100 protein-coding genes, 4 tRNA genes and 1 pseudogene (1 of these 105 running past the window's edge) are annotated in these 115,343 nt (G+C 50.6%); 49 read left to right on the top strand and 56 right to left on the bottom strand.

Annotation, left to right across the window (positions count from 1 at the left end; genetic code table 11):
• From alr to A9587_RS09190, 5 genes are all read left to right on the top strand, one after another.
• Positions 1-1,017, top strand: the 3' portion of a protein-coding gene (alr, locus tag A9587_RS09210; protein ID WP_105263469.1) for an alanine racemase. It extends 63 nt beyond the left edge of the window; only the last 1,017 of its 1,080 coding nucleotides appear in the window; its start codon lies beyond the left edge, outside the window; its stop codon occupies positions 1,015-1,017.
• 242 nt (positions 1,018-1,259) lie between these two features.
• Positions 1,260-2,453, top strand: coding sequence for an aromatic amino acid transaminase (tyrB, locus tag A9587_RS09205; RefSeq protein ID WP_001517573.1), 1,194 nt, complete (start codon positions 1,260-1,262; stop codon positions 2,451-2,453).
• 229 nt (positions 2,454-2,682) lie between these two features.
• The gene (aphA, locus tag A9587_RS09200) at positions 2,683-3,396 is read left to right on the top strand and encodes an acid phosphatase AphA (protein WP_010377498.1); all 714 of its coding nucleotides are present in this window, start codon (positions 2,683-2,685) and stop codon (positions 3,394-3,396) included.
• A gap of 110 nt (positions 3,397-3,506) precedes the next feature.
• Complete coding sequence (locus A9587_RS09195; protein WP_000270380.1) at positions 3,507-3,923, top strand: secondary thiamine-phosphate synthase enzyme YjbQ; 417 nt, start codon at positions 3,507-3,509, stop codon at positions 3,921-3,923.
• Between the two features lie 3 nt (positions 3,924-3,926).
• On the top strand, positions 3,927-4,283 hold the full coding sequence (locus tag A9587_RS09190; protein ID WP_000155671.1) for an MmcQ/YjbR family DNA-binding protein: 357 nt from the start codon (positions 3,927-3,929) through the stop codon (positions 4,281-4,283).
• A 207-nt stretch (positions 4,284-4,490) separates the two neighbouring features.
• Here the strand turns inward: A9587_RS09190 and uvrA are convergent, their stop codons facing one another.
• Positions 4,491-7,313 carry an excinuclease ABC subunit UvrA gene (gene uvrA / locus A9587_RS09185; RefSeq protein ID WP_000357769.1) on the bottom strand — a complete coding sequence of 941 codons (2,823 nt, stop codon included), beginning with the start codon at positions 7,311-7,313 and terminating at the stop codon, positions 4,491-4,493.
• Positions 7,314-7,563: 250 nt separating this feature from the next.
• Between uvrA and ssb1 the strand changes: the two genes are divergently transcribed.
• The gene (gene ssb1, locus A9587_RS09180) at positions 7,564-8,100 is read left to right on the top strand and encodes a single-stranded DNA-binding protein SSB1 (RefSeq protein ID WP_000168305.1); all 537 of its coding nucleotides are present in this window, start codon (positions 7,564-7,566) and stop codon (positions 8,098-8,100) included.
• 97 nt (positions 8,101-8,197) lie between these two features.
• On the opposite strand, the gene A9587_RS09175 is transcribed toward ssb1, so the two are convergent.
• Positions 8,198-8,479 carry a YjcB family protein gene (locus A9587_RS09175; protein WP_000224316.1) on the bottom strand — a complete coding sequence of 94 codons (282 nt, stop codon included), beginning with the start codon at positions 8,477-8,479 and terminating at the stop codon, positions 8,198-8,200.
• A gap of 447 nt (positions 8,480-8,926) precedes the next feature.
• Here A9587_RS09175 and A9587_RS09165 point away from each other — a divergent pair, with 447 nt between their 5' ends.
• Positions 8,927-10,513 carry an EAL domain-containing protein gene (locus tag A9587_RS09165; protein WP_105263468.1) on the top strand — a complete coding sequence of 529 codons (1,587 nt, stop codon included), beginning with the start codon at positions 8,927-8,929 and terminating at the stop codon, positions 10,511-10,513.
• A 3-nt stretch (positions 10,514-10,516) separates the two neighbouring features.
• Here A9587_RS09165 and soxS read toward each other — a convergent pair whose 3' ends face one another.
• Positions 10,517-10,840 carry a superoxide response transcriptional regulator SoxS gene (gene soxS / locus A9587_RS09160; RefSeq protein ID WP_000019357.1) on the bottom strand — a complete coding sequence of 108 codons (324 nt, stop codon included), beginning with the start codon at positions 10,838-10,840 and terminating at the stop codon, positions 10,517-10,519.
• Positions 10,841-10,925: 85 nt separating this feature from the next.
• Between soxS and soxR the strand changes: the two genes are divergently transcribed.
• The 3 genes from soxR (at position 10,926) to A9587_RS09140 (ending at position 15,084) form a co-directional block, all read left to right on the top strand.
• Entirely contained in the window at positions 10,926-11,390 is a 465-nt protein-coding gene (soxR, locus tag A9587_RS09155; RefSeq protein WP_000412428.1) for a redox-sensitive transcriptional activator SoxR, read from the top strand.
• A 544-nt stretch (positions 11,391-11,934) separates the two neighbouring features.
• Complete coding sequence (ghxP, locus tag A9587_RS09145; RefSeq protein ID WP_000106896.1) at positions 11,935-13,284, top strand: guanine/hypoxanthine transporter GhxP; 1,350 nt, start codon at positions 11,935-11,937, stop codon at positions 13,282-13,284.
• Between the two features lie 150 nt (positions 13,285-13,434).
• On the top strand, positions 13,435-15,084 hold the full coding sequence (locus A9587_RS09140; RefSeq protein WP_000402197.1) for a Na+/H+ antiporter: 1,650 nt from the start codon (positions 13,435-13,437) through the stop codon (positions 15,082-15,084).
• Positions 15,085-15,181: 97 nt separating this feature from the next.
• Here A9587_RS09140 and actP read toward each other — a convergent pair whose 3' ends face one another.
• The 3 genes from actP to acs form a co-directional block, all read right to left on the bottom strand.
• Entirely contained in the window at positions 15,182-16,831 is a 1,650-nt protein-coding gene (actP, locus tag A9587_RS09135) for a cation/acetate symporter ActP (RefSeq protein ID WP_000832601.1), read from the bottom strand.
• Positions 16,828-17,142, bottom strand: coding sequence for a DUF485 domain-containing protein (locus tag A9587_RS09130; RefSeq protein ID WP_001517575.1), 315 nt, complete (start codon positions 17,140-17,142; stop codon positions 16,828-16,830). The genes actP and A9587_RS09130 overlap by 4 nt, the downstream gene beginning before the upstream one ends.
• Positions 17,143-17,293: 151 nt before the next feature.
• Positions 17,294-19,252, bottom strand: a complete 1,959-nt coding sequence (gene acs, locus A9587_RS09125; protein WP_000078190.1) for an acetate--CoA ligase — start codon at positions 19,250-19,252, stop codon at positions 17,294-17,296.
• A gap of 392 nt (positions 19,253-19,644) precedes the next feature.
• Between acs and nrfA the strand changes: the two genes are divergently transcribed.
• The 8 genes from nrfA to gltP all read left to right on the top strand — a co-directional run bounded on the left by nrfA (position 19,645) and on the right by gltP (position 27,676).
• Positions 19,645-21,081, top strand: a complete 1,437-nt coding sequence (gene nrfA, locus A9587_RS09115) for an ammonia-forming nitrite reductase cytochrome c552 subunit (RefSeq protein ID WP_105263467.1) — start codon at positions 19,645-19,647, stop codon at positions 21,079-21,081.
• A gap of 44 nt (positions 21,082-21,125) precedes the next feature.
• Positions 21,126-21,692, top strand: a complete 567-nt coding sequence (gene nrfB / locus A9587_RS09110; RefSeq protein WP_010377524.1) for a cytochrome c nitrite reductase pentaheme subunit — start codon at positions 21,126-21,128, stop codon at positions 21,690-21,692.
• Positions 21,689-22,360, top strand: coding sequence for a cytochrome c nitrite reductase Fe-S protein (gene nrfC / locus A9587_RS09105; protein WP_000220276.1), 672 nt, complete (start codon positions 21,689-21,691; stop codon positions 22,358-22,360). The genes nrfB and nrfC overlap by 4 nt, the downstream gene beginning before the upstream one ends.
• Positions 22,357-23,313, top strand: coding sequence for a cytochrome c nitrite reductase subunit NrfD (gene nrfD / locus A9587_RS09100; protein WP_001517578.1), 957 nt, complete (start codon positions 22,357-22,359; stop codon positions 23,311-23,313). The genes nrfC and nrfD overlap by 4 nt, the downstream gene beginning before the upstream one ends.
• Before the next feature lie 19 nt (positions 23,314-23,332).
• A complete protein-coding gene (locus A9587_RS09095) occupies positions 23,333-25,051 on the top strand; it encodes a heme lyase CcmF/NrfE family subunit (RefSeq protein ID WP_172953843.1) in 1,719 nt (572 codons plus the stop codon).
• Positions 25,044-25,427, top strand: a complete 384-nt coding sequence (gene nrfF, locus A9587_RS09090) for a heme lyase NrfEFG subunit NrfF (protein WP_105263465.1) — start codon at positions 25,044-25,046, stop codon at positions 25,425-25,427. The genes A9587_RS09095 and nrfF overlap by 8 nt, the downstream gene beginning before the upstream one ends.
• Complete coding sequence (nrfG, locus tag A9587_RS09085) at positions 25,424-26,020, top strand: heme lyase NrfEFG subunit NrfG (RefSeq protein ID WP_105263464.1); 597 nt, start codon at positions 25,424-25,426, stop codon at positions 26,018-26,020. The genes nrfF and nrfG overlap by 4 nt, the downstream gene beginning before the upstream one ends.
• Positions 26,021-26,362: 342 nt before the next feature.
• Positions 26,363-27,676 carry a glutamate/aspartate:proton symporter GltP gene (gene gltP / locus A9587_RS09075; RefSeq protein ID WP_000789606.1) on the top strand — a complete coding sequence of 438 codons (1,314 nt, stop codon included), beginning with the start codon at positions 26,363-26,365 and terminating at the stop codon, positions 27,674-27,676.
• A 161-nt stretch (positions 27,677-27,837) separates the two neighbouring features.
• On the opposite strand, the gene yjcO is transcribed toward gltP, so the two are convergent.
• From yjcO to yjcS, 12 genes are all read right to left on the bottom strand, one after another.
• Positions 27,838-28,527, bottom strand: coding sequence for a Sel1 family TPR-like repeat protein YjcO (yjcO, locus tag A9587_RS09070; RefSeq protein ID WP_000720930.1), 690 nt, complete (start codon positions 28,525-28,527; stop codon positions 27,838-27,840).
• 110 nt (positions 28,528-28,637) lie between these two features.
• Positions 28,638-29,342: an ABC transporter ATP-binding protein gene (locus tag A9587_RS09065; protein ID WP_038354730.1), complete on the bottom strand. Its 705-nt coding sequence runs from the start codon at positions 29,340-29,342 to the stop codon at positions 28,638-28,640.
• Positions 29,329-30,165 carry an ABC transporter ATP-binding protein gene (locus tag A9587_RS09060; RefSeq protein ID WP_016262784.1) on the bottom strand — a complete coding sequence of 279 codons (837 nt, stop codon included), beginning with the start codon at positions 30,163-30,165 and terminating at the stop codon, positions 29,329-29,331. The genes A9587_RS09065 and A9587_RS09060 overlap by 14 nt, the downstream gene beginning before the upstream one ends.
• Positions 30,158-30,991 carry an ABC transporter permease gene (locus tag A9587_RS09055; protein WP_001131973.1) on the bottom strand — a complete coding sequence of 278 codons (834 nt, stop codon included), beginning with the start codon at positions 30,989-30,991 and terminating at the stop codon, positions 30,158-30,160. The genes A9587_RS09060 and A9587_RS09055 overlap by 8 nt, the downstream gene beginning before the upstream one ends.
• The gene (locus A9587_RS09050) at positions 30,991-32,040 is read right to left on the bottom strand and encodes an ABC transporter permease (protein WP_001517583.1); all 1,050 of its coding nucleotides are present in this window, start codon (positions 32,038-32,040) and stop codon (positions 30,991-30,993) included. The genes A9587_RS09055 and A9587_RS09050 overlap by 1 nt, the downstream gene beginning before the upstream one ends.
• Positions 32,041-32,140: 100 nt before the next feature.
• Positions 32,141-33,709, bottom strand: a complete 1,569-nt coding sequence (locus A9587_RS09045; protein ID WP_016249478.1) for an ABC transporter substrate-binding protein — start codon at positions 33,707-33,709, stop codon at positions 32,141-32,143.
• Between the two features lie 373 nt (positions 33,710-34,082).
• Positions 34,083-36,230, bottom strand: a complete 2,148-nt coding sequence (fdhF, locus tag A9587_RS09040; RefSeq protein ID WP_077627668.1) for a formate dehydrogenase subunit alpha — start codon at positions 36,228-36,230, stop codon at positions 34,083-34,085.
• A 197-nt stretch (positions 36,231-36,427) separates the two neighbouring features.
• Entirely contained in the window at positions 36,428-37,894 is a 1,467-nt protein-coding gene (gene mdtP, locus A9587_RS09035) for a multidrug efflux transporter outer membrane subunit MdtP (protein ID WP_105224781.1), read from the bottom strand.
• Entirely contained in the window at positions 37,891-39,942 is a 2,052-nt protein-coding gene (gene mdtO, locus A9587_RS09030; protein WP_105263463.1) for a multidrug efflux transporter permease subunit MdtO, read from the bottom strand. The genes mdtP and mdtO overlap by 4 nt, the downstream gene beginning before the upstream one ends.
• Entirely contained in the window at positions 39,942-40,973 is a 1,032-nt protein-coding gene (gene mdtN / locus A9587_RS09025) for a multidrug efflux transporter periplasmic adaptor subunit MdtN (protein WP_061090607.1), read from the bottom strand. The genes mdtO and mdtN overlap by 1 nt, the downstream gene beginning before the upstream one ends.
• Before the next feature lie 19 nt (positions 40,974-40,992).
• A complete protein-coding gene (locus tag A9587_RS09020) occupies positions 40,993-41,268 on the bottom strand; it encodes a YtcA family lipoprotein (protein WP_085449497.1) in 276 nt (91 codons plus the stop codon).
• A 208-nt stretch (positions 41,269-41,476) separates the two neighbouring features.
• A complete protein-coding gene (yjcS, locus tag A9587_RS09015) occupies positions 41,477-43,462 on the bottom strand; it encodes an alkyl sulfatase YjcS (RefSeq protein ID WP_105263462.1) in 1,986 nt (661 codons plus the stop codon).
• A 244-nt stretch (positions 43,463-43,706) separates the two neighbouring features.
• Between yjcS and rpiB the strand changes: the two are divergent.
• Both rpiB and yjdP read left to right on the top strand, forming a co-directional pair.
• Positions 43,707-43,973, top strand: a pseudogene (rpiB, locus tag A9587_RS09010) (bifunctional allose-6-phosphate isomerase/ribose-5-phosphate isomerase RpiB); the annotation flags it as partial.
• A gap of 68 nt (positions 43,974-44,041) precedes the next feature.
• Positions 44,042-44,371, top strand: a complete 330-nt coding sequence (yjdP, locus tag A9587_RS09005; RefSeq protein ID WP_061090609.1) for a DDRRRQL repeat protein YjdP — start codon at positions 44,042-44,044, stop codon at positions 44,369-44,371.
• Between the two features lie 160 nt (positions 44,372-44,531).
• On the opposite strand, the gene yjdN is transcribed toward yjdP, so the two are convergent.
• Both yjdN and A9587_RS08995 read right to left on the bottom strand, forming a co-directional pair.
• A complete protein-coding gene (gene yjdN, locus A9587_RS09000; protein ID WP_105263461.1) occupies positions 44,532-44,975 on the bottom strand; it encodes a VOC family metalloprotein YjdN in 444 nt (147 codons plus the stop codon).
• Between the two features lie 139 nt (positions 44,976-45,114).
• The gene (locus A9587_RS08995; protein ID WP_000056775.1) at positions 45,115-45,450 is read right to left on the bottom strand and encodes a zinc ribbon domain-containing protein YjdM; all 336 of its coding nucleotides are present in this window, start codon (positions 45,448-45,450) and stop codon (positions 45,115-45,117) included.
• 400 nt (positions 45,451-45,850) lie between these two features.
• On the opposite strand from A9587_RS08995, the gene crfC reads away from it, so the two are divergent.
• From crfC to pmrR, 4 genes are all read left to right on the top strand, one after another.
• Positions 45,851-48,079, top strand: a complete 2,229-nt coding sequence (crfC, locus tag A9587_RS08985) for a clamp-binding protein CrfC (protein ID WP_105263460.1) — start codon at positions 45,851-45,853, stop codon at positions 48,077-48,079.
• The gene (locus A9587_RS08980) at positions 48,076-48,948 is read left to right on the top strand and encodes a diguanylate cyclase regulator RdcB family protein (RefSeq protein WP_105263459.1); all 873 of its coding nucleotides are present in this window, start codon (positions 48,076-48,078) and stop codon (positions 48,946-48,948) included. Before crfC ends, A9587_RS08980 begins: the two co-directional genes overlap by 4 nt.
• A 269-nt stretch (positions 48,949-49,217) precedes the next feature.
• The gene (gene proP, locus A9587_RS08975) at positions 49,218-50,720 is read left to right on the top strand and encodes a glycine betaine/L-proline transporter ProP (protein WP_001517596.1); all 1,503 of its coding nucleotides are present in this window, start codon (positions 49,218-49,220) and stop codon (positions 50,718-50,720) included.
• Between the two features lie 128 nt (positions 50,721-50,848).
• A complete protein-coding gene (pmrR, locus tag A9587_RS25520) occupies positions 50,849-50,938 on the top strand; it encodes an LpxT activity modulator PmrR (RefSeq protein ID WP_001517597.1) in 90 nt (29 codons plus the stop codon).
• Here the strand turns inward: pmrR and pmrB are convergent.
• From pmrB to melR, 7 genes are all read right to left on the bottom strand, one after another.
• The gene (gene pmrB / locus A9587_RS08965) at positions 50,914-52,014 is read right to left on the bottom strand and encodes a two-component system sensor histidine kinase PmrB (RefSeq protein WP_001052120.1); all 1,101 of its coding nucleotides are present in this window, start codon (positions 52,012-52,014) and stop codon (positions 50,914-50,916) included. The genes pmrR and pmrB overlap by 25 nt on opposite strands.
• The gene (basR, locus tag A9587_RS08960) at positions 52,015-52,683 is read right to left on the bottom strand and encodes a two-component system response regulator BasR (protein ID WP_016249486.1); all 669 of its coding nucleotides are present in this window, start codon (positions 52,681-52,683) and stop codon (positions 52,015-52,017) included. It lies immediately after the preceding gene.
• Entirely contained in the window at positions 52,680-54,323 is a 1,644-nt protein-coding gene (gene eptA / locus A9587_RS08955; RefSeq protein ID WP_001517598.1) for a phosphoethanolamine transferase EptA, read from the bottom strand. The genes basR and eptA overlap by 4 nt, the downstream gene beginning before the upstream one ends.
• Positions 54,324-54,426: 103 nt before the next feature.
• Entirely contained in the window at positions 54,427-55,764 is a 1,338-nt protein-coding gene (gene adiC / locus A9587_RS08950) for an arginine/agmatine antiporter (RefSeq protein ID WP_000093135.1), read from the bottom strand.
• Positions 55,765-55,900: 136 nt separating this feature from the next.
• Entirely contained in the window at positions 55,901-56,662 is a 762-nt protein-coding gene (locus A9587_RS08945; RefSeq protein WP_001217088.1) for an AraC family transcriptional regulator, read from the bottom strand.
• A gap of 334 nt (positions 56,663-56,996) precedes the next feature.
• Positions 56,997-59,264: an arginine decarboxylase gene (gene adiA / locus A9587_RS08940; protein WP_105263473.1), complete on the bottom strand. Its 2,268-nt coding sequence runs from the start codon at positions 59,262-59,264 to the stop codon at positions 56,997-56,999.
• Positions 59,265-59,461: 197 nt separating this feature from the next.
• Entirely contained in the window at positions 59,462-60,370 is a 909-nt protein-coding gene (gene melR, locus A9587_RS08935; RefSeq protein ID WP_016249487.1) for a transcriptional regulator MelR, read from the bottom strand.
• Positions 60,371-60,640: 270 nt separating this feature from the next.
• On the opposite strand from melR, the gene melA reads away from it, so the two are divergent.
• Together melA and melB are read left to right on the top strand one after the other, a co-directional pair.
• Positions 60,641-61,996, top strand: coding sequence for an alpha-galactosidase (gene melA, locus A9587_RS08930; protein WP_000986613.1), 1,356 nt, complete (start codon positions 60,641-60,643; stop codon positions 61,994-61,996).
• Positions 61,997-62,088: 92 nt separating this feature from the next.
• Positions 62,089-63,510, top strand: coding sequence for a melibiose:sodium transporter MelB (melB, locus tag A9587_RS08925; protein WP_000028086.1), 1,422 nt, complete (start codon positions 62,089-62,091; stop codon positions 63,508-63,510).
• Between the two features lie 154 nt (positions 63,511-63,664).
• Here the strand turns inward: melB and A9587_RS08920 are convergent, their stop codons facing one another.
• From A9587_RS08920 to A9587_RS08895, 5 genes are all read right to left on the bottom strand, one after another.
• The gene (locus tag A9587_RS08920; protein WP_001517602.1) at positions 63,665-64,294 is read right to left on the bottom strand and encodes a DUF2238 domain-containing protein; all 630 of its coding nucleotides are present in this window, start codon (positions 64,292-64,294) and stop codon (positions 63,665-63,667) included.
• Between the two features lie 122 nt (positions 64,295-64,416).
• Complete coding sequence (gene fumB / locus A9587_RS08915) at positions 64,417-66,063, bottom strand: class I fumarate hydratase (RefSeq protein WP_001517603.1); 1,647 nt, start codon at positions 66,061-66,063, stop codon at positions 64,417-64,419.
• 77 nt (positions 66,064-66,140) lie between these two features.
• The gene (dcuB, locus tag A9587_RS08910; RefSeq protein ID WP_000899515.1) at positions 66,141-67,481 is read right to left on the bottom strand and encodes an anaerobic C4-dicarboxylate transporter DcuB; all 1,341 of its coding nucleotides are present in this window, start codon (positions 67,479-67,481) and stop codon (positions 66,141-66,143) included.
• Positions 67,482-68,050: 569 nt separating this feature from the next.
• A complete protein-coding gene (gene dcuR / locus A9587_RS08900; RefSeq protein WP_000611294.1) occupies positions 68,051-68,770 on the bottom strand; it encodes a two-component system response regulator DcuR in 720 nt (239 codons plus the stop codon).
• Positions 68,767-70,398, bottom strand: a complete 1,632-nt coding sequence (locus tag A9587_RS08895) for a sensor histidine kinase (RefSeq protein WP_038355161.1) — start codon at positions 70,396-70,398, stop codon at positions 68,767-68,769. The genes dcuR and A9587_RS08895 overlap by 4 nt, the downstream gene beginning before the upstream one ends.
• Before the next feature lie 178 nt (positions 70,399-70,576).
• Between A9587_RS08895 and yjdI the strand changes: the two genes are divergently transcribed.
• From yjdI to ghoT, 4 genes are all read left to right on the top strand, one after another.
• The gene (gene yjdI, locus A9587_RS08890) at positions 70,577-70,807 is read left to right on the top strand and encodes a 4Fe-4S mono-cluster protein YjdI (RefSeq protein WP_000371696.1); all 231 of its coding nucleotides are present in this window, start codon (positions 70,577-70,579) and stop codon (positions 70,805-70,807) included.
• 11 nt (positions 70,808-70,818) lie between these two features.
• The gene (locus tag A9587_RS08885) at positions 70,819-71,091 is read left to right on the top strand and encodes a GNAT family N-acetyltransferase (RefSeq protein WP_000405652.1); all 273 of its coding nucleotides are present in this window, start codon (positions 70,819-70,821) and stop codon (positions 71,089-71,091) included.
• Positions 71,092-71,318: 227 nt separating this feature from the next.
• Positions 71,319-71,615, top strand: a complete 297-nt coding sequence (gene ghoS / locus A9587_RS08880) for a type V toxin-antitoxin system endoribonuclease antitoxin GhoS (protein ID WP_001517605.1) — start codon at positions 71,319-71,321, stop codon at positions 71,613-71,615.
• Between the two features lie 26 nt (positions 71,616-71,641).
• Entirely contained in the window at positions 71,642-71,815 is a 174-nt protein-coding gene (gene ghoT / locus A9587_RS08875) for a type V toxin-antitoxin system toxin GhoT (protein WP_001173345.1), read from the top strand.
• Between the two features lie 118 nt (positions 71,816-71,933).
• Here ghoT and lysS read toward each other — a convergent pair whose 3' ends face one another.
• The 11 genes from lysS to aspA form a co-directional block, all read right to left on the bottom strand.
• Positions 71,934-73,451, bottom strand: coding sequence for a lysine--tRNA ligase (gene lysS, locus A9587_RS08870; RefSeq protein ID WP_001295074.1), 1,518 nt, complete (start codon positions 73,449-73,451; stop codon positions 71,934-71,936).
• Between the two features lie 236 nt (positions 73,452-73,687).
• The gene (dtpC, locus tag A9587_RS08865; RefSeq protein ID WP_001517606.1) at positions 73,688-75,145 is read right to left on the bottom strand and encodes a dipeptide/tripeptide permease DtpC; all 1,458 of its coding nucleotides are present in this window, start codon (positions 75,143-75,145) and stop codon (positions 73,688-73,690) included.
• A 58-nt stretch (positions 75,146-75,203) separates the two neighbouring features.
• Positions 75,204-77,351 (bottom strand): lysine decarboxylase CadA, encoded by a 2,148-nt coding sequence (cadA, locus tag A9587_RS08860; RefSeq protein WP_001517607.1) that lies wholly within the window; start codon positions 77,349-77,351, stop codon positions 75,204-75,206.
• 79 nt (positions 77,352-77,430) lie between these two features.
• On the bottom strand, positions 77,431-78,765 hold the full coding sequence (gene cadB, locus A9587_RS08855; RefSeq protein WP_000092898.1) for a cadaverine/lysine antiporter: 1,335 nt from the start codon (positions 78,763-78,765) through the stop codon (positions 77,431-77,433).
• A gap of 363 nt (positions 78,766-79,128) precedes the next feature.
• Positions 79,129-80,667 carry a lysine decarboxylation/transport transcriptional activator CadC gene (gene cadC, locus A9587_RS08845; RefSeq protein ID WP_001187163.1) on the bottom strand — a complete coding sequence of 513 codons (1,539 nt, stop codon included), beginning with the start codon at positions 80,665-80,667 and terminating at the stop codon, positions 79,129-79,131.
• A gap of 602 nt (positions 80,668-81,269) precedes the next feature.
• Positions 81,270-81,345, bottom strand: a tRNA-Phe gene (locus tag A9587_RS08840).
• A gap of 106 nt (positions 81,346-81,451) precedes the next feature.
• Complete coding sequence (locus tag A9587_RS08835; RefSeq protein WP_001188522.1) at positions 81,452-82,027, bottom strand: transcriptional regulator; 576 nt, start codon at positions 82,025-82,027, stop codon at positions 81,452-81,454.
• 35 nt (positions 82,028-82,062) lie between these two features.
• Positions 82,063-83,760, bottom strand: coding sequence for a protein-disulfide reductase DsbD (dsbD, locus tag A9587_RS08830; protein WP_105263458.1), 1,698 nt, complete (start codon positions 83,758-83,760; stop codon positions 82,063-82,065).
• Complete coding sequence (gene cutA / locus A9587_RS08825; RefSeq protein ID WP_001517610.1) at positions 83,736-84,074, bottom strand: divalent cation tolerance protein CutA; 339 nt, start codon at positions 84,072-84,074, stop codon at positions 83,736-83,738. The genes dsbD and cutA overlap by 25 nt, the downstream gene beginning before the upstream one ends.
• Positions 84,075-84,189: 115 nt before the next feature.
• Positions 84,190-85,491 carry an anaerobic C4-dicarboxylate transporter DcuA gene (dcuA, locus tag A9587_RS08820; protein WP_000961962.1) on the bottom strand — a complete coding sequence of 434 codons (1,302 nt, stop codon included), beginning with the start codon at positions 85,489-85,491 and terminating at the stop codon, positions 84,190-84,192.
• 117 nt (positions 85,492-85,608) lie between these two features.
• The gene (gene aspA / locus A9587_RS08815; RefSeq protein ID WP_001517611.1) at positions 85,609-87,045 is read right to left on the bottom strand and encodes an aspartate ammonia-lyase; all 1,437 of its coding nucleotides are present in this window, start codon (positions 87,043-87,045) and stop codon (positions 85,609-85,611) included.
• A 336-nt stretch (positions 87,046-87,381) separates the two neighbouring features.
• On the opposite strand from aspA, the gene A9587_RS08810 reads away from it, so the two are divergent.
• Complete coding sequence (locus A9587_RS08810) at positions 87,382-87,858, top strand: FxsA family protein (protein ID WP_001267441.1); 477 nt, start codon at positions 87,382-87,384, stop codon at positions 87,856-87,858.
• 15 nt (positions 87,859-87,873) lie between these two features.
• On the opposite strand, the gene yjeH is transcribed toward A9587_RS08810, so the two are convergent.
• Positions 87,874-89,130, bottom strand: coding sequence for an L-methionine/branched-chain amino acid transporter (gene yjeH / locus A9587_RS08805; protein ID WP_000015807.1), 1,257 nt, complete (start codon positions 89,128-89,130; stop codon positions 87,874-87,876).
• 275 nt (positions 89,131-89,405) lie between these two features.
• On the opposite strand from yjeH, the gene A9587_RS08800 reads away from it, so the two are divergent.
• The 3 genes from A9587_RS08800 to A9587_RS08790 all read left to right on the top strand — a co-directional run bounded on the left by A9587_RS08800 (position 89,406) and on the right by A9587_RS08790 (position 91,880).
• The gene (locus A9587_RS08800; protein WP_001026276.1) at positions 89,406-89,699 is read left to right on the top strand and encodes a co-chaperone GroES; all 294 of its coding nucleotides are present in this window, start codon (positions 89,406-89,408) and stop codon (positions 89,697-89,699) included.
• 43 nt (positions 89,700-89,742) lie between these two features.
• The gene (groL, locus tag A9587_RS08795; RefSeq protein ID WP_000729132.1) at positions 89,743-91,389 is read left to right on the top strand and encodes a chaperonin GroEL; all 1,647 of its coding nucleotides are present in this window, start codon (positions 89,743-89,745) and stop codon (positions 91,387-91,389) included.
• 137 nt (positions 91,390-91,526) lie between these two features.
• Positions 91,527-91,880: a DUF4156 domain-containing protein gene (locus tag A9587_RS08790; protein WP_000558209.1), complete on the top strand. Its 354-nt coding sequence runs from the start codon at positions 91,527-91,529 to the stop codon at positions 91,878-91,880.
• A gap of 202 nt (positions 91,881-92,082) precedes the next feature.
• Here the strand turns inward: A9587_RS08790 and A9587_RS08785 are convergent, their stop codons facing one another.
• Positions 92,083-92,952 carry a YjeJ family protein gene (locus tag A9587_RS08785; protein ID WP_105263457.1) on the bottom strand — a complete coding sequence of 290 codons (870 nt, stop codon included), beginning with the start codon at positions 92,950-92,952 and terminating at the stop codon, positions 92,083-92,085.
• A gap of 404 nt (positions 92,953-93,356) precedes the next feature.
• Positions 93,357-94,385: an EF-P beta-lysylation protein EpmB gene (epmB, locus tag A9587_RS08780; RefSeq protein ID WP_105263456.1), complete on the bottom strand. Its 1,029-nt coding sequence runs from the start codon at positions 94,383-94,385 to the stop codon at positions 93,357-93,359.
• Positions 94,386-94,426: 41 nt separating this feature from the next.
• On the opposite strand from epmB, the gene efp reads away from it, so the two are divergent.
• From efp to sugE, 4 genes are all read left to right on the top strand, one after another.
• Positions 94,427-94,993 carry an elongation factor P gene (gene efp, locus A9587_RS08775; protein WP_000257278.1) on the top strand — a complete coding sequence of 189 codons (567 nt, stop codon included), beginning with the start codon at positions 94,427-94,429 and terminating at the stop codon, positions 94,991-94,993.
• 50 nt (positions 94,994-95,043) lie between these two features.
• Entirely contained in the window at positions 95,044-95,169 is a 126-nt protein-coding gene (gene ecnA, locus A9587_RS08770) for a lipoprotein antitoxin entericidin A (protein ID WP_000977753.1), read from the top strand.
• A 111-nt stretch (positions 95,170-95,280) separates the two neighbouring features.
• The gene (ecnB, locus tag A9587_RS08765) at positions 95,281-95,427 is read left to right on the top strand and encodes a lipoprotein toxin entericidin B (RefSeq protein ID WP_000239596.1); all 147 of its coding nucleotides are present in this window, start codon (positions 95,281-95,283) and stop codon (positions 95,425-95,427) included.
• A gap of 176 nt (positions 95,428-95,603) precedes the next feature.
• Entirely contained in the window at positions 95,604-95,921 is a 318-nt protein-coding gene (gene sugE / locus A9587_RS08760; RefSeq protein WP_000118465.1) for a quaternary ammonium compound efflux SMR transporter SugE, read from the top strand.
• Here the strand turns inward: sugE and blc are convergent.
• From blc to frdA, 6 genes are all read right to left on the bottom strand, one after another.
• Positions 95,918-96,451, bottom strand: a complete 534-nt coding sequence (gene blc, locus A9587_RS08755) for a lipocalin Blc (protein WP_001238372.1) — start codon at positions 96,449-96,451, stop codon at positions 95,918-95,920. The genes sugE and blc overlap by 4 nt on opposite strands.
• Before the next feature lie 88 nt (positions 96,452-96,539).
• On the bottom strand, positions 96,540-97,673 hold the full coding sequence (locus tag A9587_RS08750) for a BlaEC family class C beta-lactamase (protein ID WP_016249492.1): 1,134 nt from the start codon (positions 97,671-97,673) through the stop codon (positions 96,540-96,542).
• A 62-nt stretch (positions 97,674-97,735) separates the two neighbouring features.
• Positions 97,736-98,095 carry a fumarate reductase subunit FrdD gene (gene frdD / locus A9587_RS08745; protein WP_000609664.1) on the bottom strand — a complete coding sequence of 120 codons (360 nt, stop codon included), beginning with the start codon at positions 98,093-98,095 and terminating at the stop codon, positions 97,736-97,738.
• Positions 98,096-98,105: 10 nt separating this feature from the next.
• Positions 98,106-98,501 carry a fumarate reductase subunit FrdC gene (frdC, locus tag A9587_RS08740; RefSeq protein ID WP_000208757.1) on the bottom strand — a complete coding sequence of 132 codons (396 nt, stop codon included), beginning with the start codon at positions 98,499-98,501 and terminating at the stop codon, positions 98,106-98,108.
• A 10-nt stretch (positions 98,502-98,511) separates the two neighbouring features.
• Positions 98,512-99,246, bottom strand: a complete 735-nt coding sequence (gene frdB / locus A9587_RS08735) for a fumarate reductase iron-sulfur protein (RefSeq protein WP_000829498.1) — start codon at positions 99,244-99,246, stop codon at positions 98,512-98,514.
• Positions 99,239-101,047, bottom strand: coding sequence for a fumarate reductase (quinol) flavoprotein subunit (frdA, locus tag A9587_RS08730; protein ID WP_001517616.1), 1,809 nt, complete (start codon positions 101,045-101,047; stop codon positions 99,239-99,241). Before frdA ends, frdB begins: the two co-directional genes overlap by 8 nt.
• Positions 101,048-101,371: 324 nt before the next feature.
• Between frdA and epmA the strand changes: the two genes are divergently transcribed.
• The 4 genes from epmA (at position 101,372) to A9587_RS08710 (ending at position 104,758) form a co-directional block, all read left to right on the top strand.
• Positions 101,372-102,349, top strand: a complete 978-nt coding sequence (gene epmA / locus A9587_RS08725) for an elongation factor P--(R)-beta-lysine ligase (RefSeq protein ID WP_000004769.1) — start codon at positions 101,372-101,374, stop codon at positions 102,347-102,349.
• Positions 102,350-102,566: 217 nt separating this feature from the next.
• Positions 102,567-104,069, top strand: a complete 1,503-nt coding sequence (gene yjeM, locus A9587_RS08720; protein ID WP_105263455.1) for a glutamate/gamma-aminobutyrate family transporter YjeM — start codon at positions 102,567-102,569, stop codon at positions 104,067-104,069.
• A 60-nt stretch (positions 104,070-104,129) separates the two neighbouring features.
• Positions 104,130-104,447 (top strand): protein YjeN, encoded by a 318-nt coding sequence (yjeN, locus tag A9587_RS08715; protein ID WP_001517618.1) that lies wholly within the window; start codon positions 104,130-104,132, stop codon positions 104,445-104,447.
• Positions 104,444-104,758, top strand: a complete 315-nt coding sequence (locus A9587_RS08710; protein WP_001272717.1) for a YjeO family protein — start codon at positions 104,444-104,446, stop codon at positions 104,756-104,758. The genes yjeN and A9587_RS08710 overlap by 4 nt, the downstream gene beginning before the upstream one ends.
• A 37-nt stretch (positions 104,759-104,795) precedes the next feature.
• Here the strand turns inward: A9587_RS08710 and mscM are convergent, their stop codons facing one another.
• From mscM to rsgA, 3 genes are all read right to left on the bottom strand, one after another.
• Complete coding sequence (mscM, locus tag A9587_RS08705; RefSeq protein ID WP_001517619.1) at positions 104,796-108,119, bottom strand: miniconductance mechanosensitive channel MscM; 3,324 nt, start codon at positions 108,117-108,119, stop codon at positions 104,796-104,798.
• A 21-nt stretch (positions 108,120-108,140) separates the two neighbouring features.
• Entirely contained in the window at positions 108,141-109,109 is a 969-nt protein-coding gene (gene asd, locus A9587_RS08700; RefSeq protein WP_000934902.1) for an archaetidylserine decarboxylase, read from the bottom strand.
• Between the two features lie 97 nt (positions 109,110-109,206).
• Entirely contained in the window at positions 109,207-110,259 is a 1,053-nt protein-coding gene (gene rsgA, locus A9587_RS08695) for a small ribosomal subunit biogenesis GTPase RsgA (RefSeq protein ID WP_000041983.1), read from the bottom strand.
• A 94-nt stretch (positions 110,260-110,353) separates the two neighbouring features.
• Between rsgA and orn the strand changes: the two genes are divergently transcribed.
• The 4 genes from orn (at position 110,354) to A9587_RS08675 (ending at position 111,529) form a co-directional block, all read left to right on the top strand.
• Positions 110,354-110,899: an oligoribonuclease gene (gene orn / locus A9587_RS08690; RefSeq protein ID WP_001517620.1), complete on the top strand. Its 546-nt coding sequence runs from the start codon at positions 110,354-110,356 to the stop codon at positions 110,897-110,899.
• Positions 110,900-111,109: 210 nt separating this feature from the next.
• A tRNA-Gly gene (locus A9587_RS08685) sits at positions 111,110-111,185 on the top strand.
• 157 nt (positions 111,186-111,342) lie between these two features.
• Positions 111,343-111,418 (top strand) — tRNA-Gly (locus A9587_RS08680).
• Positions 111,419-111,453: 35 nt separating this feature from the next.
• A tRNA-Gly gene (locus A9587_RS08675) sits at positions 111,454-111,529 on the top strand.
• Positions 111,530-111,798: 269 nt separating this feature from the next.
• Here A9587_RS08675 and queG read toward each other — a convergent pair.
• Positions 111,799-112,938, bottom strand: coding sequence for a tRNA epoxyqueuosine(34) reductase QueG (queG, locus tag A9587_RS08670; RefSeq protein WP_001294210.1), 1,140 nt, complete (start codon positions 112,936-112,938; stop codon positions 111,799-111,801).
• Here queG and nnr point away from each other — a divergent pair.
• The 3 genes from nnr to A9587_RS08655 form a co-directional block, all read left to right on the top strand.
• Complete coding sequence (nnr, locus tag A9587_RS08665) at positions 112,937-114,484, top strand: bifunctional ADP-dependent NAD(P)H-hydrate dehydratase/NAD(P)H-hydrate epimerase (protein ID WP_010379592.1); 1,548 nt, start codon at positions 112,937-112,939, stop codon at positions 114,482-114,484. The two genes, queG and nnr, sit on opposite strands and share 2 nt — an antisense overlap.
• Entirely contained in the window at positions 114,456-114,917 is a 462-nt protein-coding gene (gene tsaE, locus A9587_RS08660) for a tRNA (adenosine(37)-N6)-threonylcarbamoyltransferase complex ATPase subunit type 1 TsaE (RefSeq protein ID WP_000981973.1), read from the top strand. The genes nnr and tsaE overlap by 29 nt, the downstream gene beginning before the upstream one ends.
• An 18-nt stretch (positions 114,918-114,935) precedes the next feature.
• Positions 114,936-115,343 (top strand): AMIN domain-containing protein (locus A9587_RS08655; RefSeq protein WP_336595928.1); only part of this gene is annotated, 408 nt, incomplete at its 3' end.

Raw genomic sequence — 115,343 nt, 5'->3', positions numbered from 1 at the left:
GAACTGGCACCTGCCAGTAAACTGGTTGCGGTGGTGAAAGCGAACGCCTACGGTCACGGTCTGATTGAGACCGCGCGAACGCTCCCCAATGCTGACGCTTTTGGCGTCGCCCGTCTCGAAGAAGCTCTGCGGCTTAGAGCGGGGGGCATCACGCAACCTATTTTGTTACTGGAAGGTTTTTTTGAAGCAGACGATTTGTCGACGATCTCCGCTGAACATCTGCATACCGCCGTGCATAACGAAGAACAGCTTGCTGCTCTGGAAGAGGCTAATCTGGAGGAGCCAGTTACCGTCTGGATGAAACTCGACACCGGTATGCACCGACTGGGCGTGTTACCGGAACAAGCTGAGGCGTTTTATCAACGACTTACGCAATGCAAAAACGTCCGTCAGCCGGTGAATATTGTCAGCCACTTTGCTCGCGCTGATGAGCCAAAATGCGGCGCGACTGAGAAACAACTCGATATCTTCAATACCTTTTGCGAAGGCAGGCCCGGCAAGCGTTCAATCGCCGCATCGGGTGGAATCTTGTTATGGCCACAGTCGCATTTTGACTGGGTGCGCCCCGGCATCATTCTTTACGGTGTATCGCCGCTGGAAGATGGCTCCACCGGTGCTGATTTCGGTTGCCAGCCAGTGATGTCTCTGACCTCCAGTCTGATTGCTGTGCGTGGGCATAAAGCCGGGGAGCCTGTAGGTTATGGCGGAACATGGATCAGCGAACGTGATACCCGTCTTGGCGTTGTGGCGATGGGTTATGGCGATGGCTACCCTCGCGCAGCTCCGTCCGGTACGCCAGTGCTGGTCAATGGCCGCGAAGTGCCAATCGTCGGGCGAGTTGCGATGGATATGATCTGCGTAGACTTAGGCCCAGAGGCGCAGGATAAAGCGGGTGATCCGGTGATTCTGTGGGGTGAAGGTCTGCCGGTTGAGCGAATCGCTGCAATGACAAAAGTAAGTGCTTACGAACTTATCACGCGCCTGACGTCAAGGGTGGCGATGAAATACGTCGATTAATCGTTCAGCAATATTTGATTGTCTGTGCCGGGTGTGGTGTGAAAGCCTTATCCGGCCAGCAACGCAATGTAAATTCAATAAATTGATACACTCTTGTCGTTTGTGTCACTGGAGGTTTTGCGTTTTTCATCAGCCACGCTACGTTATTAATTGCCGCTTATTGCTAAACATCCTCTCGATCTTCCCCATCTTCCGGTTTATTGTGTTTTAACCACCTGCCTGTAAACCTGGAGAACCATCGCGTGTTTCAAAAAGTTGACGCCTACGCTGGCGACCCGATTCTTTCGCTTATGGAGCGTTTTAAAGAAGATCCTCGCGGCGACAAAGTGAATTTAAGTATCGGCCTGTACTACAACGAAGACGGGATTATCCCGCAACTAAAAGCCGTCGCAGAAGCGGAAGCGCGCCTGAATGCGCAGCCTCACGGCGCTTCGCTTTATTTGCCGATGGAAGGGCTTAACAGCTATCGCCATGCTCTTGCGCCGCTGTTGTTCGGTGCGAACCATCCGGTGTTGCAACAACAGCGTGTGGCGACCATTCAAACCCTCGGCGGCTCGGGGGCATTAAAAGTGGGCGCTGACTTCCTGAAACGCTATTTCCCTGAATCAGGCGTCTGGGTCAGCGATCCTACCTGGGAAAACCACGTAGCAATATTCGCCGGTGCTGGATTCGAAGTGAGCACTTACCCCTGGTATGACGAAGCGACCAACGGTGTGCGTTTTAGCGACTTGCTGGCGACGCTGAAAACACTGCCCGCCCGCAGTATTGTGCTGTTGCATCCGTGTTGCCATAACCCAACAGGCGCCGATCTCACCAATGACCAGTGGGATGCGGTGATTGAAATCCTCAAGACACGTGAGCTTATCCCATTCCTTGATATCGCCTATCAAGGATTTGGTGCTGGTATGGACGAGGATGCCTACGCCATTCGCGCCATTGCCAGTGCCGGATTGCCCGCTCTGGTGAGCAATTCATTCTCGAAAATTTTCTCACTGTACGGCGAACGTGTCGGCGGTCTTTCGGTAGTGTGTGAAGATGCCGAAGCCGCAGGCCGCGTGCTGGGGCAATTGAAAGCCACTGTGCGCCGTATTTACTCCAGTCCGCCGAATTTTGGTGCGCAGGTGGTGGCAACGGTGCTGAATGATGAGGCGTTGAAAGCCAACTGGCTGGCAGAAGTAGAAGAAATGCGTACCCGTATTCTGGCAATGCGTCAGCAACTGGTGCAGGTGCTGAGTACTGAGATGCCGGGGCGTAATTTCGATTATCTGCTTAAGCAACGCGGTATGTTCAGCTATACCGGTTTAAGCGCCGCCCAGGTTGACCGACTGCGTGAAGAGTTTGGTGTTTACCTGATCGCCAGCGGGCGTATGTGCGTGGCGGGGCTTAACTCTGCAAACGTGCAGCGTGTGGCAAAGGCATTTGCTGCGGTGATGTAAGGTTCGCCAGCAGGCGGTTGAATAGCCGCCTGCTCTAGTATTCTATGGAAATACATTAAGTTATTAAATATTAACAAACATGGGCTGGTCTCATGTGATCCTGCTCCCTTTCTTCACAAAAGCCGCAGATAATCCTTCCTTTCTCACACTGCTGGCGTTATGGTCAGATGGTTTTTTCAACAAATATCACAATAAAAAGTTTCAACTTACTGACTATTTAGGGAAAAATATGCGCAAGATCACACAGGCATTGAGTGCCGTTTGCTTATTGTTCGCTCTAAACAGTTCCGCTGTTGCACTGGCCTCTTCACCTTCACCGCTTAATCCCGGCACTAACGTTGCCAGACTTGCTGAACAGGCACCTGTCCATTGGGTATCGGTCGCACAAATTGAAAATAGCCTCGCAGGGCGTCCACCAATGGCGGTTGGGTTCGATATTGATGACACGGTTCTGTTTTCCAGCCCCGGATTCTGGCGCGGCAAGAAAATATTCTCGCCAGAAAGCGAAGATTATCTGAAAAACCCGGCCTTCTGGGAAAAGATGAACAACGGTTGGGATGAATTCAGCATTCCAAAAGAGGTTGCACGTCAGCTAATTGATATACATGTCCGCCGCGGCGACGCTATCTTCTTTGTGACTGGCCGTAGCCCAACGAAAACAGAAACGGTTTCAAAAACATTAGCTGATGACTTTCATATCCCGGCAACCAGTATGAACCCGGTCATTTTTGCGGGCGATAAACCAGGACAAAACACAAAAACGCAGTGGTTGCAGGATAAAAATATCCGAATGTTTTATGGTGATTCTGATAACGATATCACTGCCGCGCGTGATGTTGGCATTCGTGGTATCCGTATTCTGCGAGCCTCCAACTCTACCTACAAACCCTTGCCACAAGCGGGTGCTTTTGGCGAAGAGGTGATCGTCAATTCAGAATACTGACAGAGCGGGAGAGTATGACACTCTCCCGAATGCTGTTTTTTTAATCAAACCTTTATCCTTTCGCTGTCTTGCTGCAAACTGATTAAGAGAGTTTTATCAAGGAGCAGCACATGTGGTATCAAAAAACGCTCACGCTTAGCGCCAAATCTCGTGGATTCCATCTGGTAACGGATGAAATTCTGAATCAACTGGCTGATATGCCGCGTGTTAATGTTGGTTTACTGCACCTGTTGCTGCAACACACCTCCGCCTCTCTGACACTTAATGAGAATTGCGACCCCACTGTACGCCATGACATGGAGCGTTTTTTCCTCCGTGCGGTTCCCGATAACGGTAGCTATGAGCATGACTATGAAGGAGCAGACGATATGCCTTCTCATATCAAATCCTCAATGCTGGGGGTATCGCTCGTATTGCCAGTGCATAAAGGGCGTATTCAGACCGGCACCTGGCAGGGGATCTGGCTGGGGGAACATCGCATCCACGGCGGATCGCGTCGTATCATCGCGACACTACAAGGGGAGTAAAAAATGACTATTTCGGAGTTGCTACAATATTGCATGGCAAAACCAGGCGCAGAACAGAGTGTGCATAGTGACTGGAAAGCAACGCAAATCAAAGTTGAAGATGTGCTGTTTGCGATGGTGAAAGAGGTGGAAAATCGCCCAGCGGTTTCGCTGAAAACCAGCCCGGAATTGGCGGATCTTCTGCGTCAGCAGCACAGTGATGTTCGCCCCAGCCGACATCTGAACAAAGCGCACTGGAGCACTGTTTATCTCGATGGCTCGCTGCCGGATTCGCAAATCTATTATCTGGTCGATGCGTCGTATCAGCAGGCGGTGAATTTGCTGCCGGAAGAAAAACGTAAATTGCTGGTGCAACTCTGAAAGGAAAAGACCGTTCAGCAAGCGGCCTGAGAATGATGACAAACACAAAATTGCCTGATGCGCTACGCTTATCAGGCCTACGTAATCCCTGCAATATATTGAAATTGCATGTTTTTGTAGGCCGGATAAGGCGTTCACGCCGCATCCGGCAAGAACAAAGCGCACTTTGTCAATAATCTGAGGCCGCTCAGAAAGCGGCCTTAACGATTACAGCATTGGCTTGAGGAAGCGCGCTGTATGCGATGCTTCACACTCTGCGACGGTTTCTGGCGTGCCGGAGACGAGGATCTCACCGCCGCCGCTGCCACCTTCTGGCCCCAGATCAACAATCCAGTCAGCGGTTTTGATCACGTCGAGATTGTGCTCAATCACCACAATGGTATTGCCCTGATCGCGCAGTTTATGCAGAACGTCGAGCAGTTGCTGAATATCGGCAAAGTGCAGACCGGTGGTCGGTTCATCGAGAATATACAGCGTCTGCCCGGTGCCGCGTTTTGACAATTCACGCGCCAGCTTCACACGCTGGGCCTCACCACCGGAAAGCGTGGTTGCTGACTGCCCGAGACGGATGTACGTCAGACCAACATCCATCAGCGTTTGCAGTTTACGCGCCAGTGCGGGCACAGCATCAAAGAACTCACGCGCTTCTTCGATGGTCATATCCAGCACTTCGTGGATGGTTTTACCTTTGTACTTAATCTCCAGCGTTTCGCGGTTATAACGTTTACCTTTGCACTGGTCGCACGGCACGTAAATATCCGGCAGGAAGTGCATTTCCACTTTGATTACACCATCGCCCTGACAGGCTTCGCAGCGCCCACCACGGACGTTAAAGCTGAACCGTCCAGGCGTATAACCGCGCGCACGGGATTCCGGTACGCCCGCAAACAATTCGCGTACAGGCGTAAACACGCCGGTATAGGTCGCCGGGTTGGAACGCGGAGTACGACCAATTGGGCTTTGGTCGATATCGATGACTTTGTCGAAATGCTCCAACCCCTGAATATCGCGATAGGGTGCAGGTTCAGCAATTGTTGCGCCATTCAACTGGCGTTGGGCAATCGGGAACAGCGTGTCGTTAATCAGCGTCGATTTACCAGAACCTGAAACCCCGGTGATGCAGGTAAACAGACCTACCGGCAGCGTCAGCGTCACATCTTTCAGGTTGTTGCCGCGCGCGCCTGTCAGTTTCAGCACTTTTTCCGGATCTGCGGGTACGCGTTTCTTCGGCACTTCAATTTTGCGTTTACCGCTCATGTACTGGCCGGTTAACGACTCCGGAACTGCCATAATCGCTTCCAGCGGACCTTCCGCGACCACTTCACCACCGTGTACACCTGCGCCCGGGCCAATGTCGATGACATGGTCAGCCGCGCGAATAGCGTCTTCGTCGTGCTCCACCACAATCACGGTATTACCGAGATCGCGCAGGTGGATAAGCGTACCCAGCAGGCGTTCGTTATCGCGCTGATGCAGGCCGATAGACGGTTCATCCAGCACGTACATCACGCCAACCAGCCCTGCGCCAATCTGGCTTGCCAGACGGATACGCTGGGCTTCACCGCCGGAAAGGGTTTCTGCCGAGCGGGAAAGTGTCAGGTAGTTCAGCCCGACGTTAACGAGGAATTTCAGGCGGTCGCCAATCTCTTTAAGGATTTTTTCCGCAATCTTCGCGCGTTGCCCGGCGAGTTTGAGATTGTTGAAGAACTCCATCGCATGGCCGATGCTCATGTCAGAGATGGCAGGCAGCGGTGTATTCTCAACATAAACGTGGCGTGCTTCACGGCGCAGACGCGTCCCTTCACAACTGGCGCACGGACGATTGCTGATAAACTTGGCTAACTCTTCGCGTACCGCGCTGGATTCCGTTTCTTTATAACGGCGCTCCATATTGTGCAGCACGCCTTCGAACGGATGGCGGCGGATAGACGTATCGCCACGATCGTTCATGTATTTGAATTCGATATTTTCCTTGCCAGAACCGTAAAGCACCACTTTATGTACGTTCGCACTCAGGCTGCCCCACGGCGCTTCGACGTCGAACTTATAGTGGTCTGCCAGTGATTTCAGCATCTGGAAGTAATAAAAATTACGGCGATCCCAGCCGCGGATCGCGCCGCCCGCCAGCGATAGTTCCGGATTTTGGATCACTCGGTCAGGATCGAAATATTGTTGAACGCCGAGGCCGTCACAGGTCGGGCAGGCGCCCGCCGGGTTGTTGAACGAAAACAGACGCGGTTCCAGTTCGCGCATACTGTAGCCGCAAATCGGACAGGCGAAGTTGGCGGAAAAGAGCAGCTCTTCCGCTTTCGGATTGTCCATATCGGCAACCACCGCCGTACCGCCGGAAAGCTCCAGCGCCGTTTCAAATGACTCCGCCAGGCGTTGGGTAAGATCGTCACGCACTTTGAAACGATCAACTACCACTTCAATCGTGTGTTTCTTTTGCAGTTCCAGTTTCGGCGGATCGGAAAGATCGCAGACTTCGCCATCAATACGTGCGCGGATGTAACCCTGACTCGCCAGATTCTCCAGCGTTTTAGTGTGTTCGCCTTTGCGCTCTTTAATGATTGGCGCGAGTAGCATCAGACGTTTGCCTTCCGGCTGCGACAGGACGTTGTCTACCATCTGGCTGACGGTTTGCGCCGCCAGCGGGACATCGTGATCCGGGCAGCGCGGCTCACCGACGCGAGCGTACAGCAGACGCAAATAGTCGTGGATTTCGGTGATTGTCCCCACCGTGGAGCGCGGGTTGTGGGACGTCGATTTCTGTTCAATCGAGATGGCGGGTGAAAGCCCCTCGATATGGTCGACATCCGGCTTTTCCATCAGTGACAGAAACTGCCGCGCGTAGGCGGAAAGGGATTCAACGTAACGACGCTGCCCTTCGGCATATAAGGTGTCGAAAGCGAGCGAGGATTTGCCAGAACCCGAAAGCCCGGTAACGACAATCAGTTTGTCGCGGGGGATAACGAGGTTGATATTTTTGAGATTATGGGTGCGGGCGCCCCGAACTTCGATCTTATCCATTCACCTTTCCCGGATTAAACACTTTTTGCCCGGCGGCATGGCGCTACCGGCGATCACAAACGGTTAATTATGACACAAATCGACCTGAATGAATATACAGTATTGGAATGCAGAATCCGGAGTGCTGTGTAACAATGTCGGACCATGTTTGTTTCCCGGAACCGAGGTCACATCGTGGTAAAACCGCTATTGGTAATGCTACAATCGCGCGTTTACACTTATTAGACCGTTTTTTTCAGGAGACACGAACATGGCCAGCAGAGGCGTAAATAAGGTTATTCTCGTTGGTAATCTGGGCCAGGACCCGGAAGTACGCTACATGCCAAATGGTGGCGCAGTTGCCAACATTACGCTGGCTACTTCCGAATCCTGGCGTGATAAAGCGACCGGCGAGATGAAAGAGCAGACTGAATGGCACCGCGTTGTGCTGTTCGGCAAACTGGCGGAAGTGGCCAGTGAATATCTGCGTAAAGGTTCCCAGGTTTATATCGAAGGTCAGTTGCGTACCCGCAAATGGACCGACCAATCCGGTCAGGATCGCTACACCACAGAAGTCGTGGTGAACGTTGGCGGCACCATGCAGATGCTGGGTGGTCGTCAGGGTGGTGGCGCTCCGGCAGGCGGTAACATCGGGGGCGGTCAGCCGCAGGGCGGTTGGGGTCAACCTCAGCAGCCACAGGGTGGCAATCAGTTCAGCGGCGGCGCGCAGTCTCGCCCGCAGCAGTCCGCTCCGGCAGCGCCGTCTAACGAGCCGCCGATGGATTTCGATGACGATATCCCATTCTGATTTTGTTTTAAAACAATAGATTATATTGTTTTAAGGTAGGTGATTAACGCATCTGCCAGGGATAAAAAAGAAGCCTCCATATGGAGGCTTCTGCATATCACACCAAAATCATTGGCCATTGTGGCGGTGCCTGATTTGTGGTTTCCACTATTACCGACTCAATATTGTGCCAGATTGCGGCAATATCCATCATTGTGATTCCGAGCAGTCCCATCGCGAACCAGCAGGCGGAAACAACGCCCAGACCACTACTGATCACTGCCAGCCCGATATAATCAGACCGCCGAAAACGGATGTTGAGCGTACTAGCCAGAAACATCAGTATGGCGCTAAGAAGCTGCCAGCGAAGAAGAACCACGCCCGTGGTGAGGGTAGCCATCAAACATTTCCTCAGAAAATTGCCAGGCCCTGGACAGCGCGGCATTTCTCACGGGAGGCGTGGTACACTCTGGCTATCGCGGGGCTTTCAGAACACAAAAATGAAACACTTTTGCTGTTTCATAAATTTCGTGAACTATATCACAATTGGTTGTTTGTTAGCCAGATTATGCCGCGACTTTATTACTGCACTAATGATGTGGTTTATTCAGTGATGTCGAGGCAATGTACAATAAAGAAATATTGTAACTTCCTGCCTGACCTGCATTTTTCCAACAAAGCTCTTTTGATATCAGCGAGTTATTTTTATGCAAATAACGATTATAAAGGTATCAATTTCAAATCAGGCAAAAGTGCTATTTATACCGTAATATTTATCTAACGTCGTCGGTAGTCAAGGTTTTCACCTTGCAATGACCAGGTATAACCAGGCAGGGAATTGATAGAAATGAGTCAAAGTGCACGACGCAGGATGCTGGCGTTGCCGGGCATCATCTTTGTGGTACTCCTTCCTGTTATCCTTTCACTATGGATTGCCCTCCTTTGGGCTAAAGCGGAAGTGAATAATCAACTTCGTGCTTTTGCCCTGTTAGCCCTGGAGAAATCCGAGTTGGTCATTCAGCAGGCAGATTTAGCGAGCGACGATGCAGAACGCTATCAGGGACAAATTTGCACTCCCACTCATCAACAACAAATGCTGAATATTATCCGCGGTTATCTTTATATCAACGAATTGATATATGCCCACGATAACCTTTTTTTATGTTCAACATTAATAGTTCCCGTTAACGGCTACAGGATGGCGTCAGCAAACTATAAGCGTGAACCTGATGTCTCAATCTATTATTACCGTGATACGCCTTTTTTCTCAGGTTATAAAATGACCTATATGCAGCGAGGAAACTATGTCGCGGTAATTAACCCTTTATTCTGGAGCGAGGTGATGTCTGACGATCCGACGCTGCAATGGGGGGTTTATGATACGGTGACGAAAACCTTTTTCTCTTTAAGCAAACAGGCCTCCGCAGAAAATTTTTCACCATTGATTCATCAGAGGGAAATAACCGTACAGCAGAATGGTTATTTATATGCGATAGTTCATTCAACAAAACGTCCCATTGCCGCTATCGTAGCAACCTCAAACCAGCGTATTTTTTCGCATTTTTATAATCACCTTGTATTTGCCTTGCCGGCAGGTATTTTGGGCAGCCTGGTGCTGCTTTTACTCTGGTTGCGTATAAACCAGAAGTACCAGTCTCCTGAGCGTAAATTGCAACGTGCTCTCGAAAAACGGCAACTTTGTCTCTATTACCAGCCAATTGTTGATATTAAAACGAATAAATGTATTGGCGCTGAGGCGTTGCTACGTTGGCCGGGGACTCAGGGACAGGTAATGACGCCAGCGGAGTTTATTCCACTGGCGGAACAAAAGGGGCTAATTGAGCAGGTTACCAATTATGTCATTAATAGGGTGTTTGACGATCTCGGTGCCTGGCTGGCGAAACATCCTGAACTCTCTATTTCAGTTAACTTATCCGCCTCTGATTTTCATACTTCAAGGGTGATTGCCCTAACCAATCAAAAAATCGAGCAATTTACCGTGCGTCCGCAGCAAATTAAATTTGAGGTCACTGAACATGCGTTTCTTGATGTCGCCAAAATGACGCCGATTATTCTGGCTTTCCGTCAGGCTGGTTACGAAGTGGCGATCGATGATTTTGGTATTGGCTACTCCAACTTGCATAATCTTAATTCATTGAATATCGATATCTTGAAAATCGATAAATCGTTTGTTGAGACGCTAACCACGCACAAAACCAGCCATTTGATTGCAGAACACATTATCGAACTGGCACACAGTCTGGGTCTAAAAACGATTGCAGAAGGGGTGGAAACTGAGGATCAGGTCAACTGGCTGCGCAAACGCGGCGTGCGCTATTGTCAGGGTTGGTACTTTGCAAAGGCGATGCCGCCGCAGGTTTTTATGGCATGGGCAGAGCCAGTACCCGCGCATGACGTCATGCGCGGGCAGTAAACCCTAGATCCGGTGGCGATAATCGCTGGGAGTGCGATCAAACTGCCGACGGAAAACGCGGGAAAAGGTCTGCTGTGAGACATAGCCCAGATCCATCGCGATATCAAAAATAGGGCGTTCGGTGGTACGCAACTCAACGGCAGCCAGTAGCAGGCGGCGTTGACGAATGTAATCGCCAAGCGTCTGATGTGTCACCGTACGGAACATCCGCTGTAAATACCACTTTGAATAACCTGATTTTTTCGCCACCACATCAATGTTCAGCGGCTGGTCGATATGCTCGTCAATCCATGCGATAAGATCCTGAATAATTTTCTGATGGGACATAAATCTGCCTCTTTTCAGTGTTCAGTTCGTTAATTCATCTGTTGGGGAGTATAATTCCTCAAGTTAACTTGAGGTAAAGCGATTTATGGAAAAGAAATTACCCCGCATTAAAGCCTTGCTTACTCCGGGCGAAGTGGCGAAACGTAGTGGAGTGGCGGTATCGGCGCTGCATTTCTATGAAAGCAAAGGTTTGATTACCAGTATCCGTAACAGCGGCAATCAGCGGCGGTATAAGCGTGATGTGTTGCGATATGTCGCCATCATCAAGATTGCTCAACGTATTGGTATTCCGCTGGCGACCATTGGTGAAGCGTTTGGTGTGTTGCCCGAAGGGCATACATTAAGTGCGAAAGAGTGGAAGCAACTCTCATCACAATGGCGTGAAGAACTGGACCGGCGAATTCATACCTTAGTTGCGTTGCGTGACGAACTGGACGGCTGTATTGGTTGCGGCTGCCTTTCGCGTAGCGACTGCCCGTTGCGTAACCCTGGCGATCGCTTAGGCGAAGAAGGTACTGGTGCGCGTTTGCTGGAAGATGAACAAAACTAAAGCGCCACAAGGGCGCTTTAGTTTGTTTCCGGCCTTTGTCTTTCACTCTATCCCGCTGGTACACAGGAGGGTTTCCCCCGACGTCAACACACCTCATTCGAGCACGTGGTGGAGGTTCCGGTTGGTGTTGATACTTTAATTGTATGCCACCGCCGTTTCTTCGCCAGTGCAAAGTGATCCTTTTTAGCCGCAATATTTTTGTCATCTTGCGTGATTTTTTACCGCAAACTTTTGCTACAAGTTGCCTACAAATGCCGTAATTTTGCGCATCGACGATAACGTTTGCGCATCAGTTGCCTGGTTTTTCATCGTCAATACAAGAAAAGGGAAAAAAGCAGCAAACTTCGGTTGAAAAAGCCGCTATGATCGCCGGATAATCGTTTGCTTTTTTTTACCACCCGTTTTGTATGCGTGGAGCTAAACGTTTGCTTTTTGCGACGACCCCGATTGTCGCAAACCAGAAGCAGGAAGATAACGTTTCGCTGGCAGGGGATTGTCCGCCACGCATCTTGACGAAAAATAAACTCTCAGGGGATGTTTTCTTATGTCTACGCCATCAGCGCGTACCGGCGGTTCACTCGACGCCTGGTTTAAAATTTCACAACGTGGAAGCACTGTTCGTCAGGAAGTGGTTGCCGGGTTAACAACGTTTCTGGCGATGGTCTATTCGGTTATCGTCGTTCCGGGCATGTTGGGCAAAGCGGGCTTCCCGCCAGCGGCCGTTTTTGTTGCGACTTGTCTGGTTGCCGGGATGGGTTCTATCGCGATGGGGTTGTGGGCCAATCTACCATTGGCTATCGGCTGCGCCATCTCCCTGACTGCATTTACCGCATTCAGCCTGGTGCTGGGGCAACATATCAGTGTTCCGGTGGCGCTGGGTGCTGTGTTCCTGATGGGGGTGCTGTTTACGGTTATTTCCGCAACAGGTATCCGTAGCTGGATTTTGCGCAACTTACCGCACGGCGTGGCGCATGGCACGGGGATTGGTATCGGCCTGTTTTTGCTGCTGATTGCTGCCAACGGCGTCGGTCTGGTGATTAAAAACCCGCTTGATGGTTTGCCGGTTGCGCTGGGTGATTTCGCGACATTCCCGGTGATTATGTCGCTGGTAGGTCTGGCAGTGATCATCGGCCTGGAAAAACTGAAAGTACCGGGCGGCATTCTGCTGACCATTATCGGTATCTCGATTGTGGGCCTGATCTTCGATCCTAATGTCCATTTCTCCGGCGTTTTTGCCATGCCTTCATTGAGTGATGAGAACGGCAATTCGCTAATTGGCAGCCTGGACATTATGGGGGCACTGAACCCACTGGTCTTGCCGAGCGTGTTGGCGCTGGTGATGACGGCGGTCTTTGACGCTACCGGAACCATCCGTGCAGTTGCTGGTCAGGCGAATCTGCTGGATAAAGACGGGCAGATTATTGACGGTGGTAAAGCACTAACTACAGACTCCCTGAGTAGCGTTTTCTCCGGCCTGGTTGGCGCGGCACCGGCTGCGGTATACATCGAGTCTGCGGCGGGTACAGCGGCGGGCGGTAAAACCGGCCTGACGGCTATCACCGTTGGCGTGCTGTTCCTGCTGATTCTGTTCCTCTCTCCGCTCTCTTATCTTGTTCCGGGTTACGCAACGGCTCCGGCGCTGATGTACGTTGGCCTGCTGATGCTGAGCAACGTGGCGAAAATCGACTTTGCTGATTTTGTCGATGCAATGGCGGGTCTGGTAACGGCAGTATTCATCGTGCTGACCTGTAACATCGTAACAGGCATCATGATCGGCTTCGCGACTCTGGTGATTGGTCGTCTGGTCTCTGGCGAATGGCGTAAGCTGAACATTGGTACGGTCGTTATCGCCGTGGCGCTGGTCACCTTCTACGCGGGTGGCTGGGCTATCTAATCTTTAATAAGATTCTGAAAACGGGTAGCAATTGCTGCCCGTTTTTATTTTCTCCGTACATTGTGTGAGCTTTTGCGATATTCTGAAAAACTGAGAATCCGGGTATAAAACCTTTCTCAAATCATAAAAAACATCGCAAACAGGGAACGCATGGAAATCTTCTTCACCATACTGATAATGACCCTCGTGGTCTCGCTGTCCGGGGTGGTCACTCGTGTCATGCCCTTTCAGATCCCGCTTCCGCTTATGCAAATCGCCATTGGTGCGCTACTGGCGTGGCCGACGTTTGGTTTGCATGTGGAATTTGACCCAGAACTCTTTTTAGTCTTATTTATCCCGCCGTTGCTGTTCGCGGATGGCTGGAAAACGCCGACCCGCGAATTTCTTGAGCATGGCCGGGAGATCTTCGGTCTCGCGCTGGCGCTGGTCGTCGTCACCGTGGTCGGCATTGGCTTCCTTATTTACTGGGTGGTGCCAGGTATTCCGCTGATCCCCGCTTTTGCGCTGGCGGCGGTGCTCTCTCCGACCGATGCTGTAGCGCTCTCCGGGATTGTTGGAGAAGGGCGCATACCGAAAAAAATTATGGGCATCTTGCAGGGCGAAGCGTTGATGAATGACGCCTCCGGCCTGGTGTCGCTGAAGTTTGCCGTGGCAGTCGCGATGGGGACGATGATCTTCACCGTTGGCGGCGCGACGGTCGAATTTATGAAAGTGGCAATTGGCGGTATTCTCGCCGGTTTTGCGGTGAGCTGGCTGTATGGTCGCTCGTTGCGTTTCCTGAGTCGCTGGGGCGGTGATGAACCGGCAACGCAGATCGTACTGCTGTTCCTGCTGCCGTTCGCCTCTTATCTTATTGCCGAACATATTGGCGTTTCCGGCATCCTCGCAGCGGTTGCCGCCGGTATGACCATCACCCGCTCCGGTGTGATGCGCCGTGCGCCGCTGGCGATGCGACTGCGTGCCAACAGCACCTGGGCGATGCTGGAATTTGTCTTTAACGGTATGGTGTTCCTGCTGCTGGGCCTGCAATTGCCGGGCATTCTGGAGACGTCGCTGATGGCGGCGGAAATCGACCCCAACGTCGAAGTCTGGATGCTCTTTGTCGATATCGTGCTGATTTATGTCGCCTTAATGCTGGTTCGTTTTGGCTGGTTGTGGACGATGAAAAAGCTCAGTAACCGCTTCCTGAAGAAGAAGCCGATGGAGTTTGGTTCGTGGACCACACGAGAAATCCTGATCGCGTCTTTCGCTGGGGTGCGCGGGGCAATCACTCTGGCCGGTGTGCTCTCCATTCCTCTGCTGTTGCCGGATGGTAACGTCTTCCCGGCGCGTTATGAGCTGGTGTTCCTGGCGGCTGGCGTGATTCTCTTCTCGCTGTTTGTTGGTGTAGTGATGTTGCCTATTTTGCTGCAACACATTGAAGTCGCGGATCATTCCCAGCAGTTGAAAGAGGAACGCATTGCACGCGCGGCAACGGCTGAAGTAGCGATTGTGGCGATCCAGAAAATGGAAGAACGTCTGGCGGCGGACACCGAAGAGAACATCGATAACCAGTTGCTCACAGAGGTGAGTTCTCGTGTGATTGGTAACCTGCGTCGTCGCGCCGATGGGCGTAATGATGTTGAAAGTTCAATCCTGGAAGAAGACCTGGAACGCCGCTTCCGTCTGGCGGCACTGCGTTCTGAACGTGCTGAACTGTACCACCTGCGCGCCACGCGGGAGATCAGCAACGAAACGCTGCAAAAATTATTGCACGATCTTGATTTGCTGGAAGCGTTGTTAATTGAAGAAAATCAGTAACGCTCTGACGGCGTAAGATAGCCTGACGCAATCGGTAAAAAGGTGCAGTACATCGCACCTTTTTACCGTTGGTCAGGCGACCAGGGACAAACGGAGATTAATGCGCGCGGCCCTGCTCAACGCCAAAGCCGGTCTGGGAACGGATAAATTGCGCACGGAACAGTTCACGCTCGCGCGCGCCTTCCGCTGAATTATCGGTTGCCGAGAAGAACCAGATACCGAGGAATGCCACGGAGATGGAGAACAACGCCGGGTATTCATACGGGAAGATGGCTTTTTCGTGACCGAGGATCTGCACCCAAATCGTTGGGCCGAGGATCATCAACACTACCGCTGTAATCAGGCCTAACCAGCCGCCCAGCATCGCACCACGCGTAGTCAGTTTCGACCAGTACATGGAAAGCAGAATGATTGGGAAGTTACAGCTCGCGGCGATAGCAAACGCCAGACCCACCATGAAGGCGATGTTCTGATTCTCAAACAACACGCCGAGGATAATCGCAATCACACCCAAAATCAGCACGGTGATTTTCGATACCCGCAGCTCTTCACGTTCGGTCGCGCCTTTTTTGAAGACGTTGGCGTACAGATCGTGAGAAACCGCCGATGCGCCTGCCAGCGTCAGACCTGCAACCACCGCGAGGATGGTGGCGAAAGCAACCGCTGAAATAAAGCCGAGGAACAGGTTGCCGCCCACCGCATTGGCCAGGTGAACCGCCGCCATGTTGTTACCGCCAATAAGATGGCCCGCCGCATCTTTATATTCCGGATTTGCACCGACCAGCATGATCGCACCAAAGCCGATAATAAAGGTCAGGATATAGAAGTAACCCATAAAGCCGGTGGCGTAGAACACGCTCTTACGCGCTTCGCGAGCATCGCTAACCGTAAAGAAGCGCATCAGAATGTGCGGCAGACCTGCTGTACCAAACATCAGTCCCAGCCCCAGCGAGAGTGCGGAGATTGGATCTTTTACCAACCCGCCCGGCTTCATGATGTCGACACCTTTCGGGTGTACTGCCATCGCTTCGCTGAACAGATTGTTGAAGCTAAAACCGACGTGCTTCATCACCATAAAGGCCATAAAGCTGGCACCGAACAGCAGCAAAACGGCTTTGATAATCTGTACCCAGGTGGTTGCTAACATGCCGCCAAACAGGACATACATCATCATCAATACGCCAACCAGAACCACGGCGATGTGATAGTTAAGGCCGAACAGCAGCTCGATCAGTTTACCCGCACCAACCATTTGGGCGATGAGATATAGCGCCACCACCACCAGAGACCCACAGGCCGAAAGAATGCGGATTGGCCCTTGTTTCAAACGGTATGAGGCGACATCCGCAAAGGTATAGCGACCCAGGTTACGCAGACGTTCGGCAATCAGAAACAGAATGATTGGCCAGCCTACCAGGAAGCCCAACGAGTAGATCAGGCCGTCATAACCGGAGGTAAACACCAGCGCGGAGATCCCCAAAAATGAGGCGGCAGACATATAGTCACCGGCTATCGCCAGACCGTTCTGGAAGCCGGTGATATTACCGCCTGCGGTGTAGTAGTCGTTACGGGAACGCACGCGTTTTGATGCCCAGTAGGTGATACCAAGCGTAAACACGACGAAAATCAGGAACATAATAATCGCCTGCCAGTTTGTTGGCTGGCGTTCTACGGCCCCGCTAATGGCATCCGCGGCGTTCGCTGCGAAAGGGAGTGTGGCGGCAAGCGCCGTCATAACTCTTTTCATGACGCTTGTACCTCATGCAGGACTTCGTTATTAAGGCGGTCGAATTCGCCGTTCGCCCGCCAGATGTAGATACCAGTGAGAACAAAGGAGATCACAATCACCCCGACGCCAACGGGAATACCGCGTGTGACGCTGGTGTTCGGATTCAGCGGAGTGCCCAGCCAGCCAGGCGCAAAGGCAATCAGTAAAATAAAGCTGATATAAACTGTCAGCATAATAATCGACAGGATGGTGGCAAACCGTTGCCGTTTTTCGACCAACTCCCTGAAATGCGCATTGTCTTCTATCCGCTGATAAATAGTGCCATTCATCACAGATTCTCCAGAGGTAATGTAGGGATTGTTTTAATTCCCGCTCCCTTGTGGGAGAGGGTTAACGCCCAGGTAACCCATAGCCTGATGCGCTTTTTCAGGCCTACAGCCGTTGCCGAATGTAGGCCGGATCGCATCAGGCAATTGTGGGTTACGATGGCATCGCGATAGCCTGCTTCTCTTCAAGCAGCTTCTCGACCACGCCAGGATCGGCAAGCGTCGAGGTATCGCCCAGGTTGCTGGTATCGCCCGCCGCAATTTTGCGCAAAATACGGCGCATAATTTTGCCGGAGCGGGTTTTAGGCAGGGAGTCGGTCCAGTGCAGCACGTCTGGCGTCGCCAGCGGGCCAATCTCTTTACGCACCCAGTTGCGGACTTCTGCGTACAGTTCTGGTGACGGTTCCTCCCCGTGATTAAGCGTGACGTAGGCGTAAATCGCCTGGCCTTTAATATTGTGCGGAATACCGACCACCGCGGCCTCGGCTATCTTCGGATGCGAAACCAGCGCCGATTCAATCTCCGCAGTCCCCAGACGGTGACCAGAAACGTTCAGTACATCGTCCACACGCCCGGTGATCCAGTAATAACCATCTTCATCACGACGCGCGCCGTCGCCGCTGAAATACATATTTTTGAAGGTGGAGAAATAGGTCTGTTCAAAACGTTCATGATCGCCAAACAGCGTACGCGCCTGGCCCGGCCAGGAGTCAGTCATCACCAGGCTGCCTTCGGTCGCGCCCTCCAGCGGATTGCCTTCATTATCTACCAGTGCCGGTTGCACACCGAAGAACGGACGCGTTGCCGAACCGGCTTTCAGTTCGGTAGCGCCAGGAAGTGGGGTAATCATGAAACCGCCGGTTTCGGTCTGCCACCATGTGTCGACCACCGGGCATTTCTCGTTGCCGATCTTCTTCCAGTACCACTCCCACGCTTCCGGGTTTATTGGCTCGCCTACTGAACCGAGAATGCGCAGCGACGAACGGTCGGTGCCTTCAATCGCTTTATCGCCTTCCGCCATCAGTGCGCGAATGGCTGTTGGCGCGGTATAGAGAATATTGACCTGATGCTTATCCACCACTTGCGCCATACGGGCAGGCGTCGGCCAGTTTGGCACACCTTCAAACATCAGCGTGGTCGCGCCGCAGGCCAGCGGGCCGTACAGCAAATAACTGTGCCCGGTAACCCAGCCCACATCGGCGGTACACCAGTAGATATCACCCGGATGATAATCAAAGACGTATTTAAAGGTGAGCGCCGCGTAAACCAGATAACCGCCGGTAGTGTGCAGCACGCCTTTCGGTTTTCCGGTAGAACCGGAGGTATAAAGAATAAACAGAGGATCTTCGGCGTTGACCTCTTCCGGCTGGTGCTGATCGCTGGCTTGCTCAACCAGGTCGTGCCACCACAGGTCGCGGCCTTCCTGCCAGCCGATTTTTCCGCCAGTACGCTTCAGTACAATGACATGTTCAACGCTGGTGACATTCGGGTTTTTCAGTGCGTCATCAACGTTTTTCTTCAGCGGAATGCTGCGCCCGGCACGCACGCCTTCATCAGAGGTGATCACCAGTCGTGAGTTAGAGTCGATAATGCGCCCGGCCACCGCTTCCGGTGAGAAGCCGCCGAAAATCACCGAATGCACCGCGCCAATACGGGCGCAGGCCAGCATTGCGACCGCAGCTTCCGGCACCATTGGCATATAAATCGCCACAACATCGCCTTTTTTAATGCCCAGCCCGAGCAGGGTATTGGCGAAGCGGCAAACGTCGCGATGCAGCTCTTTATAGCTGATATGTTTGCTCTGGCTGGCGTCGTCGCCTTCCCAGATGATGGCGGTACGATTGCCATTTTCTTGTAAATGGCGATCAAGGCAGTTTGCCGCCAGATTCAGCGTGCCGTCTTCGTACCATTTAATCGAGACGTTACCCGGGGCAAAGGAGGTGTTTTTCACCTTCTGGTACGGTTTGATCCAGTCGAGAATTTTTCCCTGTTCGCCCCAAAAAGTATCTGGTGCGTTAATGGATTGTTGGTACATCGCCTCATACTGCTGAGGGTTTATCAGGCAATGGTCTGCGATGTTGGCAGGAATAGTGTGTTTGTGAATTTGACTCATGCTTTTGTTCTCCTTGTAGGATGTTAATAATATGTGGCATAAGCGTTAAATGTAGGGGTATTGGTAGTTTTGTTTAGTATTTGGGCGGCAGATCACGCAAAAGCAGAATAGTGCAAATAAACGGCAGGGTATTTTTGAAGGTCACTAACAAAAGTTGATTAATTCTTTGAGGAACATGCAGTTATGCATACCGTTGGAAACGGGAAAAATACCGACTAACTCTAAAGTGGTATTTTACATGCACTTACAATTGATTAAAGACAACATTCAGAGTGTGGTTATTTGTTACACATAGGGGCGAGCAATGTCATGACAGTGTATGTGCGGTTACTGTTATGAAAAAACAATAAAAACTGCCATTGCCTCAATGGCAAAATTTGGATGAAGCCCCTATGACAAGGATAAAAATAAACGCACGCCGTTTCTTCAGCTTGTTGGTTCCTTTTTTCTTTCTCACTTCTGTTCACGCTGAACAAACGGCCGCTCTCGCGAAACCTGTAACTGTGGAAGCGAAGAATGAAACCTTTGCCCCGCAGCATCCCGATCAATATCTCTCCTGGAAAGCCACCTCGGAACAGTCAGAGCGTGTTGACGCACTGGCGGAAGATCCACGACTGGTGATCCTGTGGGCGGGGTATCCTTTCTCGCGCGATTACAACAAACCGCGCGGTCATGCCTACGCCGTTACCGATGTGCGCGAAACCCTGCGTACCGGTGCGCCGAAAAATGCCGAAGATGGCACGATGCCAATGGCCTGCTGGAGTTGTAAAAGCCCGGACGTGGCGCGTTTGATCCAGAAAGACGGAGAAGATGGTTACTTCCACGGTAAATGGGCGCGCGGGGGCCCGGAAATCGTCAACAACCTGGGCTGCGCTGACTGCCATAACACCGCTTCGCCAGAGTTCGCCAAAGGCAAACCAGAGTTAACTCTTTCCCGTCCGTATGCGGCACGTGCGATGGAAGCCATTGGTAAGCCTTTTGAGAAAGGTGGTCGTTTTGACCAGCAGTCGATGGTCTGCGGTCAGTGCCACGTGGAGTATTACTTTGACGGTAAAGATAAAGCCGTTAAATTCCCGTGGGATAACGGCATGAAAGTCGAAAATATGGAGCAGTATTACGACAAAATTGCCTTCTCCGACTGGACCAACTCCCTGTCGAAAACGCCGATGCTGAAAGCGCAACACCCGGAATATGAAACCTGGACTGCGGGCATTCATGGCAAAAACAACGTGACCTGCATCGACTGTCACATGCCGAAAGTGCAGAACGCGGAAGGCAAACTCTACACCGACCATAAAATTGGCAATCCGTTTGATAACTTCGCCCAGACTTGTGCGAACTGTCATACCCAGGACAAAGCCACGCTGCAAAAAGTGGTCGCGGAGCGTAAACAGTCGATTAATGACCTGAAAATCAAGGTTGAGGATCAACTGGTTCACGCTCACTTCGAAGCGAAAGCGGCACTGGATGCAGGCGCTACGGAAGCCGAGATGAAGCCGATTCAGGACGACATCCGTCATGCCCAGTGGCGTTGGGATCTGGCGATCGCTTCCCACGGCATTCATATGCATGCACCGGAAGAAGGTCTGCGGATGCTCGGCACGGCGATGGATAAAGCCGCTGATGCGCGTACCAAACTGGCGCGCCTGCTGGCGACCAAAGGTATCACCCATGAAATCCAGATCCCGGATATCTCGACCAAAGAGAAAGCCCAGCAGGCAATTGGCCTGAACATGGAACAAATCAAGGCCGAGAAGCAGGACTTTATCAAAACGGTGATCCCGCAGTGGGAAGAGCAGGCACGTAAAAACGGTCTGTTAAGCCAATAACCCCGTTCCGTCTCGCAAGGGGCGGAAAACACAATGGAGTGAATATGAGCGTATTACGTTCGTTATTAACTGCCGGGGTGCTGGCGTCGGGCCTGTTGTGGAGCCTGAACGGAATTACCGCTACCCCTGCAGCGCAGGTATCTGATGATCGCTACGAAGTTACCCAGCAGCGTAACCCGGACGCCGCCTGTCTGGACTGTCATAAGCCAGACACCGAAGGTATGCATGGCAAACATGCTTCCGTTATCAACCCGAATAACAAACTGCCGGTTACCTGCACCAACTGTCACGGCCAGCCGTCGCCGCAACATCGCGAAGGGGTGAAAGATGTGATGCGCTTTAACGAGCCGATGTACAACGTTGGAGAGCAGAACAGTGTCTGTATGTCCTGTCATCTACCGGAACAGTTGCAAAAAGCATTCTGGCCGCACGATGTTCATGTCACTAAAGTGGCGTGCGCCAGTTGTCATTCCCTGCATCCACAGCAAGATACGATGCAGACGTTAAGTGACAAAGGACGGATTAAGATTTGCGTCGATTGCCACAGCGATCAGCGCACCAATCCGAACTTTAACCCGGCGTCTGTTCCGTTGCTTAAGGAGCAGCCATGACCTGGTCTCGTCGCCAGTTTCTCACCGGCGTCGGCGTGCTGGCAGCCGTCAGCGGCACCGCAGGGCGCGTGGTGGCGAAAACGTTGAATATCAATGGCGTGCGTTACGGCATGGTGCATGACGAGTCGTTATGCATCGGCTGTACCGCCTGTATGGATGCTTGTCGGGAAGTGAACAAGGTGCCGGAAGGTGTTTCGCGCCTGACGATTATTCGCAGCGAGCCGCAGGGCGAATTTCCTGATGTGAAATATCGCTTCTTCCGTAAGTCTTGCCAGCACTGTGACCATGCGCCGTGCGTTGACGTCTGCCCGACCGGTGCATCTTTTCGCGATGCCGCCAGCGGGATTGTCGATGTTAATCCGGATCTCTGCGTCGGTTGTCAGTACTGCATCGCCGCCTGTCCGTACCGCGTGCGCTTTATCCATCCGGTCACGAAGACCGCGGACAAATGCGACTTCTGCCGTAAGACCAATTTGCAGGCCGGTAAGCTGCCCGCGTGCGTTGAGGCTTGCCCGACGAAGGCGCTGACATTTGGCAATCTGGATGATCCCAACAGTGAAATTTCAAAACTGCTGCGCCAGAAAACCACTTACCGCTACAAGCTGGCGCTGGGAACCAAGCCGAAGCTGTACCGCGTGCCGTTTAAATACGGGGAGGTAAGCCAATGACTCAGGCTTCCGCATTTCATTTTGAATCGCTGGTGTGGGACTGGCCGATTGCCATCTATCTGTTTTTAGTGGGAATTTCTGCGGGGTTGGTGACGCTGGCTGTGTTGCTGCGTCGTTTCTATCCACAGGTGGGCGGTGCAGACAGTACGTTGCTGCGTACCACGCTGTTTGTCGGGCCTGGCGCGGTGATCCTCGGTTTGTTGATCCTCGTCTTCCACCTGACGAAGCCGTGGACCTTCTGGAAACTGATGTTCCACTACAGTTTTACCTCGGTGATGTCGATGGGGGTGATGCTGTTTCAGCTCTACATGGTGGTGCTGGTGCTGTGGCTGGCGAAAATCTTTGAACAAGATTTGCTTGCCCTGCAACAACGCTGGTTGCCGAAGCTGGGGATCGTGCAAAAGGTTCTGACCCTGCTGACGCCTGTTCATCGCGGGCTGGAAACGCTGATGCTGGTGCTGGCGGTGTTGCTGGGGGCTTATACCGGTTTTCTGCTGTCGGCGCTGAAATCGTATCCGTTCCTCAATAACCCGATTCTGCCGGTGCTGTTCCTGTTCTCCGGCATCTCGTCCGGTGCGGCAGTGGCGCTGATCGCCATGGCGATACGCCAGCGCAATAACCCGCATTCCACGGAAGCGCACTTTGTTCACCGTATGGAAATACCCGTTGTATGGGGTGAAATCTTCCTGCTGGTGGCGTTTTTCGTCGGTCTGGCGTTGGGCGATGACGGTAAAGTGCGGGCGCTGGTGGCAGCATTGGGCGGCGGTTTCTGGACAGGGTGGTTCTGGCTTGGCGTTGTCGGGCTGGGGCTGATTGTGCCAATGCTGCTCAAACCGTGGGTGAATCGCAGTTCCGGCATTCCCGCCGTGCTGGCGGCGTGTGGAGCCAGCCTGATCGGTGTGTTGATGCTGCGCTTTTTCATTCTCTACGCTGGGCAGTTGACGGTGGCGTAGGCCAGAAAAGAGGTGGTTTCTGGACGTATTCCTTCCTGAAGTCGGTTTTCTGGCGTTGTTGTTAAGTCTCGGGGTCAACGTGTTGACCCCGTTGACGACCTTCGTGGGTGTGCTACTGCGCTGGCCTGCTATGATGCGGCTCACCAGCATCGGCACTCTGGCACAGTTCGCGCTCCTGCTGCTTGCCTTTGGCGTACTGACGTATTGTTTTCTCACCAGCGATTTCTCGGTTATTTATGTCGCTCAACATAGCTACAGTTTGCTGTCGTGGGAACTCAAACTGGCGGCGGTGTGGGGCGGTCATGAAGGTTCGTTGATGCTTTGGGTGCTGTTGCTTTCCGCCTGGAGCGCGCTGTTTGCCTGGCATTATCGGCAGCAAACCGGGTCGCTATTTCCGCTCACGTTAGCCGTTTTATCTCTCATACTCGCCGCGCTGCTGCTGTTTGTGTTGCTGTGGTCTGATCCCTTTGTGCGCATATTCCCACCAGCAATCGAAGGCCGCGATCTCAATCCGATGCTGCAGCATCCAGGTCTTATCTTCCATCCGCCGCTGCTTTATCTCGGCTATGGCGGTTTGATGGTGGCGACGAGTGTGGCGCTGGCGAGTTTACTGCGCGGCGAGTTTGATGCAGCCAGCGCCCGTGTCTGCTGGCGATGGGCGCTGCCGGGATGGTGTGCATTAACGGCGGGGATCATCCTCGGTTCCTGGTGGGCCTATTGTGAACTGGGTTGGGGCGGCTGGTGGTTCTGGGACCCGGTGGAAAACGCCTCCTTATTACCCTGGCTTTCTGCCACTGCGCTGCTGCACAGTTTGTCTCTGACTCGTCGGCAGGGAATTTTCCGCCACTGGTCGCTGTTGCTGGCGATAGTTACGCTGATGTTGTCGCTGCTGGGTACGTTGATTGTTCGTTCCGGCATTCTGGTTTCGGTTCATGCGTTCGCGCTGGATAACGTTCGCGCCGTGCCGCTGTTCAGCCTGTTTGCACTGATTAGCCTTGCGTCTTTGGCGCTGTATAGCTGGCGGGCGCGGGACGGTGGCTCTGCGGTGCGTTTTTCGGGGTTATCGCGGGAAATGTTAATTCTCGCAACGCTGTTACTGTTTTGCGCGGTGCTGCTGATCGTACTGGTGGGAACGCTGTATCCGATGATTTACGGCCTGCTGGGCTGGGGGCGTCTCTCCGTTGGTGCGCCGTATTTTAATCGCGCGACATTACCGTTTGGTTTGTTGATGCTGGTGGTGATTGTGCTGGCGACGTATGTCTCTGGCAAACGTGCACCGCTTCCGGCGCTGCTGGCACATTCTGGCGTACTGTTATTTGCCGCCGGGATCGTGGTTTCCAGCATTAGCCGTCAGGAGATCAGCCTGAATTTACAGCCGGGTCAGCAGGTGACGCTGGCGGGTTACACCTTCCGTTTTGAACGCCTCGATCTGCAAGCCAAAGGCAATTACACCAGCGAAAAAGCGGTAGTGGCGCTGTTTGACCATCAGCAACGTATTGGTGAACTGACGCCGGAGCGGCGTTTTTATGAAGCGCGCCGTCAGCAAATGATGGAGCCGTCTATTTGCTGGAACGGCATCCATGACTGGTATGCAGTGATGGGGGAGAAAACCGGGCCAGATCGATACGCTTTTCGTTTGTATGTACAAAGCGGCGTGCGCTGGATCTGGGGGGGAGGGTTGTTGATGATTGCGGGTGCATTGCTAAGCGGATGGCGGGGGAGAAATCGCGATGAATAAATTGCTTCTCACGTTACTGTTGATATTTGCCTGTTTTGCACACGCCCAGGTCGTAGACACCTGGCAATTCGCCAATCTGCAACAACAGGAACTGGCGTTAAATATTGCCAGTCAGTTACGTTGCCCGCAGTGTCAGAATCAGAACTTACTGGAATCCAACGCGCCGGTGGCAGTCAGTATGCGTCATCAGGTTTACAAGATGGTGGCGGAGGGGAAAAGCAAAGCTGAGATTGTCGGCTGGATGACCGAACGCTACGGTGATTTTGTCCGCTATAACCCACCGCTGACCAGCCAGACGCTGCTCCTGTGGGCGCTGCCAGTGGTGTTGTTACTGCTGATGGCGCTGATCCTCTGGCGGGTGAGGGGGAAACGATGAAACAGCCTCAAGTGCCGGTAAAAACGCTGGTGGCGCTGGCGGTTGTGATGGCGCTGCTCTGTATCGGCGGTTATCTGTTAAGTCCGAAATGGCATGCGGCACGTGCGGAGTATCTGCGCCAGCGCGATCCGTTACATCAGTTTGCCAGCCAGCAAACACCGGAGACACAGCTTCAGGCATTGCAGGATAAAATTCGCGCCAACCCGCAAAATAGCGAACAGTGGGCGCTGCTGGGCGAGTATTACCTGTGGCAAAACGATTACAGCAATTCGCTGCTGGCGTACCGTCAGGCGCTGCGACTGCGCGGTGAGAACGCTGAACTGTACGCGGCGCTGGCGACGGTGCTTTATTACCAGGCCAGCCAGCATATGACCGCCCAGGCTCGTGCGATGATCGACAAAGCCCTGGCGCTGGACGAAAACGAAATCACCGCCCTGATGCTGCTGGCTTCTGATGCGTTTATGCAGGCGAACTACGCGCAATCCATCGAACTATGGCAAAAAGTGATGGATCTCAACTCACCCAGGGTAAACCGGACACAGTTGGTTGAGTCGATTAATATGGCAAAACTGCTGCAGCGGCGATCGGATTAATCATCCGGAGCTGAAGATTATGCTATTGAGCTGCATAAAAATTAACCGAATGAACGCATTCAGAAAATAATCACCAATCAGTATTATTGCAAATTAAACAAATAAAAATCTTTCCATAACAAATGGTTATGCATTAATCTTGCCATAAACTCGCGTTATTATGCATTAATGCAGCGAAAAGCTCTGTTGTTAAAGGGTTGCGCAACATACCGCGCAAATGATACTGATCATAAGCGTTAAAAAAATCTACAAACCAACGCAACACAATTCATGCCCTGGCAGTATGTCACGTTCTCACGTTTTTGAACGGGAGAGCGGCGCTCCATTGAGGAAGTTATTCTGATGAAAAATATAAAATTCAGCCTGGCCTGGCAGATTCTGTTTGCTATGGTGCTGGGCATTCTCCTGGGAAGTTACCTGCACTACCATAGCGACAGCCGCGAATGGCTGGTCGTCAATTTGCTCTCTCCGGCGGGTGATATTTTTATCCACCTGATCAAAATGATTGTTGTGCCGATTGTTATCTCTACGCTGGTTGTTGGGATTGCAGGTGTTGGTGATGCTAAACAACTCGGACGAATTGGCGCGAAAACCATTATCTACTTCGAGGTGATCACCACCGTCGCTATCATTCTGGGGATCACTCTGGCGAACGTCTTCCAGCCCGGTTCCGGGGTGGATATGTCGCAGTTGGCGACTGTCGATATTTCGAAATATCAGAGCACCACGGAAGCGGTACAAAGCAGTTCCCACGGCATAATGGGCACTATTTTGTCGCTGGTGCCGACGAACATTGTGGCGTCGATGGCGAAAGGCGAAATGCTGCCGATCATCTTCTTCTCGGTGCTGTTTGGTCTGGGACTTTCCTCCCTGCCCGCGACGCATCGTGAACCGTTGGTGACCGTGTTCCGCTCCATCTCCGAAACCATGTTTAAAGTGACTCACATGGTGATGCGTTACGCGCCGATTGGTGTGTTTGCGTTGATTGCGGTGACAGTAGCTAACTTTGGTTTTTCTTCTCTGTGGCCGCTGGCGAAACTGGTGCTGCTGGTGCATTTTGCCATTCTGTTCTTTGCGCTGGTGGTGTTGGGAATTGTGGCGCGCCTGTGCGGGTTAAGCGTCTGGATCCTGATTCGTATTCTGAAAGACGAGCTGATTCTGGCGTACTCCACTGCCAGCTCTGAAAGTGTGCTGCCGCGGATTATCGAGAAGATGGAAGCCTACGGCGCACCAGCGTCAATCACCAGTTTCGTGGTGCCAACTGGTTACTCCTTTAACCTCGATGGTTCGACGCTGTATCAAAGTATTGCCGCTATCTTCATCGCCCAGTTGTATGGCATTGACTTGTCCATCTGGCAGGAAATCATTCTGGTACTGACGCTGATGGTGACCTCGAAAGGGATTGCTGGCGTGCCGGGCGTGTCGTTTGTGGTGCTGCTGGCAACGCTGGGTAGCGTGGGGATCCCGCTGGAAGGCCTGGCGTTTATTGCCGGTGTTGACCGTATCCTCGATATGGCGCGTACTGCGCTGAACGTGGTGGGTAATGCGCTGGCGGTGCTGGTAATTGCCAAGTGGGAACACAAATTTGACCGCAAAAAGGCGATGGCCTACGAGCGTGAAGTGCTGGGCAAATTTGATAAGACGGCGGATCAGTAATTGAAGATTGCCGGGAAGTTATATCCACCCGGCAATGTGTGGATGCCTGATGCGACGCTTACCGCGTCTTATCAGGCCTACGCCAGACTGCACAATAGCCTGATTTAGCGTAATTTTTGTAGGTCGGATAAGGCGTTTACGCTGCATCCGACACCCCAATTTTAGCCATTAGTTAACTTTTCAAATTCTTCACATCCGGTATCAAACCCTTCCATACAGCTCAGGTTCAACCAGTGCAGCGCCTTTTGTTTGTTCTTCTCGATAAAACCTTCTTCACCGTTTAAGAACATCATTCCCGCCCAGTACTCGGAATACCCGGTACGGGAAATGGTAGAGCTACGCTTGAAATACCAGGTTGCTTTGTCATCGTCGGCCTTGATGCCCACGCCGTTGGCGTAAATTAAGCCAAGCAGCATTTGGGCATCAACGGCGGAGTCGTTCTCCAAATCTTCCGAGGCGTTTTCTAACAGTGAAATCGCTTTCGGATAATCCGGTTTACCTGCCTGGGTATTAACCAGAATATGTGCCAGCGTCACTTCACCTTCTTTACTGCCCGCTTGCGCCGCTTTTTCGGCAAGCACTTTTGCTTGTGGATAGTCCAGACTGACCGGATTAGTGATTTTGATCTGCGCTAACAGCGCGCAGGCATCGGCATCACCGCTGTCAGCGGCTTTCTGTGCCCAATATTCGGCTTTGCTCAAGTCGCCGGAGCTAAACCAGCTATCGGCAAGAAAATATTGTGCGCGTTTATCTCCGGCCTCTGCTGCCTTTACATACTGGCTGCCTGGCTCGGAGTCGTCCGCGTGGGCAAAGAATGTCAAAAATAACATCAAAGTGATAATTTTTTTCATTTTGATAATGAGGTTTGGTAGGGTATAGACAGTATAAAGTGTTCGGATGGACAAAAAAACAACTGTAAAAAGACCTGCAGGCAGAATGATTTAATGCGATGTAAGGATTTTTAATCCATCCGATGCTCACCTTTTTCCAGAGCGTTGCGATCGAAAAATCGCTGAATTTTCCCTCCATCCATCATTGCCGCCCGGTCAGACATGTGCGCGATGACATCTGCATCGTGGCTGACCAGCAGATAGGTCATTTGGTGCTTCCGCTTCAGTTGATTCAACAAATTAAGAATTTCCGCTTGTACCGACATATCCAGTGCTGAGGTGGGTTCATCCAGCAGAAGAAGTTGTGGCCGTAATAATAGGGCGCGAGCAATAACCACACGTTGTCGCTGACCACCGGAAAGTTGATGCGGGTAGCGGCGAGCGGCGTCGGCAGGTAAACCAACTTGTTCCAGTGCGGTATGGACGTGTTTTTCTATTTCACGTTCACCACGGATTTTGAGCGGTTCAGCCAGCGTTCGCCACAACGTATGATTGGGATGCAATGAGGCATAGGGATCCTGAAACACCATTTGCACATTGCGGCGGAGATCGCCCTGAAAACGCATGCCTGGTTTGATGGTGTGCCCAAACAGCGATACCTGGCCGCGCCAGTCGCGCTGTAATCCGGCAATTACGCGCAAAATTGTGGATTTTCCACAGCCTGATTCGCCAATTAAGCTAAATGTTTCTCCGGCATTAACCGAAAAACTGGCGGCTGAAACTGCGGTTTTCTCAGCAAAAGTAACCTGCAAGTGATTAATTTCAACAATCGTCATGGTATTTCTCCGGCGTCATCGCCGTCCTGTCCAGCGTCGGCAGCATCTGTCCGTAAGTTTGCGCACTCGGGCGGCAAGTCCACAGTGTGCGCGTGTAAGGGTGTGTTGCTGTGGGTAGCGCATCGGCGCGCATTTCATCCACCTTACTTCCCTGATACATCACCAGCACCCGATGGCAAAATTGGGCAACTAATGGCAGGTCGTGACTGATCAGCAGCATCGCCATCTGTCGTTGTTCACACAGGGTCACCAGCAGTTCCAGAATCTGATTGCGCAGGCGAACATCCAGTGCTGATGTTGGCTCATCGGCAATCAATACCCGGGGATTGTTGATGAGCGCAATTGCAATCATCACTCGCTGCCCCATCCCGCCAGAAAGTTCTCGTGGATAGCTTTGCAACACTCGCGTATTAAGGCCGACAGCCTGAATTGCGGTATTTATTTTCTCTTCTTTTTCGCGGCGACTCAGGCGTTGGTGAAGCGTAAGTGCCTCTTCCAGTTGCGCTTTCACAGTTTTCACAGGATTAAGTGCATAACGCGGATCTTGCAATACCATTGCGATATCGTTACCGCGCAGTTGTTGCCATCCACGCGCGTTAAGGGTGAGCGCATCACGACCCAGGATGTTAAGTGTGTCTGCGGTTACCACTCCGGGTTTGCGTACCAGCCCCATCAGGGCGCGGGCGGTCATGGACTTACCCGAACCTGACTCACCGACCAGCGCCAGACGCTCATTGCCTAATGTAAAACTGATATTGTTAACGACCCGGGAACCCGGATAGTCGACACAGAGATTGTTGATACTAAGGCGCGGATCAGTCATGTTGTGGCTCCAGAACATCGCGCAAGCCATCGCCCAGTAGATTAAAGGCCAGGCTGGCAATTAAGATAATTGCGCCGGGCGCGGCGGCAATCCACCATTGATCGAAAATGACCTGCATACCATCAGCGATCATGGCTCCCCATTCCGCCATTGGCGGACGAGCACCAAGACCAAGAAAACCCAGGCCAGCAGCCGCCAGAATGATGCCTGCTAAATCCAGCGCCAGGCGGACAATGGCCGATGGCAGGCACAATGGCAAAATATGACCAATAAGCAGACGCCAGCCGCGGATGCCCATCATCTCTGCAGCAGCAAGATAATCACTGTGTCGTAGACGTTGGATCTCACTGCGCGCCTGACGCGCATAAGCGGGCCAGGTGGTTAACGCCAGCGCCAGCGCGCCGTTAACCAGCCCCGGCCCCAGCATGGCAACGAAAGCAAAGGCCAGAATCAAACGCGGCATTGACATCACCACGTCAGTAAAACGCATCAGCACGCGTTCCAGCCAGCCGCCATAGTATCCGGATAAAATGCCAATCAGCAGGCCGACCGGGAGTGTAATGATGGTCACCAGTGCCACCAGACCCAGCGCTGGTCGGCTGCCGTAGATTAAACGTGAAAGCAGATCTCGCCCGTAACTATCTGTTCCGAGCCAGTGCTGGCTACCCGGCGCTTGTAACCGTGCAGCCGCATCCTGCCAGTTAGGATCGTGAGGAGCCAGCCACGGCGCGAAGAGCGCAATTAGCATCAATAACAGGATAATTATCAAACCGCAGAACGCGGCGGGTGAATGACGCAAACGGCGTAAAAAGAGAAACATCGGCATCAGCGCAACCTCGGATCGGTCAGCCGGATCAGCAGGTCGGTGAGGTTATTTATCAACACAAAGCAGACGCCAATCAGCAATGTTCCCCCCATGATTGCTGTAGTGTCGCCCGCGAACAGCGCCGTGGTGAGATAGCGCCCAATGCCCGGCCATGAAAAGACAGTTTCTGTCAGTACCGCGCCTTCCAGCATCGATGTATAGGCGAGAGCGATAACGGTGAGCAAGGTGCCGCGAATGTTGGGCAAAACATGACGTAGCAAAATTGTCATCTCGCTGGCCCCTTTGGCGCGCGCCAGCAGAATATATTCTTTATTCATTTCGCCAAGACAAGCGGAACGTGTCAGGCGCGTAATACTGGCGAGTGAGAAGTACGCCAGTAATAAAACCGGCAGTATCAAATGGTTGATGGCATTGGTAAACGCCTCGCGATCGCCAGAAAGCCACGTATCAATCAGCGCAAATCCGCTGCGGGGTTCAATGGTGAATTGATAAATATCATCCAGCCGACCCGGTCCGGCACTCCATTGCAGTCTGGCGTAAAACAGTGCCAGCATCAGCAGACCAAGCCAAAAAATGGGGACGGAATTTCCCAGCAGAGTCAGTGTCCGCACGGCGAAATCCAGCGGTGAACCGACATAACGGGCGCAAAGTACACCCGCAATAACGCCGACAACGGAGCCGACAATAAGCGCCAACGTCGCCAGTTCCAAGGTCGCCGGAAACGCCGATAGCAAGTCCTGGAGAACCGGTTGCCCGGTAGCGCTGGCAATGCCGAGATCGCCGTGAGCCAGATTCACCAGGTAATGCCAGAACTGGACGGCTAACGGTTGATCTAACCCTAACTGGTGGCGCACCTGATCATAGGTGGACTGGCTGGCGTGATCGCCAACGATTTGCAGTACCCGATCGACCGGTGAGAGGGCCGAAAGCGCAAAGGTAATCAGCAGCAGGCCGAGCAACGTCAGAGAGACGGTAAACAGTCCCTGCAAGAGCGCGAGCAGAGGGCGTTTGCCTCGCCATCTCGCGTGAGTGGAAAAAGCGGCAGACATGATCTTTCCATACAGTGAAAAATCAGCGACTGGTCTGCAGTGCGGACCAGCCCTGGTAACCGCGCCCGATAACGTTGTCGGGCGCGAGTGGCGTACAGGATTATTTGGTTACCTGATCAAACCAGACCATATCGGCATTCAATCCTTGTTGATAACCCTGCACATTATCACGCATGACAATTTGCGTTTTGCCTTGATCAATAAAGACATACGGGGAACTACGTTGCAGTTCTTGTTGCATTTTTTTATATAAATCAAGACGTTTAGCATTATCGGGTTCAGCGACTGCCGCCAGCGTTTCTTTGTTCAGTTCCGGGATTTTCCAGCTATTTAACCCGGCAACGGTGCTGGATTTGCCATCGTTATAGGCGAAAGAGCTGGCGTTGGAATGTGCGTCAAAATAATCAGGCAACCACATACGAATGGCCCCCTGATGCTGATGGGCGCGAACCCGTGAGTAAACCTGGCTCCCCGCGGCTGGCAGCAAATCCACTTTTACACCACCTTGAGCAAAGCTGGCCTGAATTGACTGCGCGATGGTAATAAATGGCGGTTTATTTTCGACATCAAGCGTGAAGTGCGGGTCTTTGATTCCAGCTTTAGCGAGGATCTCTTTTGCTTTGGCAGGATTAAAGGTGAACGGTGTCTCTTCCAGTGCTCCGGGGAAACCTACTGGCAGGAAACTTTGATGGGTAAAGTATTGTCCTTTCAGCAGATTTTTGGTGATGCCGTCGTAATCGACCAACCAGCGAGCAGCTTCCCAGAACGCAGGATTACTCATCAGCGGGTTATCCTTGTTACCGGTATTAAAGGCCAGATAGTTCTGCTCAGCGGAGGCAATACTCATCACTTTGACGCCAGGTTTACCCTGTAATGCATCAATTTGGTCTGCCCCCAGATCGCGAGCCATATCAGCATCGCCTTGTTGGATCAGCAGGCGACGCGTTGCAGGATCGGGAACATTTTTGATGATGACGCTTTTCAGCTTCGGTGCGCCGGTCGGTGAACTGGCGTTGGCTTCCATCACGATGGCCTGATGCGGTTGGTAGGTACGCATTTTAAACGCGCCGCTGCCAGCGGAATGCATCTTCAGCCATTCATTACCAAAGTCGTTATTTTTGGCGTTTGGCGCAACCAACTTCTCGTCAACAATTGAGGCAATTGGCGTAGAGAGAATATTCAGCGCCAGCGCCGGACTGACGTCAGCACTCCACTGTACCTGGACAGTATGGTCGTCGATTTTCTTCAACTGGCTGGCGATATTTTCCGGTTGCCAGCCCAGTACATTGAGAATAAACGCACCGGACTTATTCAGCGTGACGGCACGGACATAAGAGTAAATCACATCTTCCGGGCGCACCGGATTACCGGAGGCAAATTTCGCATCGCTTTTGAGTTTTATGGTCAGCGTTTTTGCTACAGGATCAGCCTGCCAGCTTTCGGCCAGAATCGGAGTGATTTTCGCGGGATCGTTACGATCCGGCTGCACAACGCGTTGATACAGGCTTGGTACAGTCTGAATACTGGAGAGTTCATTAGCTTCTGCCGGATCCAGACTCACAATATCATCCAGTCCCTGGGCAACAACCAACGTATTCGGCGGTGTCGCGGCAAAGGCGGTGGCGGAAATTGCGCTTAATACCAGTAAAGATAATAGTTTTTTAATCATATGCTTCCCAATCCCTGAAGTTACTTTGAGGTTATCAATACGCTATCTGACGGGGCATTACTGCATAAATTGCGCCAAAATATCCCTTTAATAGAGCATGTTAGACGGTCGATGATTTCTCACCTTGCCGAAATTTTAATCATCAAATGTAAAGTATTATTACGTTAGGTCGCGATGAGAATTGAGTAAAGATAATTCTCATTTGCACTTGTGATTGGATGAGAATAACAACGGAGAGGATGTCGCTGATAACCAGGATGGACTGGTCTGACTGCGCGGGTATGTATAAAAAATCCGGAAACGGATGAGCGTTCCCGGATTGATACAAAGGCGTTGGGTAATACCGTCGCCTTTAACGTGAGTTAAAGCGGTATTACGCCAGCGCCGCTTCGCGCAGGCGAGTTTTCAACTTGTTGTACTCGTCAATCACGTACTGCTCGGCGGCGCGCTGATCGGAAATCGGCTCGACGCGCACGGCGCAGTATTTGTACTCCGGCGTTTTGGTAATCGGGCTTAAGTTTTCGGTAACCAGCTCGTTACAGGCACCAATCCACCACTGGTAGGTCATGTAAATCGCCCCTTTGTTCGGACGATCGCTGACCTGCGCGCGGGTGATAATTTTGCCTTTACGCGAGTGCACCCAAACTAGTGCCTCATCTTCAATACCCAGACGTTTTGCGTCTTCGGTATTGATTTGTGCGTAGCCAGGTTCATCAGCCAGAGCTGCCAGTGCCGCACAGTTACCGGTCATAGAACGACAGGAGTAGTGCCCAACTTCACGCACCGTTGACAGTACCATTGGATACTCGTCGGTGAGTTTGTCGATTGGCGCTACCCAGTCGCAAGTGAAGAACTGCGCCAGGCCGTTCGGGGTATCAAACTTCTCTTTAAACAGATAAGAAGTCCCCTGATCGGCATCTGAAGTATCGCGGCAAGGCCACTGAATGAAGCCCAGTTCGCCCATTTTCTCGTAAGTCGCACCGTAGAAATCCGGGCACAGATGACGCAACTCATCCCAGATCTCCTGGGTATTGTTGTAGTGCATCGGATAACCCATACGGGTGGCAATTTCACTGATGATTTGCCAGTCCGTTTTCAGATCCCACTTCGGTTCAACCGCCTTGAAGAAACGCTGGAAACCACGGTCAGCCGCAGTATAGACACCTTCATGTTCGCCCCACGAGGTTGACGGTAAAATGACATCCGCCGCTGACGCAGTTTTGGTCATAAAGATGTCCTGGACGATGACCAGTTCCAGATCTTCAAAGGCTTTACGTACTGCCGACAGTTCCGCGTCAGTTTGCAGCGGATCTTCGCCCATAATGTACGCCGCACGGACTTCGCCATGCGCTGCGCGGTGCGGTAACTCGCTGATGCGGTAACCGGTATGGGCTGGCAGACTTTCTACACCCCAGGCTTTGGCGAATTTCTCGCGGTTAGCCGGATCTTTCACGTACTGATAGCCAGGATACGTATCTGGCAGTGCGCCCATATCGCAGGCACCCTGCACGTTGTTCTGACCACGAACCGGGTTAACGCCCGCATGCGGCTTACCGAGGTTACCAGTCAGCATTGCGAGGCTGGTCAGAGAACGCACGGTTTCCACGCCCTGATAGAACTGGGTAACACCCATGCCCCACAGAATGGATGCGCTTTCCGCCTGGGCATACATCCGCGCCGCCTGACGAATCTCACTGGCACTGACGCCGGTGATATCTTCAACCGATTCCGGCGTGTAGCCTTCAACGATTTTACGATACTCTTCAAAGCCTTCCGTACGGGAAGCGACGAACGCTTTGTCGTACAGATTTTCTTCAATAATGACATGACCCATCGCATTTAACAGCGCGATGTTCGAGCCGTTTTTCAGTGCGATGTGCATGTCAGCAATGCGCGCAGTTTCAATTTTGCGCGGATCGCAGACGATAATTTTCGCCCCGTTACGTTTAGCGTTAATCACGTGATTCGCTACGATCGGGTGGGAATCCGCTGGGTTGTACCCAAAGACGAACACTAAATCGGTATTATCAATTTCGTTAATGGCATTGCTCATTGCGCCGTTACCGACCGATTGGTGCAGACCTGCAACCGATGGGCCGTGTCAGACGCGAGCGCAGCAGTCAACGTTATTAGTACCAATAACGGCGCGCGCAAATTTTTGCATTACATAGTTGGTTTCGTTACCCGTACCGCGCGAGGAGCCGGTCGTCTGGATGGCATCCGGACCGTACTTCTCTTTGATGGCGCTCAGGCGCTCGGCAACGTAATTTAGTGCCTCATCCCAGGAAACAGGTTCGAGTTTGCCGCCACGCTGGCGACGGATCATGGGGGTTTTCAGGCGCGGGGTCAGGATCTGGGTATCGTTAATGAAATCCCAGCCATAATAACCCTTCAGACACAGAGTACCCTGGTTGGTTTTCCCCTGCGCTGCCTCCGCCCGGACGATTTTGCCGTTATCGACGACCAGGTTGATTTTGCAACCTGATGCGCAATATGGGCAAACCGTGACGACTTTTTTCATCGGTCTCGCTCCAGTTAATCAAATCACGCATACGCGCTCTCGACTACAGTATGCATCTTTTATGCCACCTTTTATTTGGGGACATTCCCTGATATTACGGGCGCTTTTTGTTCAAAACTCTGACGAAAAACAGGCTGTCGTCAGTTTTGACGTGACGAAACGATATGCCGCGTGACAGCCATCACGCGACGTCTGTTTTATTTCTTCTCAACGATCGGGGCAGTTTGATACCCGCCGCCCAGCGATTTCATCAACTGAATACTTTGAATCACGCGGCGACTATCCAGCATGAGTAAGGACATTTCTTCGGCAAGTACCGGCAACTGGGCTTCGGTTGCCTGTAAGCGGCTGGTTAATCCACGTCTGTAGGCGGCGTCGGCGGCGCGCTGGGTGAAGCGAGTCGCTTCTACGCGTTCTGCCTGCATCTCCCGTTCTTCATTCAGCGTTTGCAAACGCGTGCCATTGACTGCAACGTCGCGCACCGCGTTCAGTACTGACTGGTTGTAACGTTCAATCATTATGTTGCTGGCGGCGCGCGTGCCTTCGAGATTGGCATTCAGGCGTCCACCGTCAAACAGCGGCAATTTCAGACCTGGTATGAAGTTGAACTGGCGGCTGGTTTTTTTGAACAAGGTGTCCAGGTGAATGGAATCCAGTCCGAAAAACGCTTTGATATCAAAGCTCGGGTAGAACAGCGCCCGTGCGGAATCCACCTGATTTAATGACGCCTGAACATACCAGCGCATGGCTTGCAGATCCGGACGTCTGGCGAGCAACTCATAAGAGAGCGTCGCCGGAATGCCAGTCTGTACTTGCGGTAACGCCACCGGTTTGATCTCTGGCATATCGCTGGCTCCCGCGCCAATCAATGCGCGCAGGGATTCTCGCGTTTCGGTGATTTGCCCTTTGACGGCAGCAATTTGTTTATCGACCGCCAGAATCTGTGCCCGCGCGCCGTGGAAAGGCACTTGCGCTTCCAGACCATGCGTCACTTTACTCTGGTGCGCTCTCACCGCGTAATCAATCACACTGCGGGTTTGTTCTAACAGATCGAGCATCTGGTAGCTGGCCTGCATACTGTAATAAAGCTGCGCCACGCCAGTGGTCAGCGATAACTCCACCGCGGCGGTTTCTGCCAGAGCCGCGTTATGCGCGCCAATGGCGGCAGCAAGCGCTGAGCGATGCACACCCCACAAATCGAGATCCAGTCCAGCAAACAAACCTACTGTAGCTTCGGTATAGTACGGCCCGTCCATTCCCAGTGCGGGCGCATCCATCGCATAAGGGCTTAAAAAGCCGTTTGCCGAAACGCGCTGGCGGTTAAGCATCCCTAACGCCGCAACCTGTAATTGTGAACCGGCATCTAACAAATCAGCTTGCGACTGCGTTTTTTCCTCCCGCAATTTCGCTTCAGCGAGGGTGTGCGAACCGCTTAACGTCCGTTGGATCAGCGCATCCAGTTGTGGATCATGAAACTGTTTCCACCACTGTGCTTGTGGCCAACCGGAACTGGCCAGATGGATATCATCGGCAAGTTTGATTTGCTCTGGTTCAAGTTGTTGATGAGGGGCTGAATCCTTACGCACCAACGCACAACCGGAAATCAGCGTCGCGCTGCTGAGAATGCTGCACAACAACAAGCGTGAAAGTTGACGATTGATCATTGAGTGGCTCCTTGTGCCTGTTCCGTGGCGGGCGTTAATGCCGGGGCAGTCCAGTCTGGCAAGTGGGCGATGAGCTGACAGACGTGTTGCTCCTGTTTTAATAAGGTGGGCAGGATGGCCTGCGAGGCAGGTGTCTCTTCAAGCGCTATCACTGGCGAATGGCTGATTGTGGTTGCCAGACCCGTGGAGTATTTCTCCAGCGCCTCAGCAAACTGGCTTGCCCTGTCCGGCTGGAGCGCGTGATCCAGTGCCTGCGCCGAGTTCCAGGTAGCGTCCCAGGCGTGAAGAAGGTCACGGCTCTGGCGAATCACTGTTTGCGAACGTTCAACCAACAAAGCACGCTCTGAGCTATCTAGTTGACGCTCCAGCGCCACACGTTGACACATCTCTTCACAGGCATTAATCGCTGCATGCAGACCAATACGAATTTGTATATAGGTACGCAGCGTTGTAGCTTCCTGCTGGCGAGGAATACGCATCAGTTTGCTTAACATACCCAGCGCGCCAGCCAGTTTTTGCGGTAGTGTGCGTGCTTCGCTTTCAGGCCAGACAAAGGTGTAAATCACTGCCGATACCGCAGTGCCGATAAGAATACCGATGGCGCGATCGCGTATTTCCACCAGGTCATACACCGGACCAAAAACGTTTTCGAGTGTGGCGAGCGCGAAGGTCACCACCATCTGCGTTCCGATATAAGAAGAACGTTCAGAGCTGGTGGCAACCCACGCCCCCAACAGGAAAATCGGTGCCAGCACAAACAGCAATTCGACAATATTGTCCAGCCAGGGGATGACTAAAATGGTCATTAGCAGCGCCAGAATTGCCCCACAAAAAGCCCCGCCAAAACGCAACGCCATCTTCTGGTACGATGAACCAACATTTGGGTTAGCGACGATCACGCAGGTCAACATACAGGTGTGAATGCCTTCCCAGTCCACGCCGCTATAGAAGGTGTAACAGATTAAACAGGCCAGCAGCGTTTTCACTGCATAGCGCATATAGTCCGGATTGGTAAAGGCATCGGGTACAAATGAAGGTGGTTTGGCGGCGGGTGTCGGCGGCGTATGCGGGTCCATCTGACCAAGATGTAACAGCGTCTGGCAGATATTCTCCAGGTTACATTCCCGCGCCGCCATTGCTTCCTCTTCACTTAACCGCCAGTTGCTTTTCCAGCATTGACCTTGTGCAATAGCATGTTGCAGTTTGTTGATTTCCAGGGCTAGTTTTTGCCGGAACTCAATGATTGCCAGCGAGTCAGCAAACGCGGTGGGATCGTAGCGATTCAGCGTCGAGTAAATGTAGGTTACCGTTGCCACGCAGCTTTGCCACCATGCGCTATGGGTTCGCCAGTCGGCGTCATCCGCGAGGCAAAAGACACTGAGTTTTTGCAGCGCCAGCGCCTCTCTTTCAATCCGCGTTTCAGGTAGTGGCGTGAGGCTTTCTGTCATGTGGCTTACCGCTTCATCAAGTCGGTCATTAAGTGCCTGATGCATTTGCGTGATGGCGCGGCTGGGAAACCACAACACGCCGATTAACGTCATCAATAATGTCGGGTAGAGGCCGACAACAATACACCACAGCGTTAAGCGCACGACGACTTCCGGATAATCGAGCATGGCGGGGAAGGTTTGCCCGTAAATGGCGACGATAGCGACGGCAAAAAAGACCAGCCCCAGCCGATGGGTGCGCATCAAAAACATACAGCCCATCAGGATCGGCCCGGCGATGATCAGTCTGATCAACGGTTCGCTGTAAGACCATTTGTAGATCAAAAACAGGCTGCCGATCTCCAGCACTGTGGCGATCACAAACAGGAACGCCACAAATTTGGTGTAAAACGCGTTCGACTGAATACCGTAAAACAGCACTGCCAGTGATAACGCCACGAAGGGGATCTCGAAGGTCATCGAGATTAGCACTACCAGCAGGCAGCCTACCCAGAGCTGCACGGTCTGCGGCACGCGACCTGGCCGTTGCTCGCTTAGCTCTTCATGAAAGAACGCCAGCAGCCTGACCACCGGTAATGGCAGGGAGTTGAGGGCGCTCATTATTGCGGCTCAAGATTAGCGACTGCCGATGCGCCGATACGGAACATTTCCGGGTCAGGTTTATCGACCATGATTTTGACCGGAAAACGCTGGGCAACGCGGACCCAGTTAATAGAACGAGACACTTTCGGCAGACCGCCAAGCACCAGACCACCGTCATCCGGCAACACACCGTAGCCAATGGAATCCACTTTACCTTCGAAGATTTTGCCGCTGTCGCTCATCAGGCGAATTGTCGCAGGCGTACCGGCATGAATGTTTTTCAGATCGGTTTCGCGGAAGTTGGCGATCACGTACCAGTGACGGGTGTCGATTAGCGTGAAAATAGGATGCATCGCGGAGGCAAATTGCCCAACCGAGGTTTTGAGGGAAATCACCCGACCATCGAACGGTGCGCGAACGGTGGCCATTTCCAGATGCAGTTTGGTTAGGGCAATATCCGCTTCGACCGCCGCGCGTTGCGCGACCAGTGCATCGACGCCGCTAACGGCGCTGGCGGCTGACTGTGCCTGCAACAATACAGCATTAAGATCGGCTTCTGCCGCACGCTGTGCGGTTCTCGCGCGGTCTACATCTTCCGCAGAGACAAAACCTTCCTTCAGTAGCGGCTCGGTACGGCGTAATGTATCGTTGGCCTGTTTGGCAGCGGCGCGAGCTTTTTCTACCGTGGCGTTAACCGAGTCAGCACCGAACTGTTGGGCATTAACGCTACGCTGAGTGAGCATAATTTGCTTATCCAGCGCGGCGAGGGAAGCTTCGGCTTTCGCCAGATTAGCTTCGTACGGGCGCGGGTCGATGCGAAACAGTAAATCACCTTGTTTAACTGCCTGGTTGTCGGTGACTGCCAGTTCTACAATGCGACCGCTGACTTCCGGTACTACATCAATGGTATCGGCTGACGCGTAAGCGTCGTTAGTTGATGGCGCACTGTCGACGCGCCAGATAACAAAAACAGCGGCAACCAGTGCCAGCGCAACCACCAGCAGGGCAGGGAATTTACTGCGAGGAGCTTTTTTCGGCGTACTTTCCATGAGCGCATCTCAAAATAGATTAGAAAAATGCCAGCCAGAACAGCATGGCGTAGAGAGCAAAAAGGGCGGTATAAATAATTCCGACAAATGCCAGATTGATATTTGCCTGCTGAATAATTCGCCTTGTGATGAGAGTCACAATAAGGCTGGCAATAATGCAGAAAAACCAGCCGGGATAATAAGCGCCGATTACCGGGATCGCCGGAGATAATGAGCATCCCGAAACCATGAAGACGGGAATTATCCAGGTTGCTTTTTTGAGTTGCATCACCATGCGAGAGAGAACTGTTGGCATAATAAATACATCCTGTCTGCTGCGAACAATATCTGTAGTGAATGTCAATATCCATTGAAGGCGTCAGTATGGCTATTTTCTTGTGGAATAAAAATAGCTTTATTCAGCCACCGCATTCATAACTTATTTATTTTATGTATTAGTTAATGATTTATATTTTTAATATAAATGCTTTCGGGAGCTTAGTTGCCCCCGAAAGTGAGTGGAATTAATTTGGGGTAACGATATTCACCCACAAATCAAAATTATCCAGACAGGCAATAATTTCTTCCAGTTTCGCACCATTGCCAATAATTTTGGCTTTCTTCGCTTTTACCAGCTCTGCCATTTTCGCCTGTCCGGTCAGCACCGCGTGCAGATCTTCACGGCTGATGTAGAAAGCGGCGTTGGCTTCAGGCTGCAGCGTTTTACGGTAGTTAAGCACGCTATCGTTCAGCGTCAGGTTGAGGTTATCGCCGTTACTCATATTGAAGTTCAGGCTGATATTTTTGCCAGCGGCTTTTTCGCTATCGAGGCGCACGGACATAAATTCGAACAGCATTTCGACTGACATCCCGCGAATGGTGTCCGGGGAACCGGTGGTGCCGTGGCTGAACTTATGTACTCCTTCGCGCAGCTCTTTCGCACCAGTCAGGTAGAAACCGCGCCAGGTGGCGGACTCGGCCTGATAACCAAGCTGTTCAAAGTTTTTGGCTTGCAGATTTTTCGCTACCTGGTCACCCGGATTGGCGGCAATCACCTGTTTCAGTAATTCTGCCGACCAGCGGTAATCCCCTTGCTTATTCGCTTCCTGTGCCAGGTTGATCACGCGCGCGGAACCGCCCAGCGCCTGTACATAACGCTTGCCCATCTCCACCTGACCATATGGATGCAGGTTAGCCGGATTGCCATCGTAGTAGCCAAGATAGAAGTTATACACCGCGCGGGCGTTATGGCTAACAGAGCCATAGTAGCCGCGGCTGGCCCAGTTGTTGGCAAGTGCTGGCGGCAACTTAATCATGTCTCCGATTTCATTCATGGTGTAGCCCTGGTTTGCCAGGTGCAGGGTCTGATCGTGAATATACTTGATGGTATCGCGATATTTACCAATATAATCATTGATATGCTTATTGCCCCAGACTGGCCAGGTGTGTGGCATAAACAGTACTTCCGCTTCGTTACCCCACATATCCAGCGTTTCGTTCAGGTACTCGGTCCACTTGCTGGTGTCGCGGGTTTTCGCGCCGCGCAGGGTGTAGAAGTTGTGCAGGGTGTGAGTGGCGTTCTCGGCGGTGCACAGCGCTTTCAGGGCCGGAATATAGAAATGCATTTCCGCGGGTGCTTCGCTGCCTGGGGTCATCAGGAAGTCAAACTCCAGACCATCGATAATCATCTTCTCGCCAGTTCTGACAATTGTTTTGGTTGGCGCAATAATGCTCGGGTCGCCGGTCGCCAGCGTGACACCGAGGCCATTACCCACGTTGCCCTGTGCGTTGTGCGGCAGTAACAGGCCGTAAGAGTAAAGGGCTCGGCGGCTCATGATGTTACCCGCCAGCACGTTTTCGCTGATAGCTTCGTCCATAAAGCCTGCCGGAGCGATTACCTGAACTTTCCCTGATTTAACATCAGCTTCAGTGATAATGCCTTTCACTCCGCCATAATGGTCGGCGTGGCTGTGGGTGTAGATAACGGCAACAATTGGTTTTTGCGGACGATGCTGGAAGTAAAGGTCAAGTGCGGCTTTCGCGGCTGGCGGCGTCACCAGTGGGTCGATAACAATAATCCCTTTCTCGCCTTCAACGAACGTAATGTTAGAGATGTCCTGACCGCGCACTTGATACATTTTATCGGTGACTTTAAACAGGCCAGAAATGCCGTTGAGCTGCGACTGACGCCACAGACTGGGATTTACGGTTTCCGGTGCGGCGGCATTAATATCAAATTTGTAATCATCTGCCCGATAATAAACTTTTCCGTTAGCATCACGCAGAATACCTTCATCCAGTAGCGGGGCGATAAATCCACGTTGGGCATCGTCAAAATCCTGACGATCGCTAAACGGCAATGATTTGGCGTAGTTCTGGTTAATTTGCTGAGTATATTGGCTGGCAGCCTGAGCTTCTTCCTTCGCGTAAGCGGTATTTACCATCATGCCGCTGGCGGCGGTTAATGCAATAACAATCCTGCTCAAACGGAATAACCGTGAGTTATTCATATAAATCTCCATTTATCATTTGTGTCGTAAATATATGACCCATACAAAATACGTCATTTGAAACTGGCGTTATCATAATTGGGAAGCTTCGACTTTAATAAGAGTAAGTGTGAGCAGAACACGCTATTTTATTAGGCATTAGTGCTGAAGAAGGAGGACAGCGATAGTTTTATTTTTTCTATAAATAATACGAAACGGTTTATTCTTTAATTATATATATTAACGGTAATATCGTTAGCATAGCGGGATTTTGATTTGTGGTACAGGTGTCGGCATTTCGATAGCGGCGAACAAGTTTGCCGGAGTTCGTGCGATCGTCTGTAGCGAACCTTATTCCGCGCAACTCTCGCGGCAACATAACGACACCAACGTGCTGGCTTTTGGTTCACGAGTGGTTGGCCTCGAACTGGCGAAAATGATTGTGGATGCATGGCTGGGGGCGCAGTACGAAGGCGGTCGTCATCAACAGCGTGTGGAGGCGATTATGGCAATAGAGCAGCGGAGGAATTGAGATTCATCCACTGTTTGCATGGATGAGTAATGACTAATGTGGATAGAGTCTCTTTCTGAGGTTAGTTAATGAAACGCTATCCGCTGTTATTTTTATTTACCCTGCTCACGCTGACCGCTGTTCCGGCTCATGCCGATATTATCGATGACACCATTGGCAATATTCAGCAGGCGATTAACGACGCTTATAATCCTGACCGTGGACGCGATTATGAAGATTCGCGTGATGACGGTTGGCAGCGTGAAGTGAGCGACGATCGTCGCAGACAATATGATGATCGCCACCGCCAGTTTGAAGATCGCCGCAGGCAACTGGATGATCGCCAGCGCCAACTTGATCAGGAGCGTCGGCAACTGGAAGATGAAGAACGGAGAATGGAAGATGAGTATGGGCGTTAGTCGGATCGTTTTTGCCTGATTGCTGGTTAACCCCGGTTCCAGTTTATCCGCAACGATCGCCTTCAGAAGCGTAACTCACTCCTCGACTCTGTGTATAACAAAGTCACTTGTGACAATAACGTCTGCTCACATCGCGGGAGGACGAGCCTCCCGGTGGGGCTTATTTTGTGGGCTGTTGTTTAACAACATTAATCATCCACGGCACTCCATATTTATCGGTGACTTTGCCGAAGCCATGCGCCCAGAAGGTTTCCTGCCAGTCCATTTCGATTTTTCCATTGGCGGCAAGGTTGTCAAACCAGCGTTTCCCTTCTTCGACCTGTTGCGAATCGAGCACCAGCGTAAAGCCGGAGTAGCTGGCTTTTCCTGACGGTATGGCATCGCTCATCATGATATCGCTACCGGCAATGCGCACGTTAGCATGGGCGATGGCAGTATCCGGGAATTGCATTCCTGATGGGCAGCCTTCGGCGCTTTCCTGTGCGGTTTTCGGCATTTCTCCGAAGCTGATTTTATACAGCAGTTCCGCGTCCAACGTGCGTTGATAATAGGCTATTGCGTCGGCACAGTTACCGGCAAAAGAGATGTAGGGACTTAACGGCATGATGGTGACCTCAGTGAAGAGAAGTCAGTTAAGTGTAGTTTGAATTTTGTACAGATGAAGAGTAGGCCTGATAAGACGCGGTAAGCGTCGCATCAGGCATTGGCACCGTTGCCGGATGCTTCGCACCCGGCAATCGAAATCAGTTCTTTTTCACAAACTCAGATTTCAGTTTCATCGGGCCAAAACCATCGATTTTGCAATCGATGTTATGGTCACCTTCAACCAGGCGGATGTTTTTCACTTTGGTGCCGATCTTCAGCATCGAAGAGCTACCTTTTACCTTCAGGTCTTTAATGATGGTAACGCTGTCGCCGTCAGCCAGCAGGTTGCCGTTAGCATCTTTAACGATCAGCTCGTCGCTTTCCTGTGCAGGTTCAGCGTCGTTCCATTCGTAGGCGCATTCCGGGCAGATGTACATGCCGTTATCTTCGTAAGTGTATTCGGAGTTGCATTTCGGGCAGTTTGGTAATGACATGTGGATTTCCTCAAAGTCAGCAGGGCAAAAGCGCCAAAAAACGGCAGATTGCCGAAAAAGGCCGCAATTATACACAAAATCCCTGAGTTTGTCGGGGGTACTGCTGATTTTAGACGACAAACGTTTTCATTTGAAAGACAACGCAAAAAGAAAATAATCTTTTTGCCTCCATTTATTATTTAAGTTAAGGTTAACTCTCTTCTTGTTCTTTTTTAATTCAATTATTATTTCTATCTTTCTGACATTTTAAATGTATCGGAAGAGGCTTATTCATTCGGATAAAAAGACTATATTAATTATAAGAGTTATTTACTGCTGTAATTATAAAATCCGAAAGCAGAACTAAAAAACAATCTGGCTAAATAAAAGTAATAAAATTTGCTTTAAGGAAGAATTTTCCATGTACACACAGACAATATATGAGTTAAGTCAGGAGGCTGAACGCCTGTTACAGCTTTCCCGACAACAGTTGCAGTTACTGGAAAAAATGCCTCTCTCTGTACCCGGAGAAGATACACCACCACTGACTTTGCCCTGGGGGCAGCATAATATCGACGAGCGTCATGCCATGTTGAGTAATGAGCTGCGTAAAATCTCCCGTCTGGAAATGGTGCTGGCGATTGTTGGCACCATGAAAGCAGGGAAATCAACCACCATTAACGCTATTGTTGGCACTGAAGTTCTTCCTAATCGCAACCGTCCTATGACTGCGCTACCGACGCTTATTCGCCATGCTCCGGGGCAAAAAGAACCGGTGTTGCATTTTTCGCATGTCGCGCCAATCGACCGTTTAATCCAACAATTACAACAGCGCTTGCGTGATTTCGATATTAAACATCTGACCGATCTGCTGGAAATAGATAAAGATATGCGTGCACTTATGCAGCGGATCGAAAATGGCATCGCTTTCGAAAAATATTATCTTGGTGCCCAGCCTATTTTTCATTGCCTGAAAAGTTTGAATGATTTGGTGCGTCTGGCGAAGGCGCTGGACGTCGATTTTCCCTTTTCTGCTTATGCCGCCATTGAGCATATTCCAGTGATTGAAGTGGAGTTTGTCCATCTGGCGGGGCTGGAGAGTTATCCCGGGCAGTTAACGTTACTGGATACTCCCGGGCCAAATGAAGCCGGGCAACCACATCTACAAGAAATGCTTAACGAGCAACTGGCGCGCGCCTCCGCAGTGCTGGCGGTACTGGATTATACGCAACTGAAGTCAATCTCCGATGAGGAGGTTCGTGAGGCGGTTTTAGCGGTGGGGAAATCAGTACCGCTGTATGTACTGGTCAATAAGTTCGATCAGCAGGATCGGAACAGTGACGATGCCGAACAGGTGAGGGCGCTGATTTCCGGGACGCTGATGAAAGGTTGCGTTACGCCAGGGCAGATATTTCCGGTGTCGTCGATGTGGGGCTATCTGGCGAATCGGGCACGCCATGAGTTAGTCAACAACGGTAAATTACCAGCACCGGAGCAACAACGCTGGGTGGAGGATTTTGCCCATGCGGCGCTGGGCAGGCGCTGGTGTAACGCCGATCTGGCGGATATCGACCATATTCGTCATGCTGCCGATCAACTGTGGGACGATTCGCTATTCGCCCAACCGGTTCAGGCGTTACTCCATGCCGCCTACGCTAACGCGTCGTTATATGCTCTGCGATCTGCATCGCATAAGTTGTTGAATTACGCCCTGCAGGCGCGGGAATATCTGGATTTTCGCGCACACGGGCTGAACGTCGCCTGCGAACAATTGCGGCAAAATATCCGCCAGGTTGAAGAAAATATGCAGCTATTGCAGCTCAATCAGGTACAGGTGAGTGGCGAGATTAAACATGAAATCAAGGTGGCCCTGACGTCAGCCACCGACTTTCTGTGTCAGCAGCAAAATGAGGTGAATGCCCGGCTAGCTGCGCTGTTTCAACATGATTCGTGGCCGTTAAGTGAGATCCGCACCCGCTGCGAGACGTTGTTACAGACGGCACAAACCAAAATCAGCCGTGACTTCACGCTGCGTTTTACTGAACTGGAATCAACCCTTTGCCGGGTGTTAACCGATGTTATTCGTCCCATTGAGCAACGGGTTAAAACGGAATTGAGTGAGTCCGGGTTTCGTCCTGGATTTCATTTTCCTGCTTTTCACAGCGCAGCTCCCCACTTCAATACTCGTCAGTTGTTCAGCAATGCAATATCTCGCCAGGAAAAAACGGATGAGCAGATCACCCGTTTTGGCATTGTGCGTGAGACTTTCTCGCGCTGGCTGAATCAGCCCGACTGGGGGCGGAGTAGTGAGAAATCTCCGCCGGAGGCTATTGATTACAGCGCGCTACAACGAATGTTAACCGCGGAAGTCGACCTTTATTGCCAACAAATGGCTAAAGCTTTGGCGGTTCAGGTCGATGATTCTGTCACGGCAGACATGAGCACTTTTTTTGCTGATTTCGCTTTATGCTTGACGGAATTACAGACGCGTTTACGCGAAAGCCTGGCTCTGCGTCAACAAAATGAATCTGTAGTTAAGATGATGCAGCAGCAATTGCAGCAGACTGTGATGACTCACGGCTGGATTTATACGGACTCTCAGTTGTTACGCGATGATATTCAAACACTTTTCACGGCAGAACGATATTGACTAAGACGTTACTGGACGGCCCCGGTCGCGTGCTGGAGTCGGTTTATCCCCGCTTTTTAGTGGATCTGGCGCAGGGCAATGACGCCCGCTATCCACAAGCCCATCAGCAGCAGTTTCGCGAACGGCTGATGCTGGAGATCCTTGCTCGCACACAGCTTCAGACGTGGGCGAACGCAGGAATGTTAAATGCGCCGCTTAGCCTGCGCCTGACATTGGTGGAAAAACTGGCGGCGATGCTTGATCCCGCTCATCTGGCGCTGACGCAGGTCGCGCAACATCTGGCACTATTGCAAAAAATGGATCACCGCCCACAATCTGCTTTTCCGAAACTTCCGCAGCAAATTGCCGCGTTGTATGAGTGGTTTTCCAGCCGTTGTTGCTGGAAGGAAAAAGCGTTAATGCAACGAGGATTACTGGTGCAGGCGGGCGAGCAGAGCGCGCAAGTTTTTACCCGCTGGCGTGCTGGTGCGTATAACGCCTGGTCGTTGCCTGGGCGTTGTTTCATTGTTCTGGAAGAGTTGCGCTGGGGGGCGTTTGGTGATGCCTGCCGTCTGGGAAGCCCGCAAGCGGCGGTGTTGTTGCTTGACGATTTGCGCGTGAAAGCGACGCAATATCTGGCCGAAAGTATCAACGCAGCACCGACTACTCGTCATTATTACCCTCAGTGGTTTACCTCTCCCACTACCCCGACTGGCGGAGATTATGCTGACTTTTTAAGCTGGCTGGGCAAGTGGTCCGATGCCGATAAACAGCCCGTTTGCTGGTCAGTAACCCAACGCTGGCAAACTGTCGCGCTGGGGATGCCACGGCTCTGCTCAGCACAGCGTCTGGCGGGGGCGATGGTAGAGGAAATCTTCACTGTAAATTAAGTGTAAATAATCGGTTACACCAATGAGTGTTAAACGAAATCCATGTGTGAAGTTGATCACAAATTTAAACGCTGGTAGGGTAAAAAGGTCATTAACTGCCCAATTCAGGCGTCAACAGGTTTGGTTGTACAGTTCTTAATCAGAACGTGTAAATAAACCCGCTACGCTTGTTACAGAGATTGCACCCTGCAATTCCCGCTCCCCTTTTGCGGGCGCCACGTCGATTTGCCTGACGTGTGCGGAAATGGGCTTACTCTGCGAGGAAAGCTATGCTGAAAAGGAAAAAAGTAAAACCGATAACCCTTCGTGATGTCACTATTATTGATGACGGTAAACTGCGAAAAGCCATTACTGCAGCATCGCTGGGTAATGCAATGGAATGGTTTGATTTTGGTGTTTATGGTTTTGTTGCTTACGCATTAGGTAAAGTCTTTTTCCCTGGGGCTGATCCCAGCGTGCAGATGGTTGCTGCACTTGCCACCTTCTCCGTTCCCTTTCTGATTCGACCGCTTGGCGGGCTCTTCTTTGGTATGTTGGGCGATAAATATGGTCGCCAGAAGATCCTCGCTATCACCATTGTGATTATGTCGATCAGTACATTCTGTATTGGATTGATACCGTCCTATGCCTCGATTGGTATTTGGGCACCGGTTCTGCTGTTGATTTGTAAGATGGCGCAAGGTTTCTCGGTCGGCGGCGAATATACCGGAGCATCGATATTTGTTGCGGAATACTCTCCTGACCGCAAACGTGGCTTTATGGGTAGCTGGCTGGATTTCGGTTCTATTGCCGGGTTTGTTCTGGGCGCGGGTGTGGTGGTGTTAATTTCTACTATCGTCGGTGAAGAGAACTTCCTCGACTGGGGCTGGCGTATTCCGTTCTTTATCGCTCTGCCGTTAGGGATTATCGGACTTTATCTACGTCATGCTTTAGAAGAGACACCAGCGTTCCAGCAACATGTTGAGAAACTGGAACAGGGCGACCGCGAAGGTTTGCAGGATGGCCCGAAAATCTCGTTTAAAGAGATTGCCACGAAGCACTGGCGCAGCCTGTTGACGTGTATTGGTCTGGTGATAGCCACTAACGTGACTTACTACATGCTGCTGACCTATATGCCAAGTTATTTGTCGCATAACCTGCATTACTCCGAAGATCACGGGGTGCTGATTATTATCGCCATTATGATCGGGATGTTGTTTGTGCAGCCGGTAATGGGCCTGCTGAGTGACCGTTTTGGCCGTCGCCCGTTTGTGATCCTCGGTAGTGTTGCGCTGTTTGCACTGGCGATCCCGGCGTTTATTCTGATTAACAGTAATATCATCGGTCTGATTTTTGCCGGACTGTTGATGCTGGCAGTGATCCTCAACTGTTTTACGGGCGTTATGGCCTCAACGCTGCCAGCGATGTTCCCGACGCATATCCGTTACAGCGCGCTGGCGGCGGCATTTAATATTTCGGTGCTGATTGCCGGTCTGACGCCAACGCTGGCGGCATGGTTGGTAGAAAGTTCGCAGGATCTGATGATGCCAGCGTATTACCTGATGGTAGTGGCGGTGATTGGTTTGATTACCGGCGTGACCATGAAAGAGACGGCGAATCGTCCGTTGAAAGGCGCGACACCGGCGGCGTCAGATTTGCAGGAAGCGAAGGAAATTCTCGTTGAGCATTACGATAATATCGAGCAAAAAATCGAAGATATTGACCACGAGATTGCCGATTTGCAGGCGAAACGCACTCGCCTGGTACAGCAACATCCGCGAATTGATGAGTAACCTGAAATGGATTACCTGATGCGACGCTGTCGCGTCTTATCAGGCCCCCAATCGGTCTGACCCGACTCTTAAGGTTCACTTAATCTCTGGCGTGCATACTCTCCTCCAGTTCAATGGAGGAGAGTGCAATGAAAAACCGTATTTATGAAAGTTTAACTACCGTGTTTAGCGTGCTGGTAGTAAGCAGCTTTCTTTATATTTGGTTTGCCACGTATTGATCTTTCTTCAGCCGTATCCAGGCGCGCGTGCCGGAAGTCTCTTCCCGGTTTTGCAGGAAAAACTGCCCGTGATGCAACTGCGTGATGCGGCTGACAATACTTAATCCCAGACCAATTCCGCCATAACGGCTGTCCATCCGTACAAACGCTTTGCTCAACTCTCCGCATTTACTCTCATCAATACCAGGCCCTTCATCTTCAACTGCCATTACCGCACCGCCATCTTCTTGCAGTTTAATCATAATGTTGCTGCCTTCGGGACTATAGCGATGGGCGTTTTCTACCAGGTTACGCAACAACATGCGTAGTAGAGTGGCGTCGCCCTGGACAGTGATGTCGGCGGCGCTTTCTGGCAACAGCAAGGTTTGCTGACGCTGGTCGAGCATGGTGCTGAGTTCGTCATAGGAGGGCAGGATCACATCATCCAGCAACTTTACATGCTGGTAATTACCCGAAGAGAATGACTGTCCGGCGCGCGCCAGTTGTAACAACTGGGAGACGCTGGCCATCATCTGATCGAGCCGCGCGACTAACGGCGCTACGTCAATGTTGTGCGTTTTCGCCATTAACTCCAGATGCAAACGTACCCCTGCCAGCGGCGTTCGTAGTTCGTGAGCGACGTCAGCGGTAAACAGCCGTTCGTTATCCAGCGTGCTGGTCAGGCGACTGACCAGATCGTTCAATGCAGAAACTACCGCTTCGATTTCGAGGGTGGCACTGTGAATAGCAATAGGTGTCAGGTTGTCGGCGGTACGCGCTTCCAGCTCTTTTTGCAGTTCCGCCAGTGGGCGGGTGATGCGAAGTACCGCCTGATAGCAGATAAACAGCGTCAGACTGACCATAAACACGCCAGGAACAATCAGACTGGCGACCGCCTCACGGATTTCACGCATGATGTGGCGATCGTTGTTGCGATTGTCGCGCAGCGCCTGCTCAAATAGCTGAATCTGCTCGGTGCTTTCATGCCATAGCCAGAAAACGCTGATCAGCTCAAACACCAGCAGAATTGCCCCAATGGTTAATATCAGCCGTTGACGCAGCGATATTGGTCGACGCAGAAAACGCATCAGGTTCAATTAGTTTTCCTCATTAGCGACCAGCATATAGCCAAAGCCGCGCACGGTGCGGATACGGGCTTTGCCCACTTTGTCGCGCAAGTTATGGATATGCACTTCCAGGGTATTCGTTGAGGGTTCGTTGTCCCAGTTGTAAATGTCGTTGTAGAGAATTTCCCGATGCACCGGACTACCCGCCTTGAGCATCAGGCGCGACAGCAGGGCATATTCTTTTGGTGTCAGGATCAGCTCTTCACCGCCCATCCATACCTGACGGCGACCCATATTCAGCATCAGGTTGCCAACCTTCAGCTCGCTTTCGCCCTGATTATTATGGCGCCGCAGCAGGGCGCGGATGCGGGCGTGCAACTCTTCCAGCGCGAAAGGCTTCACCAGATAGTCGTCGGCACCGACATCCAGCCCGGCGATTTTGTCGGTAAGCGTGTCGCGGGCGGTGAGGATCAGTACCGGCAGGGTGTATTTTTTCTGCCGGATACGAGCGAGAAAATGCAGTCCATCTTCGTCGGGTAAACCTAAATCCAGCACCACCAGGCTGTAATGACCGGCTTCCAGGCTTTGTTCCGCCATCCGCGCGGTCGTGACGCCATCACACGCGTAGCCTTCAGTTTGTGCCGCCAGAATCAATCCCTGCAATAACAGTGTATCGTCTTCAACAATTAGAATTTTCATTCAGTCGTTCTCCTGCATGCCTGCAGAATATCATCCGCGGCTTGATAATACTTCGTCTCGACGCCGGTTAATCCCAACAGGGTTGAGAATAAATTGTCCTGTGAATAGTGCTGCGTTTGTGCTTGTTTTTGCAGGCAGCTTTGATCAACCTGATACCGTTTTTGATAATCCTCCGACAACCACAGCAGCATCGGAACCTGCTTTTGGCTATCCGGGGCGATGCTATAAGGCAAGCCGTGTAGATAGATGCCATTTTCACCTAACGATTCACCGTGGTCAGAAAGATAAATCAGGCTGGTGGTAAATTTATCCTGATGTTCTTTCAGCAGATTAATCGCTTTATCAACAATATAGTCGACGTAGAGCAACGTATTGTCGTAAGTATTGACCAGTTGCTCTTTGGAACAGGTCTGGATCTCGTTGGTGTCGCAGGTGGGAGTAAATTTCCTGAACTGCGGTGGATAGCGGTTGTAATAGGTCGGGCCGTGGCTGCCGATGGTGTGTAAGACAATCACCCCATCGCCTTGCAGATTATTGATGTACTCCTCCAGTCCGTGGAACAGCACTTCGTCATAGCATTCGCCGTTGATGCACTGACCGGGTAAGTTCAGGGCAGTGACGTTCTGATGAGGCACGCGGTCACATGCGCCTTTGCAGCCGCCATCGTTGTCATTCCATAGTACGTTGATGCCTGCCCGCTGAATGATATCCAGCACGCCTTCCTGGTGTTGTGCCAGCTCTTCTTTGTAATGCTCGCGCGGCATATCTGAGAACATGCACGGTACGGAGACAGCCGTTGCTGTGCCGCAAGACGCAGTATTAGGAAAATAGATCACGTTATCTTTCGCCAGTCGCGGGTTGGTTTCACGCGGGTAGCCATTGAGTGAGAAATTCTCCGCCCGCGAGGTTTCCCCGACGATCAAAATGGTCAGGTTTTTCCGGTTTCCTTTTTGCATTAACGGGTTGCGGTGTGCGTCCTCACCAATGCGTACCAGTGGCAGATTTGCCAGTCGCTGGTGGGAATACCATGACCAACTGGCAACAATGCTGTTGGAGGGGCTTAAAGATTTCACCAGCTCTTTGTTGTTGCGAAACAGCGAGGCGTAGTCTTTATAAAAAAGCACGGCAACCAGCACAATCAGCAGTACAGATATCAGGATACTGGCTCCACGGAAAAGAACACTGCGCAGGCGCGAGGCAGCAGGTTTGATTTTTATCCAGCAGGCAATCAGCGCAGCAAGTACGCCGCTTAACCCTAGCGTTAGTAACATGCGTGGCGTCATCAACGCATAACTTTCCGCCGGTGTGGTATCAATGATATTGGCAATCATCGAACGGTCGATGACGATGCCATAAGTCATGATGAAATATTGCGCAGATGCGCCAACGAGAATAAACAGACAGGCTAGTGGTCGATTAAGCCATAAGAAAGAGCCTAGTGTCAGAACAATATTAATCACGCTGAACGCGACGACTGGCATCGACAAGAAAACCAGCACGTTATGCAGCGAATCCAGCGGTAACGCCTGTAACACCTGTTTAAAAAAGGCAATGTTCAGGCAGATAGCAATATAAAAAGAGGCCAGCAATAGCCAGGCGAGTAAATTCAAAGAGGGTCTTTTTAAAAGGCGCTTTAACATCACGGTGTTTCCATCGAACAAAGTGCGCATATGCTCGCAAAGCAAAGTTAAGCCAACCTTAAGTTCTTAAGGTTGGCTTTTATGTTTGCTGGATTAAGGAGGCTTAATCTTTGCTAATGGGTGGATCTAAAGGATACGGGTTTTTATGCAGCCGGTTGTAGTTCAGCGTGTACATAGCGGTGATCACCATCAGAGTGACAAATGACCACATGACTTCTTGTGCACCAGAACCAACCACCGCCCAGATGCAATAAAGGAAGGCGATAGTTGTGATGACCAGATACGCCGGACGCGCTTTGCCAAAGTGACCGTGGCCTAAAAGCAGTAAAGCTGCACAGGTATAAAGATAAGGCACCAGGGTAAAGATAACCGATACGGAAGAGACCAGACCGAACTCTTTGGTTGCGTTTGGTGAGATGCTGCTGAACTGGAAGATAGTCATCAGGATACCAACGATAATCAACCCGGCTACCGGTGTGCCTGCTTTGTTGACGCGGGCAAAAATCGGTGGGAACAAACCGTCATCGGCAGCGGCTTTCGCCGTTTGTCCAGCCAGTAACGTCCAGCCGCCGAGCGAACCCAGGCAACCAGCCGCCGCACAGAAGGAGACAATGGCTCCTGCGGTATCACCCAGCGCCATCCGTGCAGCATCACCGAATGGCGAGGCGGAAACGCGCAGTGCGGCATTCGGGATCATCCCCATAATTGCCGTGGTCGAGAGCACATAGCAGACGGCAGCAATCAGTACCCCACCAATGGTGGCAATAGGGACGTTGCGTTTCGGGTTTTTCACTACACCCGCTGCAACAGAAGCACTTTCTACCCCGATAAATGACCACAGCGTTACGTTTAAGGTGCTTTGAATTGCGCCGAAAGTGCCCAGACCGCTAACGTTCCAGGCCGCCATATAGGTTTCTCCGTGGAACCAGAACCAGCCGAATACGGCAATCCCGACGATGGGGATCAGCGCCAGTACAGTGGCGATGGCCTGCACGCGGGTAATCATTTTCGGCCCGACGATATTAAGCAGAACGAAGATCCACAGCACCACAACACAGGTGATAGTTAATACCAACGGATCTTTCAGTACCGGGAAGAAATAGCTCAGGTAGCCGACGCCAATGACCACCATAGCAATATTGCCGATCCAGCAGGCCAGCCAGTAGAGAACGTTAGTTTGATACCCGAGGAAAGGACCAAAACAGCGGCGCGCGTAGGCATATGAACCGCCAGGGCTGGGATCGAGGAACGACATTTTGGCGTAAACCATCGATAAAGCCAAAGCACCGATAATTGTCACCAGCCAACCATATATAGCAATCCCCCCCGTCGAGGCCAGATTTGCAGGTAACAGAAAAACACCTGACCCCATAATATTCCCCGACACCATTAGGGTGACGGGGATTAAGCCCACTTTGTGAGCATCAGCATCCGAAGACATAATAAAACTCCTGCGAAGGCGAGCTTCGTGACAATAAATTACGTCATATCATACGCCTGCATTCGCGCGTTGAATTATCGTCGGCTGGCTTATCGCTGATGCTGTTATTAATATATCTCTTCGTTAAGGTTATAAATCAGGCGATAGAACGTTCTCTATGCTGGCTAACATAATGGAGTGGGGTCATGCCATAGAAATCTTTAAATACAGAAATAAAGTAAGACGTACTGTTGTAGCCACAGGACTGTGACACCTGTGAGATATTTTTACCATCCATCATTAATTCATTTACGGCATAACGCATCCGGCAGGTGGTTATTATTTGGCTATAACTGGTGTTTTCGCTTTTCAGCTTTTTCTTTAACAAACTTGGGCTAAGGCATAAACAACTGGCTACCATACTAAGATTCCAGTCTTTATGGATATCGCTTTCAATGATTTGATAAACGCTGTCGCTAACACAATTACGTAACATATGCATTAGCAGTGAAAGGAATTTTTTACTGTCGAGAAAACGAGATAGTACAGTGAATAATAATGCACGTGTTCGTTCCTTTTCCGACTCTGTTTCAGCGGGCATTATGCTGTGTTGCGCAGCGACGCGAAACACCTCTGGTGTCAGGCATGACAGGGAAATAAAAGGCGTGGCGCTACGCTGCCAGACCGGTATTTTCGAGAGATCTTTATTCAGAAAACGGAGATAATCTTTGATGATGTCGAGGCTAATATACGCAACCAAAGTGTTATTCAGAGAGGAGACGTCGATAATATTGTTTTCACAACTTAATAACGTTATATGGTTAGCTTTCAAACTTATAGGTTCTTTCCCATTCACTCTTAGCCAGACATCTTTTTCAGTTAATAAAACTATACAAGGTTGGTTGCTGCAAATCCTCATACATGTACTCCTGAAATGCAAAGAAAATAGTGGATCTCGCCAACATAGAGAGATACCGGGGACTGGTTATATAATTGTATGACGAATCAAAACATGCATAAAAATAACGTGTTTTGCTAATATTACAAATTTTTATAGTAATTTCTCATGTACAAAAATTTTTACAGAGTGAAGAAGTGTAAATAACAAACAAAAAAAGCGCGGGGTGGGACCGCGCAAAAAGTATGACATTTTTGTTTGCAGCAATTTTTATGAAAACGTTGCCATACTCAAAAGGCCTCAGGCCAGGCGGCGTAATGTTATTTAAACAATTACGCCTTCAGCGGAATAGTGGTTACGCTTTCACACACATTACGTGGTAAATACCGTCAATAATTTCGGTGCCTTCCGTTTCGTGTTCAAAACTAGGGAAATGATGATCCCAGGATTGCAGTGAGCGTAAATAGCTTACTTGTGGGCTGTTTTTATCGCCAAAGTTTTCACCGGAAAGCAGCATTGGGATCCCGGGCGGATATGGGATGACTGAGTTCGCCGCAATACGTCCCGGCAGGTTTTCAATGGATACCAGTTCAACGTTGTTATCGACAATTGCGTTGTATGCTTCGCGCGGAGTGATTTCTGCCACCGGCAGGCCGGAATAGGCTTCGTTCAATCGTGCGCCAGGATTGTTTTCTTTCAGCCAGGCAAACATTTTGTCGCCCAGATCGTGAATACCCATGTTCGCATAAGTGTCAGGATATTGTTCAACAAGTTCCGGCATTACCTGAGCCAGCGGGGTGTTAGCGTCGTAGTGGCGTTTGAAGGAACAGAGGGTGTTAGCCAGCGTTCCCCATTTCCCACGGGTTACGCCCATTGAGAACAGGAACATAATCTGGAAGTCGGTGGTACGGGTGGGCACAATGCCGTGGCGACCCAGCCATGCGGTAACCAGTGCTGCCGGAACACCGGTTTCTTCCAGTTCACCGTCTTCACCCATCCCCGGAGCGAGGATGCTGACTTTAATCGGGTCAAGCATACTCCAGTTATCCGGAATATCTTTGAAGCCGTGCCAGCTTTCGCCCGGATGCATTACCCAGCAGTCCTGAACGGTGGTCAGCAGTTTGTGCGGTGCGTCGGCAAAGTCATAGGTTTTGCCGGTTTCCGGATCGGTAACCACTTCTTTATTCCACGGCTTAAAGAACCAACTACCTTCGTCAGCAAACTCTTTATACAACCGTGCCATTGCCTGGCGGAAATCGACCGCTTCGTCGATCACTTCCTGAGTCAGCGACAGGCCGCTGTTGCCGTCCATCATTGATACAGCCACATCGTTTGACGCGCAGATGGCATATAGCGGGGAAGTGGTGGCATGCATCATGTATGCCTGATTAAAGCGGGAGAAGTTAATCGCGCCGCGGCCTTCACGTACATGAATATAAGACGCCTGCGACAGTGCATTCAGCAGTTTATGAGTGGAGTGGGTGGCGAAAACGGTAGGACCGCTGTGATCACCCGGCTCACCGCGCATCGCGTAGTGATCGGCATAGATCGGATTAAAACGTGCGTAACCGTACCAGGCTTCGTCGAAGTGCAGACGATCGGCGGTTTTTTCCAGCAGATCCTGCGCGTCTTTGGCGTTATAGCATACGCCGTCATAGGTGCAGTTGGTTACCACGCAGTAAGAGGGTTTTTGCCCGACTTTGTCTTTGGTCAGCGGGCTTTCGCTGATTTTCTTCTGCAAGGTTTCAGGCTGCATTTCCTGCGGATAGATTGGCCCGATAATGCCGTAGCGGTTGCGGCTTGGCACCATGTATACCGGTTTCGCGCCAGTCAGCATTAAACCTTGTTCGATGGATTTGTGGCAGTTACGGTCAACAACAACCACGTCGTTATCTGTCATGCAGGCTTGCATGATGGTGCGGTTAGACCCTGAAGTGCCGACGACGACTGACCAGGAGTGGTCGGCACCAAATACGCGCGCGGCATATTTTTCGCTTTCGCCAAATGCGCCAGTATGGTCAAGTAAAGAACCGAGGGAAGTTCGTTCGATGCCCATGTCGGTGCGGAACAGGTTTTCACCATAGTAGTCATGGTAGAAACGTCCGGCGGGGGTTTTAGTGAAGCCAACACCGCCCTGGTGACCTGGCGCGGCCCAGGAGTACTCATGGATGTCGCTATATTTCATCAGCGCGCTGAACAGTGGCGGCAATAGCTGTTGGCGGTAGCGGGACATCGCTGCGATGGCGCGTCCGGCGATAAAGTCAGCGGTATCTTCCAGAATCCAGGCGAATTCATCGACAAGCTCCAGCAGATCGCGATCCAGCGCGGCGATTGATTTTTCCCGGTCGCCTAACAGGAATACCGGCACATTTTGCTGACGCTCATGAAGCTTACCGATCAATTCTCTGACATTTTGGTGTTCGTCCGGATGCTCCATTTGATAACTGAACATCAGACAATCAATGGCTTCATTTGAAGAGAGAATGGCAAAGCCATCATCAAAGGAGGTGGATTTAATCACGGTAACATTTTGTTGGCTCAAGGCATTTGCCAGACGCTCAACGGCGCTACCGACCCAGGTGTCCTGATGTAGAAACTCGCTTTCAACAATTAATACTTTCATCATTGCTTACCCGGTTGTGAAGGAATCTTCGCTGCGGGCAAGTATCTTCCGGGCATTTCAGGCTGTAAAGTGATTGAAAAACAAGCGTTTTTAAAATTTTTATATTATAAACAAAAGTTTAAATTAATTTTTTAATTAATTTTCAATGTTTATTATCGACAGCTAAATTATTTTTTTGGCTGATACTGATATCGTTTTTAGCCGGGAAGCATCTGGCGGCGTTGTTGGCTAAGTTTTCGGTATTGTTGCGGCGACATGCCGACATATTTGCCGAACGTGCTGTAAAAACGACTACTCGAACGAAAGCCTGCCGTCAGTGCAATATCGAGAATACTTTTATCGGTATCGCTCAGTAATGCGCGAACGTGGTTGATGCGCATCGCAGTAATGTACTGTTTCATCGTCAACTGCATGACCCGCTGAAATATCCCCATTGCATAATTGGCATTAAGTTTGACGTGCTCGGCCACATCGTTGATGGTCAGCGCCTGATCATAGTTATCCGCAATAAAGCCCAGCATCTGGCTGACATAAAACTGCGCATGGCGCGAGACGCTATTTTTGTGCGTGCGCGAAGTTTTATTGACCAGAATAGGCTCCCAGCCGGAGAGGCTAAATCGCTTGAGCATCAGGCCAATTTCATCAATGGCGAGCTGGCGGATTTGCTCGTTTGGGTTGTTCAACTCCTGCTGCCAGCGGCGTACTTCAAACGGACTAAGTTGCTGTGCCACCAGTGATTTAATCACCATGCCGTGAGTCACATGGTTTATAAGGTCTTTATCCAGTGGCCAGGAGAGAAACAAATGCATTGGCAGATTAAAAATTGCCATGCTCTTGCAGGTTCCGGTATCGGTTAGCTGGTGCGGCGTACAGGCCCAGAACAGCGTGATATGGCCTTGATTGATACTTACGTGTTCATTGTTGATCAGGTATTCCACATCGCCATCGAAAGGCACATTTACCTCAACCTGACCATGCCAGTGGCTGGAGGTCATGACATGCGGCGCGCGAAATTCAATTTCCATCCGCTGATATTCCGAGTATAGCGACAGCGGGCTGCGGGTCTGCTTTTCATCACTGCTGCACATAAATGTGTCTGTATTCATCGATAGCCCTCTTTCCTGGATTATCAGAATCATGGCAGAAGTTGGCAGGGGTGACTGCGAATGACGACACAAAACGTAAAGAGAGAGGAATGGACAGGGCTTTATAAGGGCTAATTACTCTGTTTTTTAGGCAATTTATTCCCGAAAACTCAGATTTACTGCTAAGCAACCCAGGATCTGAGTTTTTGGGAATGCTCAACGGGGAAGCCGGAGGTTTTCTGCGAAATCGCCTGCCATGATGAAATCATTCAAGCAAGCCAGGAGACCTGAATGATGTCTGCACCCAAAATTACTTTTATCGGCGCTGGTTCGACGATTTTCGTTAAAAATATTCTTGGTGATGTGTTTCATCGCGAGGCGCTGAAAACGGCGCATATTGCCCTGATGGATATCGATCCCACCCGCCTGGAAGAGTCGCACATTGTGGTGCGTAAGCTGATGGATTCAGCAGGAGCCAGCGGCAAAATTACCTGTCATACCCAACAGAAAGAAGCCTTACAGGATGCTGATTTCGTGGTGGTGGCATTTCAGATTGGCGGTTATGAACCCTGTACGGTCACCGATTTTGAGGTTTGTAAGCGTCACGGTCTGGAACAAACTATTGCCGACACGTTGGGGCCGGGCGGCATTATGCGCGCGCTGCGTACCATTCCGCATCTGTGGCAGATTTGTGAGGACATGACGGAAGTGTGCCCCGACGCCACCATGCTGAACTACGTTAACCCGATGGCGATGAATACCTGGGCAATGTATGCCCGCTATCCGCATATCAAACAGGTAGGGTTGTGCCATTCGGTGCAGGGAACGGCGGAAGAACTGGCGCGCGATCTCAATATCGATCCCGCTACACTGCGTTATCGTTGTGCAGGTATCAACCATATGGCGTTCTACCTGGAGCTGGAGCGCAAAACCGCAGACGGCAGTTACGTGAATCTCTATCCGGAACTGCTGGCAGCCTATGATGCGGGCCAGGCACCGAAGCCGAATATTCATGGTAATCCCCGCTGCCAGAATATTGTGCGCTATGAAATGTTCAAAAAGCTGGGCTACTTCGTCACGGAATCATCAGAACACTTTGCTGAATATACGCCGTGGTTTATTAAGCCAGGCCGTGAGGATTTGATTGAACGTTATAAAGTGCCGCTGGATGAGTACCCGAAACGCTGCGTTGAGCAACTGGCGAACTGGCATAAAGAGCTGGAGGAGTATAAGAATGCGTCCCGGATTGATATTAAACCGTCGCGGGAATATGCCAGCACAATCATGAACGCTATCTGGACCGGTGAACCGAGTGTGATTTATGGCAACGTTCGTAACGATGGCCTGATTGATAACCTGCCGCAAGGATGTTGCGTGGAAGTCGCCTGTCTGGTTGATGCTAATGGCATTCAGCCGACTAAAGTCGGTACGCTACCTTCGCATCTGGCAGCACTGATGCAAACCAATATCAACGTACAAACGCTGCTGACGGAAGCGATTCTCACGGAAAATCGTGACCGTGTTTACCACGCCGCGATGATGGATCCGCACACCGCCGCTGTGCTGAGCATTGACGAAATTTATGCTCTTGTTGACGACCTGATTACCGCCCACGGCAACTGGCTACCCGGTTGGTTGCACCGCTAATACGCTACTGCGCCGGGGTATGTCTTCCGGCGCACACCTCTGACGATACCAATAACAGAAGGCGGGCGTTGGTAACAGCGACCCGATACCCTATGAGCATTTCAATGACGACAAAACTTAGTTATGGATTTGGAGCGTTCGGGAAGGATTTTGCGATCGGCATTGTGTATATGTACCTGATGTATTACTACACCGATGTTGTCGGGCTGTCGGTTGGTTTGATTGGTACTTTGTTTCTGGTGGCGAGGATCTGGGATGCTATTAACGATCCGATTATGGGGTGGATTGTAAATGCTACGCGATCGCGATGGGGTAAGTTTAAGCCCTGGATCCTGATCGGTACGTTGGCTAACTCTGTAATCTTATTTCTTCTCTTTAGCGCGCATCTGTTTGAAGGTACTACTCAGATTGTCTTTGTTTGCGTGACCTACATTCTTTGGGGCATGACTTACACCATCATGGATATTCCCTTCTGGTCACTGGTTCCAACCATAACCCTCGATAAACGTGAGCGAGAACAACTGGTTCCTTATCCGCGCTTTTTTGCCAGTCTGGCGGGTTTTGTTACGGCAGGTGTGACGCTGCCATTTGTTAATTATGTCGGCGGCGGCGATCGGGGATTTGGCTTTCAGATGTTCACACTGGTGCTGATTGCGTTTTTTATTGTGTCGACCATCATCACTCTGCGTAATGTGCATGAAGTCTTTTCGTCAGATAATCAATCGTCTGTCGGAGAAAAACACCTGACACTAAAAGCCATCATTGCGCTTATTTATAAAAACGATCAGCTTTCCTGCCTGTTGGGAATGGCTCTTGCTTATAATATTGCCAGCAACATTATCACCGGCTTTGCTATCTATTATTTCTCGTATGTTATCGGTGATGCGGATCTGTTTCCCTATTACCTGTCGTATGCGGGAGCAGCTAACCTGGTGACGTTAGTGTTCTTCCCGCGTTTAGTTAAATCATTATCCCGACGTATTTTATGGGCCGGAGCCTCTATTCTTCCGGTATTAAGCTGTGGTGTTCTTCTGTTGATGGCATTAGTGGGCTATCACAACGTCGCTCTTATTGTGATAGCCGGTATTTTGCTGAATGTGGGGACGGCGCTGTTCTGGGTATTACAGGTCATCATGGTGGCAGATACCGTTGACTACGGTGAATATAAATTGCACATCCGCTGTGAGAGCATTGCTTATTCCGTGCAGACGATGGTGGTGAAGGGCGGTTCGGCATTTGCGGCTTTTTTCATTGCAGTTGTGTTGGGGATGATTGGCTATGTCCCGAATGTTGAACAGTCTACGCAAGCCATATTAGGTATGCAGTTTATTATGATTGCTCTACCTGCTCTGTTCTTCATGGTCACGCTGATTCTCTACTTCCGTTTCTATCGCCTCAATGGCGACACGCTGCGCAGGATCCAGATCCATCTGCTGGATAAATATCGTAAAGTGCCCCCCGTACCTGTTCATGCTGATATTCCGGTCGGTGCAGTGAGCGATGTGAAAGCCTGACGGACGTTGGCAATAGCGAATGAAAACATTGCCTGATGCGACGCTGGCGCGTCTTATCAGGCCTACAATAAGAAATTCAATTGATTGAATTTGCACATTTTGTAGGCAGAATAAGGCGTTTACGCCGCATCCGGCATAAACAAAACGCAGGTTGTCATCCGGTTATCAAGCCATAGCGCCGTAACTGGTGGCAGTGAAAGCGAGCGAGGAATATCACCGCGGTTAATGCGCCCAGCAGCGCACAGAACATATCGGATTGCGTATCCCACTGGTCGCCCTGGGTGCCGAGAAAATCATCCGCGCCCTGGCCCATCGCCAACGCTGCCCACCACTCAACCAATTCATACATTGCGCTTATCGCCAGCGCCACGCAGCAGACCAGAAACGCTACCATTTTACGTCCGCGCACGTACATCCCACGCACAAGGATCTCTCGCGCCACCAGTGCAGGCACCAGCCCCTGAAAAAAGTGCCCCAGCTTGTCATACGGATTACGACTCAGCCCCAGCCATTCCTGCACTTCAAAACCGATGGGAACTTTTGCGTAGGTATACTGACCGCCAACCATCAGGATGATGGCGTGAAAGAAAATCAGCGTATAGAGCAAGGGCGTTAATGGATAACGTCTGGCGGTGGCAAGCAGCAACGGTACGACAATAATCACTGGCGTCACTTCCATCAACCAGGTCAGTTTGTCATGAGCCGAAATGCCGGTGTAAATCAGGATGAATGTTAGCGCCAACGCGCCAGTGTTAAGAATTAACGGCTTGAGTGTGCGGAGCATGGTGAGTTCGCAAGTCAGGGAAAATACTGACTATTCACCAGTAAGCGTGAAATTACAATCGCAAAAGAGGTGGCCCGGGGGGATCACCTGGCAGTATACCGCCAGGCGCCGGGCCGAAGAGGTTACTTAGTGCAGTTCGCGCACTGTTGATTGACGATCTGCTGGAAGAAGTCGTTGCCCTTGTCATCGACCAGGATAAACGCCGGGAAATCTTCCACTTCGATTTTCCAGATAGCTTCCATACCCAGCTCCGGATAGGCAACACATTCCAGATGCTTAATGCTCTGCTGTGCCAGCACTGCCGCCGGGCCGCCAATGCTGCCGAGGTAGAAGCCGCCGTGTTTATGACAAGCGTCGGTGACCTGCTGACTGCGGTTACCTTTCGCCAGCATGATCATGCTGCCGCCGTGGGATTGCAGCAGATCCACATAGGAGTCCATACGTCCTGCGGTAGTTGGGCCAAGTGAACCGGAAGGATAACCAGCAGGCGTTTTGGCCGGACCTGCGTAGTAGATCGGGTGATCTTTGATGTACTGCGGCAGTTCTTTACCGGCGTCGATCAGTTCTTTCAGCTTAGCGTGCGCAATATCGCGACCAACGATAATCGTGCCGGTGAGCGACAAACGGGTGGAAACCGGATACTGCGAAAGCTGGGCGAGGATCTCTTTCATCGGACGGTTAAGGTCGACTTTCACCGCTTCGCCTTCACCTGCCTGACGTAGCTCTTCCGGAATGTACTGGCCTGGGTTGTGCTCCAGTTTTTCTATCCAGATACCTTCGCGGTTGATTTTTGCTTTGATGTTACGGTCAGCGGAGCAGGAGACGCCCATACCTACCGGGCAGGATGCGCCGTGACGCGGCAGACGGATCACGCGGATGTCGTGGGCGAAGTATTTACCGCCAAACTGCGCGCCGAGGCCGAGCTTCTGGGCCTCTTCCAGTAGTTCCTGTTCAAGCTGGACATCGCGGAATGCCTGACCGTGTTCGTTCCCTTCCGTCGGCAGTTCATCGTAATAGTGAGCACTTGCTAACTTAACGGTTTTCAGGTTGGTTTCAGCGGAAGTTCCACCAATCACAAATGCGATATGGTACGGCGGGCAGGCTGCGGTGCCGAGGGTGCGCATTTTCTCAACGAGGAAGTTTTTCAGTTTGCCGGGGGTTAGCAGGGCTTTCGTTTCCTGGTAGAGATACGTTTTGTTGGCAGAGCCGCCACCTTTGGCAACGCAGAGGAATTTGTACTCGTCGCCATCTACTGCGTACAGGTCGATTTGCGCAGGCAGGTTAGTGCCGGTGTTAACCTCTTTGTACATATCCAGCGGCGCGTTCTGTGAATAGCGCAGGTTATCTTCGATATAGGTGTTATAGACACCTTTTGACAGGGCTTCTTCATCACCGCCGCCGGTCCATACGCGCTGACCTTTTTTACCGACAATGATCGCGGTGCCGGTATCCTGGCAGGTCGGCAGCACGCCTTTGGCAGCGATTTCAGAGTTTCTCAAGAATTGCAGCGCCACATACTTATCGTTTTCGCTGGCTTCTGGGTCGTTAAGAATAGACGCAACCTGTTTCTGGTGGGCCGGACGGAGCATGAAAGATGCGTCGTGGAAGGCTTGCTGCGCCAGCAGGGTCAGGGCTTCTGGTTCCACTTTCAGAATGGTTTCACCGTCAAATTCGGCAACGCTGACGTAATCGGAGGTGAGCAGATAATATTCGGTATTGTCTTTCCCCATCGGGAAAGATGCCTGGTAGATAAATGGTTTGTTTGACATAGCTTCCAGCCTGTAACTCTGTATTTGTTATACGAAAATGGCGTGCCGCACAGCGACGGGCAGCACGCATAGTGCAATTACAAGAACCCGTACATCGCGGCGAAGATCCAGCCAAAGACGCAGGATACGCTCACGCCAATCAACCCTGGCAGAATGAAGCTGTGGTTGATGACGAAGCGACCGATGTGGGTGGTTCCGGAACGGTCAAACTGAATCGCTGCCAGGTCGCTAGGATAGGTCGGCAGGATGTAATAACCGTAGCAAGCCGGTGCTGAAGCCACGATGTATGCCGGGTCAACGCCGATCGCCAGTGCAACCGGAACAATGGCTGCCAGCGCTGCGGCCTGGGAGTTCACAAACTTGGAGACCAGCAACAGAACAATGGCATAAGCCCACGGATACTCTTTCACCATTTCGCCCAGTACGCCCTGAATTTCAGACATATGCGCACCGAACATGGTTTCCGCCATCCACGCGATACCGTACACCGCCACGATGGCGATCATACCGGAACGGAAGACTTCGTTTTTTGAGATAGACGCGGGATTGGTTTTGGTCAGGATAATAATCAGCGCCCCGGTCAGCAGCATAAACATCTGAATAACCAGTACCATTGATAGCGGTTTGCCACCAAAAGATGGACGCAGGTCTGAATCAGCACCGAGAAGCGCGACCACGGCGATTGCCCCGAGGAAGATCCACATTGCCAGCCAGTTGCTTTTCGGCAGTTTTTTATCCAGCAGCGTAGCGGTATCACCGTAAACATACTCACGGTTTTCCGGTACAGAGATGAATTTCTGGAATTCTTCGTCTTTATCCAGATCTTTACCGCGGAACCAACTGAAGATACCGATCGCCAGGATTCCTAACAAGGTAGATGGGATGGTGATAGCGAGCAGGTCAAGGAATTCAAGATGACGACCGTCAAAGGTGACGTTACCCAGCATTGCGACGAGTGATACTACCGCAACGGACACCGGACTGGCGATAATTCCCATTTGCGCGCCGATAGAACTCGCCGCCATCGGGCGTTCCGGGCGAATGTTGTTCTTAATGGCGACGTCATAGATGATCGGTAGAATGGTGTAGACCACGTGGCCAGTACCGCAAAGAATGGTCAGTATACAGGTGACAAACGGCGCGACAATGGAGACATATTTCGGGTTGCGGCGCAGCAGTTTTTCGGCAATTTGCAGCATGACGTCAAGGCCGCCAGAGGCTTGCAAGGTCGCAGATGCCGCCACCACCGCGATGATGACCAGCATTACATCAACGGGGGGTTTACCCGGCTGAAGGTGGAAGACGAAGACCAGAATGACCAGGCCGATACCGCCTAATAACCCCAGCGCGATACCGCCCTTTCTGGCACCATAAAACAGACATATCAGTATTATGATAAGTTGGATAGTAAATAACATGTGTGAACCCTCGCGATAATCCCATTTAAATTCTTGTCGAATAGATCACAGTCACGTTCTGTTTTGGATGAACTGTTTTCAGAGCCTGACTAAATATCCGTTTGGTCGTTACTGGCTTGAGTAAATACTTCACAGTAAATATTGGCTGATTAAAACAGCAGAAAATTTATGCACTGTGATAAGTGACTTTTTCAGAGAGAAATACTCTCTGGCGATGGGTTTATCGTTTATGTTTTGCAGATGTTAATGACTTGTTTGTTTGCTATCTTGTTGATATTTATCAGTCTGTTTTTGTTCTACAGGAAGATGCCATTAAGTTTATAGATTATTCTGATCTACCTATTTGTGGGTAAAAATACACATAATGCAGGTAACATAATAGTTAATTAACTTTTGTTAGCGTTTTGAAATTAAAAACTCTATTTATCCGAAAGGATATTAATTTGCTGGACTGAAGAAGGGAAATTATATTTGATCTGGCACAAGTTTTACTGATAGGGGATGTAACTTGTGCCAGTGCTGGTTTGCGTTACTACAATAATTGTTACTTCCAGATAACGAATAACGCTTTATTGACAATATTGCTTCAGTAATGAGTAATGCTCTGCCTGAATACGGTAACGATAAACCGGACGACCAGTGACACCATAATGGATGCTGGTAACTAAGATGTGGCAATTCACCAGCCAGATCAAATATTTACGGCATGAAACGCGTGAGATGTTAACCTCGTTGGCCAACTCGTCGGTTGAAAACTCATAGTCCTGATGAGCGTCAATCCACTGGCACAGCGTGCGTAAAGTCTGTGGCGTTAAGCCTTTCGGCAGACGACGCGTATCCTGTTCGTTGGATGAACTGCCATGAATTAGCTGGTCCAGTTCCGCCTGGTCGTAATACTGCTGCTTCTCCAGCGCCATTTTCTTTTGTCGCCAGCCGGTGAGTGCCTCTTCAAAACGTGATGCCTGGAAGGGTTTGATCAGGTAATCAACGACGCCGTAATGCAGTGAATCTTTAATAGTTGCGGCATCGGCAGCGGAAGAGATGACAATCACATCGCTTTTGCAGTGAGCGTTGTGCAGGGCGGGCAGTAAATCGAGTCCATTCTCTTTTTGCATATAGATATCGAGTAATATCAGGTCGATGGAGGTGTCGCTGTTGAAGATAATCTCTTTGGCTTTCTCAAGCGTAGAGGCGGTGCCGCAGCACTGAAAGCCCGGTATCTGTGCGACATAGCGGCGATTTAGTTCCGCTACCATTGCGTCGTCATCGATAATTAATACATTAATCATTTGCTCGACCTCTCCCCATCCCAGGGTAATTGGACAAAAAATTGTGTGAAAATTCCGGGTTCTGATTCCACGGCAATGCTGCCGCCGAGATTTTCAACCTGTTGTTTGACAAGTGCCAGACCGATGCCTCGTTCGCTTCCTTTTGTCGAGACACCTTTGTCAAAAATGTGATCGATTTTATCGGGGGGAATCCCCGGCCCATCATCGTTAATTTCACAGTGCAGCAAGCCGTGACGGTAGTGTAACGTGACGCTGATTTCGCCACCAGGTTGCGGCCCTAATGCCTCCAGCGCGTTTTCTATCAGGTTTCCCAGCGTGGTAATTAGCGTCGCGACCTGATCTTCACTACCACTGTCTGGCAACTGGCTTTCACTGTTTAAAATCAGCGTATGGCCTAAATCGGTCGCACGGTTAATCTTGCTGATTAAAAAACCAGCGATAACCGGAGATTTGATCTTACCCAGCAGAGAGCCAATCTCTTCCTGATAGTTGTTGGCTGTTTTGAGAATGTAATCTTCCAACTGCTTATAACTCTTCAGATGCAATAATCCGAGAATCACGTGCAATTTGTTCATAAATTCGTGGGATCGTTCACGAAGGGCATCGGCATAGTTGACCAGACCGTCCAACCGTTGCATCAGCTTACGAACTTCTGTTTTGTCTCTGAAGGTAGAGATGGCTCCGATGATAATGCCATTACTGCGCACCGGAACGGTGTTGATCAGTAAGAGTCTGTCTTTAACGGTCACCTCTTCATCTCGTCGCGGCGTGCCGTCGCGTAACACTTCCGAGACATCAACTACCTGCGACCATGCCTGACTAAGTGTCGATAACTTTTCGTCATCCTGCGATTTGTGGTAGTTGAGCAGTTCTTGCGCGGCATCATTAATTAGTGTGACTTCGCCACGAGCGTCCACGGCAACGACGCCTTCCTTGATCGATTGCAGCATTGCCTGGCGTTGCTCAAACAGAGTAGAGATTTCGTAGGGTTCCAGGCCGAACAGGATGCGCTTAAGTACTTTGACCAGTATCCAGGTGCCCAGACCGCCAACCAGCACACCGAATAAAATTGACCAGATAATGCTCCAGCGGCTGTCATTGATCTGCTGTGTTACACGGCTTAACTCCAGACCAATCGCCACCACGCCGATCTGTTTATGATTTTCGTCGTAGACAGGGGTAAATACGCGTAAGGCTTGCGCCAGAAAACCGTGATTAATAGCAACATTTTCCTCGCCGTTCAAAGCTTTAAGGATGTCATCACCTTTAAATGGCTGACCAATTCGCGGGGCTTCAGGGTGTGAGTAGCGAAGACTTTGCATATCGGTAATGACAATAAACAGCAGATCGTTCCGTTTGCGTACATCTTCAGCGATGGCCTGGATACCGCTCTCCTGCGGTGTTTTTTGTAAGCCCTGGCGGATTTCCGGCGAGTCAGCAAGGGTTCGCGCCACAGCCAGCGCCTTGTTGGCTAGTCCGTCACGCGTCATATCGCTGATCTGCGAGAAGTAAATCAGATGCACTACCAGCAACACCGAGAACAGCACTGCGCTGACCATTAAGATCACCGTGGTACTGAGTTTCATCGGACGTTTGCGTAACATGCGGCAGGGCAGTGAATGTCTCATCAGCTTCCTTGTATGACAAATTTCCTAAGCATTATCCCTGATGATGCGGGTAATTCAAAGGGAGTAAGGGGGATTGGCTATTTGGAGCAGAGGAGCTGGTCATTGAAACTGCCAGTGTCGTCTGGCGATTCGGGAGCTATGCTTATAGCGAAAACCATACTTTTGATGGGGGAAGGTCATGGATCAAGCTCTACTGGATGATGGTTATCGCTGCTATACCGGCGAAAAGATAGATGTCTGGTTCAACACCGCGATGTGTCAGCATTCCGGCAACTGCGTACGTGGCAACGGCAAGTTATTTAATCTCAAACGTAAGCCGTGGATTATGCCGGATGAAGTTGACGTCGCTACCGTAGTGAACGTTATTGATACGTGCCCAAGTGGCGCACTGAAATACCGTCATAAATAAGCGAGGGAAAAATGGAAATACGTGAGGGCCATAATAATTTTTATATTAATGATGCGCAGGGAAAGCAAATAGCAGAAATTGTCTTTGTGCCAACCGGAGAAAATTTAGCCATTATCGAACATACCGATGTTGATGAAAGTTTGAAAGGGCAGGGGATTGGTAAACAACTGGTGGCAAAAGTCGTGGAAAAAATGCGCCGGGAGAAACGAAAAATTATCCCGCTGTGTCCGTTTGCGAAACACGAATTTGATAAAACGCGTGAGTATGATGATATTCGTAACTGATGGGAGAGTGTGGAGTAATGATATTTTCATGTTCTGCGTAACGTCATTCAGGAGAGTATCTGAAGGGGAGGGGGATGCACAAATAATGGTCAGAGAGAGCGTTTTTTTGTCCCAAATCATCCCCTCTATTGAGCAAAAAAAAAAGAATATCTCCTATATGAGAATCATCAATCGGGGTTAATAAACTTTGCATCCCCAGGGCGTATAATATTGATAGGAGTCATTTTATGGAAGGTATAAACAGGTTCAAAACTTACGTTGTTTCTTTTGATTATCCATCATCTTATTACTCAGTTTTCTTAAGGTTAAGGTCGTTAATGTATGATATGGATTTCTCCTCTATAGTTGCTGATGAATATGGAATACCACGACAATTGAATGAGAATGCTTTCGCAATAACGACATCATTAGCCGCAAGTGAAATTGAAGATTTAATCAGGCTCAAATGCTTAGACTTACCAGATATTGATTTTGACCTCAACATTATGATAGTCGATGACTATTTCCGTCAGTTCTACAAATAGATGGGAAGGATAAGAAGATATTCAAAATGGCACTATTCTCTAAAATATTAATTTTTTATGTGATTGGTGTGAACATATCCTTTGTCATTATCTGGTTTCTCTCACATGAGAAAACACATATTCGTTTACTTAGTGCATTCCTGGTAGGAATAACCTGGCCAATGAGCCTGCCCGTGGCATTACTTTTTTCTCTCTTTTAGGAGCTGTGGTTGAGTGGACCCGCTGGTTATCTTGAAACGAAGCGTCTCTCCTCAAAGCTGGACTTGCGGAACGACGAACGAAGCAGTCACCAGGCTGCTTCGTTCATTAAAGTAAAACTTATTTCTGTGGGCGCATAGCCGGGAAGAGAATAACGTCGCGGATAGTATGACTGTTAGTAAACAGCATAATCATTCGGTCGATACCAATACCTAAACCAGCGGTTGGCGGCAGACCATATTCCAGCGCAGTAACGTAATCTTCATCGTAGAACATGGCTTCGTCGTCACCTGCAGCTTTAGCGTTAACCTGCTCCTGGAAACGTTCTGCCTGATCTTCTGCGTCGTTTAATTCGCTAAAACCATTACCGATTTCACGACCACCGATGAAGAATTCAAAACGGTCGGTGATTTCCGGGTTAACATCATTACGGCGCGCCAGCGGCGACACTTCCGCCGGATACTCAGTAATAAAGGTTGGCTGAATCAGATGTGCTTCTGCCACTTCATCAAAGATTTCGGTGACAATACGTCCCAGCCCCCAGCTTTTCTCTACCGTAATACCGATAGATTCGGCTAATGCTTTAGCGGCATCAAAATTATCCAGGTCTGCCATATCGGTTTCTGGACGATATTTTTTGATTGCTTCGCGCATGGTGAGTTTTTCAAACGGTTTGCCAAAATCAAACACATGCTCACCATAAGTGACTTTAGTTGTACCCAGTACCTCTTGTGCCAGGGTGCGGAACAGTGACTCCGTCAGTTCAATCAAATCGTGGTAATCCGCATACGCCATGTAGAGCTCCATCATCGTGAACTCAGGATTATGACGAACAGAAATACCTTCATTACGGAAGTTACGGTTGATTTCGAATACTCGTTCAAAACCACCTACAACCAGGCGTTTCAGATACAACTCTGGCGCAATACGCAGGTACATATCCAAATCAAGAGCATTGTGATGGGTAATAAACGGGCGAGCAGATGCCCCACCTGGAATTACCTGCATCATCGGGGTTTCTACTTCCATAAACCCACGAGCGACCATGAACTGGCGGATAGCGGCCAGAATTTTTGAACGAACAACAAAAGTTTGACGGGATTTATCGTTAGCGATCAGATCCAGATAACGTTGACGATAACGGACTTCCTGGTCCTGTAAGCCATGAAATTTATCTGGCAAGGGACGCAGTGCCTTAGTCAGCAGGCGTAACTCAGTACAGTGAATGGAAAGCTCGCCAGTTTGTGTCTTAAACAGCGTACCGCGTGCGCCGATAATGTCACCCAAATCCCATTTTTTAAACTGGTCGTTATAAACACCTTCTGGCAGGCTATCTCGCGCAACGTACAGTTGAATACGGCCACCTACATCCTGCAACGTTACAAAGGAGGCTTTCCCCATGATGCGACGGGTCATCATTCGGCCAGCAACCGAGACTTCAATGTTTAAGGATTCCAGTTCCTGGTTATCCTTCGCATCAAATTCCTCGTGCAACTGGTCAGAGGTATGGTCGCGGCGAAAATCATTGGGAAACGCCACACCTTGCTGACGCAGTGCTGCCAGTTTTTCGCGACGATTTCTCAGTTCATCATTAAAATCAATAGCCTCATTGGCTCCCCGTGTTTCTTGTTCAGACATTTTGGTTCCTCTAAATCCAGCTTTCAATTTAGCGTAGATAAAGAGACAGATCGGTACACTGTATTATCTGCCTCGACTATTAATAACTCAGTTTATCTTATCGAAACCAACGCTCACCTCAAGTTGATATCACTAATAAATAATCATAAAAATAGTTTAAATATCTTATTAATCTTGATTTGCTAGTGTGATTAACTAAAAGTCAATTGATTCATAACCAATTGTTTTCACGGCAGTTAATCGTTGCTTTCCTGTATCATATTGGTCGGCGTGCTAAACAGAAATCGGGTAGCAAAGGCCAATACCACGATGATCGCGACACAAGCCAACGTCCACTCTCCCATCTGGGAAAAGAATCGCTGGTAAGCTGCAATTGCCATACCGCTAATTTGCGACTCTGTCGTCTGTTGTGCCACTACGCCTGCCAGCCAGTTGGCGACCGCGCCTGTTGCCAGCATATAAATACCGGTTAATACGCCAGACATTTTCAGGCGCGTGATTTGCGCAATCGCCACCGGATCAATAAAGAGTTCGGCAAAGCCCATTAGCGCCAACCCGGATATCATCACGCCCATTGACGCTTGACCGCCAGCCGCTGCATGTCGGGCATCAAATGCCAGCAACATAAAGCCACAAGCCATCAGCAGTAAGCCAAAGGCAAACTTCAGCCAGACGCGCAATGTTGAGTTGCCGCGGCTTTCTGGCGACGCCAGCCAGGCAAGTACAACCCCAGCGAGCATCACCGCAATTGCATTCACCGACTGGAATAGCGCAGTAGGTACTTCAATATTGAATGCCTGACGATTCACAAAGCGATCGATAAACAAGCTGATGGTACTGCCGCCCTGTTGTGCCAGTACCCAGAACAACGTCCCGACAAACATCAACAATACAATTTGCCAAAGAGCACGGCGGTGTTCGGGGAATTTGATCATCATGCGGGCAATGATTTGTGCAGCAATAAGGCAAACGATCGCCAGCAAATATCCGGACCAGTCGTTTTCCAGCAATAGGGTAAAAAATACCGGGGCTAAACAGAGCATCACCACCAACCAACTCCATACCGGCAAGGCAAACTTCACGCGAGTGAGTGCTTTTTTATCCATACCTCGCGTGGATTGGAAATGACGATGACCACTCAGGAATATCAACAAACCGATAAACATGCCGCCGCCCGCAAGGGCAAAGCCAACATGCCAACCATACCACTGTGCAGCCAGGCCACAGGCGATGGGGGCGGCGATAGAACCGATATTGCCCGCGGCATATAGCAGCGAAAAACCACCATCACGTCGATGATCGTCCGCGTCATAGAGCTCGCCAAGTAAACAGCTAATGTTTGATTTGAATAAACCGTAACCACAAATAATGATTGCCAGCGCCAGATACAGGCTAAAGGTTGAATTTGTATCAATGCCCAGTACCACATGGCCAAGGGTCATTAACAGCGCGCCGGCAATTACTGCAGTGCGGTTGCCGAGCAGGCGGTCGGCAAGCCAGCCGCCGAGAATAGGGGTAACATAAACCAGAGATGCATATGCGCTGAACAGGCTGATGGCATGGTTATCATCAAAACCAAGCTGATGGGTGAGATAGAGAATGAGTAAGGCACGCATGCCGTAAAAACTGAAGTACTCCCAGATCTGGATCGCCACGATATAGTATATCGCGCGCGGCTGTGAGGGTGTTTTCATGTGTTCTCCTTATGAGCAAAAAAGGGAAGTGGCAAGCCACTTCCCTTGTACGAGCTAATTATTTTTTGTTTTCTTCTTTCAATACCTTAACGGTATAGCGGCCATCAGCCTGACGGTATGCACCGTGAATGTCGGTTTCAAAGCCCGGATAGTGAGCGCCGATTTCACACAGCATCTGCAGGAACTCCAGAACCGGACGGCTTTCTTCGGTGATCATTTCACCCGGCATTACCAGAGGAACTCCCGGCGGATACGGAAGGATCATATTGGCGTTAATACGACCTACCATTTCGTCGAGGTAAACTTCTTCGGTCATACCGTGCAGCTCTTTCTGGAACGCAGCATACGGAGTCATTACCATCGTCGGCAGAACTTCAAATGCGCGATACATCAGATCCGGCAGATTGTGGTGAACAATCAGTTTGTGGATATTCTGCGCCAGTTCCTGAATACGCATGTTTTCATAGAATTCAGGATCTTCACGATACAGAGACGGCAGCATGTTTTTCACACGCAGGTTCAGGTCGAACGCACGTTTGAAGTCAGTCAGAGCACGCAGCAGGCTCAGTGCTTTGGTCTTATCGATACCGATGCTGAACAGGAACAGCAGGTTATACGGACCGGTCTTCTCAACAACGATGCCATGTTCGTCGAGGTATTTCGCCACGATGCTGGCCGGAATACCGAACTCGCTCATGGTGCCGTCTTTTTCCATCCCCGGAGTCAGCAGGGTGACTTTGATCGGGTCAAGATACATGTGTTCATTATCGATGTTTTTGAAGCCGTGCCAGGTGCTGTCAGAACGCAGCGGCCAGCATTCAGTGGTATCGATATGATCCGGCTGCCATACATCAAAGAACCAGCCATCAGATTCCGTTCTCAGGCGTTTGATCTCTTTACGGAACTTGATCGCACGTTCAATGGAACCGTTGATCAGACGCTTACCGGCATTACCTTTCATCATCGCCGCAGCGGTTTCAGTGGAGGCCACGATACCGTAGTGCGGAGAGGTGGTGGTGTGCATCATGTAGGCTTCGTTAAAGGTTTCTTCGTTTACATCACCTTTAACGTGGATCATGGAAGCCTGAGAGAATGCCGCCAGCAGTTTATGAGTGGACTGGGTTTCATAAATCACTTTCCCTTCTACACGGCCACCGCTCATACCACATTTACCTTCGTAAATTGGAGAGAAGTTGGTGTAAGGCACCCATGCGGAGTCAAAGTGGATGGATTTTACATCCAGTGTTTTCTTGATGAAGTCGGTGTTGTACAGCAGACCATCATAGGTAGAGTTAGTAATTACGGCATGTACCGGCCAGGTTGCGTTTGGTGTTTCTTTAACGCGCTTAGCAATGGTAGCGTGCTGGAATTCACTCTGTGGGATACCACCAAGAATACCGTAAGCGTTACGGGTCGGGCGGAAATAGATTGGTGTAACATCGCTCATCATCATCAGATGGGTCAGCGATTTGTGGCAGTTACGGTCAATCAGAATGGTGCTGCCTGCCGGAGCCGAGTACATACCGACAATTTTGTTGGCAGTGGAAGTACCGTTAGTCACCATGTAGCTGCGGTCTGCGTTAAATACGCGGGCGATATACTGTTCTGCTTCTTTGTGTGGACCGCTGTGATCCAGCAGAGAACCCAGTTCAGATACTGAAATGGAAATATCAGATTTCATGGTGTTCGGACCAAAGAAATCATAGAACAGGCTACCTACCGGGCTTTTCTGGAATGCAGTACCGCCCATGTGACCAGGAGTACAGAAAGTATATTTACCTTCACGAACATATTTAAACAGTGCTTTGGTCAGCGGAGGCAGAATAGTGTTGATATATTCGTCAGTGGTCTGCTTGATCTTGTTAGCAATATCATCAGCAGCACCCAGCGCATATTCAAAGAAGCTAATCTGTAAACGCAGATCGTTCAGGCTTACATCGAGAGTGGAATACGTATTAGCGAACGCGTACAACGGCAGGTTCTCGTTCATTTTGCTAATTTCTTCGCACAGCTCGAGATTATATTTATCCCAGTCAAAAATAACACCGCACAGACGCGCATTGTTTTCGATCAATTTTAATAAGTCGTCACGGTCGTTCGGGTAAACAATCTGGAAGTTCAGACGTTCAAGCGCGCGATGAAGTTCACGGATGGGTTCTTCTTTAAAATAAACCCCCATGTGATTCAATATTGCAATAACGTTCATAGTCATATCTCCAGGTAAAGAAGGCCCCTCCCAACACATGGGACAAAATGAAAGGAGGAGCCTCGGAAAATACTTTTAATTAATGTGCGTTAGATGCTGTGTGGTTATCCATTGAGTGGCTCTGGCGCTCGTGCATTTTGCGAGCGTAGAACATCAGGATAATCAGGCTGACGATGAAGGTTCCTGCCAGCTCGAAGGAGCTTGCCCCCATCAGAGCGATGAAGCAGAACACGCAACCCAGTACAGAGCAGATCAGGCTGACAAAGTTGCGGATGTTAACGCCTTCAAAACGAATCAGGTCAACGCAAGAGTAGAAGTACGGCAGCATAGTCAGCAGTACTGCGATACCGGTCAGTTCACCAAACAGGTCAGATGCTTTACCACCGGCAGAGTTCATCAGGGTGATCAGGATCATCAGGGCAGTCATTTTCACAGCAGCCAGCAGCAGACCTTTTTTCGGAATACCGTTGCTGTCGACTTCGCCATAAACTTTCGGGAAGTTACCGTCGTTAGCGGCACGCACACCTGCCTGGCCTACCAGCATCATCCAGGAACCCAGAGACGTCAGGCATGCAAAGGCGGTGAATGCAGAAACCAGCGGCGCAGCCCAGTTACCCAGGATAGTAGAAGCACTGATTGCAAACGGAGCACCGGAAGCTGCCATTACAGAAGACGGATACATACCGGAAAGCACTTGAGTTGCAGCAATATAAACAATACCTGCTAAACCAGTACCCAGCATGGTTGCCAGTGGAACGGTACGTTTCGGGTTTTTAACCATACCCGTACTTACCGCTGCGGATTCCACACCCACAAAGGCCCACAGGCAGAGCAGAATACTTTTAATGATCGCATGGCCATCAGTGGTATTAGCAGTGTTCCAGTTAGCTGCATAAGTTGCAGTATCAAACCAATGCCAGCCAACAATAGCAGTCATAACTACAGGAATAAGAACCAGCACCAGACCAATAGTGGTTAAACGGCTTACCCAAGTACCGCCGAGCATATTTACAAAGGTAAATATCCAGACGATAGCAATACAGGCGATACCCGCCGGGACAGGATCATTTAATACCGGGAAGAAGGTGGAAAGATAAGATACAGCGGTAATACCAATCGCCAGGTTACCAATCCAGTTAGCATGGTAATAAAGAACACCTGTCTGAAAACCAAATGCAGGAGAAATTTCTCCGGCATAAGCAATTGGGCCACCTTGTTGCGGGTTTTTTGTTGCCAGTCGGGCATATACATAAGCCAACGACATTGCACCAATAATAGAGATAATCCAACCCCAGATAGCAATACCACCGATACTTGCAAGGTTCGCAGGTAATAATGCAATACCGCTCCCCATCATATTACCGGCAACAACACCGGTACAGGCAAATAGCCCGATCTTCTTGGCAGAACTCATGCTCTTCTCCTAATTTCATTTTTGAATTTGGAGTCCGGGTCATGATGCGTAACTATTTACTGACCAGACCAAACTGGCGACAAGATTACTCAAAAAAAAAGATTAATCCTAAAGATTAGGTGAAATAATACAAAAGTTTATGTAAGTGAGAATTTGAGCTCTCCATTAACAGATAAGAATCGCAAGTTGATATCATGAAAAGATAAACATTTAATGTTTACAATGGGTTATGTGCATATTTGTGGTTAAAATTATGTAATAAAAATTATGCGACAAATAAAATGCCGCAACATATTACACCAATAAAAACACACAAAAATTCAACATCCAGTATTCCCGTGCATGAATCAACGCGGGAGTCACTTATTCTGAAGCGAGAAATTTGTCGAGATAAGGAACAACATAAGGAACAGAAGTCTGGAATATACCATTTTCAATCCAGTAAAGGGTGTTTGTACCAGGACGTAAATTAAAGGCTGTGAGATATGCATCAGCAGCTTCACGGTTCATCCCCTTCATTTCGTAAACTTTGCCAAGCAACACATAGTTTAGCCAGGACATTTCAAGATCAATTCCAGTATTTATCGCCTGATACGACTCCTCTATTTTTCCATTTTCCAGGGCACTGACAGCTTTTATTTGATAGAAAATGGCTAGATTATTCATGCCCGGCATTGTAGCAATGTTATCAATTTCTGTATTCAGTGCTGCTAATTGTTTTTCATCTAAAGGGTGCTGAGAATGACGTACTATATCAACTAATGCTTTTTCTGCTCTCGCATAGATAAATTCAGGAGATGATTCAATAATCTCACCTAATAATTCACTGGCACGGTTCAATGATTTTTCATCACCATGCATTAAATAATCATGCGCTTGATAAAAATTAGTTAATAAAGCACCTCGATGAGGCAATATTTGTTGGAACATCTCCTGCATTCGTTGTGGCCACGGTTGATTCAATGCCTTTGATAAACTCTCAAGTAAATCATTTTGAATTGCCAACTGGTTACCGTTAGTGATGACATAACGTTTATCCAGCATGGTTGAACCATCTGCATTGTCTACCAATTTCACCGACATAAAGCACTGCTGAGCGCGGTATTGGCGTTGATTAACAAATGCAATAGATAACGTTTTACCAGAGCTGCTCGGTTCATCAATGTTGTAGTTAATTTTGTCATGCACCATAAAGGTGGAGAAGGTATTAAGTGACGTAGCCACCAAATCGCCCACACCTATCGCGTAAGAGCGCTGATACGGAGAAGTCCAATTGTTACAACTGTTATTCACCATATTAATGTCAATATCGCGTGGATTGAGCAAAATACGCGATTTACTCAAAGGAAGACGCGTTTCCAGGCTGGAGAATGCCACGAGTACGACACAGATACCTAACGACAACAGGAAAAAAAACCATACCCAAAAGGCAGTTAATCGTTTGCATCTAACTGGGGGATGTTCAGGTGGCTTTGGGGGGTATTGGATATCTGGACTGTGGATGGGGGGATCTGTGTCAGGAGTCGCCTCTGGTATAGGAGGAGACGAAGATAACATCATTTCCTCCCCTTCCTCTTCGCTGCACCATATAACCGGAACCATTAATTTATAACCGCGCTTCGGTACAGTAGCGATATAGACAGGACTATCTTCATCATTATCTTTTAATGACTTACGCAGTTCTGAGATACTCTGCGTTACAACGTGATTGGTGACGATACTCCTCTTCCACACATTATCGATAAGTTCATCTCTACTAAGTACTTCACCACTATGTTGAGCAAAGAAAACCAGAAGATCGATTAATCGTGGCTCCAGGGTTAGTTGACGCCCGTTGCGACTTATTTGGTTTATGGACGGAGTAACAAGCCATTCGCCAACGCGAACTACAGGTTGTTGCATAATAGAAACTCACTCGAAAAGGGACTGGCCCAATGATAATTGCCATAACCTATTTTTACCATCTATTGATGAATGTCTTTACATATTATTGGTGAATAGAATACGTTATTCTTACCAGCCATAAACTTCTTGATTACATAGCCTTACGAAAGAACTTTAATGAGAACCAGAAGTAATTTGCCTTACCATCAAAATTCATCATCTTTGCCAAAGAAAAATGTTCAGAAAATAATTCCCGGAAAATGGCCCGAAGCGCTTACTATTTTAATGGATTGTTAGTCTTTGCATGAGCAAACGGACTGATACATTTTTCTTTGTTCGCATTCAGAATCTCATCAGTCGGCGTTCTGTTTATGGATGCATTACGCTCCTGATGACGTCATTTGACGTTCAACAGCATTACGGGGCCGCGCGACATTTCGCGTCAGTCAGTGCTATAGCTTAGGGACAAATTTTCTCGAACCGGGATATACCCGCAAAATGCTGGTGATGTGGGGGAGAATCGGGTTGAGTTCGGCAGAATTGATTTGGAGGCAGAACGCTTAAATTGTGGCGTCCTGAAACGAAAAACGGACCTCCGTGGAGGTCCGTTTATATGAATTTGGTGCCCGGACTCGGAATCGAACCAAGGACACGGGGATTTTCAATCCCCTGCTCTACCGACTGAGCTATCCGGGCAACGGGGCGCATTAAACCGTAATCTGCACATCTCGTCAACCTAATTTCAGTAAAAACGATTCAATTGCTTAAGTTTGCGGCAAATCGCTTGTTTTCTGTATTTCTGTCAGGTCAGTGCCCCGCCCTGACGGCAGCGGGCGAAGCGCAGGATATCTTCCGCCAGTCGGTGTGCGGTGTCGACATCCGCCTGGCTGCGATTCACCAGCATGCGACTTAAACACCCTTCCAGCACCAGTTCCATCTGCTTTGCCACCATTGCCGGGTCGTCAACTTCCAGGGTGGTTAACAGTTCGTGGGTGAAATCATACGCCGCGCTTTTTTGCTGATCGGCCAGTTGATGGATAGGGTGGTCGGGATCGGGATAAAACGTGCAGGCAGCGATAAACAGACAGCCCGGATAGCGGTTGTTTTTAACGCATTCTGATAATGCCTGATAACGCGCCAGCAGCTTTTGTTCAGCAGATTGCGTTTCATCCAGCATCAGTTGACGACGCCAGACATCTATCTGTTGGCTAAGATAGCGCAGCGCATCGTAGAGGATGGCCTCTTTGTCTGGCCAGAAACGCTGGAGCGCTTCCAACGGATAATCCACTCGTTCAGCAACCATCTCCAGCGTAGTGTTAGCAATCCCTTGTAACTCTAATAATTTCAGGGCTTCTCCCAGTACATCTTCACGTTGCACGCTATTTTCCTCCGTCTTTCCCACTGAAGTGTCGTTCACGGTTGGCGATCGCGCAAATGTGCGCTGAAGGTTTCTGCATCCATAAAGCCCGTGACTCGTGCTTGTGGATGCTCCTGACCTTGTCCGTCAAAAAACAGAATCGTCGGTAGGCCAAGGACATTTAGATGTTTTAACAGCGCCACATCTTGTGCGTCGTTGGCAGTGACGTTGGCCTGAAGTAATACCGTGTCTGCTAACGCTTTTTGCACCTGCGGGTCACTGAAGGTGTTTTTTTCGAACTCTTTACAGGCGACGCACCAGTCGGCATAGAGATCTAGCATTACCGGTTTGCCTTTGGCTGCAACGAGCGCCTGATTTAACTCATCTACTGTTTTGATTTTTTTAAAGTTGAGATGGGTCTGAGATTGTGCCGTGCTCGTCGCGCCAAACGCCCAATCCTGGAGTGGGCGCACGCTTACCAGCGCGGCTGCCAGCAGGATAATTTGTACCATGCGCATCCAGCCGCGTTTGGCTTGTAAGCTGGAGACAAACGCCCAGCCAAAGAACGCGACGCCAAGCGCCGACCACAAGCGTAATCCCCAGGCATCGCTAATCACCCGCTCCAGCAGGAAGACCGGCAGCGCCAGGATTACAAAACCAAACGCGGTTTTGACCTGTTCCATCCACGGACCGCTTTTCGGCAGCAGACGGTTGCCGAAGACAGTAATGAGTATCAGCGGAAGTCCCATGCCCAGCGCATAGAGATAAAGTGTACCGCCGCCCAGCCACATGTTCCCGCTTTGGGCGATATACAGCAGAATCGCGCTAAGTGGCGCGGTAGTGCATGGTGAACAGATCAATCCGGCAATTGCGCCCATAACAAACACACCGCCAGGCGAGCCGCCTTGCTGGCGATTACTCATCAGCGTGAGGCGTGTTTGTAGGGAAGAGGGAAGTTGCAGGGTAAACAAGCCAAACATCGACATTGCCAGCAAGGTAAAGACGATAGCGAGGCCGATAAGCACGTAAGGATGCTGTAGCGCCGCCTGGAACTGTAATCCCGCGGCGGCAACCACCAGACCCAGTGCCGTGTAAGTCAGCGCCATCCCCTGAACATAAATAAAGGTCAGCAGCAATGCTCTGGCGGTGGATAGCCGCTGTTTACCGCCCAGTACGATGCCGGAAATCAGCGGGTACATCGGCAGCACGCATGGTGTGAAGGCGATGCCGATACCGATCAACAGCGCCCAGAGTGCAGAAAAGGGCAGTTGCGCGGCGGGTTGCTCTTGCTGCGGAACTGGCGCAGGTTGTGGCGCCGCGTTGTTGGTGAGCACTTCGCTTAACGGCACTATTTTAGTTTCTGGCGGATAACAGAAACCGGCGTCGGCGCATCCCTGGTAAGTAATCGTCAACGTCGCACCAGCACCCGCCTGATTGATGGTAACGGGAAGCGTCAGCCGCCCACGGTAAATCTCGCTTTTGCCGTAAAACTCATCTTCATGCCAGACACCTGACGGCAGTTGCACGTCGGCAATCTTCGCCTGTTCAGGCGTAATACGGATCTGTTTACGGTAGAGGTAATAACCGTCTTTGATCTGCCAGCTCAGATTAAGGTCATGCTGGTTTTGCTGAAAATCAAAAGCAAAGGCTTGATCCGCGGGGACAAATTGGGAACGTCCAGGCGCGTCGAATAATCCGGCAAAAACGGAAGTGCTGCAAAATAGCAGGATCAGCGTAAAGATGCGTTGAGCCATGAGAGGTAATCTGTGTCTCCATGTGTAACAGGTAAAACCAGAAGTTCAGGTGTTTGATAAGGATGATGAGCCTTCAGGCATTCCAGCAGTGCCTGCTGGTGAGCTTTATCGGTTTTTAAGATCATCTGTACTTCATATTCCTGTTCCAGCTTACCCTCCCAGTAATAGAGAGAGGTTGCACCGGGGATCAGGGTTGCGCAGGCCGCCAGTTTTTCTGCCAGCGCTTTGGCAGCCAGATCCTGGGCTGTCGCTTCATCCGGCGCGGTACACAGCACCACGACAGACGCGGTATTCGAACTTTTTTCATCAAGCATAAACACCTCGCTAGAACAGATGGAACCGCAAGAGAGAGGTCACTATACAACGGACGAGGGAAGGATGTTAGTCGGTGGGAAAGAAAGCGGGGCGTAAACGCCCCGCGATTTGTCATTACAGCATCACACTGCCCAGCAGGAAGCCGAAGCAAACGGCCAGGGCAACACCCAGAGTACCCGGGATGAAGAACGGATGGTTGAAGACGAATTTACCGATACGGGTTGTACCCGTGTCATCCATCTGTACCGCAGCAACCAGCGTCGGGTAGGTCGGCAGAATGAACAGGCCAGACACGGCTGCGAAAGAAGCAACAGCGGTCAGCGGAGAAACGTTCAGCGCCAGAGCCATCGGCATCAGTGCTTTTGCGGTTGCAGCCTGAGAGTACAGCAGAGCAGAAGCAAAGAAGAAGATGACAGCCAGCAGCCACGGATGACCCTGAATCACTTCACCAGCGGTATCTTTGATCCAGTCGATGTTGTTGGAAACGAAAGTATCGCCCAGCCATGCAACACCCAGGATACAAATACAGGCGCTCATACCTGCTTTGAAGGTGCTGGAGTTGAGGATGTTGTCGGTATCCACTTTGCAAAGAATAGTGGTCAGGGTTGCAACACTCAGCATGATAATCAGGATGGCGTTAGTGGTGTTCATCAGCGGTTTCTCAACCAGACCCATGCTCGGGCTGTTGATGATCGCATAGATAACCACGCCGACTACGCCCAGCAGGAACAGCCAGACGGACGCTTTCGCGCCTTGTTTGATTTCAATCTGCTTCTCACCGCGCAGTTCAACTAAACCTTCTTCCAGACGCTTGCGATAAATCGGATCGTCAGACAGCCTGGAGTTGAACAGCATGGTGACCAGGAAGGACATCACCAGAACCGCCAGCAAGGTGGACGGGATGACCACGGAGAGCAAATGGAGGTAGCTGATGCCATGACCTTCCATTACGGAAGACATGTAAACCACTGCCGCAGAGATTGGCGATGCGGTGATCGCAATCTGCGCGGAAACTACCGCAGTAGACAGTGGACGGCAAGGTTTAACGCCTTGTTCCTTCGCTACTTCAGCGATAACTGGCAGCGTTGCCAGAGAGATGTTGCCAGTGCCCGCAAAGATGGTCAGGAAATAGGTCACGATCGGTGCGAGGATCGTGATGTATTTCGGGTTACGACGCAGCAGCTTTTCTGTCTGGTGAACCAGATAGTCCAGACCGCCAGCAACCTGCATGGCAGAAATAGCAGCGATAACCGCCATGATAATGGAAATTACATCGAACGGAATGTTACCAGGCTTGACGCCGATAGCGGCAAGAACCAGCACCCCCAATCCACCTGCAAAACCAATACCAATTCCCCCTAATCTGGCGCCCAAAAAGATCGCCAGCAAAACGATGATGAGTTCTACAACTAGCATATTAGCCTTCCTTGTTTTTTAACAAGTTGATATCAGGTTGTTGTTTTTAAGTTACTGCTCACAAGAAAAAAGGCACGCCATCTGACGTGCCTCTTTTATTTGTACTACCCTGTACGATTACTGTTCGCTTTCATCAGTATAGCGTTTTGCTTTGTAAGCCGGATGCATCAGGTTCTGTACGGAGAAAATATCGTCTAGTTCCGCTTCAGTCAACAGACCGCGCTCCAGAACGACTTCGCGCACGCTCTTACCTGTTTCGGCACAGATTTTACCCACGATGTCACCGTTGTGGTGACCGATGAACGGGTTCAGGTAAGTGACGATACCGATAGAGTTGTAAACGTAACCTTCGCACACTTCTTTGTTAGCAGTGATGCCGTTAATGCATTTTTCCAGCAGGTTGTAGCAAGCATTGGTCAGAATGTGAACGGATTCAAACATCGCCTGGCCAATGACCGGCTCCATAACGTTCAACTGAAGCTGACCTGCTTCTGCTGCCATGGTAACAGTGGTGTCGTTACCGATGACTTTGAAGCATACCTGGTTAACTACTTCCGGAACTACCGGGTTTACTTTTGCTGGCATGATAGAAGAGCCTGCCTGCAGTTCCGGCAGGTTGATCTCATTCAGGCCGGCACGTGGGCCAGAAGAGAGCAAGCGCAGGTCGTTACAGATTTTGGACATCTTCACAGCCAGGCGTTTCAGCGCGCCGTGAACCATAACGTAAGCGCCGCAGTCAGAGGTCGCTTCGATGAGGTCTTCAGCCGGAACGCATGGGAAGCCAGTGACTTCAGCCAGTTTTTTCACTGCCAGCGGAGAGTACTCTTTCGGCGTGTTCAGGCCAGTACCGATGGCAGTTGCGCCAAGGTTAACTTCCAGCAGCAGTTCAGAAGTACGTTGGATGTTTTTCACTTCCTCTTTCAGCAGGATGCTGAAAGCGCGGAATTCCTGACCAAGGGTCATTGGTACTGCGTCCTGCAGTTGGGTGCGACCCATTTTCAGGATGTCCTGGAATTCGACAGCTTTACGCTCAAAACCTTCGCGCAGTTGGTTAATAGCATCTACCAGTTTAATCAGGGAAGAGTAAACTGCGATGCGGAAACCGGTCGGGTAGGCGTCGTTGGTGGACTGACATTTGTTAACATGGTCGTTCGGATTCAGGTACTGATATTCACCTTTCTGGTGTCCCATCAGTTCCAGACCGATATTGGCCAGCACTTCGTTGGTGTTCATGTTTACGGAAGTACCTGCGCCGCCCTGGTAGACGTCTACCGGGAACTGATCCATGCATTTTCCGTTATTCAGGACTTCATCACATGCAGCAATGATTGCATTCGCTACACTTTTAGGAATGGTTTGCAGCTCTTTGTTTGCCATAGCTGCGGCTTTTTTAACCATTACCATACCGCGAACAAATTCAGGAATATCGCTGATTTTGTTGTTGCTGATATAGAAGTTTTCAATCGCTCTCAGAGTGTGAACACCATAGTAGGCATCAGCTGGAACTTCCCTGGTACCCAACAGATCTTCTTCGATACGAATGTTGTTTGACATGTGAACCTTCTTTTTCAAGCTGCCAATGATTTGCTTTAAACACACAGAATATATGTGGTTTCGAATGTTTTTCGACCGACGATTATCCCCTGCATCAGTCGAATACTCGGGATCATATGTTGCTTGAGGATTTCTACCGTAATCTGGATCACTTTAAGTGTCGGTTTTTACCCCTTAATTATTAATTTGTGAAATAGATCACCGCTTTGGGATTACTACCAAAAATAGTTGCGCAAACGTCTTGAAATTTTGCTAATGACCACAATATAAGCTGAACGCGATTCGCAACCCATTCAGGCGGCCGGATTTAACCGGTTGCTATTACAGGAGAAACCTTTGCGCTGGTTACCTTTTATTGCCATTTTCCTTTATGTCTATATTGAGATTTCAATCTTTATTCAGGTTGCCCACGTATTGGGGGTATTACTCACTCTTGTGTTGGTTATATTCACGTCAGTTATTGGTATGTCGCTGGTACGTAACCAGGGATTTAAGAATTTTGTGCTGATGCAACAAAAAATGGCGGCGGGAGAAAATCCGGCGGCGGAAATGATTAAAAGTGTTTCGTTGATCATTGCCGGTTTGCTGCTTTTATTACCGGGCTTTTTCACCGATTTCCTCGGTCTTCTTCTTTTATTGCCACCAGTGCAGAAACATCTGACCGTGAAGTTGATGCCGCATTTGCGTTTTTCCCGTATGCCGGGCGGTGGATTTAGTGCCGGAGCCGGTGGCGGCAATACTTTTGATGGTGAATATCAGCGTAAGGATGACAACCGCGATCGCCTTGATCATAAAGACGATCGTCAGGATTAATGTTGAAACGCCGGATTATGTGGTTATGCCATTTTCCGGCGTTTTTCGTTTCGGCAGGAACAACCACAGCCCCGCCAGCATGATCAATGCATACACGCTTTTCCAGCCGACCATCGCCAGCAACAAGATGCAGAGCAGTCCGCCAATCACCGCCAGTAGCCGATAACGTCCCTTCAATAATTTACAGCCAGCCAGCATGCACAGCAGATAGATCATAATAAAGATGCCGTTGGCATAAATGATGAGTGCGTCCAGATTGATCTCTAAAGTGTGAATCACCAACGTGCTCACCACGCAACAGCCGAGCACTGCATTGAGGGCATTGTTCGGGATATGGCGAGAAGAGAGGCGCGCCAGGTAGTGGTTGGGTTTATCTTGCGCCTGCGACCAGACCAGGCGGGCGAAACTCTGTATATAAATATTGAGGCTGGCAAAGCAGGCCAGATAGCCAATCACGCAGGCAATCCACAGCGCCCCTACACCGAACAGTTGCACCACAATTTCCGGAAGCGATGCTGCCGCCGCCATTTTTTCACCGTAGGCGTCGAAGTGTAAGACGACAACCGTACACCCCCAGTAGACTAAACCTGCCAGCACCAGACCAATCATCAGAGCGCGGGGGAAATCACGCTCCGGATTTTTAAATTCTGAGGCAAGGTGAGCAAACGCCTCCAGACCGACAAAGCACCAGAACATTACCGATAACGCAGCAAATAGCCCGGAAAGTTCGATATCACCTGGCGCAGGGAAGGGGATATTCGCAGGTTTAATATCGGCTGCCCACCAGACGGCGACAATCAGCGCGACGATAAGTCCGGCAATAACCGTTTGTAGATTCGCACTGGAACTGGCACCGCGAGTACCGATATACCACACCAGCGCCAGCGTACCGAGTTCAGCCATCAACAGTTGCCAGCCATGCCAGCCAAACATCGCCTGGCCGAATCCGGCGGCAATTTGCAGCGCAGCGGGCAAGCCAACGGGAATAACTGATAAAAATAACCAGCCTGTGACTCGCTCAAGCCGCGAACCGAACGCCATGCCGACAAAATGCGCCACACCGCCCGCGCTGGGGTAGTGGCGACCCAGAATCGCAAACACGATCGCAATCGGGAAAACTAAGATTATCAGAACAGGCCAGGCCCACAGGCTATTATTGCCTGCCACCAGGGCGGCTAAGGCAGGAACGGCAAACACGCCGGTGCCTAACAATGAAGTCGATAACAGGCCGATGCCCTGGGCCAGCCCCAGTTCTTGTTTGAGTCCACTCATGGGTTGATGTCCGATTGCGCCCAAATTTTGGGCAACTGCGCAGGTTTTTGATGGTAGCACAATCAGATTCGCTTATGACGACGATGTCGAAATTGCGATGAAACGTGAGGTGAATCAGGATTTTTACCCGATTTTGTGCTGATCAGAATTTTTTTTCATTTTCCCCCTTGAAGGGGAGATGCCTCATCCCCATTTCTCTGGTCACCAGCCGGGAAACCACGTAAGGTCCGGCGTCACCCATAACAGATACGGACTTTCTCAAAGGAGAGTTATCAATGAATATTCGTCCATTGCATGATCGCGTGATCGTCAAGCGTAAAGAAGTTGAAACTAAATCTGCTGGCGGCATCGTTCTGACCGGCTCTGCAGCGGCTAAATCTACCCGTGGCGAAGTGCTGGCTGTAGGCAATGGCCGTATCCTTGAAAATGGCGAAGTGAAGCCGCTGGACGTGAAAGTTGGCGACATCGTTATTTTCAACGATGGCTACGGTGTGAAATCTGAGAAGATCGACAATGAAGAAGTGTTGATCATGTCCGAAAGCGACATTCTGGCAATTGTTGAAGCGTAATCCGCGCACGACACTGAACATACGAATTTAAGGAATAAAGATAATGGCAGCTAAAGACGTAAAATTCGGTAACGACGCTCGTGTGAAAATGCTGCGCGGCGTAAACGTACTGGCAGATGCAGTGAAAGTTACCCTCGGTCCGAAAGGCCGTAACGTAGTTCTGGATAAATCTTTCGGTGCACCGACCATCACCAAAGATGGTGTTTCCGTTGCTCGTGAAATCGAACTGGAAGACAAGTTCGAAAATATGGGTGCGCAGATGGTGAAAGAAGTTGCCTCTAAAGCGAATGACACTGCAGGCGACGGTACTACCACCGCAACCGTACTGGCTCAGGCCATCATCACTGAAGGTCTGAAAGCTGTTGCTGCGGGCATGAACCCGATGGACCTGAAGCGTGGTATCGACAAAGCTGTTACCGCTGCAGTTGAAGAACTGAAAGCGCTGTCTGTACCGTGCTCTGACTCTAAAGCTATTGCCCAGGTTGGTACTATCTCCGCTAACTCCGACGAAACCGTAGGTAAACTGATCGCTGAAGCGATGGACAAAGTCGGTAAAGAAGGCGTTATCACCGTTGAGGACGGTACTGGTCTGCAGGACGAACTGGACGTGGTTGAAGGTATGCAGTTCGACCGTGGCTACCTGTCTCCTTACTTCATCAACAAGCCGGAAACTGGCGCAGTAGAACTGGAAAGCCCGTTCATCCTGCTGGCTGATAAGAAAATCTCCAACATCCGCGAAATGCTGCCAGTTCTGGAAGCTGTTGCAAAAGCAGGCAAACCGCTGCTGATCATCGCTGAAGATGTTGAAGGCGAAGCTCTGGCAACTCTGGTTGTTAACACCATGCGCGGCATCGTGAAAGTGGCTGCGGTTAAAGCACCGGGCTTCGGTGATCGTCGTAAAGCAATGCTCCAGGATATCGCTACTCTGACCGGTGGTACTGTAATCTCTGAAGAGATTGGTATGGAACTGGAAAAAGCAACCCTGGAAGACCTGGGCCAGGCTAAACGTGTTGTGATCAACAAAGACACCACCACCATCATCGATGGCGTGGGTGAAGAAGCTGCAATCCAGGGCCGTGTTGCTCAGATCCGTCAGCAGATTGAAGAAGCAACTTCTGACTACGACCGTGAAAAACTGCAGGAGCGCGTAGCGAAACTGGCAGGCGGCGTTGCAGTTATCAAAGTGGGTGCTGCTACCGAAGTTGAAATGAAAGAGAAAAAAGCACGCGTTGAAGACGCCCTGCACGCGACCCGTGCTGCGGTAGAAGAAGGCGTGGTTGCTGGTGGTGGTGTTGCGCTGATCCGCGTAGCGTCTAAACTGGCTGACCTGCGTGGTCAGAACGAAGAGCAGAACGTGGGTATCAAAGTTGCACTGCGTGCAATGGAAGCTCCGCTGCGTCAGATCGTACTGAACTGCGGTGAAGAGCCGTCAGTTGTTGCTAACACTGTTAAAGCTGGCGACGGCAACTACGGCTACAACGCTGCAACCGAAGAATACGGCAACATGATCGACATGGGTATCCTGGATCCAACCAAAGTAACTCGTTCTGCTCTGCAGTACGCAGCTTCTGTGGCTGGCCTGATGATCACCACCGAGTGCATGGTTACCGACCTGCCGAAAAACGATGCGGCTGACTTAGGCGCTGCTGGCGGTATGGGCGGCATGGGTGGCATGGGCGGCATGATGTAATTGCCCTGCACCTCGCAGAAATAAAGAAACCCTCAGGCAGAAATGTCTGGGGGTTTTTCTTTTAGTCATCTTTCTAGTATAAGATTCAAACACGGACGACGCGAGGGGCGTCCAGCTCATTGATTATGGGGAATAACATGCACGTAAAATACTTAGCAGGGATTGTCGGTGCCGCGCTACTGATGGCGGGTTGTAGCTCCAGTAACGAATTGAGTGCTGCCGGTCAGAGTGTTCGCATTGTGGACGAGCAACCAGGCGCAGAGTGCCAACTTATTGGTACTGCGACAGGTAAGCAAAGTAACTGGCTTTCCGGACAACACGGCGAAGAAGGCGGTTCTATGCGTGGTGCGGCAAACGATCTGCGCAATCAGGCTGCCGCAATGGGCGGTAACGTGATTTATGGTATTAGCAGCCCGTCGCAGGGGATGTTGTCCAGCTTCGTTCCGACTGATAGCCAGATTATCGGCCAGGTTTATAAGTGCCCGAACTGATGTGATTCCGAGGCTGGGTGACAAACGTATAATTGCCTGATGCGCTTCGCTTATCAGGCCTACATCAGGCATTGCAACTGATTGAATGCTTGAGAATTTGTAGGCCGGATAAGGCGTTTACGCCGCATCCGACATGATCAACGATCACGTTATCAGTCATTTCAGGCTGGATGGCTCCAGCCTCGCATTAGCAAAGATAGGATTATTTCGCTTGTGGCGCGGCTTTGCTGATGGACTGAACACGTAAGTGATGCAGTACGCGTAAGCATTGATCCTGGGTCAGCGGTTGGGCGTTATTTGCCGCTACGGCGCGAACGTAGACCTGACACGGCACTCCAGCGAGCTTTTTCAGTCGAGGGCTGAAATCAAGCATCCGGCGGGTGATGGCCTCCACTTCTTTACCTGCTGTCGCTTCACGTGTTTTCACCACTGCACCGCTAAATTGTTCTTTGCCACTTTCATCTTTAAAGCGATAAAGCACCGCCAGATAATGGCTAAACAAGTTTTGTTTCCATTCTGGCTGTGAATAGGTGTCATATTCCAGATTACCATTATCCTGGCAGTCGACGTCATATAATGGCAGGAAATCTAACAGCGATGTAATACGTAATGCCAGTTCACGCATTTCCGCATTATTAATTGCGTGAATGATTGCTCGCGCCAGCATTTCAACTTGCAGTTCATTGACAACTAGTTCAGATTTGCTGCCGTCATGCAGAGTTAATAGGAATGTGAGATTTTCACCCTGATTATCGGTAAGTGCCAGTGTATTTACACGGCGATTAATATCAGCATTTTTAAGTTCTTCAATCTGAATTTGAGGAATATTTTCTGCCATCTTTTTCATGGCCTTATCGCGCGCTTGCTCATACTGAAGACGGTGATCAGCCTCCAGTTTATGCTTTTGATGCAGACGGCTTTCCAGTGCTATCAACAGGTCGCGCAGTTCCATCACAGACATGAAGAACAACGATTCTTTATTGCGAGGCTCTTTTATTTTCAGTGCCAGTGCAATGAAGTTATTACTCTTGCGAATAACACCAGTGTTAACACCCTTGATGCTTATGGCCATGTAGGTTCTCCCTAACCATTTCTCAATAAAATAAATAATATTAATTTATAAGCCAGGTAAATGGGCTTGGTAGTAATAGTTGTTAAAATAACATAAATAGCGGCGCTCGCTCTATATAAACAGAAAAGAAAGGTTAATTATTGATGTCAGCTATATAAATAATAAAAATAGCAAAGCATATGAATAATTAATGGTTATGCAACGGAAAAGATTAAACTTCCCTATTTAATGGCAGGTCGCTGTACGCGTGTTCGTTGCTCTTGCCGGATGCGGCGTAAACGCCTTATCAGGCCTACAGTTCATTGAAAATTCAATCAGTTGCAATGCATCATGTAGGCCTGATAAGCGCAGCACATCAGGCAATTTCACATTTATCATCAGCTTCAACTTCCCTGTTGAATCAGTTATTGCTGACGTAGCTGCAAATCCAGCGGTGTTTTGCTGGGTTCTCCGCCTATCTCACGCGCCAGTTTTGGCACCAGATATCCCGACACCAGCGTCAGCAACTCACGCATAATCTGCCGTGCTTCATCATCGCTCACCATGAAATGCGCCGCGCCCTGCACTTTATCGAGCACATGCAGGTAATAGGGCATCACGCCCGCGTCAAACAACGCATTACTCAGGTTTGCCAGCGTTTGCGCGTTGTCGTTCACGCCACGTAACAGAACACTCTGGTTAAGCAGGGTGACGCCCACGCGTTTTAACTTAGCCATCGCCTGACGGAATGTTTCATCCACTTCATTGGCATGGTTGATGTGATTCACCAGCAGGATTTGCAGCGTAGAACGGGCAAAGCGTTCAACCAGTGCCTCAGTGATGCGCGCCGGGATCACAATCGGCAGACGGCTGTGAATACGCAGACGTTTGATGTGCGGGATGGCTTCCAGTTGCGTGAGCAACCAGTCCAGTTCGCGATCTTTCGCCATCAGCGGATCACCGCCGGAGAAAATGATCTCGTCCAGTTCTGGATGTGCGGCAACATACTCAAGTGCAGTCTGCCAGTTACGCTTGTTGCCCTGATTTTCGGCATACGGGAAGTGGCGACGGAAGCAATAGCGACAATTTACCGCACAGCCACCTTTCACCAACAGTAATGCCCGGTTGTGGTATTTATGCAACAAACCAGGCACCACGCTGTGCTGTTCTTCCAGCGGGTCGGTGGAAAAACCGGGTGCAGTGATATACTCATCTTGCGAGGTAAGTACCTGACGCAAAAGTGGATCGTCAGGATTGCCTTTTTCCATGCGATCGATAAATGAGCGGGGCACGCGCAGGGCAAACAGCTTTTTGGCGCTGCGTCCGGCCAACAGTTTTTCGTCCGCGTCTATATTCAAAAGACGCAGAAGTTCATCAGGATCGGTCACAACATCGGCAAGTTGCGCTAACCAATCTTCTCTGGATGAGGTGTTTAGGGTTACAATATGCGCCATTTTGTGGCTTAGCTACCAATTAACAAATTTCAGAGGGCCTTATGGCAACGTACTATAGCAACGATTTTCGTGCTGGTCTTAAAATCATGTTGGACGGCGAACCTTACGCGGTTGAAGCAAGTGAATTTGTGAAGCCGGGTAAAGGCCAGGCATTTGCTCGCGTTAAACTGCGTCGTCTGCTGACCGGTACTCGTGTAGAAAAAACCTTTAAATCTACGGATTCCGCTGAAGGCGCTGATGTTGTCGATATGAACCTGACTTACCTGTACAACGATGGTGAGTTCTGGCACTTCATGAACAACGAAACCTTCGAACAACTGTCTGCTGATGCAAAAGCAATTGGCGACAACGCGAAATGGCTGCTGGATCAGGCAGAGTGCATCGTGACTCTGTGGAACGGCCAGCCGATTTCCGTTACTCCGCCGAACTTCGTTGAACTGGAAATCGTTGATACCGATCCAGGTTTGAAAGGTGATACCGCAGGTACTGGCGGCAAACCAGCTACCCTGTCCACTGGCGCTGTGGTTAAAGTTCCGCTGTTCGTACAGATTGGCGAAGTTATCAAAGTGGATACCCGCTCTGGTGAATACGTATCTCGCGTGAAGTAATACGGTTGTGGTGCGGCCTGCTGGCTGCACCATCACTTTTCAGGTCAGAGATGATGAAACGCCTTATCCTTCTTGTTTTGCTTGCCAGTACGCTGCTCACGGGCTGTAACACCGCTCGCGGTTTCGGTGAAGATATCAAACATCTCGGCAATTCCATTTCCCGCGCTGCCAGCTAATTTCCTCTTCACTTCCGAAAAATCATCAGATTCCCGTCATTTTTGGTGATGTTGTCTATTATTAATTTGCTATAGGCAAACACAAATAACATTACCTAAAAGGAAGATATTATGGTGAAGAAGACAATTGCAGCGATCTTTTCTGTTCTGGTGCTTTCAACAGTATTAACTGCCTGCAACACCACGCGTGGCGTTGGTGAAGACATCTCTGATGGCGGTAACGCGATTTCTGGCGCAGCGACGAAAGCGCAGCAATAAGCAATAACGGTACGACAGGTTTGTCGTGCCGTTTGTTTTTCCCGGCGGTAATCACTGCTGTAACCGTTGAAATTTCCTCTTAAATCGGCAAAATACTTCTTTCACTATCAGCTTTGCGGGACGACCCGCAAACGCATCGTTTCACCGGGGACGGCCCCATTTCTCCGGAGTATTATATGTCCTGGATTATCCTGTTTATTGCTGGTTTGCTGGAAGTCGTCTGGGCGGTAGGCCTGAAATACACCCACGGTTTTAGTCGTCTGACGCCAAGCGTAATTACCGTGACGGCGATGATTGTCAGTATGGCGTTGCTCGCCTGGGCAATGAAATCGCTACCGGTAGGTACAGCTTATGCTGTCTGGACGGGGATTGGCGCAGTCGGGGCGGCGATCACCGGTATTGTGCTGCTCGGTGAGTCTGCTAGTCCGATGCGCCTGGCGAGTCTGGCGTTAATCGTACTGGGGATAGTTGGTCTGAAACTCAGCACCCATTAACTGCCGGGTTGCTGTACCCAGATAAACTTACTGACATCAAATCCTTCCCGGGTTGCGACCGCCAGCATCTCCTGTTTAACTTCGCTAGAAATAGTTGGCGTGCGGGAGAGTATCCACAGGTAGTCGCGATCCGGGCCGCAAACCAGCGCGTGGCGATACTCCCGGTCGAGCGCAATGACGTTATAGCCGCCATAGAAAGGGCCAAAGAATGACACTTTCAGCGCTGCGCGATGCGGATCTCCGGTAAAGTACGCTTTCCCTTCGCTCTGTTGCCACATCTCCCTGTCCGGATTATAGCCTTTGTTGATGACATTCAATCCACCATCATCCCGCAGGCTATATGTCGCGGTGACTTTCTCCAGTCCGCGTTCAAAGCGGTGATCAAAACGGGCAATCTCATACCAGGTGCCAAGATAGCGCTTAGCGTCGAAATTATTCACTACGGTCACGCCACGCGGCGGCGTAGGTGAACTACAGGCAACGACAAGAAATGCCGCTGTCGCTGCGGCAACAAGAGGGAGCAGGCGCATAGATGTTTCCTTACTGGTTTTTTTCTAAGTGTAGATGACAGCAAGGAAAAGCGGAGAAAAGGCCCGTAAATTCGGGCCATCTTCGTTGTTATTGCAAAGCGTTGAGGATCTGCCAGGCGGCGGCGACTCTCACCGGGTTTGGATAGTTTTTGTTAGCCAGCATCACAATACCCAACTCTTTTTCTGGGATAAATGCGACATAGCTACCAAATCCGCCGGTCGCCCCTGTTTTATGTACCCATGATGCGCGCACAGCAGGAGCAGGGGGCGTAATCGCTTTTACTGGTCGTGCTGCCAGTGCAATTTTATTGTCGCTGCCATTAATGATGCTGTCAGGATTTACCGGCCAGTCCAGCATTTCCCAGCCCAGGCCTTGATACATATCGCCAATTTTCCAGTAGCGAGATTGCGCCAGTTGGATACCTTGCTGAAGTGTTTTGTCATTGATATTACGAGGATCTATATTGCTTTGTAGCCAGCGGGCCATGTCTTCAATCGTCGATTTCACACCGTAAGCTTCAGCATCTAACGCCCCTGGCGAAACATGCACCGCCTTACCTTCGCGATATCCCCAGGCGTAATTCTTTTCTTCTGCAGGCGGCACATTAATCCACGTATGGGTGAGTTTGAGTGGCTGGAAGACACGGGTATCCATTGCCTGTTCAAAGCTCAAACCAGACGGCTTCACAGCTAGCGAGCCGAATAAACCGATACTGGAGTTGGCATACAGACGTTGTGTTCCTGGCGTCCAGTCAGGCTGCCAGTTTTGATAGAAGCGCAGCAAGTCGCTTGAGGATTTAACGTCATCCGGCACTTGCAATGGCAGGCCGCCAGCGGTGTAGGTTGCGAGATGTAATAGCGTGATCCCGTTCCACTGTTTAGCGGTAAGTTCAGGCCAGTATTTTGTGACGGGATCGCTTAGATTTATTTCCCCTCGAGCAATAGTGTCGCCACCAAGTACGCCCGTAAATGTTTTGCTGACCGAGCCTAACTCAAACAACGTTTGCTGCGTGACGGGCTGCTTTTTATCTACGTCCGCATAGCCCCAGGTAAAGTAATAAGGTTTGCCCTGATAAATCACTGCAACGGCCATGCCCGGGATTTTTTGTTGTTCTATAAGCGGAGTCATTGTGCGATGCACAATATCGTTGAGCTGTTGGGGGGCGGCAAGTGCGGAGCAAGAGGCGGTAATCAGTAAGGCGCAGAGCGTCATTTTGAGCATAAGGTCTGGTTCCCATACAAAACGGCCCGCCATAGGCGGGCCGGATTTACATTGGCGATGCGTTAGATTGTAACGACACCAATCAGCGTGACAACTGTCAGGATAGCAGCCAGACCGTAGAAAACCCATTTGCCCGCAGGCACGTGGATTTTCAGATCGTGCATCGCGTGGTGCATACGGTGTAAACCACACCACAGCGGCAGAACGATCATCAGGAACAGGAATACGCGACCAATGAAGCTCTGCGCGAACGCCAGAACGCGTTCGTAGCTCAGAGCATCACCCGGAAACAGTCCCAGCGGCAGCATAATGCCGACCAGCAGGATCATTACCGGTGCAATGATTGCGCTCCACATACCACCGGCCCCGAAAAGGCCCCAGAATACCGGTTCGTCAGAACGCTTTGGATTTGGATTAATCATCTCAGGCTCCTTACCAGTACAGGGCTACAAACAGGATTACGATGGTGGCAACCACGGTTACCGCCCAGAGACTTTTGATAATTGGCTCTGGTCCCATTTTTTCGTCTTTTACAATGATATTGGCCGCTTTCGGTGCCAGTTCAAACCAGGTTTTGGTGTGCAGCAGAGCTGCCGCCAGAGTGATCAGGTTAATGATCACGATAACCGGGTTTTGTAAAAAGTCGACGAATCCCGCCCAGGCTTCCGGGCCATTTTTCAGGGCAAACAGCCCGAAAATCAGTTCAATGCTGAACCACACAGCCGGAACCGCCGTGCCTTCGCGCAGCATGTAAAAGCGATAAAACGGCAATTTTTTCCACCAGGTGGACGTCATTGGCCGTACATACGGTTTACGTTTAGTCGTCATGTTGCACTCCTTAGCGTGGTTTCAGGGTCGCGATAAGAAAGTCTTTCGAACTTTCTACTTTGCCCTGCTGAATGGCCGCAGCCGGATCGACGTGTTTCGGGCAGACTTCGGAGCAGTAGCCCACGAAAGTACAGCTCCATACGCCGTTCTGGCTGTTCAACTGCGCCATACGCTCCTTCTTACCGTGGTCGCGGCTATCTTCGTTATAACGATGCGCCAGCGTAATGGCAGCCGGACCGATGAACTCTGGGTTCAGGCCAAACTGCGGGCACGCGGCGTAGCACAGACCACAGTTGATGCAACCGGAGAACTGATGATACTTCGCCATCTGCGCCGGGGTCTGGATATTAGTACCCTGATCCGCGGTGCGGGAGTTGCCAATGATGTATGGTTTGATCGCTTCCAGACTTTCGATGAAGTGGGTCATATCGACGACCAGATCGCGTTCGATCGGGAAGTTAGCTAGCGCTTCAACCTTCATACCGTCGGTGTAGTCACGCAGGAAGGTTTTACATGCCAGTTTCGGCACGTTGTTGACCATCATGCCGCAGGAACCACAAATCGCCATACGGCAGGACCAGCGGTAGCTCAGATCCGGTGCCAGGTTGTCTTTGATATAGCCCAGCGCATCCAGTAATGAGGTGGTTGCGTCATAAGGCACTTCATAAAATGCGCTATGCGGTGCGGTATCGACTTCCGGGTTATAGCGCACCACCTCGATTTTCAGGTTCTTCATCTCAGCCATTCGCCTTCTCCTTCTTATTGGCTGCTTCCGCCTTATCGGCTGCATCCGCTTCGCCACCGTAAACGCGTTTAGCTGGCGGCAGCGTAGTAATCTTCACGTCGCTGTACTCCAGGCGAGTAGTGCCATCAGCATCGCGGAAGGCGAGGGTGTGTTTGAGGAAGTTGACGTCGTCACGCTCGGTGCAACCTTCGTCCAGACGCTGGTGCGCGCCGCGAGACTCTTTACGCGCCATTGCGGAGTGCGCCATACATTCGGCAACGTTCAGACCGTGGCCCAGCTCGATGGTGTAGAGCAGGTCGGTGTTGAACACGCTGGAGGTGTCGGTGATGCGCACGCGCTTGAAGCGTTCTTGCAGCTCCGCCAGTTTGTCGATGGTTTTCTGCATCAGTTCCGGCGTACGGTAGATACCGCAGCCTTCTTCCATGGCCATGCCCATTTCGTCGCGGATCTTCGCCCAGTTTTCGCCGCCGTCCTGGTTAACCAGATCTTTCAGACGCTGTTCAACGGCAGTAGCCTGTGCATTGATTGCCGCATCGTTGCCATTACCAGCGGTAGATGCGCGCTCCATAGCTTGCTCACCGGCCAGACGACCGAAGACCACCAGTTCTGCCAGTGAGTTGGATCCCAGACGGTTTGCACCGTGCAGACCTACAGAGGAACATTCACCGACGGCGAACAGACCCTTAATACGGGTTTCGCAGTTCTGATCGGTTTCGATACCGCCCATGGTGTAGTGCGCGGTCGGACGTACCGGAATCGGTTCTTTAACCGGATCGACGCCAACGTATGCTTTTGCCAGTTCGCAGATAAACGGCAGACGTTCGTGCAGTTTTTTCTCACCCAGGTGACGCAGGTCGAGGTATACCACATCGCCGCGTGGTGTGGAGATGGTGTTGCCTTTACGCCATTCGTGCCAGAAGGCCTGAGAAACTTTGTCGCGCGGACCCAGTTCCATATATTTGTTTTTCGGCTCGCCCAGCGGAGTTTCCGGGCCCATGCCGTAATCTTGCAGATAACGGTAGCCATTTTTGTTGACCAGAATACCGCCTTCACCGCGGCAACCTTCGGTCATCAGGATACCGGAACCCGGCAGACCGGTCGGGTGATATTGAACGAATTCCATGTCACGCAGCGGAACGCCGTGGCTCAGTGCCATGCCCATACCGTCGCCAGTAACAATGCCGCCGTTGGTGTTGTAGCGATATACGCGACCCGCGCCGCCGGTAGCCATAACCACCGCATTAGCACGGATTTGCACCAGCGTACCTTCCATCATGTTCATTGCCACCAGGCCGCGAACGTGACCATCATCGACCAGAATATCCAGCACGAAGTGTTCATCAAAACGCTGGATCTGCGGGAATTGCAGAGAGGTCTGGAACAGCGTGTGCAGCATATGGAAGCCTGTCTTATCGGCGGCGAACCAGGTACGCTCGATTTTCATACCGCCGAAGCGACGTACGTTGACGCTACCATCCGGGCGACGGCTCCATGGGCATCCCCACAGTTCCAGTTGAGTCATTTCAGTTGGGCAGTGGTGGACGAAATAATCCACGACATCCTGCTCACACAACCAGTCGCCACCCGCTACTGTATCGTGAAAGTGATATTCGAAGCTGTCATGATCCTGCGCGACAGCGGCGGAGCCCCCTTCTGCGGCAACGGTATGGCTGCGCATCGGGTATACTTTTGAGATTAGTGCGATTTTTGCATTTGGATTTGCCTGCGCGGCAGCAATTGCAGCACGTAATCCCGCGCCACCGGCACCTACAATGGCAAGATCGGCTTGAAAGGTTTGCACGACATTCCTCCAGATTGTTTTTATCCCGCAGCACCGTACTTCAGGGTAAGTGTCTGAAAGCTACGGTCTGCGAACGCTATTCCACTGCTCCTTTATAGGTACAACAGTATAGTCTGATGGATAAGTCTGAAATTTGACGAGATCGATTTTTTTAGCGTGCCGGGAGGCTAAATTATCACTGAAGATGATTAATTTAATTACTAAACCATCATATTGCGGTTTTTTTAGTCACAGCCCACCGTTGATTGATTTCTGCGTAAAATTTGTCTCGCCGTCGCGTTGCGAGTAGACTTCGTGCCCTTGTCAAAAACTGGAGATTTTACTATGAGCGAAACGGCATCCTGGCAGCCGAGCGCATCCATTCCTAACTTATTAAAACGCGCGGCGATTATGGCGGAGATCCGTCGTTTCTTTGCCGATCGTGGAGTGCTGGAGGTGGAGACGCCTTGTATGAGCCAGGCGACGGTAACCGATATTCATTTGGTCCCGTTTGAGACACGTTTCGTAGGCCCCGGGCACTCGCAGGGGATGAATCTCTGGTTAATGACCAGCCCGGAATACCACATGAAACGCCTGCTGGTTGCCGGTTGTGGTCCGGTATTCCAGTTGTGCCGCAGCTTCCGTAATGAAGAGATGGGACGTTATCACAACCCTGAGTTCACTATGCTGGAGTGGTATCGACCGCATTATGATATGTATCGGTTGATGAATGAGGTGGACGACCTCTTGCAACAGGTGCTGGACTGCCCGGCGGCAGAAAGCCTTTCTTATCAACAAGCTTTCTTGCGTTATCTGGAAATAGACCCGCTTTCTGCTGACAAAACGCAACTGCGAGAAGTCGCGGCGAAACTGGACTTGAGTAACGTTGCAGACACCGAAGAAGACCGCGACACGTTGCTGCAACTGCTGTTTACCTTTGGCGTGGAACCGAACATTGGTAAAGAAAAACCAACGTTTGTGTACCATTTCCCGGCCAGCCAGGCATCACTGGCACAAATCAGTACGGAAGATCATCGGGTCGCGGAACGCTTCGAGGTCTACTACAAAGGTATTGAGCTGGCGAATGGTTTCCATGAATTGACGGACGCTCGTGAACAGCAACAACGCTTTGAGCAGGATAACCGTAAACGTGCGGCGCGTGGTTTACCACAACATCCTATCGACCAGAACCTGATTGACGCCCTGGAAGTTGGTATGCCTGACTGTTCCGGCGTGGCGTTAGGTGTTGACCGCCTGGTGATGCTGGCATTGGGCGCTGAGACACTGGCGGAAGTCATTGCCTTTAGTGTCGACCGGGCATAATTCTGAAAAGCTAGCTCAATCGCAACACAGAATGGCGTAGCTGACGCCATTCTGTAGCAGATGTTTTCATTTTCCCGCTAAAGCGCACAATTTAAGACTGGATGTTTGCTATCATCCGGGTATCAATTCTGTATTAGTTTTATTGTTGCCTGCCAATCGGTGGGTAGTGCAGTTAATTGGCGCGTTTAATATATGCGCTGAAATGAAGGATGATTCCATGCCTCACACGATAAAAAAGATGAGTCTAATTGGGCTCATATTGATGATCTTTACTTCAGTATTCGGTTTTGCGAATAGCCCATCGGCTTATTATTTAATGGGTTATAGTGCGATTCCATTTTATATATTTTCTGCATTATTATTCTTTATTCCATTCGCCTTAATGATGGCTGAAATGGGGGCGGCCTATCGCAAAGAAGAGGGCGGTATCTATTCCTGGATGAATAATAGCGTTGGGCCACGTTTTGCTTTCATCGGCACCTTTATGTGGTTTTCCTCTTATATCATCTGGATGGTGAGTACTTCCGCTAAAGTTTGGGTGCCGTTCTCAACATTCCTCTATGGTAGCGACATGACTCAGCACTGGAGTATTGCCGGGCTGGGGCCTACGCAGGTTGTTGGTCTGTTGGCTGTCGCATGGATGGTTCTGGTTACCGTCGTCGCCTCAAAAGGGATTAATAAAATAGCCCGTATTACTGCGGTAGGTGGTATAGCAGTAATGTGTCTTAATTTAGTATTACTGTTAGTGAGTGTTGCTATTTTGTTATTAAATGGTGGTCATTTCGCACAGGATATTAATTTTGTGGTATCTCCAAATCCGGGATATCAGTCCGGTCTGGCGATGTTATCTTTTGTCGTATTTGCTATTTTCGCTTACGGTGGAATTGAAGCTGTTGGCGGTCTGGTTGATAAAACGGAAAATCCTGAAAAGAATTTTGCTAAAGGTATTGTTTTTGCCGCTATTGTTATTTCGATTGGTTATTCCCTGGCAATATTCTTATGGGGCGTCAGCACTAACTGGCAGCAGGTATTAAGTAATGGTTCGGTTAACCTTGGCAATATTACTTATGTACTGATGAAGAGCCTTGGGATGACGCTGGGTAATGCACTGCATTTGTCGCCCGAAGCATCATTGTCGCTGGGGGTATGGTTTGCGCGTATTACCGGACTTTCGATGTTCCTCGCTTACACGGGGGCGTTCTTTACGCTTTGCTACTCGCCGTTGAAAGCAATCATCCAGGGGACGCCGAAAGCATTGTGGCCGGAACCAATGACGCGTCTGAACGCGATGGGAATGCCGTCTATTGCGATGTGGATGCAGTGCGGGTTGGTTACTGTCTTCATCCTGCTGGTTTCGTTTGGCGGCGGCACCGCATCGGCGTTCTTTAACAAGCTGACGCTGATGGCGAATGTCTCCATGACCATTCCGTATCTGTTCCTTGCCCTGGCATTCCCGTTCTTTAAAGCGCGTCAGGATCTCGACAGACCGTTTGTTATTTTCAAAACGCACATGTCAGCAATGATTGCCACAGTGGTTGTCGTATTGGTGGTGACGTTTGCTAACGTCTTTACCATCATCCAGCCAGTAGTCGAAGCCGGAGACTGGGATAGCACATTGTGGATGATTGGCGGCCCTGTCTTCTTCTCGCTGTTAGCAATGGCGATTTACCAGAACTATTGCGGCCGCATGGCGAATAAGCCTGAGTTAACCTTAGATTGATTGTATGCAATAACAACTCATCGCCAGTCCGGCGATGAGTTGTCTGAAAAGGAAGATGTCATGGATGGCACGGGGCGGGGCCCGCTGATAACCGAAGATCAAATCAGAGCACTGCAATTTTCTGCTGGGGATGTAGCGGAAATAGAGCAGACTATTCTCTCTTTTTTCGATGCCTGCCACACCCGTAAAATAGCGATGGTGGTCAGCAATACCATTAATACCCTCAAAGATCGAGACCGGAATCGGTGGCGAAACCTGTCGGATATTTATTGCGCTTACCTTATCAGGTTCCTGGTTTTTCGTGGCGAATTGGTCGGATACGGTGATTTGTTCAGAATGCGTTTTAGCGAAATGAAACTGTCGGTTGAAACGTCATGAGTGCACATCAGTTTATTTTATGCTGCATTTGGTTCTTCGTATCTGTTCTCTGGATTCTGATACTGTCCACGCTGGACAAAGAATGGATGATTGATGGACGCGGGATTAACAACATCTGCGATGTGTTGGAGCATCTGGAAAATGACGATACTCGCGATGTCGGTGTGATAATGACGTTGCCGCTGTTTTTCCCTTTTCTTTGGTTCACGCAGTGGCGAAAAAAACGCGGCTGGTTTATGTACGCCACCGCACTGGCGATCTTCGGCTACTGGCTATGGCAGTTTTTCCTGCGCTATCAGTTTTGTTGGTGATTGAAACTGCCAGAGTCGCCTCCGGCAGTTTCTCACGTTACAAGCTTCCTGCCTGACGCCCTTTACCCGCAGACGTTAATGTTCTGCCCGTTTGTTTACCGTTAAGACTTTCCAGACGCATCTGGAACGGCGGGAATGGCATATCGATACCGTGGGCGTGGAAGCCCGCCAGAATTAACTGGTGGATCTCGTGGCGCAGCGGCATACGGTGACCCATTTCCGCGGCGTAAATACGCAACTCGAAAATCTGAATCCCCTGTTGTAGATCGACCAGGAAGACTTCCGGTGCCGGGTTGTCGATGACCAACGAGCAGCGACGCGCTGCGGTTAGCAAGATTTCCGTCACTTCTTCACTGTTGGCATCGGCAGGAGCCGGAATCGTCAACACCACGCGCGTGACCGAGTCAGAAAGCGACCAGTTGATAAACTGCTCAGTAATGAACGCTTTGTTCGGCACAATAATCTCTTTGCGATCCCAGTCGCTGATAGTGGTGGCGCGGGTGTTAATTTTCGTCACACTGCCAGTAAGATCGCGAATTGTCACCGTATCGCCAATGCGAATCGGTTTTTCGAACAGGATAATCAGACCAGAGATAAAGTTGGCGAAAATCTCCTGCAAACCAAAACCGAGACCAACACCGAGTGCAGCGACCAGCCACTGCAATTTCGACCACTCAATACCAATCATCGAGAAGCCGACCAGCCCGCCAATCAGCATCAGCAGATATTTGGTGATGGTGGTGATGGCGTAACCTGTACCTGGCGTTAAATCAAGGTGCTGCAAAATCGCCAGTTCCAGCAGCGCGGGCAGGTTGCGCACTAGTTGCGTGGTGATGATAAACACCAGAATGGCAATCAGCACTGCACCGAGAGTAATCGGTTCCAGACTTTCCACGCCCTGCACTGTGGAGGTGACATCCCACAGCGAAATATTTTCGAGGAAGCCAAAAGCGGAATGAATTTCTGACCACAGCACGATGACTGAAAGAAGGGCGATTAGCATCAGGATTGAACGCACCAGCCGCAAGGATTGTGCACTGATAGCATCGAGATCGACTTCGCTTTCATCCACTTCAATCGCCCCTTCCGGGCTACTGTGATGATGCGCTTCTTCTTCGCCACGCGCGCGTTGTGCCAGCATTTCAGCACGGCGATGCTTCGCCCGGTCAAACGCCAACCTGCGGCGTTGGATCAGCATCCAGCGGCGGATAACGTGATAAATCACCAGTAACAGGAACCAGATGGCGACCGATGTTTCCAGCCTTGCCAGCAGAGCCTGCGCTGTTGCCAGATAACCCACGGCTGCGGCGAGAATAGCGACCAGTGGCGCGCCAATCATCATGTTCCACAGCATATGGTTGGCAATGTTGTCACCACTGCCTTCTTTGTTAAGATACAGTGGGATCCCGGCTTTTTTCAGGCTGAGCGTGACCACTGCCAGTGCACCGCAAATGAGGATAAAGCAAAGACGTCCCAGTGAGCCGGAAAACTCGCGGTCGTCGAGATTATCAAACATCATCAGCGCCATAATCAGTGGCACGATAAGCCCAATGCTCATCAGGTAGTAGCGCATACCACGGGAAACACGTTCGCGCGGCCAGCCGAAATGGGCGATAAACAAGCCGTTCGGGCGAGCAAAGGTGGCGCAAATCATCACCACCCACAGCAGTGGCACGGTGGCCGTTACACCATCGCCAATCGCTACCGCCAGCGGATAAGGCCACGCCTCGCGCAAGCCGTAACCCAGCGTCATCCACAGCACTGGTAGCGGCGAAGCGACGAGGATCGACCAGAAAAGCGTCCGTAACGTCAGCCAGAAATGATCCTGAGTGACTTTGCCGACTTTAGCCGCCGAACGTTCAAGAAAACGGGTGAAATAGCGGCGCGAGTAAATGCTGCAACCGACCAGAATCAACGCGCCAAACAGCGGTAAAATAGTCTCTTTGCTGGTCAGCATCATCATGGTGGCTTTACCTAACTGACTGAAGGTGTCCAGCGAGATCAGACGACGCAGATCCTGGGCGATTTCCAACGGCCAGGCGATGGTCATCGGGCGCACATCAGAGGTCCAGAACAGATAGCGGTGTGTCGCTTCGTTGACCTCTTTCAGCGCATCTTCCAGTTGCCCGTTGGAAACTTTCAGCTTGGTTAGCTCAAGCAGTAGCGTGTCGCCGCCCTGGAGTAATGAGTTAAGCAACTCGCGCTGAGTACGCAATTGAGCTTCGAGTATCCGGTTTTGCTCGGCAGTCAGCGGCTGGCCGTCGGCCTGAAGGATCTGTCGCAGTTGTGGCTGTTTATTGAGGAGATCTTCATAATGCAACCGTTGCACGCGCAACTGAGCCATTTCGGTATCAAGCTGTTGCGGTTTCGGCATTTCCGGCAGGCGTGCCACCTGCGCCCGCAGTGCTTCACCGAGCAAGTTTGATGAACCCAGCCATTGCGACTGTTCACGCAGCGTATTCAGCGCCTGCCGGACTTGCAACGTCTGGCTGGCAGCCTGACGCTGCTGTGAGGCGACGAGATCCATCCGCTGCGCTTGCTGATTCAACGCCGCCGATAGTTCACGGTTAATTTTGAATTGAGCAACGATATCTTCCGGCAAATCGGCACTGCTTTCTGCCAGTAATTCAGTGCTTTCCAGCGCCCGCTCTGCCTCAAGCTGGCGTTGGCTGTTCAACTGGTTGCGCAGGGCCTGCAAATACGCATCCAGTTGCTGACTCTCTTTTTCTGCCAGTGCCGAGCGCAGACGAGCCAGTTCCTGACGGTTATTGGCAGAAAGTTGCGCCAGCTCGAGTTCATCGACCAATGATTTCAAACGTGCGGAGTCGGCCTGCAACGCGAAATTTTGTGCCTGATTAAGCGGACTATTTCCCGTGAGTGTCCCCAGTCGGCGCTCAATTTCATTCAACTGGCGGCGGGCGTCAGTTTGCTGTTGTGGTAATTGATTAAGCGAATCCGCAATCTCGCGGGCGCGTTCCTGCTCTTGCTGGGCCTGACGGCTTTTATCCAGCAACTGACTGCTGACCTGGAGTATTTCCTGATTCAGCGCGTCGGTAGACATCCCCGGCGACACGCTGCGCGGCTCATCACGCATATTGTTTAACTGTGCGCGCAGAGTAGCGGAGAGTTTCGGGTAGTTATCAATGATTTCTTGATATTGCTTGATGCGCTCAAGGGAACCTTTACGTTCCTCAAGCGCATTTAAGGCAGACTGGAGCGCCTCTACGACTTCCGGCTGCGCGGGTTTCGCCGCTTTTGCCTGCTCCAGTTCCTGGGTGATTTGTTTACTATCGGGGGCCGTCGCGGCGTACGCCCCCCAACTGAGGCACCAGGCCATCAGAAAAGTGATAATCAGGCGCACGTCAGCGTTTCCTTTGATGGATTAGACCTGGTCTTTTTTGTCGTCAACCAATGGGCTGGCGTCGTGTTCTGCCTCGATCTCTTCAGCAGGAAGCGGGGCCGGTTCAGTTTCTGGCGTAACAAAGGTTTCGGTAGATACAGCCAGCGGCTGACCAATCTTAGTGACAGAAAGGCTTGCCAGTTGCTCAACCAGATTCACTTTACCCGGCGCAAACAGGTTGATAACAGTAGATCCGAGTTTAAAGCGCCCCATTTCCTGGCCTTTCAGTAGCGCCACAGAATCGTCGTTTTCCCCGGCAGGCCAGGTCCAGCGTTTGATGATGCCTTCGCGCGGTGGCGTAATGGTGCCTGCCCAGACAGTTTCAATGCTACCAACAATCGTCGCACCGACCAGAATCTGTGCCATCGGGCCGAATTCGGTATCGAAGAGACAGATTACGCGTTCGTTACGGGCAAACAGATTTGGCACGTTCTGGGCTGTGAGATGATTCACCGAGAAGAGATCGCCCGGCACGTAGATCATCTCACGCAGGATACCGTTGCACGGCATATGTACGCGGTGGTAGTCACGCGGGGAGAGGTAAGTGGTCACAAACGTACCGTTGCGGAAGAGATCCGCCATCAGGTAGTTACCCGCCAGCAGGGCTTCAAGACTGTAGTTGTGGCCTTTGGCTTGCAGGATTTTATCTTCTTCGATTTTACCTAACTGGCTGATAACACCATCGGCAGGCATGACCAGAACATTCGGGTCGGTATCGATCGGGCGTACATCGTCACGCAGCGGACGGACAAAAAATTCGTTAAAGGTACGGTAGCTGGCGGTGTCCGGTTTCTGCGCCTCTTTCATGTCGACCTTGTAGTATTTAACGAACAGATCGATAACCAGTTTTGTCAGCCATCCTGCCCGCTTGCTTGCACCCCAACCCGCCAGGCGAGTAAGCCATAGTTTCGGCAGAATATACTGTAGCGAAAGTTTGAATGAATTTAACAAGGTAGCCTCCAGGCCATTGTTTTGTCGTTCCTGATCCGGCGTACATGCCGGATCCTGAAAAAAAGGGGGACGATTCTAACGACGGTTAGCTTAATTGTCAGTCATCCGTATCAGAAAAGTTTTTACGCGTTTTTACCTGCGCCATGCTTTCCAGAATACGGTGATAGTTTTCGAAACGAGTTTCCGCGATTTTCCCATCTTCAACCGCTTCACGGATAGCGCAGCCCGGATCGGTATCGTGTTTGCAATCGCGATACTTACACAGGCCTAAGTAATCATGAAATTCGACAAAGCCTTGAGTGATTTGTTCCGGTGCCAGGTGCCAGAGACCAAATTCACGCACGCCAGGGGAATCAATCACATCACCGCCGTGCGGGAAGTGATACAGCCGTGCGGCGGTGGTGGTGTGCTGACCCAGACCAGAGTTGTCCGAAACATCGTTGGTCAGGATCTCTTTTTGCAGCCCCAGCAACGCGTTCAGCAGACTGGATTTACCGACGCCAGACTGCCCGGCAAAGATGCTGATCCGCCCGGTCAACGCCTCTTCCAGCGGTTTCAGGCCATCCTGAGTATGGCTGGAAACCATTAATACGCGATAACCAATGTTGCGGTAAATATCCATCTGCTCGTTGACAAATGCCATACCGTCATCGTCCAGCAGGTCGATCTTGTTGAGCACAATAATCGGCTCAATCTGCAAGGTTTCGCAGGCCACCAGGTAACGGTCGATAATATTGAGCGACAGCTCCGGCAAAATGGCGGAGACAATGACGATCTGGTCGATGTTGGCGGCAATGGGCTTCACGCCGTCGTAAAAATCCGGGCGCGTCAACACCGAGGTGCGCTCATGCACCGCTTCAACGATCCCTTTGACATTAATACCTTCCGCCGCCGGTTTGCCCGGACGCCAGACAACGCGATCGCCAGTCACCAGCGAACGGATAGTGCGGCGAATATTGCAGCGGTGAACTTCGCCATCGGCGGATTCCACATCAGCATGCATGCCAAAACGGCTGATGACGATACCTTCATCAGGCTCGCCAAACAGATTGTCGTCGTAGTCGGGCTTCTCCTTAGACGTTTTAAGACGACGCTGGTGATTGGCGTTCACACGGCGCTGCTGGCCTTTGGAGAGTTTATTTTTACTCAATCGTACTGACTCCTGGTCGCCCCTGATGGGCAAAACATCTATGATACACGCAATTGCGAATCAATATAGTCACTGTGAATGGGTGGAAAATAGCATGAGTGCCAATGAAAACAACCTGATTTGGATCGATCTTGAGATGACCGGTCTGGATCCCGAGCGCGATCGCATTATTGAGATTGCCACGCTGGTGACCGATGCCAACCTGAATATTCTGGCAGAAGGGCCGACCATTGCAGTACACCAGTCTGATGAACAGTTAGCGTTGATGGATGACTGGAACGTGCGCACTCATACCGCCAGTGGGCTGGTGGAGCGTGTGAAGGCGAGCACGATGGGCGATCGGGAAGCGGAACTGGCGACGCTCGAGTTCTTAAAACAGTGGGTGCCAGCAGGAAAATCACCGATCTGCGGTAACAGTATTGGTCAGGATCGTCGCTTCCTGTTCAAATACATGCCGGAACTGGAGTCGTACTTCCACTACCGCTATCTCGATGTCAGCACGCTGAAAGAGCTGGCGCGCCGTTGGAAGCCGGAAATTCTTGATGGTTTTACCAAGCAGGGGACGCATCAGGCGATGGATGATATCCGTGAATCGGTGGCGGAACTGGCTTACTACCGCGAGCACTTCATCAAGATGTAAAATTTTTCCTGGTCACGTAACCGCCGAAATCCACTTGCGGCGGCGTGATTTTGACGCTAAATTGAACGTCTTGCCGATAATTTCAGCACTTGAGATAAAAACTCAAAAAAAATTTTTTAGGGGGGTTGCAGAGGGAAAGATTTCTCGTATAATGCGCCTCCCGTAACGACGCAGAAATGCGAAATTACGAAAGCAAAAATTAAGTAGTACGCGGGAATAGCTCAGTTGGTAGAGCACGACCTTGCCAAGGTCGGGGTCGCGAGTTCGAGTCTCGTTTCCCGCTCCAAAATTTGAAAAGTGCTGAAAGGCACAGACCACCCAATCGCAGTATTTCGAATTGCGACAAGGCGGCAACTGAACGAATCCTTCGGAGCTTACAAAAGTAAGTGACTAAGGTGAGTGAAGGCAGCCAAGGCAGTAGCGATTTGAAAGACGAAGATTAAGCGGGAATAGCTCAGTTGGTAGAGCACGACCTTGCCAAGGTCGGGGTCGCGAGTTCGAGTCTCGTTTCCCGCTCCAAAATTTGAAAGTGCTATAAAGCACAGACCACCCAAGCGGGAATAGCTCAGTTGGTAGAGCACGACCTTGCCAAGGTCGGGGTCGCGAGTTCGAGTCTCGTTTCCCGCTCCAAATTCTCCTCTCAATAAAATATCCACAGCGACGCGATGCGTTATTGCTGGTTTTTGTTATCTCTGACAAACTCTTGTAAACAGAGTTATCCACAGTGTCGGGCTGTAATCTTAATTTCAGGAAAACTTCGCACGGTGAATAGTAATTTTTTAACGTGTTGATATTTAAGTTGAAAAATAAGGTTTTGATTTGTCGTATTGATCACTTGACGATTTTTTCTGGCTTGAATTGCAATGTGTTTTTAATTTTATTCACAAGCTGTGGATGAATCAGGCGTCACGTGGTAAGCCTTTTTCTATCACGCGAACCAGACGCTGTTTTTTCGGTAGTTGCACCTCGACCACGCAGGCATTTCGTCGCTCGATTTGCTGCGCAATCGCCCACTCTATGTGTTCATCGAGAAGTGGGTGTTCACCTTTCCGACTGTTCAGTGCCGCCAGAATCGCTTCATCCCAGGGCGCATTTCCTAGTGCTACGGCGATATTTCGCAGCCAGCGTAAGTGACCAATCCGCCTAATCGCTGATCCTTCCGTGACTTTTAAAAACTTCTCTTCGCTCCAGGCAAAAAGCTCAATGAGCTCCGGCGCATGTAACGGTTTACGCGGGCTGAAATCATCTTCAGTTGTCAGTTGTGAATAGCGATTCCACGGGCAGATAAGCTGACAATCATCGCAACCGTAAATACGGTTTCCCATTAATGGCCGTAGTTCTTCCGGGATTGCTCCTTCCAGTTCAATGGTGAGATAAGAGATACAGCGGCGAGCATCGACGGTATATGGTTCCACGATGGCTCCGGTCGGGCAAATCGTCATGCAGGCAACGCATTTACCACATCCTTCCTCAACCGGTTGATCCACAGGTAGCGGAATATCAACCAGCAGTTCGCCTAAAAAGAAGAACGAACCAGCTTCGCGATTAAGAATAAGTGAGTGCTTACCTGTCCAGCCAAGACCTGCTTTTTCAGCTAACGGACGCTCAAGAATAGGCGCAGAGTCGACAAACGGTCTAAAATTCAGCGAAACACAATGTTGCTGAATCATCTCGCCCAGCTTTTTGAGTCGGTTGCGCAGAAGTTTGTGATAGTCACGGCCCAGCGCATAACGGCTAACATAGCCGAGTTTGGGATTTTTCAGCGTGCTGGCAAATGCGGCGTTGGCAGGAAGATAATTCATCCGCACGCTGATCACGCGCAGTGTACCGGGCAATAACTCGTGGGGGCGGGCGCGCAGCATACCGTGACGCGCCATCCAGTCCATTTCGCCATGGTATTGTTTGTCCAGCCATGCTTGCAGTTTTGGCTCGGACTCGCTGAGATCGGTATCGGTAATACCTACTTGCTGAAAGCCCAGTTCCAGCCCCCACTGTTTAATTTTTTGCGCTAACTGATTGAGATCGAGGGGCTCTGACATGACGGACCATACAATGAAGAAAAACCCCGTAAGTATACCACACACCGTCTGGCACGCCGACGATATCCGCCGTGGCGAACGCGAGGCGGCGGATGCGCTGGGGCTAACGCTCTATGAACTGATGCTTCGTGCGGGGGAAGCCGCGTTTCAGGTGTGTCGTACCGCTTATCCTGACGCCCGTCATTGGCTGGTGCTGTGCGGTCATGGCAATAACGGTGGCGATGGGTATGTGGTCGCGCGGCGGGCAAAAGCCATCGGCATTGAGGTCACGCTGCTGGCCCAGGAGAGCGACAAACCGTTGCCAGAAGAGGCCGCACAAGCGCGCGATGCATGGTTAAACGCGGGAGGCGAGATTCATGCTTCGAATATTGTCTGGCCTGAGTCGGTGGATCTGATAGTTGATGCGCTGCTCGGCACCGGATTGCAGCAAGCGCCCCGTGAACCCATCAGTAAATTAATCGATCATGCCAATACTCATCCTGCGCCGATTGTGGCAGTTGATATTCCTTCCGGCCTGTTAGCACAAACCGGAGCCACGCCAGGTGCGGTGATCAACGCCTCTCACACCGTGACCTTTATTGCCCTGAAACCAGGCTTGCTAACCGGGAAAGCGCGGGATGTAACCGGGGATCTGCATTTTGACTCGCTGGGGCTGGATAGGTGGCTGGCAACTCAGGAGGCGAAAATTCAGCGCTTTTCCGCATCGCAACTTTCTCACTGGCTGAAACCGCGTCGCCCGACATCACATAAAGGCGATCACGGGCGACTGGTGATTATCGGTGGCGATCACGGCACGGCGGGCGCGATCCGTATGGCGGGCGAAGCGGCGCTGCGTGCTGGTGCTGGTTTGGTCAGAGTGCTGACGCGCAGTGAAAACATTGCGCCGTTGCTGACCGCGCGCCCGGAATTGATGGTATACGAACTGACTGCGGAATCCTTAGCTGATAGCCTGGAATGGGCCGATGTGGTGGTGATTGGCCCTGGTCTGGGTCAGCAAGAGTGGGGGAAAAAAGCCCTACAAAAAGTCGAGAATTTTCGCAAACCGATGTTGTGGGATGCCGATGCATTGAACCTGCTGGCAATCAATCCCGATAAGCGTCACAATCGCGTGATCACGCCGCATCCTGGCGAGGCTGCACGGTTGTTGGGCTGTTCCGTGGCTGAAATTGAAAGTGACCGCTTACATTACGCACAACGTCTGGTACAACGTTATGGTGGTGTAGCGGTGCTGAAAGGTGCCGGAACCGTGGTCGCTGCACATCCTGATGCGTTAGGTATTGTTGACGCCGGAAATGCAGGTATGGCCAGTGGCGGCATGGGCGATGTGCTCTCTGGTATTATTGGCGCATTGTTAGGGCAGAAACTGACGCCGTATGATGCTGCCTGTGCCGGTTGTGTTGCGCACGGTGCGGCGGCCGATGTGCTGGCAGCGCGTTTTGGTACGCGCGGGATGCTGGCAACCGATCTCTTTTCCACGCTACAGCGTATTGTTAACCCGGAAGTGACTGATAAAAACCATGATGAATCGAGTAATTCCGCTCCCTGACGAGCAGGCAACATTAGACCTGGGCGAACGGGTAGCTAAAGCCTGCGATGGCGCTACCGTAATCTATCTGTATGGCGATTTAGGTGCAGGTAAAACCACCTTCAGCCGGGGTTTTTTACAAGCTCTGGGCCATCAGGGTAATGTCAAAAGCCCCACCTATACGCTGGTCGAACCCTATACGCTCGACAAATTAATGGTTTATCACTTTGATTTGTACCGCCTTGCCGATCCCGAGGAGCTGGAGTTTATGGGGATCCGCGATTATTTTGCCCACGATGCCATCTGCCTGGTGGAATGGCCACAACAAGGTACAGGTGTTCTTCCTGACCCGGATGTCGAAATACACATTGATTATCAGGCACAAGGCCGTGAGGCGCGCGTGAGTGCTGTTTCCTCTGCGGGTGAATTGTTGCTGGCGCGTTTAGCCGGTTAACCTTTAAAAGGTGGCGGGATGATGTATCGCATCAAAAATTGGTTGGTGGCGGCATTGGTGCTGTTGTGCGCACAGGCTGGTGCCGCTACGCTCTCTGATATTCAGGTTTCTAATGGCAGTGAGCAGGCGCGGATAACGTTGAGTTTTATTGGCGATCCTGATTATGCCTTTAGCCATCAAAGCAAACGCACTGTGGCGCTGGATATTAAACAAACCGGTGTAATTCAGGGGCTACCGTTGTTGTTCAGTGGCAATAATTTGGTAAAAGCTATTCGCTCTGGCACGCCAAAAGATGCGCAAACGCTGCGGTTGGTGGTCGATCTTACCGAAAACGGTAAAACCGAAGCGGTGAAGCGGCAGAATGGTAGCAATTACACAGTCGTCTTTACGATTAACGCCGATGTACCGCCACCGCCCCCTCCGCCG

It is taken from the genome of Escherichia sp. MOD1-EC6162, assembly GCF_002965125.1.
GTDB classification, from domain to species: Bacteria; Pseudomonadota; Gammaproteobacteria; order Enterobacterales; family Enterobacteriaceae; genus Escherichia; species Escherichia marmotae.
This window is presented reverse-complemented; position numbering and strand designations above follow the sequence as displayed.

Excerpts from the sequence above, each read along its gene's own strand:
- cadB (WP_000092898.1), bottom strand. The coding sequence starts at position 78,765 with ATGAGTTCTGCCAAGAAGATCGGGCTATTTGCCTGTACCGGTGTTGTT.
- ghoS (WP_001517605.1), top strand. The coding sequence starts at position 71,319 with ATGGAAGGTATAAACAGGTTCAAAACTTACGTTGTTTCTTTTGATTAT.
- A9587_RS09055 (WP_001131973.1), bottom strand. The coding sequence starts at position 30,991 with ATGCCGATGTTTCTCTTTTTACGCCGTTTGCGTCATTCACCCGCCGCG.
- A9587_RS09050 (WP_001517583.1), bottom strand. The coding sequence starts at position 32,040 with ATGTCTGCCGCTTTTTCCACTCACGCGAGATGGCGAGGCAAACGCCCT.
- A9587_RS09020 (WP_085449497.1), bottom strand. The coding sequence starts at position 41,268 with ATGCCAACAGTTCTCTCTCGCATGGTGATGCAACTCAAAAAAGCAACC.
- nrfB (WP_010377524.1), top strand. The coding sequence starts at position 21,126 with ATGAGCGTATTACGTTCGTTATTAACTGCCGGGGTGCTGGCGTCGGGC.
- yjdI (WP_000371696.1), top strand. The coding sequence starts at position 70,577 with ATGGATCAAGCTCTACTGGATGATGGTTATCGCTGCTATACCGGCGAA.
- dsbD (WP_105263458.1), bottom strand. The coding sequence starts at position 83,760 with ATGGCTCAACGCATCTTTACGCTGATCCTGCTATTTTGCAGCACTTCC.
- A9587_RS09195 (WP_000270380.1), top strand. The coding sequence starts at position 3,507 with ATGTGGTATCAAAAAACGCTCACGCTTAGCGCCAAATCTCGTGGATTC.
- cadA (WP_001517607.1), bottom strand. The coding sequence starts at position 77,351 with ATGAACGTTATTGCAATATTGAATCACATGGGGGTTTATTTTAAAGAA.
- dcuB (WP_000899515.1), bottom strand. The coding sequence starts at position 67,481 with ATGTTATTTACTATCCAACTTATCATAATACTGATATGTCTGTTTTAT.
- ghoT (WP_001173345.1), top strand. The coding sequence starts at position 71,642 with ATGGCACTATTCTCTAAAATATTAATTTTTTATGTGATTGGTGTGAAC.
- A9587_RS08885 (WP_000405652.1), top strand. The coding sequence starts at position 70,819 with ATGGAAATACGTGAGGGCCATAATAATTTTTATATTAATGATGCGCAG.
- cutA (WP_001517610.1), bottom strand. The coding sequence starts at position 84,074 with ATGCTTGATGAAAAAAGTTCGAATACCGCGTCTGTCGTGGTGCTGTGT.
- pmrR (WP_001517597.1), top strand. The coding sequence starts at position 50,849 with ATGAAAAACCGTATTTATGAAAGTTTAACTACCGTGTTTAGCGTGCTG.
- melR (WP_016249487.1), bottom strand. The coding sequence starts at position 60,370 with ATGAATACAGACACATTTATGTGCAGCAGTGATGAAAAGCAGACCCGC.
- blc (WP_001238372.1), bottom strand. The coding sequence starts at position 96,451 with ATGCGCCTGCTCCCTCTTGTTGCCGCAGCGACAGCGGCATTTCTTGTC.
- eptA (WP_001517598.1), bottom strand. The coding sequence starts at position 54,323 with ATGTTAAAGCGCCTTTTAAAAAGACCCTCTTTGAATTTACTCGCCTGG.
- soxR (WP_000412428.1), top strand. The coding sequence starts at position 10,926 with ATGGAAAAGAAATTACCCCGCATTAAAGCCTTGCTTACTCCGGGCGAA.
- frdD (WP_000609664.1), bottom strand. The coding sequence starts at position 98,095 with ATGATTAATCCAAATCCAAAGCGTTCTGACGAACCGGTATTCTGGGGC.
- A9587_RS08995 (WP_000056775.1), bottom strand. The coding sequence starts at position 45,450 with ATGTCATTACCAAACTGCCCGAAATGCAACTCCGAATACACTTACGAA.
- A9587_RS08945 (WP_001217088.1), bottom strand. The coding sequence starts at position 56,662 with ATGAGGATTTGCAGCAACCAACCTTGTATAGTTTTATTAACTGAAAAA.
- mdtO (WP_105263463.1), bottom strand. The coding sequence starts at position 39,942 with ATGAGCGCCCTCAACTCCCTGCCATTACCGGTGGTCAGGCTGCTGGCG.
- A9587_RS09175 (WP_000224316.1), bottom strand. The coding sequence starts at position 8,479 with ATGGCTACCCTCACCACGGGCGTGGTTCTTCTTCGCTGGCAGCTTCTT.
- adiC (WP_000093135.1), bottom strand. The coding sequence starts at position 55,764 with ATGTCTTCGGATGCTGATGCTCACAAAGTGGGCTTAATCCCCGTCACC.
- nrfG (WP_105263464.1), top strand. The coding sequence starts at position 25,424 with ATGAAACAGCCTCAAGTGCCGGTAAAAACGCTGGTGGCGCTGGCGGTT.
- nnr (WP_010379592.1), top strand. The coding sequence starts at position 112,937 with ATGACGGACCATACAATGAAGAAAAACCCCGTAAGTATACCACACACC.
- basR (WP_016249486.1), bottom strand. The coding sequence starts at position 52,683 with ATGAAAATTCTAATTGTTGAAGACGATACACTGTTATTGCAGGGATTG.
- yjeN (WP_001517618.1), top strand. The coding sequence starts at position 104,130 with ATGGATGGCACGGGGCGGGGCCCGCTGATAACCGAAGATCAAATCAGA.
- ghxP (WP_000106896.1), top strand. The coding sequence starts at position 11,935 with ATGTCTACGCCATCAGCGCGTACCGGCGGTTCACTCGACGCCTGGTTT.
- yjeM (WP_105263455.1), top strand. The coding sequence starts at position 102,567 with ATGCCTCACACGATAAAAAAGATGAGTCTAATTGGGCTCATATTGATG.
- mdtN (WP_061090607.1), bottom strand. The coding sequence starts at position 40,973 with ATGGAAAGTACGCCGAAAAAAGCTCCTCGCAGTAAATTCCCTGCCCTG.
- A9587_RS09045 (WP_016249478.1), bottom strand. The coding sequence starts at position 33,709 with ATGATTAAAAAACTATTATCTTTACTGGTATTAAGCGCAATTTCCGCC.
- gltP (WP_000789606.1), top strand. The coding sequence starts at position 26,363 with ATGAAAAATATAAAATTCAGCCTGGCCTGGCAGATTCTGTTTGCTATG.
- dcuA (WP_000961962.1), bottom strand. The coding sequence starts at position 85,491 with ATGCTAGTTGTAGAACTCATCATCGTTTTGCTGGCGATCTTTTTGGGC.
- A9587_RS08800 (WP_001026276.1), top strand. The coding sequence starts at position 89,406 with ATGAATATTCGTCCATTGCATGATCGCGTGATCGTCAAGCGTAAAGAA.
- yjcO (WP_000720930.1), bottom strand. The coding sequence starts at position 28,527 with ATGAAAAAAATTATCACTTTGATGTTATTTTTGACATTCTTTGCCCAC.
- A9587_RS08920 (WP_001517602.1), bottom strand. The coding sequence starts at position 64,294 with ATGCTCCGCACACTCAAGCCGTTAATTCTTAACACTGGCGCGTTGGCG.
- adiA (WP_105263473.1), bottom strand. The coding sequence starts at position 59,264 with ATGAAAGTATTAATTGTTGAAAGCGAGTTTCTACATCAGGACACCTGG.
- crfC (WP_105263460.1), top strand. The coding sequence starts at position 45,851 with ATGTACACACAGACAATATATGAGTTAAGTCAGGAGGCTGAACGCCTG.
- A9587_RS08710 (WP_001272717.1), top strand. The coding sequence starts at position 104,444 with ATGAGTGCACATCAGTTTATTTTATGCTGCATTTGGTTCTTCGTATCT.
- A9587_RS08750 (WP_016249492.1), bottom strand. The coding sequence starts at position 97,673 with ATGCTCAAAATGACGCTCTGCGCCTTACTGATTACCGCCTCTTGCTCC.
- sugE (WP_000118465.1), top strand. The coding sequence starts at position 95,604 with ATGTCCTGGATTATCCTGTTTATTGCTGGTTTGCTGGAAGTCGTCTGG.
- cadC (WP_001187163.1), bottom strand. The coding sequence starts at position 80,667 with ATGCAACAACCTGTAGTTCGCGTTGGCGAATGGCTTGTTACTCCGTCC.
- frdC (WP_000208757.1), bottom strand. The coding sequence starts at position 98,501 with ATGACGACTAAACGTAAACCGTATGTACGGCCAATGACGTCCACCTGG.
- nrfC (WP_000220276.1), top strand. The coding sequence starts at position 21,689 with ATGACCTGGTCTCGTCGCCAGTTTCTCACCGGCGTCGGCGTGCTGGCA.
- uvrA (WP_000357769.1), bottom strand. The coding sequence starts at position 7,313 with ATGGATAAGATCGAAGTTCGGGGCGCCCGCACCCATAATCTCAAAAAT.
- A9587_RS09060 (WP_016262784.1), bottom strand. The coding sequence starts at position 30,165 with ATGACTGATCCGCGCCTTAGTATCAACAATCTCTGTGTCGACTATCCG.
- nrfD (WP_001517578.1), top strand. The coding sequence starts at position 22,357 with ATGACTCAGGCTTCCGCATTTCATTTTGAATCGCTGGTGTGGGACTGG.
- soxS (WP_000019357.1), bottom strand. The coding sequence starts at position 10,840 with ATGTCCCATCAGAAAATTATTCAGGATCTTATCGCATGGATTGACGAG.
- groL (WP_000729132.1), top strand. The coding sequence starts at position 89,743 with ATGGCAGCTAAAGACGTAAAATTCGGTAACGACGCTCGTGTGAAAATG.
- yjdN (WP_105263461.1), bottom strand. The coding sequence starts at position 44,975 with ATGCCGTTAAGTCCCTACATCTCTTTTGCCGGTAACTGTGCCGACGCA.
- melB (WP_000028086.1), top strand. The coding sequence starts at position 62,089 with ATGAGCATTTCAATGACGACAAAACTTAGTTATGGATTTGGAGCGTTC.
- epmA (WP_000004769.1), top strand. The coding sequence starts at position 101,372 with ATGAGCGAAACGGCATCCTGGCAGCCGAGCGCATCCATTCCTAACTTA.
- efp (WP_000257278.1), top strand. The coding sequence starts at position 94,427 with ATGGCAACGTACTATAGCAACGATTTTCGTGCTGGTCTTAAAATCATG.
- A9587_RS09190 (WP_000155671.1), top strand. The coding sequence starts at position 3,927 with ATGACTATTTCGGAGTTGCTACAATATTGCATGGCAAAACCAGGCGCA.
- A9587_RS09065 (WP_038354730.1), bottom strand. The coding sequence starts at position 29,342 with ATGACGATTGTTGAAATTAATCACTTGCAGGTTACTTTTGCTGAGAAA.
- A9587_RS09130 (WP_001517575.1), bottom strand. The coding sequence starts at position 17,142 with ATGAATGGCACTATTTATCAGCGGATAGAAGACAATGCGCATTTCAGG.
- aspA (WP_001517611.1), bottom strand. The coding sequence starts at position 87,045 with ATGTCAAACAACATTCGTATCGAAGAAGATCTGTTGGGTACCAGGGAA.
- A9587_RS08785 (WP_105263457.1), bottom strand. The coding sequence starts at position 92,952 with ATGGCCATAAGCATCAAGGGTGTTAACACTGGTGTTATTCGCAAGAGT.
- yjdP (WP_061090609.1), top strand. The coding sequence starts at position 44,042 with ATGAAACGCTATCCGCTGTTATTTTTATTTACCCTGCTCACGCTGACC.
- acs (WP_000078190.1), bottom strand. The coding sequence starts at position 19,252 with ATGAGTCAAATTCACAAACACACTATTCCTGCCAACATCGCAGACCAT.
- ecnA (WP_000977753.1), top strand. The coding sequence starts at position 95,044 with ATGATGAAACGCCTTATCCTTCTTGTTTTGCTTGCCAGTACGCTGCTC.
- A9587_RS09165 (WP_105263468.1), top strand. The coding sequence starts at position 8,927 with ATGAGTCAAAGTGCACGACGCAGGATGCTGGCGTTGCCGGGCATCATC.
- aphA (WP_010377498.1), top strand. The coding sequence starts at position 2,683 with ATGCGCAAGATCACACAGGCATTGAGTGCCGTTTGCTTATTGTTCGCT.
- epmB (WP_105263456.1), bottom strand. The coding sequence starts at position 94,385 with ATGGCGCATATTGTAACCCTAAACACCTCATCCAGAGAAGATTGGTTA.
- nrfA (WP_105263467.1), top strand. The coding sequence starts at position 19,645 with ATGACAAGGATAAAAATAAACGCACGCCGTTTCTTCAGCTTGTTGGTT.
- A9587_RS08895 (WP_038355161.1), bottom strand. The coding sequence starts at position 70,398 with ATGAGACATTCACTGCCCTGCCGCATGTTACGCAAACGTCCGATGAAA.
- fumB (WP_001517603.1), bottom strand. The coding sequence starts at position 66,063 with ATGTCAAACAAACCATTTATCTACCAGGCATCTTTCCCGATGGGGAAA.
- melA (WP_000986613.1), top strand. The coding sequence starts at position 60,641 with ATGATGTCTGCACCCAAAATTACTTTTATCGGCGCTGGTTCGACGATT.
- A9587_RS09140 (WP_000402197.1), top strand. The coding sequence starts at position 13,435 with ATGGAAATCTTCTTCACCATACTGATAATGACCCTCGTGGTCTCGCTG.
- nrfF (WP_105263465.1), top strand. The coding sequence starts at position 25,044 with ATGAATAAATTGCTTCTCACGTTACTGTTGATATTTGCCTGTTTTGCA.
- ecnB (WP_000239596.1), top strand. The coding sequence starts at position 95,281 with ATGGTGAAGAAGACAATTGCAGCGATCTTTTCTGTTCTGGTGCTTTCA.
- dtpC (WP_001517606.1), bottom strand. The coding sequence starts at position 75,145 with ATGAAAACACCCTCACAGCCGCGCGCGATATACTATATCGTGGCGATC.
- mdtP (WP_105224781.1), bottom strand. The coding sequence starts at position 37,894 with ATGATCAATCGTCAACTTTCACGCTTGTTGTTGTGCAGCATTCTCAGC.
- lysS (WP_001295074.1), bottom strand. The coding sequence starts at position 73,451 with ATGTCTGAACAAGAAACACGGGGAGCCAATGAGGCTATTGATTTTAAT.
- actP (WP_000832601.1), bottom strand. The coding sequence starts at position 16,831 with ATGAAAAGAGTTATGACGGCGCTTGCCGCCACACTCCCTTTCGCAGCG.
- yjeH (WP_000015807.1), bottom strand. The coding sequence starts at position 89,130 with ATGAGTGGACTCAAACAAGAACTGGGGCTGGCCCAGGGCATCGGCCTG.
- proP (WP_001517596.1), top strand. The coding sequence starts at position 49,218 with ATGCTGAAAAGGAAAAAAGTAAAACCGATAACCCTTCGTGATGTCACT.
- yjcS (WP_105263462.1), bottom strand. The coding sequence starts at position 43,462 with ATGAATAACTCACGGTTATTCCGTTTGAGCAGGATTGTTATTGCATTA.
- dcuR (WP_000611294.1), bottom strand. The coding sequence starts at position 68,770 with ATGATTAATGTATTAATTATCGATGACGACGCAATGGTAGCGGAACTA.
- queG (WP_001294210.1), bottom strand. The coding sequence starts at position 112,938 with ATGTCAGAGCCCCTCGATCTCAATCAGTTAGCGCAAAAAATTAAACAG.
- A9587_RS08790 (WP_000558209.1), top strand. The coding sequence starts at position 91,527 with ATGCACGTAAAATACTTAGCAGGGATTGTCGGTGCCGCGCTACTGATG.
- ssb1 (WP_000168305.1), top strand. The coding sequence starts at position 7,564 with ATGGCCAGCAGAGGCGTAAATAAGGTTATTCTCGTTGGTAATCTGGGC.
- orn (WP_001517620.1), top strand. The coding sequence starts at position 110,354 with ATGAGTGCCAATGAAAACAACCTGATTTGGATCGATCTTGAGATGACC.
- frdB (WP_000829498.1), bottom strand. The coding sequence starts at position 99,246 with ATGGCTGAGATGAAGAACCTGAAAATCGAGGTGGTGCGCTATAACCCG.
- tsaE (WP_000981973.1), top strand. The coding sequence starts at position 114,456 with ATGATGAATCGAGTAATTCCGCTCCCTGACGAGCAGGCAACATTAGAC.